The following is a 108,582-nucleotide window of genomic DNA, read 5'->3' on the forward strand; positions in this document are numbered from 1 at the left end:
GTGGGGGAGAGGTGGGCCCGCCCCCGCCCGCGCGGGGGGGGGGGCCAACAAACCGAAAAGGAGCCGGAGTGGGGCCTTAGTAACTCCTTGGCGGGGGGGGGGGGCTTTGACCGCTCCCCGGGCGGGTGGGCCCCCCCCCCCCCCCCCCCCCCCCCCCCCCGCCCCTGCGCAAGCAGACGAAAAGGAAGCCTGTGGCGGACATATGCAAGACGTTCGAGGAGGGGTGCCGAATTCCCCTCTCCGTCTCGGCTTCGCCGAGCCACCTCTCCCCGCAAGCGGGGCGAGGAACCCAAGTCCTGCCAGATTGCCGCGCCTCGCGGCGGTTTCACCCCGCCTTTTCGGTCTTCGCAAAACTCGCACGTTGAGTGATGCGCGCATACCAATTCCGAATATCGGCAAACTCGGCCAGCAGTTTTCGCCCCTCGGAGACCTTGACGAAATAGCCGATGATCGGTGCGGCGTGCAGGTCGGCCAGCGTCAGGTGCGTCCCCAACAGCCAAGGCCCTTCGGCTTTCAGCGAAGAGAGCGCCTGCAGCGCCGTTCTCGCCTGCCTCAACCCGTTGGCGATCACGGCTTCGTCCGGCGGCGTTTTTTCCAGCCGCTCGACGGCGACATCCCAGACCATGGCCCTGTAGGCGTAGGCACCCAGCAGCCCGGTGATCTGGTTCATGCGCGCCCGAGGCCGGGCTTCGACCGGCTGCAGCGCCGGGCCGTCAAAGGCTTCGTCGACATAACGGGCAATCGCGCCGGTCTCGTAGAGGCGAAAGCCGTCATGCTCGAAGGCCGGGATGCGGCCGAACGGCTGGTGCTCGAAGTACCAGCCGGGAATGCCGTCCGCCGCAAAGATGTCGACGGGAACGAGCTCGTAGCCGACGCCCTTTTCCTCCAACACCAGCCGGACGATGCGCACATAGACGCTGTAATCCGCGCCGTAGACGACGGGCTTGCCCATGTGGGTTGGGCTCAGGCCATCGCTTTCTGCAAATTCTCGTCGATCTTGTCGAGGAAGCCGGTGGTCGAAAGCCAGGGCTGGTCGGGGCCGATCAGCAGCGACAGGTCCTTGGTCATGAAGCCGGACTCGACCGTCTGGATGCAGACCTTTTCCAGGGTTTCGGCAAAGCGCTTCAGTTCGGCGTTGTCGTCGAGCTTGGCGCGGTGCGCGAGGCCGCGCGTCCAGGCAAAGATCGAGGCGATCGAATTGGTCGAGGTCTCCTCGCCCTTCTGGTGCTGGCGATAGTGGCGGGTGACGGTGCCGTGCGCGGCTTCCGCCTCGACGGTCTTGCCGTCCGGCGTCATCAGCACCGAGGTCATCAGGCCGAGCGAGCCGAAGCCTTGCGCCACCGTGTCGGACTGCACGTCGCCGTCATAATTCTTGCAGGCCCAGACATATCCACCCGACCATTTCAGGCTGGAGGCCACCATGTCGTCGATCAGCCGGTGCTCGTACCAGAGCTTCTTCGCTTTGAATTCTGCTTCGAATTCCGCCTCGTAGACCTCCTGGAAGATGTCCTTGAAGCGGCCGTCGTAGGCCTTGAGGATCGTGTTCTTGGTCGAGAGGTAGACGGGGTAATTACGCAGCAGGCCGTAGTTCAGCGAGGCGCGGGCAAATTCGCGGATCGACTCGTCGAGATTGTACATGGCCATGGCGACGCCGGCGCCGGGTGCGTCGAAAACGTCGTGCTCGATCACCTGGCCGTCCTCGCCGACGAACTTGATCGTCAGCTTGCCGTTGCCGGGAAAGCGGAAGTCGGTGGCGCGGTACTGGTCGCCGAAGGCGTGGCGGCCGACGATGATCGGCTTGGTCCAGCCGGGCACCAGCCGCGGCACGTTCTTCATGATGATCGGCTCGCGGAAGATGGTGCCGCCGAGGATGTTGCGGATGGTGCCGTTCGGCGACTTCCACATCTTCTTCAGCTTGAATTCCTCGACGCGCTGCTCGTCGGGCGTGATCGTCGCGCATTTCACGCCGACGCCGTATTTCTTGATGGCGTTGGCCGAATCGATGGTCACCTGGTCGTTGGTGGCGTCGCGGTGCTCGATGCCGAGGTCGTAATATTCGAGCTTGAGGTCGAGATAAGGGTGGATCAGCTTGTCCTTGATGAACTGCCAGATGATGCGGGTCATCTCGTCGCCGTCGAGTTCGACGACCGGGTTCGCCACCTTGATCTTCGCCATGGAAAGAATGCCTCGCTTTTGGGGAACGGAACGGCCTTGCCCGCACGGCTGCCGACCCTGGGATGCGGCCCGTATATCAAAGGCTTTTTGGCCGCGCAAACGGCGAACCGCTCCGCAGTGACGGCATTCCTTGCCAAAGCTTCATTTTCGCCGCCAAATGTGGCAGGGGACTGCGAAATGCCGCAAACAGCAGTTCACTGACAACCATGGCCGCTACCCAGGATCCCGACACCCCTCTTGCCTCCGGAACTCCAGCGTCCGGACCGGCGATCATCCTGGTCGAGCCGCAGCTCGGCGAGAATATCGGAATGGTCGCGCGCGCCATGGCCAATTTCGGCCTTGCCGAGCTGCGGCTCGTCAATCCGCGCGACGGCTGGCCGAGCGAGAAGGCGCGTGCCGCCGCAAGCCGCGCCGACCACGTCATCGATGCCGTCACGGTGTTCGATGACCTGGCCTCGGCAGTCGGCGATTTGAACTTCGTCTTCGCCACCACGGCGCGCGCGCGCGATAATTTCAAGCCGGTGCGCGGTCCGGTCGAGGCGGGCAGGGCGCTGCGGGCGCGGCAGCGGGCCGGCCAGCGCACCGGCATCCTGTTCGGCCGCGAGCGCTTCGGCCTCTATAATGACGAGGTCGGCCTCGCCGACGAGATCGTCACCTTCCCCGTCGATCCAGCCTTCTCCTCGCTCAACATCGCCCAGGCGGCCCTGCTAATGTCCTATGAATGGATGAAGTCCGGCCTGGAGGACGAGACCAGGACCAACTTCTCCGGCCCCGAAATGCCGCCGGCTGCCAAGGAAGAATTGCACGGCCTGTTTGCGTATCTGGAAGGCGCACTGGAGGCGCGCGGCTATTTCCGCCCGGCAGCGAAGAAGCCGAAGATGGTCGACAATTTGCGCGCAGTGCTGACCCGCCCCGGCTTTGCCGAGCCGGAGCTCAAGGTGCTGCGCGGTATAATATCATCGCTGGACAGGTTCTCGCCGGCCATGCCGCGCGGCGACGGATCGCCCGGCGACGATCCAAGGCGGCTTCCGGCAGCGGCGGCACGCGCCGGCAAGGCGAAAGACAAAGACTAGGCTTGCGAATGCAGCTGTCTTACCAGTAACCGAATTTTATTTGGTTTGATCCATGGTTTTCAAAACGATGGATCCTCGGATGTTTAGCTCGGATATCGGTCGTCTTCGCTTTTTCTTCTATTCCGTGGCTCTGCTGGTTACGGAAATCGTGACCTTTGTGCTGTGCGTCTTGTGGACCATCGGCATCGAGGGCTTGGCCAATTCGCAACCTGGTCCTTCCAGGGAAGGACTGGCCGCGGCCGTTCTCGTCGCCTCGCTGGTGATCGTTCTGTTCCGCGCGAATTTCGCCTGGCGTCGAAGCCGCGACGCGCAAGGGTCGGGTTGGATCCTTTGGTCGTATATCGTGTTCTCGATCCTGTTTGCGATTCTGCAGGCCGGCACTGTTCTTGTCGTAAAATTCGACGGCGAAGATTCGCATTCCGGCCTTAACCTGCTGGGACTCGCTCTTGTCGGGCTGTGGGCCGTCATCTTGGCGGCCAAGCCGGCGGGTGGCGGCTCTGCGGATATGGCGTCGTCCCTGAGCTTCGACGATTTCGACTCACCCGGGCCGCTGCGCGGCGGCAGGACGCCTCATTCAGAGTCGGCCGCCGGCGCGACGGCCCTGGCTCCAGCCTACGCCACGCGGGCCGCGCCGGTGCCGTCGAACCACCTTGCATCTCAACCTGCATCTCCGGCGAACGGCCGGCCGCGGGCCGGCGGCTTCGGCAAGCGGGGCCTTGTGTGACCGGCGCGCCGCATCAAGGCCATGATGGTTCCACATAGAAGCGGCCGGATAAAGCATCATTGGCCGAAGCAGAAAGCATGGGCCGGGCCTTTCCTCGTGATCTCGTTTGTGATTCCCAGCCCTTAGTGATTCCCAGTCCTTAGTGATTCCCAGCCCCTAGTGACTCAATGACAATGACCAATCCATCGAGCGCCCGTCCGATCCTGATGTTCGATTCCGGCATTGGCGGCCTCACCGTGCTGCGTGAGGCGCGCGTCCTGATGCCTGACCGCCGCTTCATCTATGTCGCCGACGACGCGGCGTTCCCCTTCGGCGCCTGGGAGGAGCCGGCGCTGAGAACACATATCCTGGAGTTGTTCGCCAGGCTGCTCGACCGGTTTTCGCCGGCCATTTCGGTCATCGCCTGCAACACCGCCTCGACGCTGGTCATCGACGCGTTGCGCGAGAGGTTTCCCGGCCACCCTTTCGTCGGCACCGTGCCGGCCATCAAGCCGGCGGCGGAACGCACGCGCTCAGGCCTGGTTTCGGTGCTGGCTACGCCCGGCACCGTCAAGCGCCAGTACACGCGCGATCTGATCAGCAAATGGGCGCAGAAATGCCATGTCCGCCTGGTCGGCAGCGACAGGCTGGCGGGATTGGCCGAAGCCTATATGCGCGATGGTTTTGTCGACGAGGAGGCCGTGCGCGCCGAGATCGCGCCGTGCTTCGTCGAGCATGACGGGCTACGCACCGACATCGTCGTGCTTGCCTGCACCCATTATCCTTTTTTGGCCAACCGCATGCGCAAGACAGCACCTTGGCCGGTCGACTGGCTCGACCCGGCCGAGGCGATCGCACGCCGGGCGCTTTCGCTGCTGGCGGACACCGAGACCGCCCGCGGCGAAGCCCTGCCGGAAGGCGCCGATCTTGCCGTCTTCACCTCGAACAGCGCCAATTTTCCCACGCGCCGGCTGATGCAGGGATTTGGCCTGGCGATATCCTGACCGCAGGCAATTGTCGCTTTGGGAACATCGCACCAGACAATGCGTTTTCCTCTCATTGGAAACGGGAGAAACCATCATGCCAGCCACCTCAAAAGCCCAGCAGAAAGCGGCCGGCGCGGCATTGTCAGCCAAGCGCGGCGAGACCAAGAAGGGCGCGCTCAAAGGCGCGTCGAAGGGAATGTATAAATCCATGAGCGAAAAACAGCTCGAGGAATTCGCCGAGACCAAGCGCAAGGGCCTGCCGGAAAAGAAGTCGAAACACTGATCGACTGACCATTCTGGCGGCGGATGCCGGTCAATAAAAGGCCCGCGGCTGAGCCGCGGGCCATGAAGTCTCAACGGGCGAGGCCGAAAAATTACCAGTTCCAGCCCCAACCGCAGCGCCGCACTTTGTAGCGGATGACCTTGCGATGACCGTGGCGCCACACCACCTTCTTCTTGACCACGATGCGGCAGACTTGGTGGTGCCTGTGCCCATGCCAATGCCGGGCCTGCGCCGGCTCGGGCGCGACCGCCATCGTGCCGGCCATCACCGCGGCTCCTACCAACGTAAGGAAGAACTTCTTCATGCGAATTCCAGCTCCTCTGACTTCAGTCCGTTCCTGATGCCGCTGGCGCAACCTCCCGCCACATCCGGCACGTTCTACAACCGTAACACTATCCGGTTCGGCGATTCGCGCCAGCCGGAAGCTTGACAGCGGTTAAATCTCCGTTTAACCAGCCCACCAACACCGGGCCGCAATGCCCGGTGGTTTTCTTTATGTGTGCAAGACGTTGGGGAAGCCGGGTTTTACTTTCCTTGTGTCTTGTTTGAAATGACGTGTCCCGTGGGTTTTCCGTCGCGTTGCGTGGAAAACCCTGTCAGGTCTCGAAAACGGAGGCCAGAGGAGGGCGCGTTTCCTTCACCCGGACCATGAGGTTCCGGGTGTGTTGTTTTGAAAGGGAATGCGATGAGCAAGCGCGAATCCGCGAAGTACAAGATCGACCGCCGTCTTGGCGAAAACATCTGGGGCCGCCCGAAATCCCCGGTCAACAAGCGTGAATACGGCCCCGGCCAGCATGGCCAGCGCCGCAAGGGCAAGCTTTCCGATTTCGGCCTACAGCTGCGCGCCAAGCAGAAGCTGAAGGGCCACTATGGCGACGTTTCGGAAAAGCAGTTCCGCAAGGTCTACGAAGAGGCGGACCGCCGCAAGGGCGACACCTCGGAGAACCTGATCGGCCTGCTCGAATCGCGTCTCGACGCGGTCGTCTATCGCGCCAAGTTCGTGCCGACAATCTTTGCGGCGCGCCAGTTCATCAATCATGGCCACGTCAACGTCAACGGCAAGCGCGTCAACATCGGCTCGTACCGCTGCAAGCCGGGCGACGTCATTGAAGTGCGCGAGAAGTCGAAGCAGCTGGTCATCGTGCTGGAATCGGTGGGCCTGGCCGAGCGCGACGTGCCCGATTACATCGAGGCCGACCACAACAAGATGACCGCGGCCTTCACGCGCATCCCCGGCCTGGCGGACGTTCCGTTTGCCGTGCAGATGGAACCGAACCTGGTCGTCGAATTCTATTCGCGCTGATCGGCGCGTTCGTCGCGATACAACCGAAGGCCGCCCGTCCAGGCGGCCTTTTCTTTTTTCGTTCCTTTTTCCGCGGCGTGATTCGGAAATCGATTTCGATTTTCGGTCCGATGCGCTACTGCGGGCGGCAACAGGACTTTAGGGCCGACGCGCCGTGAACATGCAGCCAGACGCCGAAACGCTTGAACCGGTCGCCAATGCCGAAGGCGGCTTTCACCCACTGTTTGCCGATGTGCCGTCCTCGGTCGAGTTCAACAAGCTGCGCAAGCGGCTGCTGCGGCTTGCCCGCCAGGCGATCGATGATTTCTCCATGGTGAGGCCCGGCGACCGCTGGCTGGTCGCTCTGTCGGGCGGCAAGGATTCCTACGGCCTGCTTGCCGTGCTGCTTGATCTCAAATGGCGCGGGCTGCTGCCGGTCGAGCTATTGGCCTGCAATCTCGACCAGGGCCAGCCAAACTTTCCCAAACACATATTGCCCGACTATCTCGACAGCCATGCCATTCCGCATCGCATCGAATATCAGGACACCTATTCGGTGGTCACCGACAAGCTGGCCGAGGGCAACACCTATTGCTCGCTGTGCTCGCGGCTGCGGCGCGGCCATCTCTATCGCATTGCCCGCGAGGAGGGCTGCTCGGCGCTGGTGCTCGGCCACCACCGCGAGGACATACTGGAAACCTTCTTCATGAACCTGTTCCATGGCGGGCGCCTCGCCGCCATGCCGCCGAAGCTGCTCAACGACGAGGGCGATGTCATGGTGCTGCGGCCGCTCGCCTATTGCGCGGAAGCCGATCTCGAGAAATTCGCCGGCGCCATGAAATTCCCGATCATTCCGTGCGATCTGTGCGGTAGCCAGGAAGGCCTGCAGCGCAACGTCATGAAGGCGATGCTCGACGACATCGAGAAACGCATGCCCGGCCGCAAGGATACGATGATCCGAGCCATGAGCAATGTGCGGCGCTCGCATCTGCTCGACAGGACGCTGTTCGATTTCGCCGCCCTCAACGATGCTCTTAACGCAAAGCAAGACGGTCCCCATGACATTTGACGACAGCGCGATCGACTGGCTTGCCGACCTTCTGTCGGACGCCGCCGTCGCCGAGATCATGCCGCGCTTTCGCCGGTTGAGCGAGGGCGACGTCCGCCGCAAGACCTCGGCCGCCGATCTTGTGACCGAGGCCGACGTGAATGCCGAACGGCTCATCACCGCCAGGCTGCGCCAGCGTTATCCCCACGCAATGATCGTCGGTGAGGAGGCCTGCTCCGACGACCCGACGCTGCTCGACGGTCTTGGCGATGCCGAACTCGCCTTCGTCGTCGACCCGGTCGACGGCACCTTCAACTTCGCCTCCGGCGTGCCGCTGTTCGGCGTCATGCTTGGTGTCGTGGTCAAGGGCGAGACGGTCGCCGGCATCATTCACGATCCCGTCGGCAAGGATTGGCTGATCGGCGTTAGTGGCGCCGGCAGCCATATCCGCCATGCCCATGGCAATCTGGAAAAGGTCCATGTCGCCAAACCAGCGCCGATGTCGGAAATGACCGGTGCGGTCTCATGGCACTATGTGCCCGAGCCGGACCGCTCACGTTTGGCGCGCAACCAGACCAAGTCGCTATCGCAGTTCAATTATCGCTGCGCCGCCCACGAATACCGCCTGCTGGCCAGCGGCCACGGCCATTTCGTCGTCTACAACAAGCTGATGCCCTGGGACCACCTGGCCGGCGTGCTGATCCATGCGGAGGCCGGCGGCCATGCCGCGCGCTTCGACGGCAGCGCCTATCTGCCATCGCATATCGGAGGTGGCCTGCTGGTCGCGCCGGACCGGGAAAGCTGGCGAGAGCTGCGCCGCGAGCTCTGGGCGGAATAACTCTTCGCTGCCAAAGTTGTCCAATCTTGTGCGAAACCGGAGACCTCGAATGAAACCTCGGTCCGCAATTGTTGCAACGGCCTTTGCCCTTGCCTTGGTTGCCGGTGTCAATGAAGCAAGATCTGGGGAACGCGCATGTCGCAGTCCCGACCCCGTCGACACCATAGACGAGATGTTCTCCGCGATCGTCGCCTGTTGGAAGCCGCCGCCCGGCACCGCGGGCATGACCCTGACGCTGCAGTTCTCAATTCGCCGAAACGGCACGCTTATTGGCAAGCCGCGCGCCACTTACTCCCATCTAGGGGACGATGGCTCGCTCAACCGGGCCTTCGTGGCTTCCGTCCTCGAGGCGCTCGACAAGGCTCTTCCATTGCCCGTTTCGGACAGCATGGGTGGAGCAATCGCAGGACGTACGCTGTTCCCTCGCTTCACCGCGGTCAGTGAGGGTGCATCCTAGGCGCGCCCGGCAATGTGCATTAAACCGGCGGGTTGTGCGGCTGGAACAGTCTGCCGCGCTCGGCCAGGAGGATCATCAGCAGCGCCGCCACCGACACGCTGCAGAACCCGGCGGCCAGCGGCGTCACCGTGCCGTTGAAGGCTTGGCCGATCAGCGTGCCGAGGATGCCGCCAAGAAATGTCTGCATGAACCCGAGGATCGACGAGGCAGTGCCGGCCAGGTGACCGAGCGGCTCCATGGCGAGCGCGTTGAAGTTCGCGCCGAGCGCGCCGAACGGGACCATGGCGCAGGCAAAGAAGGCAATGAAGAGCCAGAGCGGCATCTTCATTTCGATGGAAACGACCAGCCAGGCAAGGCTGATGGCCAGAAACAGCAGCAGCGCGCTTTGCGACAGACGGCGCATGCCGATGCGGCCGACGAGGCGCGCGTTGAGGTAGTTCGAAAAAGCAAGCACGCCGGCAACCCCCGCGAAGATGACCGGGAACATCTCGCCGACATCGAACACGCTGACATAGATCTGCTGGGCCGAGGCGATGAAGCCGAACATGGCGCCGAAGATGAAGGTGCTGGCGAAGGCGTAGCAGAGCGCGATGCGGTTGGTGAGAACGATGCGGAAGCCGCCGATGATGGAGGACAGCGTCAGCGGCCGGCGATATTCGGGGTGTAGCGTCTCGGGCAGGCGCAACAGCGACCAGGCGGACACGATCAGCGCGCCGGCAGCCATGGTGACGAAGATCACGTGCCAGGTCGCAAACAGCATGATGAACTGGCCGATACCGGGCGCCACCACCGGAATTGCCATGAACACCATGAAGATCAGGGACATGACTTCGGCCATGCGCCTTCCGTCGAACGTATCGCGCACGATCGAGACGGCAATGACGCGCGTCGCCGCCGCGCCGATGCCTTGCACGGCCCGGCATAGCAGAAGCGTGGCGAATGACGGGGCGATTGCCGCAGCGCCGGCCGCCACGACGTAGATCACCAGCCCTGCGACAAGAGGCGCGCGGCGCCCGAAGCGGTCCGAGATCGGCCCGAAGAACAGCTGTCCGCCGCCAAAGCCAAGGATATAGGCGGTGATCACATATTGCCGGTGGTTTTCATTTTCGACGCCGAGCGAGGCGCCGATCTGCTGCAGCGCCGGCAGCATGATATCGATGGCCAGCGAATTGAGCGCCATCAGCGCCGCGCACAGCGCAATGAATTCCCAGCGCGGAATAGGCAAAGTGCTTGCCTTTTGCTGCGCTTGTGCTTGCTGATCCACGGCCAGTCCGATCCTCAAACGAAAATGCGCCGGCTGGCCGACGCATCCATTCGTTCATTGCCCCGATAGCGGGCAGAACTTTTTGCCAAGGTGCCCCGGCGCTTAGGGTACGACCCCGAAAATCGCAGTCGATCTTCGGAGGGCCATACGCAAAACAGAAGTCAGGCGGCGCCTTTGACGCTGGCACCCTTTTCGACGAGGAAGGTCTGCAATTCGCCCGCCTGGAACATCTCGCGGATGATGTCGCAGCCGCCGACGAATTCGCCCTTGACGTAGAGCTGCGGGATGGTCGGCCAGTTGGAATAGTCCTTGATGCCTTGCCGTAGCTCGGCCGACGTTAGCACGTCGACACCCTTATAATCGGCGCCGATGTAGTCGAGGATCTGCACGACCTGACCGGAAAATCCGCATTGCGGGAAGCCGGGCGTGCCCTTCATGAAGAGAACGACGTCGTTGCCCTTCACTTCATTGTCAATGTAGTCGTTGATGCCGCTCATGGAATACCCTTTCATGCCTGTGGGAGTCAGGCTCGAACATTACCCTTCAAATAAACCCATGGGTTGCGCGAAACAAGATGTTTGCCGCCTTGCCATGCAAATGGCGCAAAGGAACGTCTGATCTTGGGCCAAGCCGTTGGCCACCATCTTTCCCGAGGCGTGATGAAAAGACGATATCTCGCCGGGTTCCTCCTCGCCGTTCTGCTCGCCGCACTGGCCTTGATTTGGTGGGCCAGGTCGCCGAGACGCCCACCGCTCGCCGTTAGCGGTGAATTGCCGGCGCCGTGCCGCGATGCAAGCTTCGAGGCGGTTGCCTATGTGGTCTGCGAAATCGATCTGCGCCGCTATGACGTCGGTGTGTTCCACACAGGCCTCGACGGCAAGGCTTTCGGTTCACTGGACAAATTCGACAAGGCGATGGCGGATCAGGGCCGGACGGTGCTGCTCGCCATGAACGGCGGCATGTATCACCAAGACCTGACCCCAGTCGGCCTTCTCGTCGAAGACGGCCAGGAGAAGGCGCCGATCAACGTCGCCGACAGCGAAGGCAATTTCTTCCTGAAACCGAACGGCGTGTTCCTGGTCCGCAAGGACGGCACGGCGGCGGTCATGGAGACAAGCGCCTATGCCGCCGCCAGGCCGGACGTGATGTTCGCCACGCAATCCGGCCCGATGCTGGTGATCGATGGCCGGCTTCATCCCCGCTTCGAGCAGAACGGCACATCGCGCTATATCCGCAACGGCGTCGGCGTGCGTGACGAAAACACCGTCGTGCTGGCGATCTCGCGCTCTGAAGTCAGCCTCGGCAGCTTCGCACGGCTGTTTCGCGATGGGCTCGACTGCGCCAACGCGCTTTTCTTCGACGGCGTCGTTTCGGCGCTGTCGAACGGCGAGCGGATGATTGTTGGTGGAAACTATCCGGCCGGGCCGATCATTGCCGTTTCGGCGAAAAGGTGAGGGAGGGTTATTTGTGCGCACGCACGCATATGAATGCAGGCGCCAAACTCAGTTCGGCAAAATGCCTGGGGTCGACCATTTCCATCTCAGGCGCGGGAAGTGGCTCGACGAAGCGGTCGAGCGTCCAGCCCGTATCGGCAAGTCCATTGAGGATATCGCCGAGCGGTCTGCGATAGGATTCAACATAGGGATTGGGTTCGCCAAAACCTCCCCAATGCATACCCCAGCGATTCGTTTCAAAATAGGTTTTCGTCCCGCGCGTGCGCGTGTCCTGCCAGTCGCGCATTGGATGGCCCATAGAGAACACCAGCCAGCCGCCCGGGCAGGAGACGCGATGAAACTCAGCGAATACCGGCCCCAGTTTTTCGACATAATCGAGCGCCAGCGAGCAAAGTATGCGATCGAAACTGCCATCCGCGAGCCAGTCGAGAGCCCTTTCGAGATTGCCAAGCCGCATATCGACATTGAGCCCAGCGCAGCGCTGACGTGCTAAAGCCAGCATTTCCGGCGTAATGTCGAAGGCACTTACCCGCGCACCTGAGCGAGCCAGCTTTTCCGAGCAGATACCGGAGCCGCAACCGGCGTCCAGTATGGTCAGACCCTTCACGTCGCCCAGCAACTCCAGCGAGGCCGGCCGTTCATAGAGGGCGTTGTGCGGCTTGATCGGCGCCAGCGCATCATAGCGCTCGGCAAAGGAAGCATAGGCACTGACTGCAACCGGATCGCTGTCGCCTTTGGCCATGACTTCCCGCTTGCGTAGAATTAGTCCGGCACGCTGGTCTGTAGGGCAAGCGCGTGCAGCACGCCGCCCATGTTGCCCTTCAGCGCGTCATAGACCATCTGGTGCTGCTGGACGCGGCTTTTGCCGCGAAAGCTCTCGGCCACAACCTCGGCCGCATAGTGGTCGCCGTCGCCGGCCAGGTCGCGAATCGTCACCTTGGCGTCCGGAATGCCTTCCTTGATCAGCCGTTCGATGTCGTGGGCGTCCATTGCCATTCGAGGATTCCTTGTTCAGGTCGTGATCTCATAGATATGGTCGAAATGGCGTATGAACCACACCGAAAGGGCGCCACTCGATCACATCACGGATCCACGACCTCATTTGCCATGAAGCGAGGGAACCAGGATTCGTGGGCGGCGGTCAATTCGCTGACCGCTATCGCACGTGCCTCGCCCAGCTTCAATTCGCTGCCGCCGGTCGAGCCGATCCATGGTGCGAAGATGCCGAGCTTGCTTTGCTGTTCGCGAATGGCGCCCCATTCCTCGCTCTGCGGATCGATCGACAGCGTCAGCAGATAGCGGCCCTGATCCTCGCCGAACCAGACCGAGATCGGATCTGTACCGATCAGGCCGGGGATGGTCGCACCGATGCCTGAGGCCATCGCCATCTCGGCCAGCGCCACCGCGATGCCGCCATCGGAAACGTCATGCGCCGCGGTAACGACACCGGAGCCGATCAGCGCCCGCACATGGTCACCGACCCGCTTCTCGTGGTCGAGATCGACCGGCGGCGGCGGGCCGTCGGCGCGGCCATGGATGTCGCGCATATAGGCGGACTGGCCGAGATGCGTGCCCCACATCGTCGGCGCGCCGACCAGCACGATCATCTGGCCTTCGGCGGCAAAGCCGATGCGCACCATTTTCGACCAGTCGGCAATCAGCCCGACGCCGCCGATGGTTGGTGTCGGCAGGATGCCCTGTCCGTTGGTCTCATTGTAGAGGGAGACGTTGCCGGAGACGATCGGGAAGCCGAGCGCCCTGCAAGCATCGCCGATGCCTTTCACGGCACCAACCAGTTGGCCCATGATCTCCGGCCGCTCCGGATTGCCGAAATTGAGGTTGTCGGTGGCAGCGAGCGGCAGAGCGCCAGTGGCTGTCAGATTGCGCCAGCATTCGGCCACCGCCTGCTTGCCGCCCTCGTAAGGGTCGGCCTCGCAATAGCGCGGTGTCACGTCGGAGGAGAAGGCGAGCGCCTTGGTCGGATGACCGTCGACGCGCACCACGCCGGCATCGCCGCCGGGAAGCTGCAGGGAATTACCCTGGATCAGCGTGTCGTACTGCTCCCACACCCAGCGGCGCGAGGAAAGGTCCGGTCCGCCCAGCAGCTTGAGCAGTGCGTCGGCCACATCGGCTTGCGGTGCATCGCCAGCCAATGGCGCCGGCTTCTTCGGCTCGACCCAGGGACGGTCATATTCCGGCGCCTGGTCGCCGAGATCCTTGATCGGCAGGTTGGCGACCTCGTCGCCCTGGTGCAGCACGCGGAAGCGCAGATCGTCGGTGGTCTTGCCGACGATGGCAAAGTCGAGGCCCCATTTGTGGAAGATCGCCTCGGCCTGTTTTTCCTTTTCGGGGCGCAGCACCATCAGCATGCGCTCCTGGCTCTCCGAAAGCATCATCTCATAGGCGTTCATGCGCTCTTCACGCACCGGCACCTTGTCGAGGTCGAGCTCTATGCCGAGGTCGCCCTTGGCGCCCATTTCGACTGCCGAGCAGGTGAGGCCAGCGGCACCCATGTCCTGGATGGCGATAACGGCGCCGGACGCCATCAGTTCGAGGCAGGCTTCGAGCAGGCATTTTTCGGTGAACGGGTCGCCAACCTGCACGGTGGGCCGCTTCTCGTCGATCTTGTCATCGAACTCGGCCGAGGCCATGGTGGCGCCGCCGACGCCGTCGCGCCCGGTCTTGGCGCCGAGATAGACGACCGGCAGGCCGACGCCCTTGGCCTCGGACAGAAAGATTGCGTCCGTCTTCGCGAGGCCTGCGGCAAACGCATTGACCAGGATATTGCCGTTGTAGCGAGAGTCGAAATTGACCTCGCCGCCGACCGTCGGCACGCCGAAGGAATTGCCATAGCCACCGACGCCGGAAACGACGCCGGCAACGAGGTGCCTGGTTTTGGGATGGTCCGGCGCACCGAAGCGCAGCGCGTTCATCGCCGCGATCGGCCGCGCGCCCATGGTGAAGACATCGCGCAGGATGCCGCCGACGCCGGTCGCCGCTCCCTGATAAGGCTCGATGTAGGAGGGATGGTTATGGCTCTCCATCTTGAAGACGACGCAGTCGCCATCGCCGATGTCGACCACGCCGGCATTCTCGCCCGGGCCCTGGATCACCTGCGGCCCGGTGGTCGGCAGGGTGCGCAGCCACTTCTTCGAGGATTTGTAGGAACAATGCTCGTTCCACATCGCCGAAAAAATACCGAGTTCGGTAAAGCTCGGTTCGCGCCCGACCAGGTCGAGGATGCGCTGGTACTCGTCGGGCTTCAGCCCGTGCGCGGCAATGAGTTCCGGAGTGATCGGCACGGAATTGGAAATGGTCATGATCGGCAAATTGTGTCCTTGGGATCGAGTCCCGTCTTATCGCAAGCGTTGCAGCCGATACACCCCATCGGATGACTAAAAACGACGGAAAGCAACAGCTGACCGCAAGTAGCGAAAGATCGCCACTCGACCCGCCGGTTTCAAGCCGGTTCAGGAAAAGCTGTCGTAGCCGGCGCGGCCTTCGTCCAAGAGCCGCCGGATCACCGCCACGCCGTGCGCGATATCGTCCCGCTGTCGCGGCTGCGAGATGCCAAACCGCACGCCGTGAAAGGCCTGTTCGGAACGCCCCGCCTTGAACTCGTCCTCGTCGTCGATGAGCACGCCATGCTCGAGGCAGGCCTGTTTGAAAGTGCCGGAAAGCCATGGGTCGGGCAAAGTGAGCCAGACGAAGGGCACATTATCCAGCGCCTTGAAATCGAAGCCGTCGAGTGTCTCGCGCACGATCGCGATGCGCGCGCCGATCTCGGCAATGCTGCGCTTGCGCATCTCGGCGCCCTGACCGGACAGCACCAGCCGGCTGCCCACCTCCGCCAGCAGAAAGGGCAGGCCGCCCGTCATCATCTTATGGGCGACCCGGATGCGGTGACGATAGGCCGGCGGGCAAGCGAGCCAACCGCCGCGAACACCCGCCGCGACCGATTTCGACAGGCCGCCGGCAACGATAGTCCGTTCGGGAGCATATTCGGCCAATAAAGGCGTCGGGTCGTCGGTCAGGCCGCCATAGAGATCGTCCTCGACCAGGACGACGTTATATTGGCGGGCGACACGCGCGATTGCCTCGCGGCGCGATGCCGACAGCGTCGTCAGCGTCGGGTTCTTGGCCGTCGGCATCAAAAACATCATCTTCGGGTGCTTTTGCGCACAGACGCGCTCGAAATCCTGGGGATCGATGCCCTCGTCGTCAGCCGCCACCAGTGCGGTCCGGCGACCGATCAGGCCGGCGCTGCGGGAAATCTGCGAATAGGTGAGGTGCTCGAAGACGACATAGTCGCCGGGGGCGGTGAGCCCCGCAATTGTTGCCATCACTGCGGAGTGGGTGCCGAGCGTGGGGACAATGGCATCCGCCGCCGGGCGAAAGGAATTGCGCGACAGCCAGCGCCTGCCGGCTTCGAACCAGCGGTCCGGGAAATCACGCGTGTAGCTTGAAATCTCATGCGGATGGTCCTGCGCCGTGCGTGTCAACACGTCGGCGACGATGGCACCCTGGCCGACATCCGGTGCGGCGGTGCTATCGAAGCGCAGCTTGTCGCCGGGCGCATCCATATAGCGCGTGCCTTGTTCGACCGGCCCCAGGAACTCCGGCTTTGCGCTCTCCGACTGTTGAGCGAGAACATAGGTTCCGCGGCCGACCTCGCCGCTGACCAATCCCCGCTCACGCAGCAATTGATAGGCCCTGCCGACGGTGCCGACGGTCGTGCCGATGTCGTATGCCAGATCGCGCTGCGGCGGCAGCTTTGCCCCTGCACCGATCAGGCCGCGGTCGATGTCCGTCTCGATGGAATCGGCAAGCCGCTGATAGAGCGGGCCGGTACCGGCGGTAAGATCTGGAAGCCAAGTTGTCATGGTGACAATTTTGTACATTGCACCGAGTTGGGAGTCAAAACATATGAAGCGGGCCGTACAAAACGGCACAATTGCAATCTTGGCAGAAAGAAAATGGGTACAATAGAGACAATCCGCTACGCGGCAGTTGAATTGACCGGAAGCCGCTCGTCGGGCCGGAGATCCTATGTTCGCCGGCTCGTGCAAGTGGTCACGTCATTCGTCCGATGGATCGACAGCCTGCTGGATCGCCGGCGCAGTCGGCTAGTCCTGCTCGAGATGACCGACGCCCAGCTCAAGGATATCGGCATTTCGCGCTGCGATGCCCATCGTGAGGGTCTGAGGCCGTTCTGGGACTGAGGACATCGACGGGGCGCTATCGCACTTTAGCGGATGTCCGCCGCCCTGATCCGCGTGACACCGTGGTCCACAAGCACCGCCACAATGCACAGCATCAGAAACAGCCCGGTGATGGCCAGAGCTGAGACGGCGACGCTGGTCGCACCGTTCTTAGCGAGATCGAGGAACGGGTAGGGCACTTCACCGGCAATCGGCGCCCGCAGCAGCACGTAGGCCAGGTAGGCGATCGGATAGATCATCCACCAGGAGATGTCACGCCACCGCGTCGAGCCGTCGGCTCCCGCCACAAGCCACCACAGCACAAACAGCACCGGCGTCACATAGTGCAGGAGAATGTCGCAGAGCAGGAACAATCTTTGCGGCTGCCAAAGCTGCGCCAGGACCGTTGCATAAACGATGAGGACCAGCGTTATGGCGACGGCTACGCCCGCTCGCATCCGTGGCCCGGCAAAGGCCGGAAACCAGGCATAACCCGTCGATGACAGCAACGAGGCATGGACGAGCACCGCGCCGATGTTGGTCAGGATGGTGAAGAAGCTGAAATAGAAGACCAGCGAGCCGACAAAGCCGCGGCCGGCTTCCATTGACGCCGGGACGGTGATGCAGAGCTGCAGGACGAGCCCGGCCAGGCCGACGACCAGACCAGTGATCTGCAGCAACCGACCCATTGGGCTAGGCAGCAGCGCCGCAGGCCGGATTGCCCGCCTGCCAGCGGGCAATGTCCGAGCCAATGCGCGCGCCGAGCGGTTCCGCCATCAATGGGCCGAACACGTCGACGCGGCTCGAATTGCCTTGCGCCTGCACGACCAGCAGCGGCTTTCCGCCATAATGTTTGGCCGGCACCAGTAGGAAGCGCGGCGTGCCGCTGAACGAATTCAGTTCGTTGGCCATTTGATATTGCTTGAAGGCAGGGTCCTTGCTGGCGATCCAGCATTTGTGGGCTGCGATCGCCACCTGTTCCATGGCGAGCAGTGACGCGCTCTTGCCCGCCGGCGCCGGCGTACTCTTCGGGCCCGACTGGCAGGAGGCGAGTACAAGACCGGCGACAGTAGCGACGGCGAGGCGCGTGGTCGTCAGTCTCATGTTCAAGCGGCGCCCATCTCGAGTTCGGACAGAAAGATCTTCAGACCGTCTGTCATCTCACCCCAGACGCGCGACAGCGCCGGATGCTGCAAGGCGATTTGCTCGTAGGCATCGAATTTCGGATAGGCGTCAAGCAGGTCGGGGCGGCCGATCGTTGTCCTGAAATTGTTGAAGATGAAGCGGGTCGGCGTCAGCCAGGCATCGGCGAAGGAGATGTCGTCGCCGAGCGCGAACGGGCCGTGAGCCATGCGAGCCTCGATTGCCGCAAGCCCGTGATGCAGCCGGGCGAACTGTGCCTTGATCTCCGCCTCGTTGCTCTGCGGCACGAAATAGAGCTCGAACAGCTTCATCATCGGCGCGAGCACGTCGAGGTCGGTGATGCGGGCGAACATGCGCACCAGCGCCCGATCTTTCGAATCCTTGGGCAGCAATGCAGGCTCGGGAAAGCGCTCCTCCAGATATTCGGCAATGACCACCGATTCGACGATCGTTTCGCCCGAGCCGGTGATCAGCACCGGAATCCGGTTGAGCGGCGAGATGGCACGAAAGGCTTCGGGGATGGGAAACCCCGGCGGCGGTGCAATGACCTTGAGCGGCACGTTCTTGATGTAGGCCAGCGCCCGCACGATCGACGAATAGGGCGACAACGGCCGCGAATAGAGTTTCATGACCGTCGCTCCAGGAGGAAAATTGAATGCATCAAGCGGCGATGCCCAGCGCGCTTTCGAACAGCGCCCGGCCGTCGCTGCCGCCGTGCGCCGCTTCGATCAGGTTTTCCGGATGCGGCATCAGGCCGAGCACATTGCTGCGGCCGTTGACGATGCCGGCAATGTCGTTGATCGAGCCGTTGGGATTGGTGCCTTCGGCATAGCGGAACACCACCTGGCCTTCGCCTTCGAGGCGGGCCAGCGTTTCGGCATCGGCAAAATAATTGCCGTCATGGTGCGCCACCGGCGCGCGGATGACCTGGCCCGGCTGGTAGCGGCGGGTAAACATCGTGTTGGCGTTGGCGATCTGCAGCTTCACCTCGCGGCAGACGAATTTCAGCGAAGTGTTGCGCATCAAGGCGCCCGGCAGCAGGCCTGCCTCGACCAGGATCTGGAAACCGTTGCAGACGCCGATGACCGTGACGCCCTTGGCCGCCTTTTCGGCGACAGCCCGCATCACCGGCATGCGCGCGGCAATGGCACCGCAGCGGAGATAATCGCCAAAGGAAAAGCCGCCGGGAATGGCGATCAGGTCGACATCGGGAATTTCGGTGTCGGTCTGCCAGACGGTGACCGGCGGCGTGCCGGAAATCTTGGTCAGCGCCGCGATCATGTCACGGTCGCGATTAAGGCCGGGGAGCAGGACGACGGCTGATTTCATTTTGGTTCGTAGGGCCTCTGGGCTTCGGCGAGTTCGCGCAATTCTAGGCGGCGTTCGATATGTTCGAGGCGATCGTCCTGCCGCGCCAGCACGCCGTAAATGTTCTTCACATCGCCCTCGGTGGCGACGAGATGACCACGGATCGAACCCAACTCGGACTTTACCTCGCCAAGTGTCAAATCCATCGTGTCCAGCCGCAACTGAATGGATTTGAGGACTTCAAAAATCAGGCTTCCATTGATCTCGGTCATCTACCCTCCGGCACAACCTCAGGTAATGGCCACACTATAATTCTCAATCACCGTATTCGCCAGAAGCTTGTCGCACATGGCTTTCAGATCCGCCTCGGCCTTGGCCCTGTCGCCCTCGGCAAGCTCGATATCGAAAACCTTGCCTTGCCGCACCTGGCCGACGCCGCCGAAACCCATTCCGGAAAGCGCATGCTCGATTGCCTTGCCTTGTGGGTCGAGCACGCCGTTCTTGAGGGTTACGGTAATGCGGGCCTTGATCACGCTGGACATGCTCCTGTTCACCTGTTGAGCGGGCAAGCCGTCAGTGCGGCTTGCCTTTGACACCGTCGGTCGAAGCGACGAGCACCGGTCCGGCAGGGCGCGGCGGCTCGTTCTCGTTCATGATGCCGAGGCGGCGGGCAACTTCCTGATAGGCTTCAACGAGCCCGCCCATGTCGCGGCGGAAGCGGTCCTTGTCGAGCTTGTCCTGGGTCGCCACGTCCCACAGCCGGCAGGAATCCGGCGAGATCTCGTCGGCGACGACGATGCGCATCATGTCGCCTTCGAACAGGCGGCCGCATTCGATCTTGAAGTCGACGAGCTGGATGCCGACACCCATGAACAGACCGGAAAGGAAGTCGTTGACGCGGATGGCCAGCGCCATGACGTCGTCGATCTCCTGCGGGCTCGCCCAGCCGAAGGCGGTGATGTGCTCTTCCGAGACCATCGGATCGTCGAGCGCATCGGCCTTGTAATAGAATTCGATGATCGAGCGCGGCAGCACGGTGCCTTCCTCGATGCCGAGGCGTTTGGCCAGCGAGCCGGCGGCGACGTTGCGCACCACCACTTCGAGTGGGATGATCTCGACTTCCTTGATCAGCTGCTCGCGCATGTTGAGCCGGCGGATGAAGTGGGTCGGAATGCCCATCCGGTTGAGGTGGTTGAAAATGTGCTCGGAAATGCGGTTGTTGAGCACGCCTTTACCATCGACGATTTCATGCTTCTTCTTGTTGAAAGCGGTGGCGTCGTCCTTGAAGAACTGGATCAGCGTGCCAGGCTCCGGTCCCTCATAAAGGATCTTGGCCTTGCCTTCATAAATGCGGCGGCGATTTTTCATCTGATTTTTCTCTGGATTTGCGGGCAGGCGGCAAGCGACCAGTTCCTGTCCGTCTGCCTAAAATAAGATGGCGACGGTGGGGTTCAATGCCGGTGTCTATCCCAATCGCACCGTTTGCTCAATCGGCAAATCCTTTCAATCAACCGCTTTCGGGGACCGAAATGCCGCAGCGCAGCAAGCAATGTAGCATATTGACCGGCCGGCGCCCTTTTGGTTTGTGCTCCGGCAACACATATTGGCACAACGAATCGGATTTCACGGAGGGATGCCATGAGCAGCATGAAAGACCGCGAAGAGGGCTTTGAGCGCAAATTCGCATTCGACGAGGAACTTCGATTCAAGGCTGCGGCACGCCGCAACAGAGCGCTCGGCCTGTGGGCTGCCGAAAAGCTCGGCAAGTCAGGCGCCGATGCCGACGCCTATGCCAGGGAAGTGGTCGTCAGCGACATCGAGGAAGCCGGCGATCACGACGTTTTCCGCAAGATACGCAAGGATTTCGATGCAGCCGGCATCGACCAGTCGGACCATCAGATCCGCCGCACCATGGATGAATTGATGGCGCAGGCGATCGAGCAGATCAAGAACACCTGATCCTTCCGCTCGTTCCGATCGCATTCTGGACCAATCGACCGCCCGGCCTAGCCGGGCGGTTTTTCTTTGCCTTTGCGGTCATTTCCGGCTGAATTGCTGCAACCAAAGAGGAAATCGCCAATGTCCCTGAAGTCACGCCTTGCGGCCGACGAGACGCTGTTCACTGCATGGTCCGGCGTGCCGGATGCCTTGACGGTCGAGATACTGGCCAGACAAGGGTTCGACGCGGTTACGCTCGACATGCAGCATGGTGGCCATCACGAGGACAGCGTGCTGCGCGGGCTTGTGCCGGTGCTGGCCGCCAACAAGCCGGCTTTGGTGCGCATTCCGGTCGGCCGCTTCGACATGGCCAGCCGCGCGCTCGACTTCGGCGCCGAGGCTGTGATTGCGCCGATGGTGAATTCAGTGGCGGACGCAAAGCTGTTTGCCGCCGCCATGAAATACCCGCCGCTCGGCGAGCGCTCCTGGGGCCCCACCTATGCCTTTCCGCGCCATGGCAAGGGCGATTATGCCGACTGGCTGCGCGACAGCAACCAGCGCACCATGGCGTTCGCCATGGTCGAAACGCGCGCCGCGCTTGATGCACTCGATGGCATCCTCGACACGCCGGGCATCGACGGTATCTTCCTAGGCCCTTCGGATTTCTCGATCGCCTGGTCGAAGGGCACCACCGTCAGTTCGACGCTGGAGAGCATGATGGAGACCGTCGCCTCGATCGCCGAGCGCACCCGCAAAGCCGGCAAGCATGCGGCGATCTATGTGATGGAACCGGCCATCGCCGGTCGCGTGGTGTCGATGGGTTACCGGCTGCTGGCGATGGGTTCCGAGCATTCGCTGATTTCGCTTGGGGCAAAGACCCTGCTGAGCAGCGTCAGGGGTTCAATCGCTTCCTAGAGATCCGTCAGGAATTTCGCGAACGTCATCGATCCTTCGGGCCAGGGGCCAAAGCCGGAATCCGCGTTGAGATGGCCGGCATCGCCGGCGTCGATGAACAGCGAGCCCCACGCCGCGGCAATGTCCTCGGCGACGCCGAAGGCGCAGAACGGGTCGTTGCGGCTGGCGATCACCACCGACGGAAACGGCAGCGGGTCGCGCGGATAGGGGCCGAAGGTCATCAGGTGCCTCGGCTTTATCTCTGGATTGGCGACATCGGGCGGCGCCACGAAGAAAGCGCCGGCGACTGGCCTCTCGAACCGAGGCAATGCCTGGATGACCGCGGCGACGCCAAGCGAATGGGCGACGATGACGACCGGCCGCTCGGCCTCGTTAACCGCCTTGGCGACACCGGCCGTCCAATCCTCGCGCACCGGCTTCGACCATTCCGCCTGCTCGACGCGGCGCGCTGTCGACAGTTTCGACTGCCAGCGGCTCTGCCAATGATCAGGGCCGGAATTGGTGTAGCCCGGCACGATGAGAATATCTGCTTCCCTGACTTTCATGGCGCGCATGTAGCGAGAGGCGCTGTCGGGTGCAACCGTGTATGAACTCGACAGCGACACGCAAACGGCCTCTCACGAGTCCGGTTCTGCTCGCTATTGTGAACACCATGTTCGCTTCTTGCGCTCTTGTGTGAACGATCGCGATCGACGATCTGTCGCCAGGAAAGAATGGCTGTTCCGAGATTTTGGCACGGATACGGCGTAGAATGATTGATGGCGCCGGGTTCCTCTGTTGGAAGCTTGTCGAGCGCCGCCTGAACGGAGCACTTTGATGAGCGAACTGCCTTTTGCCGCGACGACCCCAGTCAGCGTTGCCCGCGTCGGCTTGCGGGGGCGCGATGCAGAAAATCTCGCAGCCTACTATCGCAAAGTCGTCGGTTTGCAGGAACTGAGCCGCTCCGGCGGCACGATTACGCTCGGCGCAGTCAATCGCCCTTTGCTCGACATCGAAGCGGATCCGGCTGCGAAACCCGATGACCCGCGCAGCGCCGGTCTTTTCCACACCGCCTTCCTGCTACCCGGTCGGGCCGATCTCGGCCGCTGGATCAATCACGCCATCGCCGGCAAGATCGGCATCGAGGGCGCATCCGATCATCTGGTCAGCGAGGCGCTTTATCTAACCGATCCGGAAGGCAACGGCATCGAGATCTATGCCGACCGCCGTCCGCAGGACTGGAAATGGAACGGCGACAAGATTGCGATGGCGACGGAGCGGCTGAACATTCCGTCGGTCGTTGCCGAGGTGCCGGCCGGCGACACCGGCTGGCAGGGCGCGCCGGAAAACAGCATTATCGGCCACGTCCATTTGCGGGTCGGCAGGCCGGAAGAAGCCGAAGCATGGTGGCATCAGGAGTTCGGTTTCGACACAGTGGCAAAGTACGGCGGCGCGGCGGTGTTCCTGTCGTCCGGCGGCTATCATCATCACATTGGCGCAAACGCGTGGCAGAGCGCGGGCGCCGGTCGCCGCGATCCCGCCCGCTCCGGCCTAGCCTGGGTCGAGATGCGTTCGGACAATGCCGCAAGCGAGACCACCCGCGAGGATCCGTGGGGCACGGTGATAAGGACGATGCCCGGTAAGGCGTAGGCTAGAGGTTCGCCTTCTCAATCAGGCGTCCAAGCATGAGCAGGCCCGCTGGCCATACGCCCAGGCCGGCCTCGTTCCCCATATGGCCAAGATCGCCGGCATCGGCGATATCCGCGCCCCAGGCGGCGGCAAAAGCGGTCGCCTTGTCGAAGGTGACGCGTGGGTCGCTGCGGCTCGCCACCACCAACGTCGGGAAGGGCAGGCGCTTCAGCGGCATCGGCGCGAACGGGCGCACCGCGTCGAATGAGGGATCGGCATCCTCGACATTGGTCGCGGCAACCAGGAATGCCGCCGCGACCTTGTCGAGTTGGCTTTGACTGGCGCCGGCAGCCCACTTCACCGCCGTCGCCACCGCCAGCGAATGCGCAAGCAGCACGACGCGGCGCGGTGCGGCGGCCACCGCGGCATCCACCTGGCCGATCCAGTCTTCAGGCTTCGGCCGGTCCCACTCAGCCTGCAGCACGCGGCTCGAATTGGGGAACACCCGGCACCAATGCGACATCCAATGATCAGGCCCGGAATTGCCGCGCCCGGGCAGGGCAAGAAAATCGAAATCTCCGGCCGACGAAATCATCAGGCTTCTCCAAACACTCGGCTAAAGATCGTATCGACGTGCTTGGTATGATAGCCCAAGTCGAATTTCTCGCGGATCTCGGCCTCGGGCAAGGCTGCGACAACGTCCTTGTCGGCCAGAAGTTCCTCAAGAAAATCAGCGCCTTGCTCCCACACCTTCATCGCATTGCGCTGCACCAGCCGGTAGGCGTCCTCGCGCGAAACGCCGGCTTGCGTCAGCGCAAGCAGCACGCGCTGCGAATGCACAAGGCCGCGGAATTTGTTCATGTTCTTCAGCATGTTGTCGGGGTAGACGAGCAGTTTGTCGACAACGCTGGTCAGCCGTGAGAGCGCGAAATCGAGCGTCACCGTCGCGTCGGGCCCGATCATGCGCTCGACCGAGGAATGCGAGATGTCGCGCTCGTGCCAGAGCGCCACATTCTCCATTGCCGGCAATGCGAAGGAGCGCACCATGCGGGCAAGGCCGGTGAGGTTCTCGGTCAGCACCGGGTTGCGCTTGTGCGGCATCGCCGACGAACCCTTCTGTCCGGGTGAAAAGTACTCTTCTGCCTCGAGCACCTCGGTGCGCTGCAGATGGCGCACCTCGATCGCCAGCCGCTCGATCGACGAGGCGATGACGCCGAGAGTGGCGAAGAACATCGCATGGCGGTCGCGCGGGATCACCTGCGTCGACACCGGCTCGGCCTTTAGTCCGAGTTTCTTGGCCACGTATTCTTCAACATAAGGATCGATATTGGCGAAGGTGCCGACCGCACCCGAGATGGCGCAGGTGGCGATGTCCTCGCGTGCGTGCACCAGCCTCTCGCGGCAACGCGAGAATTCGGCATAGGCCTGCGCCAGCTTGACGCCGAAGGTAGTCGGCTCGGCGTGGATGCCGTGGCTGCGGCCGATGGTGATCGTGTCCTTGTGCTCGAAGGCGCGGCGCTTGAGCGCCGCAAGCAGCCCGTCAATGTCGGCCAGAAGGATGTCGCTGGCCCGGGTGAGCTGCACGGCAAAACAGGTGTCGAGAACGTCGGAGGATGTCATGCCCTGGTGGATGAAGCGGGCATCCGGCCCGACGAATTCGGCAAGATGGGTGAGAAAGGCGATGACGTCGTGCTTGGTGACGCGCTCGATCTCGTCGATCGCTTCGACATCGAATTTCGCCGCCCCGCCTTTCTCCCAGATGGTCTTGGCGGCCTCCTTCGGGATGACGCCGAGCTCGGCCAACGCGTCGCAGGCGTAGGCCTCGATCTCGAACCAGATGCGGAACCGGGTTTCGGGCGACCAGATGGCCACCATTTCCGGCCGGGAGTAGCGAGGGATCATCAGTCGGTCCTGACTTGCGAGAGCATTTGCCCGCGTCCTAACAGAGGCAGGCAAAATGCTCAACGTTGCTGGCGCGCAAACCAGACACTGGTGACAGCGAGCGCAATGAAACCGAGCGGAAAATACAGCCGGATGCCGAGGACGACGAACTGATAAAGTGCTGTCAACATCGTGAACACGAACTGGAAAGCCCAGGTGATGGTGAACGCGGGCGCATGCCATTGGACATAGTAGGAGCGGTATTGCAGCCCAAAGAGGCCGCCGGTGCAGGCGATCGTCGCTGCGAGAAGGCAGACGAAGGCGGCGGCGAGGGCGATCTCCCAGTGGCGTCCGAGCGAGACGAGCCGCGCCAGGAACAGCCCAATCGGGAAAGCGAGCGCACCGCCGGCAGCATAAAGCAGCGAGACGAAGCGGATCTTTGCCGGGGTCTCCCAATCGTACTGCAGCAGATTGAGCAGCGCGCTGGCGCCCATCGCTGTGGCCCACAGCAAGGCACCGGCAAATGCGGCGCGCAGCGGCGGCAGAGCGCGGCGGAGACGGCGCAGAGCGCGATAGCGCATGGCGGGGAACCTCACAGGCGGCCGGTCACCGCGATCCAGCGATAGTCCGGCCCTTCGAAGCCGTAGTGGCGCACCGCGATCAGCACGGCATAGGCGCTGAGGCTATCCAACGAAAATGTCTGAACCGCGCCGATCTGGTAGCCATTCGGACAGCCTCTGCTTTGCGGGATCGATTTGTCCTCGTGGATGATCCTCGTCTGGCCGCCGTCCTTCGCCTCGATGCGCAGCAGGCGAAAGCCATTGATCTCGCCCTGGCTCTGGCAGCGTTCGGTGTCATTCATGCCGATCTGGTCGAGCCGGAACTCGAGCGGATCGTCGACCGGCGAAAAGATCGGGCGCGGATTGACCACCATGCGGAAGGGATCGGCAGAAAGCTCGGTCACCGGGTTGAGGCCGGCGGTGATGCCGCGATTTGCCGTCAGTTCCGCCTGACTGACGATCGCTTCGCCCTTTTGCCGGGCCTGCAGCCGCGCTGCGTCCACCGTGGCATTCTCGTCTTCGAGCCGGACACGGATCGGCGAGCCCTTCAGGAAACTGTCGTCGGCCGTGTCGATATAATAGCGGTTTGCATAGGGAAATCCCGATCCGTCCTGGACGCCGTATTCCTCGAAGGCAAAGACCCCGCCATCACGGCTGAAGCCGAGGATCTCAAGCTCGGCGACATCGCCTGCGTGGGCGGCGGCCAAGGTTGCAAGCGGGGCAAGCAGGCAGACGGCAAACAGGGCAAGATTTCGCATGGGGCTTTCCATTCAGGCGGTCGACGCCGTTAAATTCCTATCACGATGCCGTCAAAAGATTGTGCTGACTGAAACACAAAGTCAGTGCATCCAATCCGGCCGTCGTTTGTTATTGTCGGCAGCTTCACCGCATCGTGCCTTACCAAACTCTGGACCGATTTGCGGAAGGCACGGTGCATTGATTCAATATGTTTAGAGCGTCCTTTGCGCGTTCAAAAGGACGAGCGGCGCTCTAAGGGAGACCCCCATGACAAATGCAGCCAAGATTCGTGAACGTATGGAAGTGATCGGCGCCGACGGCGTCCATGTCGGTACCGTCGACAAGGTTGACGGAGATCGTATCAAGCTGACCAAGCGCGACAGCGGCGAGGGCGCTCACAGGGGCCATCACCACTTCATTCCTCTCAGCCTTGTCGCCGAGGTCGAGGGCCAGAAGGTGCGGCTCTCAGCAAACTCGGATGTTGCGGTCACGTTCGAAGAAGAAAAATCCGAACCCACCTGATCATAAGTCCAGTCTGATTACGGCTCACCCGAATGAGCGTGGCGCGGTCAGCGCGACGACCAGACCGGGAACAGATCGCCCTCGGCCGGCGTCGCGGCAAAGACGCCGCGGCTGATGGCGCGCGCCATCGTGGCGCCGGCCGCGGCGTAGAGATCGATGGCATCGTTGGGTGCGAGCTCGATGCCGCTCTTGCCCGTTGCCAGCGCGAAGACCAGATCGCCGTCTGCGGGCGTGTGCGTCGGCCAAATGGCACGGACAAAGCCGTCATGCGCTGATATCGCCAGGCGTTTGGCGGCGGCCTTGGTGAGTACCGCATCGGTGGCGATCACGGCGATGGTCGTGTTGGCGCCGGTTTCCGCCTGCTCTGCGGCATGCTTGTCACGAAACTTCAGCAGGATCTTTTTGGCATCGTCAGGCATCGGGTGGGGATAGCCTAAGCCGCCGAACTCGTCGCCGATCTCGAACGGTGCCGCCCAGAAATGGCGGGTCCCGGCGACCGTCACCGAGCCGGTCGGGTTGACGGCGGCGAGCGCGCCGATGGTGACGCCGCTGTCCAGCGCTGTCGAGGCCGAGCCGAGCCCGCCCTTCAGGCCGGAACTCAAAGCCCCGCTACCTGCGCCGGCAGTGCCGAGCGCAAAGTCGATCGCGGCGGCTTGCGCGGCTTCGTAGCCAAGGTCGCGGTAAGGCGGATACCGGCCCCAATCCTTGTCGCCGCCATTGCGCAGGTCGAACAGGATCGCCGCCGGCACGATCGGCACGCGAAAGCCACCGACCTCGACGCCGATGCCTCTTTCGCGCAATGCCGCCTGCACCCCCGACGCGGCGTCGAGGCCAAAGGCCGAGCCGCCCGAAAGCACCACGGCATGGATGGCGTGGATCGAATTGTGCGGCTCGAGCAGGTCGGTTTCGCGGGTGCCCGGCGCACCGCCCAGGATTTGCACGCCGGCGACGGCCGGTTCGTCGCAGACAACGGTGGTCACACCGGATTTCAGCTTGGCATTAGCCGCATTGCCGACACGCAGGCCGGCGACGTCGGTGATGAGATTGCGCGGACCCGTATGGAACATCCCTGTGCTGGACATCATTGGCTCTCCACCGGCACGAAACGGCCGCCGTTGAAACGGTAGGCGCGATATGGATTTTGCGTCAGGTCACCTTTTTCGTCAAAGCGGATCGGTCCGATCGCCGTGGTGAAGTCGTGCGCGGTCAGCACGTTGGCCAGCCTCTCGCCGGAGCTTTGCGTCAATGCTGAAGCCGCCTTGGCGATCTCGACCGCGGCATAGGCGGGCAGCGTGTAACCTTCCGGCACGATGTTTTGTCCGGCAAAGCTTTGCAGCACCTTGGAGTCGGCGACATCGGCCCATTCGGGCGGCGCGATCATCAGCGTGCCGGCGGCATAAGGCGCGTCGCCGAGCGGCGCCCGCAACGCTTCGCCGCCGGCAAACACCATGCCGGTGTCGAGCTGGCCGGCATCGCGGCCCATAATGGCGACATCATCGCCGTCGCCGCCGGCAAAGACATGCGTTGCGCCGGCTTTCTTCAGCCGGCCGATCAGGCCGATCTGGTTGTCGAGCTGCGGCCGGAACGTGTCGACGAACACCGGCTTCAGAGCCGCCTGCTCGGCGGCTGCCCGAAACGTCTCGGCCATTTCGCGGCCGTAGATGGTGCCATCGTCGACGACGGCGAACAGCTCGTTCTGCCATAGGCGGGTGAGGATGGCGGCGACGGCATTGCGCTCGTCGTCGCCGCGCGGCCCGAGACGATAGATCGGCCATCCCGTCTTGGCGCGCCGGTCGGTCAGGCTTTCCTTGCGCACGCCGACGGTGATCACCGGGATGCCAGCGTCCTTCAGGATCGGCAGCGCCGCCTCGATTGCGTCGGTGCAGAGAAAACCGACGGCGACGTTGACTTTCGCCGCGGCGAATTCCCTCGCTGCGGCGGCGCCACCATCGGCCGTGCAGGCGTCATCGATCGTCCTGATCTCGGTACCGTCAGCTTCAGCCGCCATTTTCGCGCCTGCCTCGATCTGTTTGCCGAGGATCGCCGACGGGCCCGACAAAGGTGCCGCGACGCCGATCAGGAGCGTCTCCGCACTCGCATTACCGGCGACCGAGAGCCAGGCCAGCACCGCTATTGTGGTTGTCCAGGGTCGCATGCGAGCGAAGAATTCCTCCGCGCCGATCGCGTGTTTTGCCGGCGCCAATGCCGTCAAGACCTAAAGGCTGGCCAGCTTTGGCGCAACACGCGAATTCGGGATATAGCTCAAGCACTTCGCTTGTGGCATGCAATATCCCCCCATATATAACGGTTGGTTCTGACCAGTGGAAAATCATCGGTGCTGAAGAAGAATGACATCGGGCCGCAGGCCTACCGCGACGCGATGGCCCATTTTGCCGGCCATGTACATGTAGTCACCACCGATGGCCCCGCCGGCAGGCGCGGCGCGACGGTGATCGCGGCCTGCTCGGTGTCGGACACGCCGCCGACCATCCTGGTCTGCCTCAATCGTGAAAATTCCAAGAACGAGCCGTTCGTGGAAAACGGCAAATTTGCCCTGAACACGCTGGCTTCGGATCAGGAGCCGCTGTCGATCGGCTTTTCCGGCATTACCGGCCTGCCGGTCGAGGAGCGTTTCGCGTTGGCCGAATGGGATGTGATCTCGACCGGTTCACCGACGTTGAAGGGCGCGCTCGCCGTCTTCGACTGCGAGTTGGTCGACACCAAGGATCTGGCCACGCACCGTGTGCTTTTTGGCAATGTGACAGGTTTGCGCATCGGCGATAATTTGCGGCCGCTGATCTATCACAACCGCGGCTACCACGCTCTGTAGAGGCTTTCAGATGGCCGCGCCCACGGAGACAGAATGACCGAGTTGAAACAGCGTCCGGCGCCGCGGACGATCGACGAGACGCCTGTCGGAGGAAATGGAACGGCTGCATAAATCCTGCCGGCGGCTGATCTGGCTGAACCCGCTGCTGCGCTTCGACGGCTTCGAGGCGCGTGCCCGCGGCATCAAGGCGATGCTGCCGCGTGTCGACGAATTCCGTTCGGTGCACAATCTCGATGCGCTCGCCGATCTCTGTGCGTCGCTGGATAAAAATTCGGTACGTTCGGTTGACCCGCGCAGGTGGATCGAGGCTGGCGCGAGGCGCGTCGCATAACCACATGTCTCCTAGGGAGAAAATCATGGAACACAGTATCTATCTCGATGAAGCCCGCGACCCGCTGGTCATCGCGGAGGGCTGGATGAAGGACGGCAAGGACGTCGCCATCGCCACCGTGGTCGAAACCTGGGGTTCGGCACCGCGTCCCGTCGGCAGCCACCTGGTCATCGACGCCGAAGGCAATTTCCACGGCTCCGTCTCGGGCGGCTGCGTCGAAGGCGCCGTGGTCACCGAGGCGGTCGATGTTATCGATAGCGGCAAGGCGAAGATGCTGGAATTCGGCGTCGCCGACGAAACCGCCTGGCAGGTCGGCCTGTCTTGCGGCGGCCGCATCAAGGTCTATGTCGAAAGATTGGGTTGATTTCGGATGGATCCCTACGCGCTGAAGACACTCAACGCCGAACGCCGCGCCCGCCGCGCGGCGATCCTGGTCACCGACCTCGGCGACGGCCGCGACCGTGTCGTGCGCGAGGGCGACCAGGTAGCCGGCGAACTCGGGGCGGCCATCGCCAAGGCATTTCGCACGGGCAATTCCGGTTCGGTCGAAGCTGAGGGGCGGACGTTCTTCCTCAACGCACATCTGCCGCAGCCGCGCCTGGTGGTGATCGGCGCCGTCCACATCAGCCAGGCGCTGGCACCGATGGCCAGGATCGCCGGCTATCCTGTCGAGATCATCGATCCGCGCACGGCCTTTGCCACGTCCGACCGCTTTCCCGACATCGCGCTGCATGCCGAATGGCCGGAGGATGCGCTGAAGCGCCAGCCGCTCGATAGCTATACGGCGCTGGCTGCTCTCACCCACGATCCGAGGATCGACGATTTCGCGCTGAAGGCGGCACTCGACGCCGGTTGCTTCTATGTCGGGGCGCTCGGCAGCCGCAAGACCCACGCCAAACGTGTGGAACGCCTGCTGGCTTCAGGGGCGACCGCCGACCAGATCGCTCGCATTCATGCCCCGATCGGCCTCGACATCGGCGCCGCCAGCCCGGCCGAGATCGCCGTCGCGGTGCTGGCGCAAGCAATCCACGCCTTTCGCTCCCGCGGTCTCGAATCCAAAGGCGCGGTCGCGTGAAATTTGGTCCCGTTGCGATCGATGCGGCCGAAGGGGCAGTGCTGGCGCACGCCACCACAGCCGGAGAGCGCCGCTTTCGCAAAGCGCACAGGCTAAGCGCCGGGGATGTGTCCCTGTTGAAGGCCGCTGGCATTTCCGAGGTCGTCGCGGCGGTGTTGGCGCCCGATGATCTCGGCGAGGATGCGGCCGCCGAAAAGATCGCCGCATGTATGATCCACCGCAACATCGAGGCGAAGCCCGCCGCGACCGGCAGGGTCAACCTCCACGCGCAGGCTGCCGGCATGTTCACCGTCGATGCGGCGATGATCGACGCTATCAACGCTGTCGATCCGACGATCACCATCGCCACGCTCGCGCAGCATGCGCCGGTCGAAAAAGGTCAGATGATAGCAACGGTGAAGATCATTCCGTTTGCGGTCGCCTCCGCTTTGGTGGATGCGGTGGCAAGGATCTGCGCCGGCGGCGAGATCTTTGCGGTCAACGCCTATCAGCCGGTGCGCGTCGGCGTCATCCAGACGGTGCTGCCCGGCATCAAACCCAGCGTGCTCGACAAGACGCTGCGCGTCACCGAAGCACGCCTGGCGCGTTCGGGCGGCAGGCTGACGGCGGAGCGTCGAACGCCGCATGAAATTATCCCCGTCGCCGAGGCTGCGGCCTCGCTGATCCGCGACAACGATATGGTGGTGATCTTCGGCGCTTCGGCGATGGCCGATTTTGGCGACGTCGTTCCCGCTGCGATCGAAAGGGCGGGCGGCACTGTCATCCGCGCCGGTATGCCGGTCGATCCCGGCAATCTGCTGGTGCTCGGCACACTAGGCGGCAAGCGCATCATCGGTGCGCCGGGCTGCGCCCGCAGCCCCAAGGAGAACGGCTTCGATTGGGTGCTCGACCGGCTGATCGCCGGCCTCGATGTGACCGCCAGGGATATTGCCGGCATGGGCGTCGGCGGGCTGTTGATGGAAATTCCGACGCGGCCGCAACCGCGCGAGCCGTTGCCGGCCAAAGCCGAACCAAAGGTCGAGATCGTGCTTCTGGCCGCCGGCCGCTCCAGCCGCATGGGCGGACCGAACAAGCTCTTGGCGCTGTTCGATGGCAAGCCGCTGGTCCGTCGCACTGCCGAGCGCGCGATCGGTTCGAAAGCCGCGGCCACCATCGTCGTCACGGGCCACCAGCGCGAGCGCGTGCGCGATGCACTGTCGGGCATGGATGTGATCTTCGCGGACAATCCGGATTTCGCCGAGGGCCTGTCTTCGTCGCTGAAGGCAGGCATCGCCAAGATTTCCGGCGACGCCGCCGGCGCCATGATTGTCCTCGGCGATATGCCCGGCGTCGCCTCGGCCGACCTCGACAGGCTGATCGAGGCGTTCCGCAGGTGCGAAGGCCGATCGGTGGTGCGGGCCTCGCACGATGGGCGGCGCGGCAATCCCGTGCTGCTGCCGCGTTCGCTGTTTGCCGCGATCGCTCACCTCGAAGGCGATACCGGTGCCCGCCATCTGGTCGAGGCCGAAGGGCTCGACGTCATCGATGTCGAGATCGGCGAAGGGGCAGCCGTCGATGTCGACACGCGCGAGGCGCTGGAAAGCGCCGGCGGCGTGCTGCAGGATTGACAAACCGAAGCCGAAAAACGCATGGCTGCGGGATGGCCTTTCGTTCCTGCTTCCGGTTCCGCTTGCCTCCCTCTGGCCTCCCGGCCCTGCTGATGGCGATTCTTTTGCCGCTCTCTTGCGCCGCCTACGCCAACGCTCTCGAACTCAAACCCTTCAAGGATGATCTCTTCGCCTATCCGGCGACGCTCTCATCCGAAAACAACGGCGCGTATTCGGTTATCGATTATCGTGAGATGCGCGACATCAACGCTCGTGACGAAGTGCCGGAGCGTCGTGTGCACGCGCAATACACCGAAACCGGCGTGCGCAAGGTGCAGCAGGATCTCTTGCTGAAGACCGACGCCGGCGACGTCCGCCACATTGCCGTCGGCAAGACAGATGGTGCGGGTATCATCGTGCTTTACCTGCACGGGCAGGGCGGCAGCCGCAAACAGGGCGCCGACGACTTCACCTTCGGCGGCAATTTCAACCGCATCAAGAACCTGATGGCCGGCAATGGCGGCCTCTATCTGTCGCCGGATTTTTCCGATTTCGGCGACACTGGTGCGACCCAGATCGCCGCATTGATCGGCCACTATGCCGAACAATCGCCGCGCGCAAAAATCTTCGTCGCCTGCGGCTCGATGGGCGGCTCGTTATGCTGGAAGCTGGCCGCCCGCAAGGACACCGGCGGGCGCATCGACGGGCTGCTGCTGCTCGGCTCGCTGTGGGATGAGAGTTTCTTCTCCAGCCCGGCCTTCAAGCGCCGTGTTCCGGTCTTCTTCGGCCAAGGCAGCAAGGATCCGGTATTTCCGGTCGAGAAACAGGAAGGCTTCTTCCGATCGATTCTGGCCAAGTCGAAAACCTATCCGACCCGGTTCGTCCGCTTCGAGACCGGCACGCACGGCACGCCGATCCGCATGACCGACTGGCGCAGCACGCTCAACTGGATGTTGTCGAAGGCTCCTTAAGGCGCGGTATTGTAGTCGACGACCGTCTGCGGATTTTCCTCGCCGTCATAAGACGCGTCGACATCGTACTGAACCAGGGAAAAATCGCCGTTGCGAAACAGATAGGTCCCCGACGAAGAGGCATCGCCGATGCCACGCCATTTGTTGAAGGTGGTGATCGTCTTGGTCTCTTCGTCATAATCGGAATTAGTTGCCCAGCCGGAGGTCTGGAAGCCAACTATGGTCATGCCCAGCAATTTGCCGTCGCTGTCATTGTTCTCGTAGCGGATGTCCATTTCAGGTTCGGCGAACTGCAATTGTCTCACGCCAAGCACGTCGTCGCTCATGTAATAGATCGAGTTTTCGTTGTAGGCCGCGGCCGAGCAGGCGAAATGGAAAAGCCGCGTTTCACTTTCGGGATCACTGGCAGCTGCATCCTTGCCCTTATAGTGGATCGAGAAAATCTCCGGCTCCTGCGCCAAAAGATCCTTGTCGCACTGGTCGCCATAAGTTGCGGCAAACGCCTTGTTGGCCCGCTCAAGCGCTGCGTCCTTCTTCGCCGGCGGCGGTCCTTCGCCGCAGCTTGCCGGCACGGCATCCTCGAAATCGGCCTTTGAGGGTTTCAGCGCACCCTTGTCGATGAAGATCGCGCGAAATGGCGGTTCCTGGATCGAGGCATTGATCTGGCGCAGCGTATAGCAGCCGGCAAAGACATTTTCGCTGCCGTCCTTGGCCGTCGCCCGGATGGCGACCGGAACGCTGTAGTAGATGCTGCCGGCAGCCCCGTCTTCGGATACGCCACCGGTTTTGACTTCGACCGTGTCCGTGCCGTCATAGCCTTTGACGAAGGAATTGAAATCCTTGGCCGGCTTGGTGTCGCCGAAATAGTCCCAGGCGCGTGCGAATTCGTGCCGGCTGATGGCACTATAAAGTGACCGGATGACCGCTTCGGCATTCGACCTGTCGTCGATATAAGGCGCGTCTGCGGCGAGCGCCGATTGGCCGGCAACGGCAAGAGAGATAAAAGCGGTCGCGGCAAAAAGGGCGCGTCTCATCGGGAACCTCCACTCGATGAAAAATCCTATCATATCGATTGCGGCGGCGTGGTGACGCTTGAACAATCGCCTGCGAAAGCGCTACCTCTCGCCGTCGGCAGTCGGGCCGCGTGGAGATTTCTTGTGACCATATCAATGTATGAAGCATCCGTGCCGGTATTTTCGGCGAGGCTGAAGGCACTAGCCAATGTGCTGGACATTGCCGAGCAAAATGCGGCTGATCGCAAGATCGATCCGCAGGTGTATCTGACGGCGAGGCTGGCGCCGGACATGTTTGCGCTGACCAGGCAAGTACAGATTGCCACCGATCACGCCAAGGGCGCGCCGTCGCGGCTTGCCGGGCGTGAGGTGCCAAAATACGAGGACAATGAGGCGAGCTTCGCTGATCTGCAGGCGCGCCTTGCCAAGACGCTCGATCTACTCGCCACGTTCTCGGCGGCCGAATTCGATGGTTCAGATGACAGGATGGTGGAACTGAGGCTTGCGGGACGCGAGCTTTCGATGCCGGGAATGCAGTATCTGCTGCATGCCGCCATGCCCAATTTCTATTTCCACCTGACCACCGCCTACGACATCCTGCGCCACAACGGCGTGCCATTGGGCAAGTCGATCTTCCTCGGATTGCGTTGAGATCCGCTCGTGAGATATCCCGCTGCGGCGGGATATCTCACGGTGCGCTGTTTAGCGCAGGGACATTTCCCGGGCGATGCGCGGGAAATCGGCCGGCTTGACGCCGATATCGGCGCGATCGGCATTGCTCATCGAATGGAGCAGCGCCAGTGCCGCACGATAGCGCAGCTGTTCCCGCGGACGCGGACGGGCGAACATTTCAGTGAAGAATCCCATGATTCAAGCCCCTTATTGAACCTCCACGGCGGTCAGTATAGGCAGATCATGACAATTGTGCAGTGCAGCATTCGCATGGCAGCCATGCTGCCCTGATCTTTTTTGACATAATTCGGCTGTTCCGGCGAAACTTCTGCGGCGCTTCAACCGTAGGCCTCAGTGCCGGCACTTGGCCGGTTTTTCCTCGCCATTCCTGGCGAACTTCCGGACTGCATTTCACATGCAGTTCGGCTTTTAATTGGCCGCAGGGATGAACCCCGTCCGCCGGCGTCCTGGGAAAGTCGCCTGACCTGCCGTCGGTGGGCTTGGAAGCGGGCGGCGCTTTCTTGTATGCTATTGCTTCCTCCTCGCGCAGCCGCGCAAAATTCCCGCCGGAGAAACTCCATGCACAAACGCCGTCTCGGCCAGACCGATCTTTTCGTGTCGAAGATCTGCCTCGGATCGATGACCTGGGGCCAGCAGAACACCGAGGCGGACGGTCACGCCCAGATGGATCTGGCGGTTGCTCGCGGCGTCAATTTCATCGACACCGCCGAACTCTATCCGATCCCGCCCAAGGCGGAGACGCAGGGCCGCACCGAGGCAATCATCGGCAACTGGATGAAGGCGAAGCGCAACCGCAGCCAGGTGATCCTCGCTTCCAAAGTGGTCGGCCGCACCGCCAACACCTGGTTTCGCGGCGACCGCCCGTCGAAACTGGTTCGCGCCGACATCTTCGACGCTGTTGATAAGTCACTCGCCAGGCTCAACACCGATTACATCGACCTCTATCAGATCCATTGGCCGGAACGCGACGTGCCATGGGGCGCCAATCCGAACCGCATCGGCGCCGTACCGCGACGGTCCGATGCCGCCGGCGTGCCGGAGGGCGAGACGCCGATCGCTGAGACGCTTGCCGTATTCGATGAACTGGTGAAGGCCGGCAAGATCCGCCATTTCGGCCTGTCGAACGAGAATTCCTGGGGCGTCATGCGTTTTATTGCCGAAGCCGGCAAGGGCCTCGGCCCGCGCGTCGCCTCGCTGCAGAACGCCTATAATTTCGTCAATCGCACCTTCGAGGTGAACCTTGCCGAAGTCTGCGAGCGCGAGCAGGTGTCGCTGCTTGCCTATTCGCCGCTGGCGCAAGGCTATTTGACCGGCAAATACGATCATGGCGCGCGGCCGCAGGGCTCGCGCTCGCAATTGTTCAACCGCGGCCAGCGCTACGAGACGCCGAATGCTGCCGAGGTGCAGCTCGAATACAACCGGTTGGCGCGCACCTTCGGCATGGAGCCGGCGCTGTTTGCCAATGCCTATGTCTCAAACCGGCCCCTAGTCACCTCGAACATCATCGGCGCCACCACCATTTCGCAACTCGAAATGGCGCTCTCTTCCGCCGACGTGGTCTGGACCGACGAGATGCAGAAAGCCGTCGACGCGATCCACCAGCGCGTCGGCAATCCGTGCCCTTGATGCGTCGGGACGTGGTTGTCCGATCGTCATAAGGAGAGGGGAACAGCCATGGATTTCCGGATCGACGCGGTGCGCGCGAAATTTCCGGCCTTGTCGTTGACCGACAAGGGCCGCAGGCGCATTTATCTCGACAATCCTGCCGGCACGCAGGTGGCGCAGGCGGTGGCGGACGCGGTGTCACGCTGCCTGCTGACCACCAATGCCAATCTCGGCGGCTTCTTCGAGACCACCATTGCGGCACAGGACATTGTCGACGAGGCCCATCTGGCGATGGCGGATTTTCTTGGCGCGGCAAGTCCGCGGGAAATCATTATCGGCGCCAACATGACGACGTTGACCTACCACATGTCGCGAACGCTTGGCCGTACGATGAAACCCGGCGACGAGATCATCCTCACCCGCATGGACCATGAGGGCAACATCTCGCCCTGGCTGCAACTGGCTGAAGACCTTGGCCTGGTCGTGCGCTGGCTGCCTTTCGACCAGCAGAGCTGGCAGGTCGAGGAGGCAGCACTCGCCGCGCTACTTTCCGAGAGGACGCGGCTCGTCGCGCTCAACTATGCCAGCAATCTCACCGGGTCGATCAACCGGGTGAAGGCGTTGACCCGTATCGCGAGGCAGGCTGGTGCGCTGGTCTACGTCGATGCCGTCCAGTTCGCGCCGCATGGCCTGATCGACGTCCAAAACCTTGGCTGCGATTTTCTGATCTGCTCGGCCTACAAGTTCTTCGGCCCGCATATGGGAATTTTGTGGGGCAGGCTGGACGTCGTCGATGTGCTGCAGCCGTATAAATGCCGCTGCTCGTCCAATGCCTTGCCGGAGCGCTTCGAGCTCGGCACGCCGCAAATTGAATTGATGGCCGGCCTGTCGGCGGCTGTCGATTATTTTGCCGAGTTGGGCGCAGCAGCCGGCGAGCAAGCGTCGCGCCGACGGAAAATCGCCAAAGCCTTCGAAGTTTCAATCGCTTACGAGAACCCGCTGGCGCAACAGCTGATCGACGGTCTGTCGGATATTGCCGGCCTGACCATCCACGGCATCACTGATCCGAAGCGGATCAATGAGCGTGTGCCGACGGTGTCGTTCACTGTCGAAGGCATCGTGCCGGAGACGATCGTGCGGCAGATGAATGCGGAAAACATCTTCCTGTGGTCCGGCCACAACTACGCCTGGGAGATCGTGCACCAGCTCGGCATTCCGGCCGAGCAGGGCGTGGTGCGCATCGGCATCGCTCATTACAACACTTCAGCCGAGATCGACGAGACGCTGGAGAGCGTGCACCGCGTTGTCGCCATGCTGAGGCAGGAACGATCCTGAGCGGGCCTCGCGGGCGGATCATCGCTTGTGGGCGCCGCCAAAACCGGTGAGGAAAGCGGTGAGATTGTCGCCGAGCTCGTCGCAGAGATAGCCGCCTTCCTGGACGATGACCGTCGGCAGGCCGAGCCCGGCGATCGCCTCGCCAATGCGCGAAAAACCAGGCGTGCTCACCGACAGCCCGCCGAACGGATCGCCTTCGAAGGCGTCTAGCCCCAGCGCCACCACAAGCGCATCGGGCGAGAAGGCGTTGATGCGCTGGAACGCTGCCGTCAGCGCTTCGAGGAAAGCCGCATCGCCGGATTTGCGCGGTAGCGGCAGGTTGAGATTGTAGCCGAGGCCGGCGCCTTCGCCGCGCTCGTCGGCATAGCCCCAGAAAAACGGATAGAACCGCACCGGGTCGGCATGCAGCGACACGGTGAGCACGTCCGGCCGGGCATAGAAGATGCCTTGCGTGCCGTTGCCGTGGTGCAGGTCGACATCGAGGATCGCCACCCGCGCCGCCTGCTTGCGCAGAACCTGTGCGGCGACCCCCGAATTGTTGATGAAGCAGAAGCCGCCGGCGACATCGGCAAAGGCGTGATGGCCGGGCGGCCGGCACAGCGCATAGGCGGCCGGCGCTCCCGACATCACCGCCTCGGCGGTTTCAACCGCGCTCCAGGCGCTCCAAAGCGCGCTCTGCCACGTCTCCCCGGAGATCGGGCAGGCGGTGTCGGCCATGTGGTAGCCGGCTTGGCCGACCGCCGAGGCCGGATAGGAGCCGTTCCGCGCGATCGGGTGGATGTTGGGGATGACCTCGGCCGAGGCGCCCTCGATGCGCTGCCAGCGCGCGAAGATATGGTGAAGGAAATCGAGATATTCCGGCGTATGCACCGCGGCAATCGGGCCGAGCCCGTGATCCCGCGGCCGTTCGATCGTGCAGCCGGCAGCCTTTGCGCCGGCTAACAATCGCTCGACCCGTTCCGGCTTTTCCGGATTGGGCTGCGGCGCGCCGCTTGAGAGGAACGCCTTCGGGTCGTGGCGCTTCTGTTCTTCGGCATAGAAGGCTTTCATGTTGGCTCCTCCGGTGCCTCGGCAAAGGCGAAAAAGGCCTCGCCGACGATCTTTTGCACCTGCTCGTAGCTTGACCAGCCAATGCCCAACCGTTCGTAAAAAGCCTTGGCCGTCTCGTTGTCGGTGTCGACGGACAGCCTGAGGTAAACGCCGCCGTCTTTGCGGCATTGCGCCGCGACCCGGCGCAGCAGGCGCTCGCCGATCCTGCGGCCGCGAAACCGGTCCTCGATGTAGAGGTCCTGCACATAGACGCCGGGCCGGCCCATCCATGTCGAGAAGATCGGAAAATAGAGGCACAGCCCGGCAAATTCGCCACCGACTTCGGCGATCAAGGTCGAGAAGGCAGGCTTTTCGCCAAAGCCATAGGTGCGGAGATCCTGAGCTGTCGAGGTGATCTCCTGATGTGCGCCGACATGCGCGCCGAGCCGTAAGAGCGCGGCGTGGATGGTTTCGACGTCCTCGACGGTGCCGGGCCGGATAAGTACGCTTGTTGATGGCGTACTCACGGCAGGCAGGGCGCCCAGGCACCCCCCTCTGTCCTGCCGGACATCTCCCCCTCATGGGGGGAGATTGGATGTCGCGCCGGGTTTCGCCATTCACCAACGTTGCAGGGTGGGCAGCGAGATCGAAGCTGCCGATCTCCCCCCTTGAGGGGGAGATGGCCGGCAGGCCAGAGGGGGGTGTGCCGGAGCGCAACCATCAGAACGCCACGCGGTCGCCGCCCTTGAGCGCCAGCATCTGCCGCGCCTCGGCCGGCGTCGCAACGTCCAGCGACAGCCCGTCCAGCACGCTGCGGATACGGCGCACCTGATCGGCATTGGACTTGGCGAACTGGCGCCCGTCGTAAAGGCTGTCCTCCAGCCCGACGCGGACGTTGCCGCCCATCGCCGCCGCAATCGAGATCATCGGCATCTGGTGGCGTCCGGCGGCCAGCACCGAAAATTGGTAGCTGGCGCCGAACAGTTTGTCGGCGATGCGCTTCATGTGGATCAGGTTTTCGGGGTCGGCGCCGATGGCACCTAATATGCCGAAAACGAACTGGATGAACAATGGTCCCGACACCAGCCCGCGGTCGCGGAAATGCGCAAGCGAATAGAGATGGCCGACATCGTAGCACTCGAATTCGAAACGCGTGCCGCAGCCGCGCCCAAGCTTTTCCAGCACCGTCTCCATATCGGCAAAGGTGTTCTTGAAGATCGTGTCGCGGGTGGCCTCGAGTAGCTTCGGCTCCCATTCGTGCTGCCATTCGCGCGGCCGGTCGAGCATCGGGAACAGCGCGAAATTCATCGAGCCCATATTGAGCGAACACATTTCCGGCTCGGCCCTGAGCGGCGCGGCCAGCCGCTGGTCGAGCGTCATCAGCGAGGAGCCGCCGGTGGTGATGTTGATCACTGCATCGGTCGCCTGCTTGATGCGCGGCAGAAACTGCATGAACACCTCGGGGTCGGCGGTCGGCCGCCCATCCTTAGGGTCGCGGGCGTGAAGATGCAGGATCGCGGCGCCGGCCTCGGCGGCGGCGATTGCATCTGCGGCGATCTGGTCCGGCGTCACAGGCAGATGCGGCGACATCGACGGCGTATGCACCGACCCGGTGACGGCGCAGGTGATAATGACTTTTCGCGGTGCCATGGTCGCCTCAACCTTCGACCGGCAGGTCGAGCTCGCCGGCCAGCACTTCGAGCGAGTCGCCGATGATGGATACGATCTCGCCGATCTGCGCGGCGGTGACGATCATCGGCGGCGCGACCATGAAATTGTCGCCGTCGACACCGCCCTTGACCTTGCGTCCGTAGATGATCAGACCGCGCTCATAGGCGAGGTCGAGCAGGCGCTGGGTGGCCTTTTTCGCGGGCTCGATCGGCCTCAAAGTGTCGGGATCGGCGACCATTTCGGCACCGGTGAGCAGGCCCTTGCCGCGGACATCGGCGATGAATGGAAACCGCTTGGCCAATCCCTTTAGTTCGTCCATCAAAAGGTCGCCCATGACAGCCGCGTTGGCTATTAGGTCGAGGCGGTCCATCTCACCGAGTACGGCGAGCCCGGCGGCGCAGGCGAGCGGGTTGCCGGCATAGGTATGGCCGTGCTGAAAGCCGCCCGATGCGAGCAATGGCTGCACCAGCCGCATCGGTGCCGCCAGCGCGCCGAGCGGCGCGTAGCCCGAGCCCAGCCCCTTCGATAGCGCAACGATGTCGGGCCTGCAGTTCCAGTGATCGCCGCCGAGGAATTTTCCGGTGCGACCCGCACCGCTCATCACTTCGTCATGGATGAGCAGGATGCCGTAGCGATCGCAGATCTCGCGGATGCGCGGATAATAGCTGTCCGGCGCCACAAGTGCTGCCGTGGAAGCGCCGCCGACTGGCTCCATGATGAAGGCGAGCACGCTCTGCGGTCCCTCGGCGAGGATCTTTTCCTCCAGCATGTCGGCGTAGCGGATGCCGCGCTGTTCCATCGAGAGATTGTCGCGGTCGCGCCAGGCGATGGGCGCCGGCACGGTCGGCATGACCTGCATCATCGGCGTAAAATTTTCGGCCAGCGCATCGTCGCCGGTGACGGCGAGCGCACCAAGCGTGCCGCCGTGATAGGACGGAAAGCGCGTGATCACCTTCCAGCGGCTGGCCTGGCCGGTGGCAACCGCCCATTGCCGCGCCAGCTTGATGCAAGATTCCGTAGCTTCCGAGCCGCCGGAGACGAAAAAGATGCGGTCCAGGCTCTCGGGGAGTTTAGCCGCCAGCTGCCGCGCGAGCTCCTCTGCCGGTTCGTTCTCGAAATGCAGGCGGTAGGCGAAGGTGGCGCGGTCCATCTGCCGTTTCATCGCGTCGAGCACGTTGCGATTGGAGTGGCCGATATTGGCGACCATCGGGCCGCTCGATCCGTCGATGAAGCGGCGGCCATCCTGCGTCCACATGTAGATGCCTTCGGCGCGGTCGATCAGCGGCCGGCGCACGCTGGATAGATAAAACAGATGCGAGGCTTCGCGAGTTTCCGGGGCAGGAGACTTCAACATGTCATGGCTTTCCAAGATAGCGGTCGAGGACATTTCTGGTGACGCGCTCGACCATCGCATCCTGCCTTAGCAGGCCGGCAATCCATTCGCAGCTTCCGGCGTGAAACACCTCGCCTTTGCCGCGCGGGAAATTGACGATCATGCCGTTGCCGCGTTTGACCTTGTCGAGGTTGGCATCGCTTGCCTCGCCGAACAGCGTCTCGGCGGTGAAGCGTCCGTCCTCGTCGCCGAGAAACTGGTCCTCGAACGCAATGTCGGCGCTTTCCTCGACCTGGCTCGCCATGCCGACGGCCAGCACTTGCAGCCCGTCCGGTGCACCGCTGTCGGGCTTGGGGTAGGGCAGGCCGCCGCGGATCTCGAAATCGAGCCCGTCGACCTCGTAGCCATAGACATGGCTGTCGGCGCCGAGCAGATCGCCATAGTAGATGCCGGTGCCGGCAAACGCCCAATGCTCCGGCCGGTAGACCGGAAAGCCGCGCACGCCGCGCGGCGCGCAGCCGCCCCAGCCGGCATAGACGCCTCTTGTCGCGTTAAGCCCGAAGGTCGCCGCACCCGGCCGGCCGATTTCCGGCGCTTCCCAGGAATTGGTGGCGCGCCTCACATCGCCGCCGCGATAGGCCGGGTCTTCGGCGCGGGCGCGGTATTTGTAGCAGACTTGCCGGCGGCCTTCGTCCTCCAGCCTGGTCTGCCACATGAAATTGCCGGCAAAGCGCGCCGCATGACCGCCGCGCTCGACATAGGTGTCGACCGCATCGCGCATTTCCCAGGTCCAATATTCGTCGTGGCCGACCAAGACGACGCAGTCATAGCCGTCGAGAATGTCGGGCGAAAAATGCAGATCGTGCTGGCTGGCGAGATCGACGGCGTAGCCGGCACGCTCGGCGAAGCGGAAGAAATGGCTGTCGTAGCTTGCCCAGCCGGACGAGGCGTATTTCTTCGAATGGCCGGTAGCAAAGGCCCATTCCATATGCGGATAGCGCGGCACGGTTTTCGGCGGCACGGCGACTTCGAGCGGCACGCGCGGCGCGTCCCTGGGCAGCACGACGAAGCCGCGGCACCACGGCCGTTGGGTCGACACCATTCGTGCATATTGGTCCCGGCCTGGCCCGGTGATGCCTTCGTAATGGTTGGAACCGCCCCATGTATTGTAGGCGAGCCAGGTGCCGGTGGCAGCCACCTGCAGCACGCGGCCGGGTTTCTTGCCGGGCTGCGGCGAGACGATGAAAAGGTGATGACAGCGGATCGGCTTGCCGTCGCGACCGTCCGCTTCAAGCGTGACGCGATAGGCGCCGGATGGCCAGTCGTCGCCGATGCGAAACTCGAACGACGCTTGCCAGCCGCAGCCTTCGACCGAACATTGATCCGGCGTATCTTGCCAGCGCGCCGCAATCCCGGTCCTTTCGAACATTGTCGTTTCCGCGCCGCCGTCGCGGATGATTGCGATGCCGAAACCGGCGGCCGTCGAACTGACATGCAGCGCCACCATCTCGCCGGGGCGATAGGAAAAACGGTCGCTGTAGCACCAGATTTCGCCGCGCCTGCCATCCATACCGGGCCATTCCCAGTAATGGCTGCGCACCGCCTGGCGTCGCTGCTCCGGCGTCAGTCCGAAATCGGGAAACTCGGTCGGCGGATGGTTCATGGACACCGCTAAGGTCGAAGGCCGCCATTTCGGCCATCCGCCGGCCAAGCGTCAATTGGAAACGATCGGGCCAGCCATTGCCGGGTTGCTCACTTGGCCTTGCCTGACAAACAGACTATCTCACAAAGGGCGGCGTTGTCCGCCACGGGAGCCGATATGCTGAGAGTGCAAAAGGTCAGGGTCAACGATATCTACGTGCCGACGGCGCGCAAGAAGACGCTGCATCCCGAAACCGTCCGCCATCTGGCCGAGGACATTCTGGAAAACGGCATGAAGATGCCGATCCAGGTGCGCCATGACGGCAAGCGCCATATCCTGGTCGAAGGGTTGCATCGGCTGGAAGCGGCCAAGTGGCTCGGCGAGACCGAGATCGACGCCTACCTCGTCCAAGCCAAGCGCCACTGAAGCCACTTATTTCCGTCGTTCGAATCTCCTGTCCCGCGGATTTTTTCGCGGACCGTGTCGGCTTGCGTCTTGTCGGTTCGTCCTAGACACGGAAGCCAAAACCGACGTGTGAGGAAACATCATGACCACCAAGCTCGACATCGCCCCCAACTCCGATCGCGAGCTGGTTCTCGCCCGCATCATCGATGCGCCGCACGAGAACGTCTATCGCTGCTGGACCGAGCCAAAGCTGTTGACGCAATGGTTCTCGCCGAAGCCGTGGACGACGCCGCACGCCGAAATGGATGTGCGGACCGGTGGCTCCACCCTTGTCGTCATGGCCGATCCCGACGGCAAGGAGTTCCCGAATCCAGGCATCTTCCTCGAAGTCGTACCGGGCAAAAAGCTCGTCTTCACCGATGCCTATACGAAGGCGTGGGAGCCGTCCGAAAAGCCGTTCATGACGGTCATGCTGACCTTCGAGGACGAGGGCGAGGGCAAGACCCGTTACATTGCCCGCGTCGCGCATTGGTCGGTCGCCGACCGCGAACAGCACGAGAAAATGGGTTTTCACGACGGCTGGGGCCAGTGCGCCGAACAGCTCGAGGAGGTCGCACAGCGACTTTGATGCAAACGGGAGAGGGAGACTGACGTGTCCAGATCGGTATTTTTCGCCATTTTCGCCTCGGCCGCCGCGCTGTTTGCCGCGCCGGGCACCATCAACGCAGAGGAGGCCAAGCCCGCCATGACGACCGCAACCGCAACACTGCCGACGCCGGAAAAATCCGGCCTGCTGCCGATCAACGGCCTGAACTATTATTACGCCGTCTACGGCAAGGGCGAGCCGCTGCTTCTGCTGCATGGCGGCCTCGGCACGACCGACATGTTCGCGCCGATCCTGCCAAAACTTGCCGAAGACCGCACCGTCATCGGCGTTGACCTGCAGGGCCATGGCCGCACCGCACTCGGCGACCGGCCGCTCAGCCTGGAGGCGATGGGCGACGACATGGCGGCGATCGTCAAGGCACTCGGCTACGACAAGGTCGACGTGATGGGTTATTCGCTGGGTGGCGGCGTCGCCTTCCGCATGGCCGTCCAGCAGCCTGAAGCGGTGCGCCGCCTGGTGCTGGTCTCGACCGGCTATGCCGCGGACGGCTTCTATGCCGAGATGCGTGGCCAGCAGGCACAGGTCGGCGCGGCGATGGCCGACATGATGAAGGACACGCCGATGTACAAATCCTACGTCGCGGTTGCGCCGCATCCGGAGGATTTTCCGAAACTGCTCGATCAACTTGGCGCCTATATGCGCAAGGACTACGATTATTCCGCCGACGTGCCGAAGCTGAAAATGCCGGTGATGCTGGTGTTCGGCGACAGCGATATGTACCGGCCCGAGCACGAGATCAAATTCTTCCAGATGCTCGGCGGCGGATTGAAGGACGCCGGCTGGATGCGCGAGAACCTGTCGCAGAACCGCCTGGCGATCGTGCCGAACCGCACCCACTACGATGTGTTCTTCGCGCCGGAACTGACAGCTGCCGCGCTGCCGTTCCTCAATGGCCAGACCAAGGTCAAGACCTGGGACGAGGTCGTCAACGAAACGAACTGACGCCCAGTCAATTGTCTGCCGGCCGTCTTCCGCGAGATGGCCGGCATTTCGCCCATGGGGCCTTGGCCCGGCGCATCGGCCAATCGTGTATTGGCCGCATCACAGCTATAGATGGCGCCATCAAAGCTTTTCAATTGACGCTGCCACGCCTATCGATAGGTATGCCGCCTATCCTCACAGGGCAGGGACGCGGGTGATGGCAAGATATCAGGGCGGGTGTTTGTGCGGCGCGGTGCGCTACCGCGCCGAGGCGGCACCGATCAATGAGCGCGTCTGCCATTGCCGGTTGTGCCAGAAGGCGTTGGGTGCCGCCTTCAACGCGCGCGTGCTGTTCCGCATCGATGATGTGACGGTCGACGGACCGCTGGCGACGGTGAATTCCTCGCCCGATCTCAAGCGCGGCTTTTGCCCGCGCTGCGGCACGACGATGTTTTCCCGGCGCGATTCCGCCGGCATTATCGGCATCACCACCGGCTCGCTCGATGATCCCTCGTTGTTCAGGCCTGAGATGCATATCTGGACCGCCTCGAAGCAGCCCTGGGTGCAGATCGACGACGGCCTGCCGCAGTTTGAAGGCGCGCCACCTCCGGCTTGAGGTGGAATCTGGACAAAATTTAATCCGAAGCGACACGAGATAGCCGGCAAAGCGTCATTGGCGGGCCATCATTGCTGCCTATCTATCGGCGTGCGGGCAGGCAGTCGAGGAGGCGACGGATGAACGACAGCATCAACACCCTGGATGAACTCTTGAGCGATCCGATGATCAAGCTGGTAATGGAGCGCGACCGCGTGCAACCGGCACAACTTCGCACGTTGCTCGAAGAAAAGGTCCGCCGGGTAGACGATGATGCGCCGGTCAACGATCGCTTTGTACCGCCGGCCCACCTGATGGCCACGACCTGTCACAAGCTGTGGTTGTGCAGCTAGGGTCTTGAAGCGGTCAGCCGGAATTTGCCGGCAAATAGCTGTAATGGCTGCGGAAATAGGCAAGCTTGAAGCCGAGGCGTGCATAGTTGCGGTAGGCTGGCCCGTCACGTTCGGCTCGCGGCGCCTCGATATCGGCCACGAACAGTTTTGCACCGGCCGCAAGTCCGTCGCGCACCATCGCTTCGCCGAGCATTGCATCGAGGTCGAAGCTCGGCGCCATGATGCCGGGCACCGGCGCGTCGATGCCGCTCCAGGCCATGCCGTCGGCGCCGATGAACATCGAGCGCACCGCCACCACCGCGTCTTCCCGCCGCAGCATGTAATGATGCCAGCCGCGTCGGCCGGCCAGCGCCAGCAACCACGGTGAGGTCGGCAACCGATATTGGCTGTCGATGAACCCAGCCCATTCCCTTGCCGTTGCCGGCGTCACCCGCTCGACCGAGACATCCTCCGTCGGGAAAAGCGGCTCAGCGGGCAATGGCGTGGCGTCGCGAAAGATGCGTTCCCAGCCGCCCTGACGTTGCAGGCCGCGCGCCTCGAGCCAGCAGCTGAGCGTCGCGGGCTCGGTGTGTGGGTTGGTGTAGAACCAGGGCCGCAGAATGCCGGCGTCGCGATAATGCGCCAGAAGCGCGTCGAGCCGGCTCTCGGTGGCCGCGCTCTCGACGCCGAAATTTTTGACACAGTTGAAATGGATGAACGGGATCGTCGTGCAGGTGGTCCAGACGAGATCGCCATCTTCGGCGATGGCAAGGCCTTGCCTTGCGGCAAAGTCTGACGGCGCGGCGCGATAGAGGTCGAGCCACGCATTGACCTCGGCGCGTTCGATGGCGCGACTGAGGTTGCGAGGTATCTCGTCGACGCCGATGGCGGGCGAGCGTGGCTCCGGCGGGATTGCGGGCTGCAATTCCGACAGGGCGGCGGGCTGCATGACTTCCTCCCAAGTATGAACTTACACTGTAAGATTAGTGGAGACTAATCTCATGCCGTGCGTTGTCAAGCCGAGGCAGCGACGTGGGCGAACATTGGAGGGATAGCACACCTCCGCCCGGCCAACGTCTCGCTGCAAAGCCCTAACAATTCGATTCAAACTTTGTTGGTAGTTTCTTGTTAGGAATCCAGCTTGGTTTGTCCGGCGGCGTTGTCCTGCCTTCGGTCTGTTGTGTTTTGCGTACAGGTCCAGATGCGGTTATCAGGCGTCGTCATCTTTTCGATCGCAGCGCTGTGCCTTGCCGGCTGCACATCGACATCCGGCGTCGATGCGCTGCAAGTGCCGTCCAGCGAGACGACCAGCTCGGTTGTGCGGCCGCCCGCGCCGGTGGCATCTGCTGCGAAAACTGATGCTGCGCCCGCCTTCGCGGAACAGGAGCAGGACGAACAGCCGGTCGCCATGGCGGAGCCCGACCAAAGCGTCGAGCCGCCGGCCGAGGTGATCGCGCTGGTATCGCCGCCGAGGCGGCTGACACGCGCAGCGCCAGCAATGCTTGCCGAGCCGGTCACGCGCTATGGTTTTCGCGATGCCAAGCCGATCAATTTCGGCAAGGCATCCTCGCCGAGGCGTCTCGCCGTCCACGGCGTCGACGTCTCGCGCTGGCAGGGCAATGTGAACTGGGGAAAGCTGCGTGCCCAGGGCGCCAATTTCGCCTACATCAAGGCGACTGACGGGGGCGATCATCTCGACCCGATGTTTACCAGGAACTGGCGCAGTGCCGATGCCGCCGGCCTGAAACGCGGCGCCTATCATTTCTTCTACTGGTGCCGGACCGCCGGCGAGCAGGCCGACTGGTTCATCCGCAACGTGCCGAGGGTCGAGGGTGCGCTGCCGCCGGTGATCGACGTCGAGTGGAACGGCGACTCCAGCTGCAAGCGCCGCCCATCGCGGCAAAAGGTGCTGGAGAAGATGCAGGTGTTCATGGACAAGCTCGAGCGCCACTACGGCCAGCGCCCAATCATCTACACCGCGCCCGACTTCTACCGTGACAATCTCAGGGGCGCCTTCCCCGATTATCCGTTCTGGCTGCGCGCCGTGGCGGCGCACCCATCAAAGGTCTATCCCGGGCGCAAATGGCTGTTCTGGCAATATTCCGGGTCCGGCCTGTCGCACGGCGTAAGAGGCCGCATCGACCTCAACGTGTTCCATGGTGATGAGAGGGCGTGGCGCGACTGGGTTGGTGGAAGGCAGATGGTGGCCGAGGCGGAGTAGCGCGGCAGCTTCTTCCTTCTCCCCATGTGGGAGAAGGTGGATTGGCGCGCAGCGCCAAGACGGTTGAGGGGTGTTGGACGGAGTGCGTCGGTGCCAAGCTGGAACACCCCTCATCCGACCTCGCTTCGCGAGGCCACCTTCTCCCACAAGGGGAGAAGGGATAGCGCTCGGTTTTCCACACTTGGTCTCAAATTCCTTGGACGTCATGCCCAGATTGGATACCCTCGTCCCATGCCGCACCAGCCCGTCGCGCCGACCAAGCGTCGTTTCGCCCGCTCTATGCGACGCGAGCCGACCGAGGCGGAAGACCGCCTGTGGCATGAGCTGCGCGGACGCAAGCTCGACAGCATCAAATTCCGGCGTCAGGTCCCGGTCGGCCGGTTCATCGCCGATTTCGTTTGCGCCGAGGGCAGGCTGATTGTCGAGATCGACGGCAGCCAGCACGCGGATTCGGGCTATGATCGGGAGCGGGATGCCGAATTGAAGGCGAGGGGCTTTCGCGTGCTGCGCTTCTGGAACGATGACGTGCTGCGGGATCTGAACGCCGTCTGCGATACCATCATCGCCTACGTACGGGACGAGAGTTTGCAGCCTTGGCGGTAGCGCGCTCTCCCCTTCTCCCCCTGTGGGAGAAGGTGGCTCGGCGCGGAGCGCCGAGACGGTTGAGGGGTGTTGGACGGAGCGCCGCCGGTGCCAAGCTGGAGCACCCCTCATCCGACCTCGCTTCGCGAGGCCACCTTCTCCCACAAGGGGAGAAGGGGAGATCGCACCTTCTACGCCTCTACATATTCCGCCAGGCTGACCCCTTTGGGCACATCCAGTCCATCGGCCCGCAGGCCTTCGATATGAAAGCGTATTGCGTCACGAATTTCGGCTTCAACCTCGGGCACCGTCGCACCGGTGGCGATGCAGCCGGGCAGATCCGGAACATAAGCGGAAAAATTGTTTCCGGCTTTTTCAATCACCACCGCGTAACGCATGTCATCGTTCCTTCAGACTGAACTGCTTGAGGATGCTGTTCCTGGCGTATCTGTGAATGGTCTATCCCGGCCGCAAATGGCTGTTCTGGCAATATTTCGGCTCCGGCCCGTCGCACGGGGTAAGGGGCCGCATCGACCTCAACGTGTTCCACGGCGACGAGAGGGCTTGGCGCGACTGGACTGGCGGACGGCAGATGGTGGCCGAGGCGGAATGAGGGCGGTCGGCTCCAAGCTGATCAGACTACCCGGGCAACCAATGCACCAAGCGGCGCATTGAGCGTCGACGGTATACGCCGAAACAGGCCTTCCTTCGCTTGCAGCGGTTCATAAAGCCCGTTGGCGGTGGGTCGGAGTTCTATGATGCGGTCTGCAAGCTCAAGCCTTGCAACATTATCGACCCATTGCCAATCGAGCGTATCGGCTCGTACGCGAGTGAGGGCCGCCGCGACATCGGCGGCATTCTTGAGCCGCTGGCCGACATCAGGATGAGTCATAGAACGAAGGGCACTCTTTGCGACACCCCGTACCCACGGTGGCAGGCTTCTCAAATCCATGAGTTCCCCTGCTGCAGCACGTCGATGGATCACGCCGTCCTGGAACTGCGATCTCTGAACGTCGTCGGACAGTTCATCGTATTCTTTCAAATTCTTCTTGCTGAAATATGCCATCGGATCGTACGGAAGGCTGCCACCGAGAAGCTGATAAGTCACCAACCCAATCTGATAAACGTCACCCAAGAAGCTGTATCGTCCAGTTTCGAAAGATTCAGGTGGACGATAGAGGGCGCTATGCCCCGACGCTGGTAAGTCTGCTTGTCCCTCAGCCAGTCGCCTGACGCTTCCGAAGTCGGCTATCAGGGGAATACCGCCATCCGAGACAATGTTGGCAGGTTTCAGATCCCGGTGGATCAAGCCGCTGGCATGGATGGCGCTAGCTCCAGCGCAGACGCCTAGTGCGACGTCGATAGCCCGACGAGCGGAAGGCCGACCTTGCATGTAATGGTCAAGGTCGCCATCACCACAACGCTTGGTGAGAAAGAATGCCCATTCGCTCGAGAGATTGCGAGCATCAATGATGGGTAACACGTTTGGCGATTGGATCGACGCGAGAAGTTTAGGCTCGTCGTGTCGCCGTTCGCCAGGAGCCCCATAGTAGAATTTTATCGCAACAGCTATGCCCGATATGCGATTTCTCGCGAATACCAAGTATCCATTATTCCCGACCGGATGAAAGTCAAAACCCTCATAGTCTCGTTCGAGATCGCGGAGGGCCGCCTGCAACTCCTCGGGCAGGTCTTCCATATGGTCAGGCGGTCGCCAGCTTACGGACGGCGGCAACCGCAGCCTTAAATGCTGGCTGAAGGTACACCTTGAGGCCCTCGCGGTTTTCGCAGGCGTTGATCCGCTTCCCAGAAACGAAATCGACGTCGCATGTCGCACAAGCAAGCATGATGCCCTCCATCTTCAGGGCGGCCGCACCGGCTCGCAAGCGGCCTGACTCGGGCTTGTCCTTTACGCCGATAATGTCTGGCTTGGTTCCATTGAACATTGTTTTCGTTGCATCATGAAAGGAGCGGAGAGACTCCCGGGAGCGAGTGTCCGTCAGCACCAGACGGTTGAATTGGGCCACTTCAAACTCGTCTCCTTCGCCAACGAGGAGGACGTAGTTCAGCCTATTCGACTCGAGTTCTATGCCGAGAATATTCATCGCGCGCCTTGAACCGGACAAACTATCGCTTGCTGTCCGGCGTGACCTTCATAGGTGCCCAGGTTGAATTAGGCTTTGTTGTTGGGGGCAGCGGTTTATTGTCAGCTACCGTTGCGAAGTTGGGTTGCCTTCCGCCCTTCGGCCCCACCTGTTGAAAGATGCCGCCCTTGTTGCCCGTGCTCGTTCCCGGTTTCTTTCCCATTCCAGTTCTCCGTTTCCTAGGCGTTTTTTCGACCAGAACACCAAGGGCGAGCCGACAGAATATCGCTTAACCCATCGGAACGCGCCATTCTGGCATCGGGGCAGGAGTTGCCGAGTGTAGCGCTAGAGTAGCGATTTGGCGCGACAGTCGGCGGCGAGTTTATGGCCTCTGCTGCCTCGGCGCGGCATCTCAAATCGAACCGCTCCTCATGCAGTGTTTCCGTGCCCGAACATGTCATCCCCATGTGATGCTGCTGGCGACCGCCTAAAATTCCGTGTAGTTCTGATTTTCCCAAAAAATAACAGCAGCTGTGACCTGAGCTTCGATGTTGAATTATGCTTATTATTTATCGGCAACGATCCGGTTATTGTGCATAGCCAAATTTTATCCGTCGCCGTATCAGTGCTGTTTTGGCGAAGTTTAAGTCTATTGATGTGCTTTAGGACACGGTTCGCCTGACTTTGACTTATTTTATAAGACCTGGAAACCTCGGAAGCTATTTGAACTTTTTTTAAAGTTGAGAAAGGATACAGAAAACAAAGCGCAAAAATTGTTGCTTGCCATTCAGCGCTGTGGGCTAAGCCGGCCTCCTTAATTCTCTCTTCGTAAGGTCCAGAGGCACTATTCAGACCAAGAGCTGCATATTTGTGGTGTAAAAAAAGATGCCCCACCTCGTGAAGGATTATTTCGGCGGAAAACATACACCCGTTCGAGGCCCCCTCATAAATGCTCTCCGAAACAACCAAGCCGAGTGGGTCGGCCGAGATGAATGCCCGGGCTAGCCCCATCTTTTCGTCCGCCTCGATATGGGTTTGGAGGCCTGGGAAAATCCTAGGCAAATCAAGCTCTATAAAGCGAATTACGTCAAAATCCTGGTTTTCGTGGATTGAAAATTTGGTGCGAACCCATTCGGCCAACAATCGAATTTTGTTTGCCGAGGCAGCCTTGCTTACAAAAACATCGTTCATGATTGAGCACCGTATCGAGATTGGGTAACTCGTGTCAGTTTGTATGTTGGATCTTGCATTGACAGCGCTATTTCAACTTCGTTCTTATCAAGTCCAAGTATGTCCATGACTAAAATCACGTAGTGGGCAGATGGATTTTTTTCCCCGCGTTCGATGCGGGAAATATCAAGAGGACTCGTTCCCACCAATTTAGCCAATTCAGGCCTAGTCATTGTCATCGCAGTCCGCCCTTCGGAACAAAGTTGTCCGAAGGGAGTCGTGCGATACACGCCGGTAGAGGGTGGGGTTTTTGAGTTCATAACAACAGTTCAGCTACACCCGCTCGTCGCCCCGCACGTATCGCACTTCTCGCAAGTGCCGTTCCGCACCATCGTGAAGTTGTGGCATTCCGAGCATTCGTTGCCGGTGTAGCCCTGCATCAATGATTGCTGGCGCCGGTTGGCGGCGAGCGCTTTGGCTTCGGCTGCTTCTTTCGCGGCCTCATCGGTGAACAGCTCCGTCGGGTCGGAGGCTTCCGCGTAGACGATGTCCTCGACCAGTTCCCTGGCGCGCTCCTCGTAGTCGCGCTTGTAGGCGATGGCTTCGTCGCTGGCCGGCTTCAGCGTCAGCACGTTGGAGCCGGAGAAGGCGGTCGGGGCGGTGCGGGCCGGAGTTCCGGAGCCGGAACCCGCAAAGCCTTTCGGCTCGGCGCCCATGCCCGACACCAGCTTGACCGGCGAGGCGCCGCGGGTCAGGCCCTTGGAGAAGGGCGTTGCCTTGCCTTCGTTGATGCCGCGCCCGAGCGCAGTCTTGTCGAAGTCCGACTGGTCGACATGGGCGAGGTCGTTGCGGCCGAGATAGGAGACAGCCAGTTCGCGGAAGACATAGTCGAGGATCGACGTGGCGTTCTTGATGGCGTCATTGCCTTGCACCATGCCGGCCGGCTCGAATTTGGTGAAGGTGAAGGCTTCGACGAATTCCTCGAGCGGCACGCCATATTGCAGGCCGAGCGAGATGGCGATGGCGAAGTTGTTCATCATCGCCCGGAAGGCGGCACCTTCCTTGTGCATGTCGATGAAGATCTCGCCGAGGCGGCCGTCATCGAATTCGCCGGTCCTGAGATAGACCTTGTGGCCGCCGACGACCGCCTTCTGGGTATAGCCCTTGCGGCGGTTCGGCAGTTTCTCGCGGTCGCGGTAGAGACGCTCGACGACGCGCTCGACGATCTTCTCGGTCACCTGCACGGCGCGCTGCGCGGCGGGTGCGGCGATCAGCTGCTCGATGGCTTCGTCCTCGTCGTCTTCGACGTCGGCAAGCAACGAGGCGTTGAGCGGCTGCGACAGCTTCGAGCCGTCGCGATAGAGCGCGTTGGCCTTGAGCGCCAGCTTCCACGACAGCATATAGGCGCCCTTGGCGTCTTCCACCGTCGCGTCGTTCGGCATGTTGATGGTCTTGGAGATGGCGCCGGAGATGAAGGGCTGCGCCGCCGCCATCATCATGATGTGGCTGTTGATCGACAGCGAACGCTTGCCGATCTTGCCGCACGGGCTGGCGCAGTCGAACACCGGCAGGTGTTCGGCCTTCAGGAACGGCGCGCCTTCCAGCGTCATCGCCCCGCAGACATGGATGTTGGCGGCCTCGATGTCCTTCTTCGAAAAGCCCAGCGCCGGCAGCATCTCGAACGAGAAATCGTTGAGCTGCTCATCGGTGAAGCCAAACGTCTCCTTCACCCAGTCGGCGCCCAGCGTCCACTGGTTGAAGACGAACTTGATGTCGAAGGCCGACTTCAGCGCCGCATTGAGCGCTGCGATCTTTTCGTCGGTAAAGCCTTTTGCCTTGAGCGAGCCGGGATTGATGCCCGGCGCCTGGTTGAGATTGCCGTGGCCAACGGCATAGGCCTCGATCTCGGCGATCTGGGCCTCGGAATAGCCGAGCGTGCGCAGCGCTTCGGGCACCGCGCGGTTGATGATCTTGAAATAGCCGCCGCCGGCGAGCTTCTTGAATTTTACCAGCGCGAAGTCGGGCTCGATGCCGGTGGTATCGCAATCCATCACCAGGCCGATCGTGCCGGTCGGGGCGATCACCGTTGCCTGCGCATTGCGATAGCCATGCTCCTCGCCGAGCTCGATGGCGCGGTCCCAGGCGGCCTTGGCATGGTCGGCAAGTTCCTGCTGCCTGAGATCCGAGGCGACCAGCGGCACCGGGTTGACGGCAAGCTTCTCGTAGCCGTCCCTTTCGCCATAGGCCGCGCGGCGGTGATTGCGCATGACGCGCAGCATGTTCTGCGCATTGCGGTCATAATCGGGGAAGGCGCCGAGCTCGGCGGCCATTTCGGCCGAAGTGGCATAGGCCGTGCCGGTCATGATCGCGGTGAGAGCGGCGCAGATGGCGCGGCCCTCGTCGGAATCATAGGGAATGCCCGAGGTCATCAGCAGGCCGCCAATATTGGCGTAGCCGAGGCCGAGCGTGCGGTATTCGTAGGAAAGCTTGGCGATCTCCTTCGACGGGAACTGCGCCATCATGACGGAGATTTCCAGCACCATGGTCCACAGCCGCACCGTATGCTCGTAGGCGGCGATGTCGATCATGCCGTCGGCGTTGCGGTAGGGCAGAAGGTTGATCGACGCCAGATTGCAGGCGGTGTCGTCGAGGAACATGTATTCCGAGCACGGGTTGGACGCCCGAATCGCACCGGCCGAGGCGCAGGTGTGCCAGTCGTTCATCGTCGTGTTGAAATGCAGGCCCGGATCGGCCGATGCCCAGGCGGCATAGCCGATCTTTTCCCAGAGATCGCGCGCCTTCAGCGTCTTCAGTACCTTGCCGTCCTTGCGGGCGGTGAGATGCCAGTCGCCGTCCTGCTCGACGGCGCGCAGGAAATCGTCCTTCAGCGACACCGAATTGTTGGAATTCTGGCCGGAAACCGTGAGATAGGCGTCCGAATCCCAGTCGGTGTCGTAGGTCTTGAACGACATCGAGGTGTAGCCCTGCTTTGCAAACTGGATGACGCGGTAGATGTAGTTCTCCGGCACCGCGTCCTTCTTGGCCGCCCTGATCTCGCGCTTCAGCGCGGTGTTGACCGCCGGGTCGAAGCAGTCGTCGCCATTGCCTTCGCAGTTGATGCACGCCTTCATGATCGCTTCGAGATGCTTCTTGACGATCTTCGAGCCGGTGACCAGCGAGGCGACCTTCTGCTCCTCATTGACCTTCCAGTCGATGAATTCCTCGATATCGGGATGATCGGCGTCGACGATGACCATTTTCGCGGCGCGACGCGTCGTGCCGCCCGACTTGATGGCGCCCGCCGCGCGGTCGCCGATCTTGAGGAAGCTCATCAGCCCCGACGAACGACCGCCGCCCGACAGCTTTTCGCCTTCGCCGCGCAGGAACGAGAAGTTGGAGCCGGTGCCGGAGCCGTATTTGAACAGGCGCGCCTCACGCACCCACAGGTCCATGATGCCGCCCTCGTTGACGAGGTCGTCCTGCACGCCCTGGATAAAACAGGCATGCGGCTGCGGGTGCTCGTAGGAAGACTTCGACTTGGTCAGCTTGCCGGTGAACGGGTCGACATAGAAGTGGCCCTGGCTCGGACCGTCGATGCCATAGGCCCAGTGCAGGCCGGTGTTGAACCATTGCGGCGAATTCGGCGCGACGCGCTGGGTGGCCAGCATATAGGCGAGCTCGTCGCGGAAGGCGCGCGCGTCTTCCTCCGACTTGAAGTAGCCGCCCTTCCAGCCCCAATAGGTCCAGGTACCGGCAAGCCGGTCGAAGACCTGGCGGGCGTCGGTCTCGGAACCGTAGCGCTCGGCTTCCGGCAGCTTGGCCAATTCAGCCTCGTCGGCGACCGAGCGCCACAGGAAGGAGGGGACTTGCGTCTCTTCGACCTTCTTCAGCCGTGCCGGGACGCCAGCCTTGCGGAAATATTTCTGCGCCAGGATATCGGCGGCAACCTGGGAGAACTGCGCCGGCACGTCGATGTTGTCCAAGCGGAACACCACCGAGCCATCCGGATTCTTGATCTCGGAAAGCGCCTTGCGGAATTCGATCTCCGCGTAAGCTGATTGCCCTGGCTTGGTGAAACGACGCTCGATGCGCATTGGTCCGGTCCCTTTTGTCTACATATAGCGCTTTTCCCAGAGGATTTCTGCCCTCTTGACGAAACGCGCATGTCCGCCGTCTGCCGGCGTTCGAAACCCGCCGGCTCTCATCATCACAGTCTCCGCCGCCCTGCCGGTCGAACCTCTTGCGAGGCCGCTGTCCAACGCGCTCACGGACCCTGTGGGTCCCTCAAAGCTGAAAACTTTTTGTAACGCCCTCGGTCGAGGGAACTTCACATTATCTAGCGACGAACCTACCTGCAAACACTAAATATAGTATTAACAGACAATTTATTCAAGTCCGACAATCCTCCCCTCTCGCCCCCCAAGGCTTCAAAATCCCACGCATTCGCCGGCCTCGTAAACAGGCGGGAACGCGGATCAAAACGCACATATTCCGGGAAAAAGACCGGCCTCGAAACTTTTCCGGTCGCGCTCTCAACAGGGGCGCATGGCCTATAAAAGGCGACTCGTTTTGCGGCGTCAAGGATTCGTTTGCGTAGCTTTTATGACCCCAACATCTTGTGTGTCACATATGTGGATAACGGGGACAGAAGCGCGCTGATTTCCGTTTTTGCAGAGACAAGCCTGGTGCGGGCGACGCTCGAAAGCCCTTCGCCGCAGCGAAGAGCCGTGCCGACTCAGAAGCCATGTGCCGACTCAGTTGAAGCGATGCGGGTCAGCACCGAAATGGGCGATGATCTGGCAAAGGTCGGGCTCGTTGACCATGCGTACCGCCTCGGCGGCGCTGACCCACTTGCGGATACGGGCCCGCTTTTCCTTCCACCGGTCGGCGACCTTGTCGACCTGCAGCGGAAACACCAGCACCTCGCACGGCACTTCCTCGCCGGACGCCAGCACCTTGGCATAGAAATAGCGGCCGGCCTCATGATGCGAGATCGTGCCGCGCAGCCCGGCCTCTTCCCCAGCCTCACGCGCCGCCGCTTCGCAAAGCGGCTCCTTTGCTTCCGGCCAGCCTTTGGGCAGCACCCAGCGGCCGGTATCGCGGCTGGTGATCAGCATGATTTCGACGCCGTGCCCGCTATCGCGCCAGGGCAAGGCCGCAACCTGCAGGCGACACGGCGCCGTACCGAAGAGTCGCCGGACCCTTTCGGCCAGATGGTTATGCGTCGTTGGCCTCGTCAACATCGGAGAAGCTTGCCCCAGCTCCCAGAATCATTTGCCGTCTCGTGAATCTTACGGCTAATCATAAGCAATGAAAGTAAAAAACTTCATATCGACTTGTTAACTACGCCAAGAGGCGTAGATTCAGGAAATATCGTGCGCGACGGCACTTTTTCAAGAGTGTGCGCCAGTGCATTCCGAAGGGAACACCTTGCGCGAATCAGCCGGCGTGGTCGTCGGCGATTGGCTTCTGGTAGGTGAAGCCCATGTCCCAGGGAAAATAGATCCAGGTGTCCTGACTGACCTCGGTGACGAAGGTGTCGACCATCGGCCTGCCTTTCGGCTTGGCATAGACGGTGGCGAAATGCGCCTTGGGCATCATCGCGCGCACGATGCCCGCCGTCTTGCCGGTGTCAGTGAGGTCGTCGATGATCAGCACGCCGGCCCCGTCATCGGCGAGCAGCGCCGGCGTGACCTCCTTCAGCACCTGCAATTGCCCCTGGCTGGTATAATCGTGGTAGGAGGCGACGCAGACCGTCTCGATGATGCGGATGCCGAGCTCGCGCGATATGATGGCGGCCGGAACCAGGCCGCCGCGCGTGATGCAGACGATCGCTTTCCATTGCCCCTTGTTGGCGCCGGCAAGCCGCCAGGCGAGCGCGCGCGCATCGCGGTGGAACTGGTCCCAGGAGACCGGGAAGGCTTTTTCGGGCAGGGACATCTTTCGCGCACTCCGCAAAGCGCGCATCGCGCGCAGACACTATGGAATGCGCGCGGAATTAACTGGAAAGGCTTGGCCTTGGCAAGGGCGCAGCAAAGCGATTGTCCTGCCAGTGGTATCCCTAGGAACTTACCGCGACAGGAAAGCCGCCACCGGTGCGGTGCGCAGCACCGTCCGCGTCACGCCGCCGAACAGCAGCTGGCGCAGCCAGGAATGGCTGTAGGCGCCGAGCACGAGCAGGTCCGCACCCGACTCGGCGACCCTGGTCTGGATAATGTCGTCAACGGAAGCGCCGCCGGACCTCAGCACCGAGACGCTGACCGTCGCGCCGTGCCTGGACAGCGAGGCGGCGATCTCGGCGCCGGCCGTTTCCGGCGCCTCGTCGAGCGTATCGGGCGGGTCGATGACGACGATGTCCGTCTTCTCGGCCTCGATGATGAAGGGCAGGGCATCGAAGGCTGCGCGCGCGGCTTCCTTGCTGCCGTTCCAGGCGAGCAGCACATGCTTGAAGCTGGTGACGAGGGGACCCGAATGCGGCACCACCAGCACCGGCCGGCCGGCATCGTAGACCAGCGTGTCGACGTCGGCGCTCGGGTCGCTGCCCGATTCGCGCTGCGCGGCGATGATCAGGTCCGCGGTGCGAACGGTCGAGATGCCGGTCAGCGCACTGTCGCCGGAAAAACTCTCGAGGCTGCGCCACTCAAACGACAGGCCGGAATTCTCGACGCGCTTGTGAAAGGCGACCTGCAACTTCTCGGCCCGCTCCCGGTTCATGTCGGCCGAAACCTGCAGGAACTCGGTGTCCGGAAAGCCGGTGGCCGAGGTGTAGGGCACGGGCAGCGCCTCGGCATGGATGCCGATCAGATGGCTCTGGAACCGGCTGGCCAGCGGGATCGCGCAGTCGAGCACGCGCTCGGCGTCCTGTTCGTTCTGCAATATGGCGACGATGGTCTTGAAGCGCATGGCAATCCCTCACTTCTTACGGCGATCCCACTCGTGACAAACGTCACTGCGCGATGCTTGGTTCCGTCACTCCGCCGATCAGCCCACCCTGCTTGCCCTGGTCAAGCTCGCCACCATAGCCTCTACGTCGGCCCGTGCCGAGTCCAGCGCCTGCTGGCTGCGGGCGCGCACCACCAGTTCCGTCCAGAACTTGCCGTCGCCATATTTCGGGTAGGAGCCGATGATCGTGTCCGGATGCGCCTTCTGGATGTCGCCCAGCGGCCCGCCGATCAGGCCTTCGCCGAACGGACATTCCAAGGTTGCCGAGAGCATTTTGGTGCCGGCCCGCAACGTCGGCACGACATTGTCGAGCATCGCCTGGAAAATCGCCGGCACGCCGGCCATGACATGGACGTTGCCGATGCGAAAGCCCGGCGCAACCGACACTGGATTGTCGATGTGGTCTGCCCCGCGCGGCATCCGCGCCATGCGCTTGCGCGCTTCGGTGTATTCGATGCCGCGGGCAGCATAGCTTGCCTCCAGCAGGGCGTAGGCCTTGGCGTCGTATTCGCATGGCACACCAAAGGCCTTGGCGATGGAATCGGCGGTGATGTCGTCATGCGTTGGGCCGATGCCGCCGGTGGTGAAGACATAGCTGTAGCGGGCGCGCAGTGCATTCACCGCAGCGACGATCTCGTCTTCCTCGTCCGCAACGATGCGCACTTCCTTCAGGTCGATGCCGATCGCCGTCATGATGTCGGCGAGGTGGCCGATGTTCTTGTCCTTGGTGCGGCCGGACAGAATCTCGTCGCCGATGACGAGCATGGCGGCGGTGACGATTTCGGTCATGGCAGGCTCCGGCAACGGGTCGCCTGAGATAGCGCGGCGAACGGCCGGCGGCAATGCCGCCAAACGACGGATCCACCTGTGCCACCTCTCTTGCAGTGGACCCTTCGGCGGGTGATGCTGCGTGCCGGTTTGGGGCCATGAGCAAGAACATGCCGGTATCGATTCTGCTATGGCTGCCCGGCGCGCTGCTTCTGCTGGCGCTCGTCGTGGCAGCCTATCCGTTGCTGGCGACGCGGCGGATTGCGGCGAAAGCCGAAAAGCTGGTGCCGGCCAGCGGTAAATTCATCGAGATCGACGGCAACCGCATCCATTATGTCGAGACGGGCGAGGGGCGGCCGATCGTCTTCCTGCACGGCCTTGGCGCGCAGCTTCATCATTTCCGCCACAGGCTGTTCGGACGCTTCGGCCCGAACTATCGGCTGATCGCGCTCGATCGTCCGGGTTCCGGCTATTCGGTGCGGGCCGGGGGCGCTAGCGGAGGGCTGCCCGAGCAGGCCGAGATCGTGCAGCGCTTTATTGAGGCGCTTGGGCTGGAAAAGCCTCTGGTCGTCGGCCATTCGCTGGGTGGCGCCATCGCGCTGACGCTGGCTGTCGAGCATCCAGAGGCGATTTCCGGCATCGCCTTGCTGGCACCGCTGACCCATCTGGAGCTGGACGCGCGCGAGAAGTTCGGCCCGCTATACGTCAAGTCGCCGCTGCGGCGCCGGATCATGGCTCATACGGTGGCGATCCCGGCGGCTTTCAAATACGCAGAGCGCACGCTGGCCTTCATCTTCGCGCCGCAGGCGATGCCGGCCGACTATATGGTCGAGGGCGGCGGCTGGTGCGGGCTGCGGCCAAGCCATTTCTACGCAACGTCGACCGATGTCGTGGCCATCGAGCAGGATCTTGGCCGCATCGAGCAACGCTATCGCGAGATCACCATGCCGGCCGGCATTCTGTTTGGTGCTTCCGACATCGTGCTGGGCATCGATATCCATGGCTGGCCGGTGATGGAAAAGATCAGCGGGCTCGATTTCGAGCCGGTCGAGGGTCTTGGCCACATGCCGCAATTCGTCGAGCCGGAACGGGTCGTCGCTTTCATCGAACGCATTGCCGACCGCGCATTTGCGCCGAAGTCCGACACCGGCAGCTGACACCCTCCCGGGACCTCGCGCATTCCTCACGCAAAGCTGTGCAGGCCTGCCCCGACGCCAACGCAATCACCAACGTCAATGATCAATACTGTGGCAAGTAGCCCGCCGCAGCCTCGGCCGGCAGGGTGCCTGCCCCTGGGCATCCCGGCCGCCGGGAATACTCCGAACCCAATCACGATGTCGGCTATTCCTTCACGGCTCCGGTCATCGAGGAAACATAGTGCTCGACAAAGAACGAATAGAGCACGACCACGGGCAGCGAGCCGATCAGCGCTCCCGCCATCAGCGCCCCCCATTCATAGACGTCCGAGCGCACCAGCTCGGTGAGCACGCCGACCGGCACAGTCTTGTTTTCGGACGACTGGATGAACGTCAAGGCGTAGATGAACTCGTTCCATGACAGCGTGAATGCGAAGATGCCGGCGGAAATCAGGCCCGGCACCGACAGCGGCAGCACGATCTTGGTGAGGATCTGCCAGCGGCTTGCCCCGTCGATCAGCGCGCATTCTTCCAGCTCGAACGGGATCGAGCGGAAGTAACCCATCAGCAGCCATGTGCAGAACGGGATCAGGAAGGTCGGATAGGTGAGGATGAGCGCGAAGGGCGTGTCGTAAAGCCCAAGGTTGAACACCATCACCGACAGCGGAATGAACAGGATCGAGGGGGGTACGAGATAGGCGAGGAACACCGCGAGGCCGACCTGCCGCGCCCCGGAGAACCGCAAGCGTTCGATCGCATAGGCAGCGAACACCGCAGCCAGCAGCGACAGGAACGTGGCGGCGGTCGAGATGATGATCGTGTTGAGCAGCCAGCCCGGATAGGATGTCTCGAAGAGCAGGTAGCGAATATGCTCGAGCGTCGGATGCACCACCCAGAACGGATTGAAATTGGCGTAGTCGGTCATCTCGAGGTTGGGCTTAACCGCCGTGATCGTCATCCAGTAGAACGGAAACAACAGCACGATGACGAATATCAGCAGCGGCAGGTAGACCGTCACCACGCGGCGCGGCACACTCTGCAGGTAGCCCATGCCGCCTTCGTCGAGTTCAGGGCGTTTGCTCGTTTCGATCGCGGTCATGTCAATCTCCGCCGCCCTGCTGCCATTTACGGCGTTGCAGGCCAAAGTAGCTGAACAGGATCGCCGCCAGCAGGAACGGGATCATGGCGACCGCGATCGCGGCGCCTTCGCCAAGCTGGCCTCCGGAAATGCCGCGCTGGAACGACAGCGTCGCCATCAGATGGGTGGCGTTCACCGGCCCGCCGCGCGTCAGCACATAGATCAGCTGGAAATCGGTGAAGGTGAACAGCACCGAAAACGTCATGGTGATGGCGATGATCGGCGTCAGCAGCGGCAGCGTCACATAGCGGAACAATTGCCAGCGGCTGGCGCCGTCGAGCGTGGCGGCCTCGTAGAGCGACTGCGGAATCGTCTGCAGGCCGGCAAGCAGCGTTATCGCCACGAAAGGAATACCGCGCCAGACATTGGCGGCGATGACCGAAGCCCGCGCATTCTCCGGATCGCCGAGGAAATTGATGCGATGGTCGATCAGGCCCATTTCCATAAGCGCCCAGGACAGGATCGAGAACTGCGAATCGTAGATCCACCAGAAGGCGATCGCCGACAGCACCGTCGGCACCACCCAAGGCAGCAGGACGATCGCGCGGAAGAACGATTTGAACGGCAGGTTCTGGTTGAGGATAAGCGCTAGCCACAGGCCGAGCGCAAACTTCAGGATCGAGGCGCTGATCGTGTAGAGCAAGGTGTTGAAGACGGAGAGCCAGAAGACGGCGTCATCCCACAGATATTCGTAGTTCTCGATGCCGATGAAGATGCCGGGGCGGCCGATGCGGGCATCGGTGAAGCCGAGCCAGACGCCGAGCCCGAGCGGATAGGTCAGGAAGACCAGCAGCAGTGCCGCCGCCGGCAGCATGAAGCCGAAGCCAAGCGCGTTATGACTTTCAGACACGAACGTCAAAATGCGCGACAGCGTCGACCGGCGTGGCTGAGCGGCAGCGGAGGTCACGGCCATGGGTCGGCTCCTCTAAGGTCTCATTGAACGGCCGGGCGGCCATGCGCGATTCGAAGCCGGGCAGCATGGCTGCCCGGCTGAATCCGGCTCAAACGCGATAGTAGCGGTTTGCGCGCTTCTCGGCTTCTTCCATCGCTTCTTGCGGCGTCGCCTGGCCGGTCACCGCCTTGGCGAACATGTCGACCAGCACATAGTCGGCCATGGTCGCTGCCGAGGCATAGCCGAGCGGGCCGGCATAGCCGTTGGGCCGCAGCGTCGCCGAGGCCTTGGCGTACGCGGCATTGTTCGGATCGGCCGTCCACACCGGGTTGTTATCGAAGGCTTTGAGCGTCTGGCAGCAATAGCCCGCCGAGGACGTGATCCACTTGGACATTTGCGGTTCCTCGAACATGAACTGCAGGTAGGCCTTGGCGGCGTTGGGGTAGGGCGTGTAGTCGAAGATCACGGCCGTGGTCACCTGGAACAGCTCGACGGATTTCCCGACAGGACCGATCGGCAGGTTGGTCGTGCGCGTGTCCTTGGCGATTTCGGTCAGTTTCGGATCCTTGTCCTTGTTGATCTTGGCGGTGTTGTAGGCGGAAATGCCATTGGCGATCACGCTAAGTTCACCGGCCAGGTAGGCGCGGTTGTTGTTGACGTCGAGCCAGCTCTCGGTGCCGGGAATGAAGGTCTTATAGAGCGCCTGCGCGTATTCGATCGCCTTCAGCGTCTCGGGGCTGTTGATCGTCACCTTGCCGCTCTCGTCGACCATTTTGCCGCCGTGGCTCCACAACAGCCAGTGGGCGTAGTTGTTGCCGTCGCCGACGCCGTGGCCGTGCGTGAAGCCGGCCGGGTGCCCCTTTGCCTGCAATGCCTTGCAAAGTTCGAGCAAGCCTGCCGTGTCCTTCGGAAACTCGGAGAAGCCAGCCTCCTTCACCCAGCTTTCGCGATAGACGATGGCATTGCCGATGGTGGCCAGCGGTAGGCCGAGGAACTTGCCTTGCCGCGTCGCATATTGGTGCGGTCCGTCGTACCAGCCGCCATATTTCGAGCCGAGATATTCGCCCAGCTCCGTCACGTCGTGCAGCTTGTCGGGATATTGGTGCGGATCGTCGAACCAGACGAACATCAGGTCCGGGCCGGAGCCCACATTGGCGGCGACCGCCGCCTTGGGGCGGATGTCCTCCCAGCTTTCCTTGTCGACGCGGACCTCGACGCCGGTCGCTTCGGTGAAGCGCTTGGTGTTGGCCAGCCATTGATCCTCGTCGCCCTGCACGAAAGGCGACCAGCGCAGCAGCCTGAGCTTGGCGCCGTCCTCGGGCTTGTATTTCAACCCCTCCTGAGCAAAGGCGGGAGAGCCGATGAGCCGGCTTCCCAAGGCTCCCGCCGCAGCGCCGGCGGTGGTGCGGATCACGTCGCGTCTGGTGAATTTCATGCTCGCTTCCTCCTGCTTATTGTCCTTGCCGTCCTACTGCTCGATGGGTGTTTCGAACCGCTGTCCGGTTTTGCCGTGAAAGAGATGGATGAGGCCAGGCTCGGCCGTAAGCCGGATGGTTTCGCCCGGCGTGAAGGAATGGCGTTCCCGGAAATTGGCGACGATCTCCTCGCCGCCGGCGGTGCGGCCGATGAGCTGCACTTCGGACCCTGTCGGCTCGACCACCACGACGGTGACCGGAATACCGTCGTGGTCGGACAGCCGTAAATGCTCGGGCCGTATTCCCAGCACGACCGGCTCACCATTGCCGATGGAAAGGGCCGAGGCCAACGGGACTGAAATCCCGCCGGCGCCGCGAAACGACGGCGAGCCGTCGGTTACGATCTCGCCCCTGAGCATGTTCATGGCGGGCGAGCCGATGAAGCTGGCGACAAAGAGGTTGTTCGGCCGATCGTAGAGTTCGAGCGGCGGCCCGATCTGCTCGACGATGCCGTCATGCATGACGACGATCTTGTCGGCCATGGTCATCGCCTCGATCTGGTCGTGGGTGACGTAGACTGTCGTCGTCTTCAGGCGCTGGTGCAGTTCCTTGATCTCGGCGCGCATCTGCACCCGGAGCTTGGCATCGAGATTGGACAGCGGCTCGTCGAACAGGAAAACCTGCGGGTCACGCACGATCGCCCGGCCCATGGCGACGCGCTGGCGCTGGCCGCCGGAAAGCTGGCGCGGATAACGATCGAGCAGCGGCACCAGTCCCAGGATTTCGGCAGCGCGCCGCACGCCGGCATCGCTCTCCGTCTTGGGAACGCCCTTGAGCATCAGCGAGAACGCCATGTTCTCGGCGACCGTCATATGCGGGTAGAGAGCATAGTTCTGGAAGACCATGGCGACGTCGCGCTCCTTTGGCGCAACGTTGTTGACGACACGTTTGCCAATCGCGATCTGGCCGCGCGAGATCTTTTCCAGGCCGGCGATCATCCTGAGCAGGGTCGACTTTCCGCAACCCGAAGGACCGACCAGCGTGACGAACTCGCCGTCGTTTATGTCGACGCTGACCCCGTGCAGGACCTCGACGGTCCCAAATGATTTGTAGACATCGCCGATTGCGACAGACGCCATCGATCTCCTCCCGATTGATTCCTGCAACGACTTCGAAGGAAACCGCTTTCCTGCCTGGCCCGCGACAGCGCCCAGGCTCCTCCCCGGTCACGCGCGATGTGAGACGGTAGCGCTACCAAACCGACCTGTAAAGCACGCCGGCATCACCTGGATATCGCACCCTAATCCGAAACCTCGGTCTGCGGCCGGTCGCGGCCGTCTGCGAGCTCGTCGTGCCATTTGCCGTCGGCGTCCTCGTACTGGATGCCGTCGGTGTTGCCGGCGACCTGCTGTTCGGCCGAAGCGATCTCGGCGGCACGCAACGCGTCCTGATGGGTAGGGAACGTTTCGGAGAATGTCGAGCCGACCTTGTAGGCCCAGCCTCCGTCATGCTCGACGATCTTGTAGGTCAGTTTCGCCATGAAACCCTCCGGTTGAAAGCCCGTTGCCTCAATGCAGCCTGTCGTCGGCCAGTCTGTCGTCTGGCAGCCTGTCGTCTGCGACCAGCACGTCCGATTCCCTGGCGGCTTCGATCAGTGCCCGGCGCGCATCCGCCGTCGAACGATAACCTTCCAGCACTTTTAGGCAAGTGTCGAGGGCATCACGATGACGCGGCCCGCGATTGAGTGGCCAGACCGTCATCAGGCACTCCGCCGCCTCCTGGGCGCTGCGGATATGGCGATACTTGCCGACATGGCCGAGTTCGACCACGACCGGCTTTTCAAATGGCTTGCTGTCCATCATCGCCGCCAACGCGGAGCGGCCGATTTGGTTGCAACTGCTATGTTAGCTCAGGCGAATATAGCTCAATAGCCGCAGTCGTTGCGCAGCCAGCGTGCATTCGCCCAGCCGGTGCGGCCGCCGAAATCGACCTTGTACCAGTTTCCGCGGCGGTCGAAGATCTCGGTTTGGTCGCCGTTGAACAATTGCCCGATCATGCGCGACGACGAGTTCGGTCGGGCTCGAACGGCGAGAAAGCCGCTTCCCGTCGCCAGATTGTAGTGCCTGGAAAGACCGTGCACCGTACCTTCGCAATATTGCGCCCCGGCCGGCGTCGGTGCGGCGAACGACAGCCCGGTCAAAACCGCGGCGGCAGCCGCAATGGAAATCCCCCTGAACGACATGTCCCTGCTCCCCCAACCCGCCGCGCCCAGCCGCGGCCCCGGCCACTCTACACCGGCAGAGGATCAAAGCGAAGCTGTGATACCCCGCCCAGCGAGGTGAGAACCCGCCGTCAGTTCGCCGCCTTCATCCAATGCTGCATCGTTGTCACCGAGCGGGCAAGCTGCGGCGCCGGGTGGATTTTTTCGCCGAAGGTGGCCGCGGCGCGCCAGCCCCAGCGCGGATCGGCAAGAAAGGCGCGCGCCAGCGCCACCATGTCGGCGCGGCCGTCGGCAACGATCGCCTCGGCCTGTTTCGGATCGTCGATCAGACCGACGGCCCGCGTCGGGATGCCGACGGCTTTGCGCACCGCTTCGGCCAGATGCACCTGGTAGCCGGGCCCGGAGGGCAGCTTCTGCAACGGCGAATTGCCGCCGCTCGAGCAGCAGAGATAGGCGACGCCGGCTTCCTTCAGCGCTTTTGCCACTTCGATCGCATCCTCGACGTCGAAGCCGCCATCGACCCATTCCTTGATCGACAGACGCGCGCCCAGCATCAGCCTGGGCACCGCCTTCTTCACCGCCTTGGCGATCTCGACGGCGAAACGCATGCGGTTTTCCAGCGAGCCGCCCCAGCGGTCGGTGCGCTGGTTGGAGAGCGGCGACAGGAACTGGAAGATTAGATAGCCATGCGCGGCATGCAGCTCGATGAAGTCGAAGCCGGCGCGCTCGGCCCGCCGGGCCGCTTCGGCGAAGCGTTCGATGATTTGCAGGATCTCGTCATCCTCCAGCGCCTGCGGCACCTGCCAGCCGGTGTCGTAGGCGATCGCCGACGCCGACACGATCGGCCACGGGTCCTGATCGGCGGTCAGAGGTCCGCCGCCTTCCCAGGGTTTGCGGTTCGACGCCTTGCGGCCGGCATGCGCAAGTTGCGTGCCGAATTTCGTCCCCGGCGCGGCGACCCGCTTGGCTGCATCCAGCGTGCGTCGCGCCGCCGCCTCGTTGTCTTCGGAATAGAGGCCGAGGCAGCCATGCGAGATGCGGCCGCGCCGTTCGACATCGGTCATCTCGACGGTGACCATGCCGGCGCCCGACATCGCCAGGTTCATCCAGTGATAGATGTGCCAATCGCTGGCCGAGCCGTCCTCGGCCGAATACTGGCACATCGGCGCGACCGCGATGCGGTTGGGGAAGGTGAGGCCGTCGAGGGTGATCGGCTGGAAAAGCGGTGAGGTCATAAAAAACTCCGGAAAGGGTTGCCGATATTTAGGCAGGCACTTGCCGATGCGCCAGACACGAGAGGGTGAACCGGCGCACTGGACCAATTGGTGACCCGATTGCACGAACCGCCGTTCGCGGCTACGCCTTGCCGCGGCAGCAGGGAGTCCACCATGGAAGATCGCATTCGCATCCGCTCTGAGGAAGTCCTTTCCGACGAATGGGCGGTTTTGAAAAAAACCGTCTTCGACTATCGCCGGCGCGACGGCAAATGGGAAACGCACACCCGTCAGACCTACGATCGCGGTGACGGCGCGGTGATCCTGCCTTTCGATCCCGACCGCTCGACGGTGCTTCTGGTGCGGCAGTTCCGCTACCCTGCCTACGTCACCGGCCACAAGGAGCCGCTGATCGAGGCCTGCGCCGGTCTGCTCGACGAAGACGATCCCGAAACCTGTATCCGCAAGGAGGCCGAGGAGGAACTCGGCTACCGCCTGGAGGACGTGCAGCGGCTGTTTTCGCCCTATATGAGCCCCGGCAGCGTAACCGAGCGGCTCTGGTTCTTCGTCGCCCGCTATTCGCCCGCCGATCGCATTTCCGACGGTGGCGGCGCCCATGACGAAGGCGAGGACATCGAGGTTTTGGAAATGCCGCTCGACGAGGCGCTGGCCGGCATCCACGACGGTCGGATTATCGACGCCAAGACGATCATCCTGATCCAGCATTTGAAGCTGAACCCGATCGGGAGGTGAGGCGGCCAGAACCGGGTCGAGCGGCCTGGTCTCCAGTTACGAAGGGTATCAAACGAAGACCAATCTGGTGCGGACGACGGGAATCGAACCCGTACGATCAGAGATCGAGGGATTTTAAGTCCCTTGCGTCTACCAATTCCGCCACGTCCGCAGGCCAGCCCTTTTCAGCCGCCAGCCAAAGGCCGTCAAGCCGTCTTCTGCCGTCGACAAATCTGGCACTGGAAGCTAGCGAGGGCCGATCACCTACAGTGATACAAACAAAATCGTTTCACCTGGAAATGTTTTTTAGCGGCAACTTCCGCGGCTACCGCGAATGCGCCTCCCCCGTTCGCAGGATGCGTTCGGGCGCTCTGCTCTGATAGACTCCAATTGGCAAGTGGATCAGCGCGCCGATACTGGACGCCGTCCTCTACGAACCACTGGAGAGATTGTCATGCTCAAGCTTGCCTCTGCCCTGGCACTGCTGCTTGTTGGGACGGCGCCTCTGTTTGCCGATGAGATGCCGATGAACGCCAAAGACATCAAATGGGGTCCTGCTCCTGCTGTCATTCCCGCTGGCGCGGAAATGGCTGTTATCTCCGGAGATCCCTCAAAGGACGGCGCCTATGTGCTGCGGTTGAAGACACCCGCCGGCTACAAAATTGCCGCACATAATCATCCCACCACGGAATACGTAACGGTGGTTTCCGGCAACTTCCATATTGGAATGGGCGATAAGCTCGATGAGGCGAAAGGTGTCGAACTGACTGCTGGCGGCTTCGGCGTCGCGCCGGCCGGAATGAATCACTTCGCTTGGACGACAAGCGACACGATCATCCAGGTTCATGGCGAGGGCCCATTCAAGATCACTTACGTCAACCCGGCGGACGATCCGAGCAAGAAGTGACAGTTCGGGATCGAATTGATCGAACCGGCTGAAGGCTCGAACGATGGAGTGCGTCAAACTGCGCGACCGTCGATTCAGTAAGGTCCGCTAACGCGGCAAAAGCTGATTGGCCGCAACGGAATCGTATTCCGCTTGGGCCATATTGCCATGAATGGCGCCGAAACAAAAAACCCGCCTCGGTAGGCGGGTCGTTGGAGCCAATTAGCACCATACCCAAATTAATAGCATAGCTGCCGGCACAAAGCAAGAACAAAGTTGCTGCGGCCAGCACAAAATGCCGTTGGCGATTGGCGAAGGCCGTGGTGGCATCAATCTCCCTCCTTGAGGGGGAGATGGCCGGCAGGCCAGAGGGGGTCGTCGCGCGTCGAGCGCCAGCCTGTTTTGTTCGCGGTAACGGTTCGCGTCAGGACGTCCCGACCCCTCTGTCGCCTTCGGCGACATCTCCCCCTCGAGGGGGGAGATCGGCAGTTTCGCCGTCGGCGCTTACTTCCTCGCTGGTCAAAATCCTCGCGGCTTGGCACAGTCGGGCAAAGAGGAGCCTGTTGATGCCGAAGACCGCCAATGCGACGAAACCAAAACCCTGGGCCGAGATGGCGACGCATCTGGTCGATGTTGCCATGGGCCGCAAACCCGCCGATCTCGTCATCCGCAACGGGCGCTGGGTCAACGTTCATTCCGGCGAGATCATCGCCGGCACCGACATCGCCATTACCGGCGGCCGCTTTGCCTATTGCGGGCCGAATGCTGGCCACGCCATCGGCCAGGGCACCAAGGTGGTGGATGCCGGCGGCCGCTATCTGGTGCCGGGGCTTTGCGACGCGCATATGCATGTCGAGAGCGGCATGGTGACGGTGACGGAATTTTGCCGCGCGGTGATCCCCCACGGCACCACCTCGATGTTCATCGATCCGCATGAGATCGCCAACGTGCTCGGCCTTCAGGGTGTGCGGCTGATGCATGACGAGGCGGTCGCCATGCCGGTCAACGTGCATGTCCAGATGCCGTCCTGTGTGCCCTCCGCCCCGGGGCTCGAGCATGCCGGCGCCGAGCTGACCGTCGCCGATGTTGCCGAGGCGATGACCTGGGAGAACATTATCGGGCTCGGCGAGGTGATGAATTTTCCGGGCGTCGCCGCCAACGATCCGGTGATGTCGGGCGAGATCGCCGCGACGGTGAGGGCCGGCAAGACCGTCGGCGGGCACTATGCCTCGCGCGATCTCGGCCTGCCGTTCCATGGCTACGTCGCCGGCGGCCCGGAGGATGACCACGAAGGCACGCGCGCCGAGGACGCCATCGCCCGCGTCCGCCAGGGCATGAAGGCGATGCTGCGGCTGGGCTCGGCCTGGTACGACGTCGCCTCGCAGATCAAGGCGGTGACCGAGAGCGGCCTCGACCCGCGCAACTTCATCCTGTGCACCGACGACAGCCATTCCGGCACGCTGGTGCACGAAGGCCACATGGACCGGGTCGTGCGCCACGCCATCAGCCAGGGCTTGAAGCCGGTGACGGCAATCCAGATGGCGACACTCAACACCGCCCAGCATTTCCGGCTGGAGCGCGAGATCGGCTCGATCGCGCCGGGTCGGCTCGCCGATCTGCTGATCGTTTCCAACCTGGCCGAAATGACCATCGACGAGGTCTATGGCCGCGGCGTCAGGCTGGCCAAGGGCGGCAAGCTCGAAATCGACATTCCGGCCTACGACTATCCGAGGACAGCGAAGAACACCGTCAAGCTCGGCAAGAAGCTCAAACCCGGCGATTTCGACATCGCGGCACCCATGGGCGCCAACGAGGTGCGGGTGCGCGTCATCGGCGTCATCGAGAACCAGGCGCCGACGCGGGCGCTGGAGGCCGATCTTGCCGTCGAGGACGGGCTGGTCGCCATGGACCGCCGCAACGATGTCTGCCAGATCGCGCTGGTCGAGCGCCACAAGGGCACCGGCGGCGTCACCAACGCCTTTGTCTCCGGCTTCGGCTATATCGGCGACTGCGCCATGGCCTCCAGCGTGGCGCATGATGCCCACCACATTATCGTCGTTGGCACCAACAAGCAGGACATGGCTCTGGCCGTGAACCGGCTGGGCGAGGTCGGCGGCGGCGTCGTGCTGTTCTCCAAGGGTAAGGAACTGGCGCTGGTCGAAATGCGCATCGCCGGGCTGATGTCGGATGAGCGGGCGGAAATCGTCGCCGCCAAGGCGGACAAACTCAGCGACGCCATGCGCCAGATGGGCTGCTCGCTCAACAACGCCTACATGCAGCACTCGCTGCTGGCGCTGGTCGTCATCCCGGAGCTCAGGATTTCGGACGTCGGCCTGATCGACGTGACGACTTTTCAGAAGGTCGATCTGTTCGTTTGAAGACCCTTTGAACGCTGGAGGGACAGCGCCCCCCTCTGTCCTGCCGGACATCTCCCCCTCAGGGGGGGAGATTGGCAGTTTCGTCGACAGCGCGTTGTTGTCAAAGTTGGAGATTGGCGAAAGCCGAAAGTGGCGGCCGATCTCCCCCCAAGCGGGGGAGATGTCCGGCAGGACAGAGGGGGGCGCGAAGGATCCCTGCCGTGCGCTTTGTTCCGAACTGACGTTAACAGTGACCGCTCAGCGATCGCTCACCCGCCGGTGGCGATGGTCAGCACCTTGAACGGCGTGGTGATGACGATTTCGGCGACCGAGCCGACGGCCTTGCCGAGGCCCTGGCCGAGATTGTCGAGCTGGGCCGGCGCGGTCTCTTCGGAGGCGAGGCCCGCCGGGGCGCGCAGGCGGTCGCCGAGCAGCTGCACCAGGAACGGGTTGTCGGCGAATTTGGCGTGGTTCAGCCGGTCGCCGCCCTTGGTCTTGGTCAGGTCGACCACCGAGACGCCATAGCTGGCGAGGTCGGCCGCGTCGCCATAGTCGCCGACGCGCGGCTTGTCGCCGGAGATCAGGGTCGACAGCCTGAGCGCCCGGTCGTCGCCCGAAAGCAGCACGGCGAACGGCTTGTCTGGCTTGCCGTAGCGGATCATCTGCTTCTTGAACACGTCGACGTCGATGTCGGGCGAGGCAAGGATGACATAGCCGAGCTTGCCGCCGAGGTCGCGCTCGCCGGTGATGGCAAGCTGGCGCAATGCTTCCATGGTCACCCAGGTTCCCATCGAGTGGGCGATGATATCGATGCTCTTGGCGCGGCTCTTGGCGAGCATGCGCAGCGTCGCTTCGAGATCGTCGCGCGCCGCATTGGCGCTTTCCTTGTCGTAGATGTAGCCGGTGGTCTTGCCGCTCGACGCCCACGAAAACAGCACCGGCGTGCCCGGGTATTTGGTGTCGTGCGCGATCTGCGTCAGCCGGTAGATGCCGTCGTCGAAGCCGTTGTTGAAGCCGTGCACGAAAACCAGCGCGCGGTCGCCGCGCATCGCGATATCGGCGCCGACCGCCTTGGCGAATTGCGGGGCCCCTTCGTAGAAGGTGACGCCGGTCGCCGTGAAATCCTTCGCCGGATTGCTGTTGGCGGAACCTTTGACCCGCTCGATGGCGCCGAGCTGGTGGACTTTGGGCACGGTCACCTCGACGCTGGCAAAGCTGGTGTTCGGCGAGCGGTCGCCGTCGAACACCTGCCGGGGCTCTTTCGTCGCCTTTTGCCGGGTTGTGGCGACGAAGATCTTGTGCGTCGCCGCAATGTCGGCAGCAGGCACGGTGATCGTCGTCTTGTTGAGCAGATCGTGCGTGTTCTGGCCGGCGCAGCCGGTAACCGCGAGCGCGAACGCAACGACGAGAAAGATCTTCGAAGGCACGATCACGCGGGCTCCCGCAAAGGCGACGTCGAGCCGGAGACGTCTTGGCCTATTCGATAGAGGCAGAGGCCGGCACCGTCCAGTTCAAACTGTGGCGCGGCAAGGGTCAATAAATGACTGCCGCGCAATGCAGCTATTGTCCGACCGAGGCGATCCGGTCGGTCACCTCGCGGTCGCTGGCAAACCCGTCATCCTCGCGCAGCTTCTGGCCGATCAACTGCACCAATTGCGGATTGTCGGCGAATTTTGTGTGATTGAAGCGGTCGGCTCCCTTGACGCTGGAGAGATCGACGACCGACACGCCATAGCTGGCGAGGTCGGCGGCGTTCTTGTAGTCGCCGACGCGTGGCCGCGCCCCGGCGATCAGGCCCGATAACCTGAGCGCCCGGTCGTCGTCGGAGAGCAGCAGGATGAACGGCTTGTCCGGCTTGCCGTAGCGGCGCATCTGGCTCTTGAACACGTCGACGTCGATGTCGGGCGAGGCCAGCACGACGTCGCCGAGCTTGCCGCCGAGGTCGCGGTCGCCAGTGATGGCAAGCTGCCGCAACGCTTCCATCGTCACCCAGGTCCCCAGCGAATGGGCGACGATGTCGATGCGCCGTGCGCCGGTCTGCGCCAGCATTCTCAGCGTCACTTCGAGCTGGTCGCGGGCAACGCTGGCGCTTTCCTTGTCGTAGACGTAGTCGGTGGTCTTGGCGCCCGACGCCCAGGAAAACAGCACCGGCGTTCCCGGATAGCCGGAATCATGGGTGATCTGGGTGACGCGGTAGACGGCGTCGTCGAAGCCGGTGTTGTAGCCGTGGACGAAGACCATGACGCGGCCGCCGCGCGCCGCGATGTCGGCGCTGAGCGCGCTGGAGAATTTCGGCTGGGTGTCGTAGCCGACGACCTCGGAAGCCATGAAGTATTTGGCCGGATCGTCCGACTTGCCGCGCGAGCGCCGCTCGATCTGGCCTGTCTTGTGGATGCCGGGGACGGTGACGTTGACGCGGGCATAGTTCAGCGTCGCCGAACGCTCGCCGTCGAAGACCTTGTTGGGATCGTCGGAGCGCTTGCGCGTGGTGGCGATGAAGATCGAGTGGTTGCCGGCGATTTCCGTCACCGGCACCGCCATCATGGCGCTGCCGAGCAGTTCCTCGGTTTGGCGGCCGCCGCAGCCGGCGAGCAGCGCGGCAAGGACAATGATGCAAATCGTCTTCAAGGGCACTTAAACAATTCCACTCCGGCCTAACCAAAGGCCCATCCACCTCCGCCGCACCTCCCGGACAGGCGAAGTGCGGCGGAAGTAAGTCGCAGGCGCCGAAATGCGCTCAGCGCCTAGCGACCGCCATCGCAGTGTTGCGCGAAAGCCAGAACGGCGGCAGGAAGGCCGGGATGTTGGAAAACGGCAGCACTTCCGGCTTCAGCCTTATGCCGAGCACGTCGGTCATGAAGGCGCGGCGCGCCTCGATGCGGCGCCAGGCTTCGGGATAGCGCGCGGCGATCTCTTGGCGCAGCGCCTCGTCGGCCAGCGCGATGCCATCCTCGATGTTGGTCGTGAAGTAATCGGTGCCGGTCGCCGGGATGATATCGACCTGCAAGGCCATGCCCGACTTCAATCTGATGTCGGAGCCGGAAAATACCGGCGAATGCATCCATTCGTCGATATGGATGAGATGGCCGGGATTGAGCGACACGCCGAAGAACGGATCGCCGATGCGCTCGTGCACCGCTTGCCACAACGCGCCGCCGGGGACGCCGATGCCGACCGTCTCGTACCAGTCGACGACGGCGCAGAAATAGGGCGCGACCAGCTTCTCGACATAGTCCTGGATGCCCCTCGGAAGCTCGGCCGCATATTCGACCAGAAACCCGGCGCGGGCGTTGAGCGAGCCCTGGATGCCGTAGGCCATGGTGATCGGGTCGCCGCGCTTGATGACGTCAAGACGCGGGCTTGGTAGGCCATAGGGCGCCCGCTTGCCAGCCGACAGCATCGGGTGGCAGCATTGCGGCAGGCCGTTGATGCCCATCAGCCGCGCCGCCTGCAATTCGGTCATGCCGGGTTCGATGCCTTGCAGCACATTGCGCAGCCCCTGAGAGGAATAGGTCGCGGCGAATTCGAACGCGGCCAGCTGGTCGGCCTCGTTGATGGCGCGCAGGCCGTCGGCAGGGTTCATCAAAAGGTTCGCCGCGTTGACGATCACGCCCCTATCGCCGGCAAGGCTGCGCAACGTGTCGGCGATGAAAGACGGCAGGTCGAGCGTCGTTTCGCCAAAACCGGCATCGCCGGGGCCGAACGGCTTCCAGCCGATGGCGCCGATGCGCTGGCCGGTTTTCAGGCCGCAATCGACGAGGATGTCGGCCAGCGATTGCGAGCGGTCGCGCGGCTGCGCCGGCAGCGAAAACGTCTGGTAGAGCACGCGCTCATACGGTCCGTCGCAGATCTCGGCATAGGCCCAGCCCTCATTGCCGACCAGCAGTTTCGGCGGCTTGCCGGGAACGATGACCAGCAGCGTCTCCTCGAAGCGCGGGTCGTAGCCGCAGAGGTAGGCGACATTGGCCGCATGTTCGCGGTCGCCATAGACGACGAAGGCATCGAACCCGCCGCGCGCGACCAGTGCCGCGATGCGGGCCTCATAGGTGGCGCGCGTAACCAGTGGCATCACCGTCGGCTCGCCGAACTCCGGCAGCGACACGGTTTTCTGGGCCACCGATGCGACAGGCATGAACAGACGCTCCTAACGGCCAACGAGGTTTTGGGGACACCCTTTCGGGGTGGCCGGACAATGGCTTCGCAAGGCCGGATATGCAATAGCGGGACCGAATTCGCCTAGCCTGTGGGGTGCTCTTGCCATGACCAGTTTCTCCTCTCGCGTCGCTGCCGCTGCTGCCGCGATCCGCGAGATCTTTCCTGAAACACCGCTGCAGGAAAACGACTATCTGTCGAAGAAGACCGGCGCGCGGGTGCTGCTGAAGCGCGAGGACCTGACGCCGGTGCGCTCCTACAAGATCCGCGGCGCCTTCAACTTCTTCCGCAAGACGCTTGCCGCCGGCAACGCTGCCGAGCTGTTCGTCTGCGCTTCGGCCGGCAATCACGCGCAGGGCTTTGCCTTCGTCTGCCGCCATTTCGGCAAAAAGGGCGTTGTATTCATGCCGGTGACGACGCCGCAGCAGAAGATCGACAAGACGCGGCTGTTCGGCGGCGAATTCGTCGAGATCAGGCTGTTTGGCGATTTCTTCGACGACTGCTATCGCGCCGCACTCGAATTCACCGAAACTGCCGGCGCCCACATGGTGCCGCCTTTCGACCACAAGGACATCATCGAAGGGCAGGCGACCGTCGCCTACGAGATATCAGGCCAGATGCCCGGCGCGCGCATGGCTGATATCGTCATGCTGCCGGTCGGTGGCGGCGGCCTGGCCGCCGGCGTCACCCATTATTTCGCCGACCAGCACCGCGAGACACGTTTCGTCTTTTGCGAGCCGGCCGGCGCCCCGAGCCTGAGCGAGAGCCTTGCCGCCGGAAAGCGGGTCAAGCTCGCCAAGGTCGACAATTTCGTCGACGGCGCGGCGGTGGCCGAGATCGGCCGCGAGCCGCTGCGCCACCTCAGGGAGTTTGCCGCCGACACCGTGCGGCTGATCCCGGAAAACCGGCTCTGCGCAACCATGATCGAAATGCTCAATGTCGAAGGCGTCGTGCTCGAGCCGGCCGGCGCGCTGGCGATCGATGCGCTCAAGGATTTTTCCAGGAAGGAAATCAGGGGCAAGACCATCGTCGCCGTGGTGTCCGGCGGCAATTTCGATTTCGAGCGGCTGCCGGATGTGAAGGAACGGGCGCTGCGCTTCGAGGGCTTGAAGAAATACTTCATCATCCGCTTTCCGCAGCGGCCCGGCGCGTTGCGCGATTTCCTCGAATTGCTTGGCCCTGACGACGACATCGCCCGCTTCGAATATCTGAAGAAATCGGCGCGCAATTTCGGTTCGGTGCTGATCGGCATCGAAACCAAGGACCGCCGCAATTTCGACCTGCTCAAGGCGAATTTCGACGCCGAGAGTGTCCACTATCAGGACATCACCGACAACGAGACGCTCGCCGGGTTCATCATATGAGCAGCAACGATCTTCCGAACGCTCAGGCGAAGGTTTTTATCGCTCTGTTTTCCGGCATCAATGTCGGCGGCAACCGCATCGTCAGGATGGCGGAACTCAGGTCATTCTTCGAGCAGCTCGGCTTCTCCGATGTTGCCACCTATGTGCAGAGCGGCAACGCCGTCTTCCGGTCGCCAGATGGCGATGCGGCGACGCTGACCAGGCGGTTGGAAGCGGAATTCGAGAAGAAATGGGGGTTCCATTCGCGCATCATGGTGCGCGATCTCGGCTGGCTCGAGCGGCTGGCGGCAGACAATCCCTATCCGGAAGTGGCCGGCGAGCCGACCAAGCTGCACGCCTATGCGCTGGAGCGCCGGCCGACCGCCGAGGAGATCGCTCGGCTGGCGGAAAAATGCACCGGGCCCGAACGCTTCGAGATCAAGGGCGACGTGCTCTACCTGCATGCGCCCGACGGGCTCGGCAAATCGGTCTTTGCCAATCTCATCCCGCGCGTTCTGAAGGTGCCCGGCACGGCGCGCAATTGGCGCACCGTGCTGATGCTGCTCGAGATGGCCAAGGCCGGCGGTTGATAGGTCGTCTACGCGGCCGGAGCGCGTTGCCAGTCGAATGCCAGCTCCTCACGGAAGGCGAAGCGCTTGATGTGCTCGGCGACGACCGTTTCCAGGCGCTCGAGCGAGCCGGCTTCATCGGTCGTCACTGCAATGTGCAGCGCTGCCGGGTCGGCATCGAGAACCGTGCGGCCGAGCGTCAGATCGATGGTGCCGTGGTTCGGGTCGAATTCGACGGGAAACTTGTGCGCCCAATGTTTGCACAGCTGCTGCAGATAGCGGCTGGCATGTTCGGTGGCGACATCGACTTGGCTGGTCGGCATAAATGAATTCTCCTGGAGCCTATTGGACTTGGCGAGCACCTATTGCATGAAAAGCGCCAGCCTTCGCGGACAGGCGCCACGCCGGTTAGATAGGCGCCTGCCGTGAAAACCAAAGGCGGAGGGACGTATCGGCCCGGCTACATCTGCTCAACATGGCGTGATCGGTTACCAGCTGCCGGTGTTCGGCATCGACGCCCAGGGCTCGGTCTTCGGCTTTGCCGGGCCTTTCTGCAACAGCTCGATCGAGATGCCGTCCGGCGATTTGACGAACGCCATGTTGCCGTCGCGCGGCGGCCGGTTGATGGTGACGCCATTGTCCATCAGCCGCTGGCAGGTGGCGTAAATGTCGTCGACCTCATAGGCGAGATGGCCGAAATTGCGGCCGCCCTTGTAGTCTTCCGGATCCCAATTGTAGGTCAGCTCGACCAGCGGCGCCTTTTCGGAGATGCCGCTTTGCTCGTCTTCAGGCGCGGCGAGGAAGATCAGCGTGTAGCGGCCTTGCTCGCTTTCATGGCGGCGCACTTCCTTGAGGCCAAGCTTGTTGCAGTAGAAATCGAGCGAGGCATCGATGTCGGCGACGCGGACCATGGTGTGCAGATAGCGCATGATTTCCTCCTTATATTGCGTTGCGGCGCAACATAGGGGCGGCCCGGCCAAAGGGCAATTGGCCACGCTTGCCGGCGCCGGCAAATGACAAATCCGCTATTCCTGTACGGAACCGTGAAAAAAGGCACGTCAGGTCTTGCACACACCGGAAGCCGCGGTGTTAATCTGATACCAAGAATCAGTTGCAGTGTTTCTTGAAAAAGGGGGCGTTCTTATGGGGGAAAAGGCCTCTTTCATGGGGCGGGACGGGGCCGGTAACGATGCGTTGAAGCGGGATGAGAGCGCCGATACGGCCGATCTCGTCGAAATCGCCGGCGCCATCAAATGGTTTGACGTGGCCAAGGGCTACGGTTTCATCCTTCCCGATGATGGTTCTTCGGGCGACATCCTCCTCCATGTGACGTGCCTTCGAAAGGACGGTTTTCAGACCGCCCTGGAAGGCGCCCGCGTCGTCTGCCTGGTCAAGCAGGGCGAGCGCGGGCTGCAGGCCTTCCGCGTGCTCTCGATGGATGTCTCCACGGCGGTGCATCCGGCGGAGATGCAGGAGCAGCGCACCCATGTCGCGGTGACGCCGGAAAGCGGCCTCGAACGGGCGCTGGTGAAATGGTTCAACCGCACCAAGGGGTTCGGCTTTCTGACCCGGGGCGAGGGCACCGAGGACATTTTTGTCCACATGGAGACGCTGCGCCGCTACGGCATCACCGAACTCCGGCCGGGCCAGGTGGTGCTGGTCCGCTTCGGACGCGGCGACAAAGGCCTTATGGCTGCCGAAATTCATCCCGATATGGGTACCTTGCCGGTCTCGCATTAGTTCCGGTCGAGGATTTCATATGGCTCACAGGAACCGGCTGACGGCGGGCGCGCTCTGCGCCGGGATTTTCCTCATCGTCGCCACAAGTGCGTTCTTCTATTTTCAGCAACCGAGTTCGGCCGACGGCAAGGCGATGATCCTTCCCGTCGACCCGGCGCCGCTTGTCGCGGTGACGAAGGCCGGCGAGCGTTCTTTTTCCGTCGAAATTGCCGACACGCCCGCCGAGCGCCAGGCTGGCCTGATGTTTCGCCGCCACATGGCCGACAATCACGGCATGCTGTTCGTCTTCGGTGCGCCGCAGGATGTGAGCTTCTGGATGAAGAACACGCCGATGCCGCTCGACCTGGTCTTCGTCGGCCAGGACGGCCGGATCCGGGCGATCAAGCAAGGCGAGCCGCAGTCGGAGGCGATCATCTCGCCGGACGAGCCGGTGCGCTTCGTACTCGAGCTCAAGGCAGGCACCGCCGCCAAAAAGGGCATAAAGGACGGCGACCTGCTACGTCATCCGGCCATCGGCACGGCGCCGGGGCCGGCGATGCCGCCGCCCGACAAGGGCGATGCGCCGAGTGTCGATTCCGACTGAACGGGCAGGATCTCCGGCCGATGCAGTTCTTCTCCCATGACGGTTTCGACCTTGCTTTCCTTGACCGCCAGCCGGCCTCGGGACAGGGCGACCCGGTGCTGATGATCCACGGCTTTGCCTCGAGCCATTACGTCAACTGGGTGTCGCCCGGCTGGTTCAAGACGCTGAACGATGCCGGCTACCGTGCGATCGCGTTCGACAATCGCGGCCATGGCTCGTCGTCGAAGAGCTATGAGGAAGCAGACTACACGCCGGCAAAAATGGCGTCCGACGCTTCAGCGCTTTTGAACCATCTCGGCATCGAACGCGCCCATGTCATGGGTTATTCGATGGGCGCGCGCATATCGGCCTTCCTGGCGCTCTCCAACCCGGAGAAGGTGGCGACGCTGGTCTTCGGCGGTCTCGGCATCGGCATGGTCGACGGCGTCGGCGACTGGGATCCGATAGCCGACGCACTTCTGGCCGAGGACCCGGCAGGCACAAGCGACCCGCGTGGCCGCTCGTTCCGCGCCTTCGCGGACCAGACTCGCAGCGATCGCCGGGCGCTCGCCGCCTGCATCGCCACCTCACGCGAATTGCTGAGCGAGGCCGACATTGCCCGCATTGCCCAGCCGACGCTGATCGCCGTCGGCACCAAGGACGACATCGGCGGCTCGCCGGATGAACTCGCCGCCTTGATGCCCAACGCCAAGGCGTTTCACATCGAAGGCCGCGACCATATGCTGGCGGTCGGCGACAAGACCTTCAAGCAGCGCGTGCTGGAGTTTTATGCCGAGCATCCGCTTTGATGGATGGCTCCCCAAAAGCGGCCATTGGGCCTGAAGCTGGGGTTCTTAGCGGTTTTGCAACGATACAGGAGTAACTAAGCGTGACGCGTGGATCGGTTCAACCCCGCCACGCGCTAAACGAGGGCAGGGGGAACGATGGCACAATGGGGAAGAAGCGACGCCGCTTTGCCGGGCGTCGTTACGAAAAGCACGTTCGGCGAATGGTCCGTTGTTCTAGCGCTGGCCGCATTGGCGACAGGGGCAATTGCGATCACCGCGTTGATAGCAATGCCGAGCGACGCCTCCCCACTGCTCCAGAACAGTGCGACGGGCTTCTTCGCTGCGGTATTTTTTCTGGCCGGGCCTTTGGCACATCTTACCGGCGCGGTCTTCGGGCTGATGGCGCTTGGGCGCCAAAACGACAATCGTGTGCTCGGCCTGGCTGGCATCGTGGTCAACGGCGCGTCGCTGGCGGCCGGGGTGTTCATGTTGTGGGCAATGGCATCGACTTTTGGCGCATTCAGCTGATTTCGGACAAATATCCCGGACGCAAGCGAGCGACGCGAACTACGATCCGCCCAGGCTGTGCCCCAGCGCCTGGAGCGAGCGTGCAATGTTTTGCCTGGCCCGCGTTTCGAAGCGCCGGCGGAATTCCTCGCTATGGAAGATATGTGGGCGGGCGACGAAGCCCTTCAGGACTGCGGCACGGCCGGCCCGCCACATCGGCTCATCGACCCACTGATATTCGCTGCGGACCGCCTGTTCATAAGCGTCGAACACGTCAGGCGCGGCACCCAGGACCGCCAGGTCAATGTCGAGGAACAGCGCGGCGTCGCGAACGGAATGCTGGTCGCCAAGGGGCGGCAATTCGTGGCCGGCGGTGGCAGTGATCATCGCCGCGATGCGGCCGAGGCGTTGTGCATCGGTGCGACCGGCAAGCTTTTCCTCGGCAAATGCGGCACTCCTCGCCTCATTGTCCTTGGCGCGGCTGTCGTAGATCGCGTCGTGGAACCAGATCGCCGCTTCGACTGCTTCAGGATCATGCAGCAACGCCTTGTAATCATTGGCTAGCGCCAGCATCGCCTCGATGTGGCCAAGATCGTGGTAGTGGCGATCTTCGGCCTCATAGAGCGCGGAAAGCTCGCGCTTCAGGGTCTCGTCCATCAAGGTTGCGTTTTCCATGGCTGCTTGAAATTCCGCCAACCAAATCCATTTGACGAAGCACTAAGGAAAATTGAGTTCACCCGTGCTATGATCTGGCTTATAGGTGCGGCCGGAGAATAGGCAAGCCGCCAACCGAGACATTGGATGGCCGAGACATTGGATGGCCGGAGACATCAGATGAACAGCGTTACGATTTCCCGTCCCACCAGGGTGCAGCCGGTAGATCCGATCTGGCGTTCGATCCGCGACGAAGCGATGGAAGCGGTCAATCGCGATCCGCTGCTGGCGGCGTTCCTCTATTCGACCATCCTCAATCAGGAAAACCTGGAAGAAGCGGTTATCCACCGGCTGGCCGAGCGCCTCGCCCACCAGGACATCGGCTCCGACCTCATCCGCCAGACATTCAAGGCGATGGCGGCCGACGACAAGGACTGGTCGACGACGGTGCGAGTCGACATCCAGGCCTATTACGACCGCGATCCGGCCTGCGACCGCTTCATCATGCCGGTGCTCTACTTCAAGGGTTTTCATGCCATCCAGACGCACCGGCTGGCGCATTGGCTGTGGAACCAGGGCCGCCAGGATTTCGCGCTGTATCTGCAGAGCCGGTCGTCCTCGGTGTTCCAGACCGACATCAATCCGGCCGCCCGCATCGGCAAGGGCATCTTCCTCGACCACGCCACCGGCCTCGTCGTCGGCCAGACGGCGGTGATCGAGGACGACGTGTCGATCCTGCACGGCGTCACACTGGGCGGTACCGGCAAGGCCGGCGGCGACCGTCATCCCAAGATTCGCTACGGCGTGCTGATCGGCGCCGGTGCCAAGATCCTCGGCAACATCGAGATCGGCCATTGCTCGAAGATCGCGGCCGGCTCGGTGGTGCTGTCGCCGGTACCGCACAACAAAACGGTTGCCGGCGTGCCGGCCCGCGTCGTCGGCGAGACCGGCTGCGACCAGCCTTCGCGGCAGATGGACCAGCTGTTGCCATCGCAGACGATGGACCACGTCGTCAGCTTCGACATCTGAGCGCTCGGGCAGGGGGCTGAATTCCTGCCCCCCTATGCCGGCTTGCCTTTACATGGCCATTGTCGACGTGCCAGAAGCGCGCTCACCAATGCATGTCGCCCAAAAGTGCCCAGCGGTTTGGGGATAGCGACATGCATGAAGCAAGATTTAAAGCGCGTCGCATCGTCTCTTCAGACGCGACGCGCTTTAGCAAGCGACGATCGGAGAAGACTGTTGAAGCCGGACGAAATCAGAAAGCTGGACGCCTATTTCAAGCGCACCTTCCAGAACCCCAAACTCGAAGTGAAGGCGCGGCCGCGCAAGGAAGATTCGGCCGAGGTCTATGTCGGCGACGAGTTCCTCGGCATCGTCTTCAAGGACGAGGACGACGGCGATTATAATTTCTCGATGGCGATCCTCGACATCGATCTGGCCTGACCCGGAAATTTAGCTGGCCACCACGCCTCAAGCGCAGCGGCGGTACGGAACCTTGCAAGACGCCGGCGGGACAGCGCCCCCCTCTGGCCTGCCGGCCATCTCCCCCACGAGGGGGGAGATTGGCAGCTTCGGCGCTGCGCTCTCCCTGCACCATTGGAGATTGGCGAAAAGCCAGTGTGACGGCCGATCTCCCCCCTCGTGGGGGAGATGCCAAGTGGTCGTAAAGAGGGCAGGACAGAGAGGGGCGCGAAGGATCGCTACGGAACGGCTCGTTTCGTTGCTTACCGCCCAGTCTTCAGTACACGCGCTGCCTCGCCCGAAATCGCCGCGTCGAGCGCCTGCCAGTCGCCCAGGAATTCCCGGGGGAAGCGGTAGGTAAGGCTGAGATTGTCGCCGACCAGGATGTCACGTTCGCAGGGCGCCAGCGATTCGTCCGCGCTCGGGCCGCTCAGGCAGCGTGCGACGAACGGATCCTTGCCGGTTCGGTCGGCGACCGCCAGCACTTCGTTGAGATAGCCTGATTTTTCGCTGAAGGCGTAAAGCGTGGTGCCGCCAGGGCCGGGCGTACCCGGCTTGGTGATCAGCGCGCTGTAGATCGGCGCGAAGCGGCCGCTCATGTCGCGCGACATCATCTGCGGCTCGAACGACAGGAAGACGATGTCCTTGCTAGGTCCGGTGTGGTTGAAGTCGTTGCGGGCAGCCTCGCTGTAGCCGTCCATCTCGGGATAGCGCAGATAGAGGTCGAGCCGCGAGGCGATGCCGTCGCGCCGGGCCTGGGCAAAGCGGATGACATTGGCCGGCACGGCGATGACGTTGTTGCCGATGACGACCTTGTGGATCGTGGTGTCGTCGGTGTACCCGGCCATGGCGATCGAGCGGCCGAACCATTTGCCGCCGAGGCTGATCGCCACCGAAAGCAGCGCCAGCGTCGCGAACGCATAAAACACCCGCTTCATCAGCGTCGAATCGACGACGCTGAGTTGCGGGCCCTCAGTGGCGGCTGCCTGCTTCATCGCGATCCTCGTTTTGCCGTCCCATCGGGTGTGCCCGAGCGGCACATCTCGGCTCGGCACGGCTCTTGCTACGCAGCTTTTGCACGCGACTGTGCGATTTCATGGTAAACGGAGGGTAAAGATGGGACCGGTCGAACAAATCATATTCAGTTTTATGGCTGGGCTGACGGCTTGCGGCCTGGCCGGATCGGCTATGGAGCTGGTCGCCGGCCGCAAGCTTGCCTTCGTCCAGCCCTATGTGTCGTCGAAGCACATGCTGCGCTCGCTCGCCGCGGCGGCTTGCGCCGGGCCGCTGATGTTCGCCAACGAGGCGCTGGACGCCTGGCGCGAGCGTCGCATCTCGGTGCTGGGGCTGATCTCCTGCGGCTGTACGGCGACCATCTGGGCGCTGGCGCTGGGCATGGTGGTGATCGCCATTGCGTCGTGGGCGGCTTCGCTTCTAGGGTCTGGCGGCTTGTCGGTGTGAGACGATCTGGAGACAGCGATGCCGATCTACGCGATTGACGGAAAAGCGCCCGCCTTCGAGGACGCCGACAGCAACTGGATCGCGCCCGACGCCACTCTGATCGGCAATATCAGAATCGGCCGCAATGCCGGCTTCTGGTTCGGCGTCATCGTCCGCGGCGACGACGAGCCGATCGTCATCGGCGCCGACACAAACGTGCAGGAGCACACAATCATGCACACCGACGCCGGCTTTCCGCTGACCGTCGGCCAAGGCTGCACGATCGGCCACCGTGCCCTGCTGCATGGCTGCACGATCGGCGACAACAGCCTGATCGGCATGGGCGCCATCGTGCTGAACGGCGCGAAGATCGGCAACAACTCGATGGTCGGCGCCGGTGCGCTGGTCACCGAAGGCAAGAAATTTCCCGACAATTCGCTGATCGTCGGCTCGCCCGCGCGCGTCGTCAGGATGCTCGACGAGGCCGCAATCGCCAGGCTGCGCGCCTCGGCCGCGCATTATGTGGCCAACGGCAGGCGGTTCAGGGCGGGACTGAAGGAAGAACAATCGGCGATGCTCATGAAATAACGGAGCCGGCCTTGGGATGCCGAAAGCATAGCTCCTTCCAAGTCAAACCGGCTGGGCGGTCGGCCGGAACAAGATCTCGTTGATATCGACGTCGTCGGGCTCGTTGATCGCGAAGGCGACCGCGCGGGCAAACGTATCGGGCCCCACGGCGATCTTGCTCACGAAGTCCCTGGTGCCCTGCTGGATATCCTGCTCGCTGATGTGCTCGAGCAACTCTGTGCTGACAGCGCCCGGCGAGATTACCGTGGTACGGATATTGTAGGGTTTCACCTCTTTCCGCAGACCCTCGGACAGCGCACGCACGGCGAACTTGGTGGCGCAATAGACTGCCGCACCCGGGTCGACCACATGGCCGTAGACGGACGAGACATTTATAATGTGCCCCGATCGCTGTTCCTTCATGTACGGAAGTGCGGCCGCGATGCCGTAAAGGACGCCCTTGATGTTGACGTCGATCATCCGGTCCCATTCGTCGACCTTGAGCCGTTCGAGCGGGGCCAACGGCATGAGGCCCGCATTGTTCAGCATCACGTCGATACGGCCGAATTCCCGGACCGCCGTGTTCACCAGATGCTGGACCTGGCCGCCGTCGGTGACGTCCGTGGTGACGGCCTTGGCATTGTGCCCAGCGGCGGTCAGTTCCTGGACAAGGGCGTCGATGCGGTGTGACCGGCGTGCACCCAGGACCACGGAAGCGCCTTGTGCGGCAAGATGGCGTGCCGTCGCTTCACCGAGGCCACTGCTGGCACCGGTGATGACGACGACCTTGTTCTCGATTCCTTCAGACATGAGATACTCCTAGACAAGAATTGAAAGAGTTCAGGTGCGGGGGCCGGCCGAGGCGGCGAGCAAGGCCGAGCCCGTGAGCAGGACGGCGGCGAGAAGAAAGGCGCTCCACCAGCCGGCCACGTCGAACAGCAGGCCTCCTGCGATAGCGCCGCCCGCGATCGCGAGCTGGATCAGGGCGACCTGGAGTCCGCCCCCGGCCTCCAGGTCTTCAGGGATGAGGGTGGTCATCCAGGTGTTCCACGCCACCGGGATCGGGGTCGCGAACAGTCCCCAAAGAACCAGCAGGCCGGCCGTAGCGCGTGCAAACGGTCCAAAGGCAATCAGCAGTAGAGCGAAGACCGCGAGTGCACTCGGCAGCCCGATCAGCACGGCTGTGAGGTGCCGCCGGAGTATGAAGCCGACGATCGACAGTCCCGCCACGCCACCGAGGCCGACGCCCAACAAAGCCATTGAGAGGGTGTTCACCTCGAGGCCCGTCACGTTTTCCAGAAACGGCCGCAGATAGATCGAGAGCGCGTTCTGCCCAATGAAAGCGAGCCCGGTCGCGCCCATGCCGATGGCGAATCTGCGATTCCGCAGCAGGCCGAACATGCTCGACACCGAGGCGGCCTCCATCGGTGGCATCTTCGGGAGAACGGCCAACTGCCACACGAGCGCCGCGAGCCCGATAGGGACTGTGACGAAAAAGGTTCCCCGCCATCCGATCAGCGATCCGAGGAAGCTGCCGACGGGCGCAGCGATCACCAATGCGAAGGCGGTGCCGCCTTGGAGCAAGGCAATGGCCTTGGGCAGATCGGGTCCCGCGGCCAGGCGGGCCAGAATGGCCGTCGAAAGTGACCAGAAACCGCCGATCGCGATGCCGACCAGCGCCCGCCCGGCCAGGAAGACCAGGAAGTTGGGAGCAAGCGCCACCGCCAGGCTCGATGCGGCCAGCACTGCCGTATAGAGCAGAACCACCGTCCGTCGATCGACGTTTCGCAACAGCGAGTTGCCGAAGAGGCTGGTAACCACGGCGAAGAATCCGGATACCGCGATTGCCTGGCCTGCCTGACCCTCGGAGACGGCCAGATCCTGAGCGATCGGGGTGAGCAGGCTCACCGGCAGGAACTCCAGTCCAACCAGAAGGAAGGTCAGCAGCGACAGGCAGACCACCGCAGACCATGGGGTCGTCCCGCTGTCAGCAGCAGTGGCCTCGTCCAGCACAAAATCAATGGTCATGAGGCAATCTCCTGTCCGTTCCCGAACTAAGTAGTCGGGCTAGTCAAATGCGACTAGCGGGTATAATTTTTATGTGGTTGTGAATGAGGCTCATCAATGCCACGCGACGAGTTCGCCGAAATGCGCGCGTTCCTGGAGATCACCCGGACGCGGAGCTTCACCAGAGCAGCCGCCAAGCTCGGCGTCACCCCTTCGGCTCTTAGCCACACCATCAAGTCGCTGGAGTCGCGGCTTGGCGTCCGTCTTCTGTCTCGCACCACGCGCGACGTGGCCCCGACGGCGGCCGGTCAACGCCTCAAGGAAGGCATCGAACCGCATTTCGAAGGGATCGCGGCTGAGGTCAGCGCTCTCGGCGTCCTGCGCGACAGGCCGTCCGGCAACATTCGCCTGGTGTGCACCGACGATTCGGTCGACATTGTCTTCCGCGCCCGGTTGCCAAAGTTCCTGAGCGACTTCCCTGATATCAAGGTCGAGCTGGTGGTCGATAACGCCTTCACCAACATCGTCGAGCGCCAGTTCGACGCCGGTGTTCGGCTGGGCGAGTCCATTGCCCGGGATATGGTAGCCGTGCGCATCGGAGCCGACGTGACCTACACTGTGGTCGGCTCACCCCGTTACTTCGCCCACCGGTCACCGCCTGAGACACCGCAGGAGCTGACCGACCATAACTGCATCAACTACCGGCTGCCGACGTCAGGATCGGTCTATGCCTGGGAATTGCGGGAAGGAGCGCGCGAGTTCAGTGCTCGAGTCGAGGGACAACTGACGCTTAATAACATGGGGCCGGCGATCCAGGCCGCGCTTGACGGTGTGGGCTTGGCCTATCTGCCGCGCGAACTCGTCCTTCCACACATTGAGAGTGGCCTTCTCCAGGAAGTCCTGACCAAATGGTGCCCGACGTTCCAGGGTTACCACCTGTACTATCCAAGCCGACGCCATCCCTCGCCGGCGTTTTCCGCCTTTGTCGACGCGTTCCGTATCAGGGGCAAGTAACGAGGTTTTCGACGGCGAACGACAGATCGTATCTCACAAACGGTCGTGCGACAGCGCACCTAACGATCGAGCCGGTCAGTATGATGCTCATTAACCGAGGTATCGGCTCTCATTGTGCCAGCGCAGCGCCGCCGCATCCGGTTGCTGGCTCTTGTTGGCCGGGAGTGAGATCTCTGATCCGTGCAGTTCGTAATAGTGCCGACCATTTTCAAATTCCTCTCGGATCCGACCGCTAACCTCAAATCGGTGGTCTTGCGACACTGTGACATAACCCTGATCAAAGAGGCTGTGGATGTCCCGTCGCATGAGGATTCCATTGCTTGCAGAGTGTTCGCCGCCATCCGCGTAAGGGCGAATATGTGCTGCTTCCAGAGCTGGTAACGTGCGCTCCTTGGTTATGGCGCAACGTCTTCCGTACAAGTCTGTCACAACGAGGCGAAATGCTCCCTGACCAAGCCGTGGTCGGATCAACGTCGGCTCCCCGTAGCGTACGGGTTCGGAGAAGCCCGTGGATTCAATAGCTGGTGCCATCGCATCTTGAACGCTTTCCCAAAGGGCCCTGCCTTCTGCTTCGTCTGTACCGTATCCTCGAAATGACACAAGGTTTCTTGCCCAAGACACAGGAGGAGGAAACCACCGGCTCTCGGGCAGAAAAAAGGGCTGTGTCAGTATTCGGCAACCGATCTCCACCGGCCCTGCTGTAGCCGGGTCCATTTTTCGGTAGCGAAGAATGCGAGTTCGCATTTCGGCAAGGCCGGTCACGCCATTCGCTACCCCGAAGGCGTCCCAGGCGAGTGACAGCGGCATGATCGTCGATGAAGCGAAGATGCCACCACCAACGATCATGTTGATAGGATAATGCAGTTTGAACAGGAACAACTCGCCCGGTTCCAAAGCTCGGAATGATTTTGGCGAAGGCGACCAGAAATTGACTTCAGTAAGCTCCGGTTGACGGCGCAACTGATTGAACCAGTCGCCATCCGTTACAGCTACCGCGATCGTGACCGCCATTGAGACCCCCATCACTATCATGCAGCGTAGCGCATGGTGATCTCAACACCATACACGTTTCAGAGGCGTCGCGGCGATGTTGCGCCGTCTTGCAATTAGCGCCAACCGCTTGCTTGGAAATGGTGGAGCCGGCCCGGGGACGGGGCCGGCTCCTTAAACCCGGTCGTTGGGGACGGGGAGGGTGGGGACTCGACCGGGTTTTGCGTCGCGTCCTTAGCGGACGCTGGCGACCGCGTCGGAGCGGCCGTCGTTGATCGTCACCCAGGCGCCGGAATTCCGCTCGGACTGGCGCTTCAGGTAGGTGTAGCCGGTATTGGTCCAGGACAGCACCTTGGGCTGGAGGTTGTCGAGGATGAACTCGCCAAGGCTGGTGCGCACGGTCAGCACCGCATGGCCGTCGCCATTGCGTTGGCGCACCACCGTCATCAGCAGATCGCCGGCCGGCACGCCGATGCTCATCAGCTCGCGGCGCTTTTCCAGCGCATAGTCCTCGCAGTCGCCGAAGCCGCTATTGGGAAAGGACCAGACTTCCTCCTTGCCCCACATTTCCATGTCGGTGCGCGGCGCGACCTTGCTGTTGACCGCATTGTTGATCTTGACGATCGTCGCCCACAGTTTGCGGGTGAGCTCGACCGGTGCGCGGCCAGGCGTCCTCTGATTGCATTCCCGCGGAAGCTGCTGACACAATTCGTAGTGACCGACCGGCTGTGTGGTGCGGCCGCCGGTGTGCATGAAGGCCGGCTCCGCCGCGTTTGCAGTCCCCCAGCCGAAAAGCTGCATCGCTATTGCCGCCAGCAACAGCTTGCCCCTCATCCTGTTCATTATTCAGTCTCCCCGTTTGAGGAGACAATGACAGGGCTGGATTTATTTGACGCAAAAGCGCGAAGTAGACATTAAGTAAAACGCCAATAGAATAAGCATAAAATTTGATGCAATTGAGTATAGAATTGTTAATTGGGTGCGACCTCCGCGCGGATCGACAAGTGACCGACTGCAACGGCGCGGCAATCGCTTCAGGCTTGTGCTCCTCTTGCGCCCCGCGGTTCGCTGGTGGTTGGCGAAAGTCGAAGCGGCATCCAATCTCCCCCCTTGCGGGGGAGATGTCCGGCAGGACAGAGGGGGGTGGGAAGGATCGCCAACTATCGACTGTATCCATCCCAACCGGAAGCAGCTTGAGGACGCGGTAAAAATTCGTTGACAGGTCGGAGGGACAGCACCCCCCTCTGCCCTGCCGGGCATCTCCCCCGCAAGGGGGGAGATCGACAGTTTCGCCGACGGCGCCTGCTGCGGTATCACCCCATCATTGGTTGACGCGATTTGCCTTCAAAAAACGGACCGTTTCGTTTTTGGCTGTCAGGACGAGCTGAGTTCGGTGTCGAGTGTTTCGGGCCGCTGGATGACGGCGAACTCGATGGCGACGCCATCTTCGAAATGGCGCACCACCTGGCCGCGCATGGTGCCCAGCGTCACCTGGACGCCGATGGCCGGCTTGACGTCGATCTCGATCGCCGCGCCAGACAGCGACAGGTCGATGATGCGGCACTGGTACTGCCGTCCGTCGGCAAGCTGCAGCACGCTCGTCGGGTTGCGTGGCGCCACGCGCTCATGGCGGCGGTCTTCCGGCAGGTCGAGCTCGTGCTTGTTGGCAAGCCAGGTCAGTTGCGCGGCGAGCTTGTCCCTCTTGCGGTCCGACGCGATGACGGTCATCGCAAAGCCATCCTGCAGGGTGCGGGTGATGACGCCTTCGATGCGGCCGATGTGATCGATATAGGCAATGACCTTTTCGCCAGCCAGGCCGGCGCGCTCGGTGCGCAGCGCAACGTTGCCGGGCGACATGTCGACCACCTGGCAGGGATGTTCGGTGCGGTCTTCCAGCATGAAGCGTCCGTAAATCTTCACGCGGACACGCTGAAAGTTACGCCTTTCAGCTTGGGACGGCGCATGGTCGACCGCCGCTGACCTCATCACTGCCATACCCCGTTCGGCATTCCGCGCATGGATGCGGGGAATTTCAGCGGAAAACTACAACAAAGCAGGTTAACAAAGGGGAAAGCCCGGCGCTGTTGCTTTAAGCTTTGGGCATCATTCCTCGCGTCCGCCGTCGAAGACGACCAGGTGACGGATGCGGCGGGCCTGGCCGAGCGCCGAAATCGTCTCGGGCGGGTCGAATTCCGACGGCGCGAGCGAGGGAACCTCTATCGCCGGCCGGTTCTTCAGGAACATCGGCTCCTTGTCGGGATCGACGACACGGATCGAATCGATCAACGCGTCGAGAACCGGGTCGGCGCCCAGCCAGAAAGGCTTTTCGACGGCGCTTATCACGCCGAGGCAGCGCGGGCTCTCGACTCCGCCGTCGAGCGGCAGCGCGAGCAGCTCGAACCTGTTGGAGCGACCATTGCGGCTGAAACCCTCATAGGTAATGAGGGCCACCGATTTCAGGTCAAAGACGCCGTCGGTCAGCTTCGAGATCAGCCGCTGGTCCTTCTCGCGCCACAGCGAAGGGAATGAAAACCCCTTGAGTTCGCGGCCATAGACCGCGCAGAGCCTGGTGCCGGCCAGCCGGAACACCGCTTCGCCGCGCGTGTCCTTTTCCAGGATGAACGTGTCGGCCAGCAGCGACTTGATATCGGCCGGTTCGACTTCCGAGCGCTTCGGGGCAGGGCGTCCGTCACGCAACCGGTTCCAATAATGGAACAGCGTGATCGATCCGGTCTGGTTCATGCTAATGCTGCTCCGCGCATTCTGTCTTCTGATGTCCCATCGGTGAACAGAAGGGCGCCCTCCGAAGACCTACATGCGTTGCGGAGCAGGATGCGTGCCAGCATCGTTAATACTTGTTCACGGGTCGGGGCGGTTAAGGTTAACAACTGGTTTACGTTGCGCGCCTGCCAGGCCTGTGGCACACCAAAACCACTCCAGAAGCGGTTGTTTTGCGACGATCGGCAGCACTTCAGTCAAGAATTCGGGGGAGCAAGGGGGCTCGACCAGCCGTTCAAGGGAAACCTTGGACGGCTTCTTTTTTGATTCGGGGCTGCTGATTCGCCGTTTGTGATTCGGTTGGCCGTGATCTACATGCTCGCGAAGTCCAATCCAGCGACTGAGTGCAAGCCATATGAGCGACCCAGAAAGCCCACCGGAGATCGAGCAGGGCCAGGGTGGGCCAGTCGCCCGCGAACCGGAGCGCCGCGAACCGGTGTTCAACCTGCCGCCCGTCGTGCTGGCGGTGATCGGCATCTGCGTCGTCGTCTTTCTGATGCAGCAGTATGTGCTTAGCCAAGACCAGCAGCTGACACTATTGTACGATGGGGCCTTCATTCCTGTTCTCTACACTGGCCAATACGGCTTCGACTGGTTCCTGTTTTCTCGGCCCTTTACCTATGCCTTCCTGCATGGCGGCTTTGCCCATCTTGCCATCAACATGGTGTGGCTCGCGGCCTTCGGCTCACCGCTGGCCAACCGCTTCGGCGCGCTGCGCTTCGGCCTGTTCTTCGCCGCGACCGGATTGGCGGCGGTGGCATTGTTCTGGGCCATGCATCCGCTTGGCGAGGCGCCGCTGGTCGGCGCCTCCGGCGCAATTTCCGGCATGATGGGCGCGGCGGCACGCTACGGCTTCCGGATCGACCGCTCGTCGGGCAAGGCCGCCTTCGCCGGCCAGCCTTTGCCGATGGCGGCAGTGCTGCGCTCGCGCGGCGTCGTCACCTTTCTCGCCATGTGGATGGTGATCAACCTCGCGACCGGCCTCTTCGGCCTGGCGCCCGGCATTGACGGCCAGATCGCCTGGGAAGCCCATATTGGCGGCTTTCTTGCCGGCTTCTTCGGCCTGCGGTTTTTTGATCGGCAAGGGCAGGTGCCCCGGCAGGCGGACGAGCCGGAGACCTGAGACCTCCGCACTTGAAAAGCAACCGATCGCGGCGCACCATGTTCATCCCAGGGAAAGCCGGCCAGGGCAGGAGCCGGCAAGGAAATGCAGAGGAGGACGCCATGACTGTTAAGGCAATTCTCGAGGCAAAAGGCCACGACGTGGTGACGCTCGGGCCGAACGAAAAGCTCAGCGAAGCCATCCGCATGCTTTCCGAACACAGGATCGGCGCGCTGGTCATCACCAACGGCGACCACAAGATCGTCGGCATTCTTTCCGAGCGCGATGTGGTGCGGGTTCTCGCCAAAGAGGGGGCGGCGGCGCTCGACCTTGCCATCCGCTCGGCGATGACGCCCAAGGTGAAGATCTGCAATGAGAACCACACCGTCAACGAGGTCATGGAGATCATGACCAAGGGGCGCTTTCGCCATCTGCCGGTGGAAAAGAACGGGCTGCTCGACGGCATCGTGTCGATCGGCGACGTGGTCAAGCGGCGCATCGAGGATGTCGAGCGCGAGGCCGAGGAGATCAGGGCCTATATCGCCACGGCGTGAGGCGACGGCGGCCGGGTTGCCGGCCATTGAATCTTTTCAAGCCGCTATAGCAGTCCATCCCGGCAGGTGCGGGCCTGTGCCGCGTCGGCGCCTGCGGCTTTGCGCTTGTCTCTTTTGGCGGTTTGCACTAGCGAAGTTGCACATCGAAATATGCGTTCTCGCATATCCGCAATTTCAATATGCAGGCCCTTATGAGCATCATCGATACCCGCACGCCCGACGCCAAGCGCCTGGTTCCCGGCGCCACCGGCGACTGGGAGATCATCATCGGCCTCGAGGTCCATGCGCAGGTGACCTCACAGGCAAAGCTGTTTTCCGGCGCCTCGACCATTTTCGGCGCCGCGCCCAATGCCAATGTCAGCCTGGTCGACGCGGCGATGCCCGGCATGCTGCCGGTCATCAACGAAGAATGCGTCAAGCAGGCGATCCGTACCGGGCTGGGCCTGAAGGCTGAGATCAATTTCAAATCGGTCTTCGACAGGAAAAACTATTTCTATCCTGATCTGCCGCAGGGCTACCAGATCTCGCAGTTCAAGCAGCCGATCGTCGGCGAGGGCAAGGTGATCGTCTCGGTCGGCCCGGACCGGCAGGGCGAGTTCGAGGACATCGAGGTCGGCATCGAGCGCCTGCACCTTGAGCAGGATGCCGGCAAGTCGATGCACGACCAGCATGCGACGATGTCCTATGTCGATCTCAACCGCTCCGGCGTGGCGCTGATGGAGATCGTCTCCAAGCCGGATATGCGCTCCGCCGATGAAGCCAAGGCCTATGTCACCAAGCTGCGCACGATCGTGCGCTATCTCGGCACGTGCGACGGCAATATGGACGAAGGCTCGTTGCGCGCCGACGTCAACGTCTCGGTACGCCGGCCCGGCGGTGAATTCGGCACGCGCTGCGAGATCAAGAACGTCAACTCGATCCGTTTCATCGGCCAGGCCATCGACTATGAGGCGCGCCGCCAGATTGCCATCCTCGAGGACGGCGGCAGGATCGAACAGGAAACGCGGCTGTTCGACCCCAACAAGGGCGAGACGCGCTCGATGCGCTCCAAGGAAGAAGCGCACGACTATCGCTATTTCCCCGATCCCGATCTTCTGCCGCTTGAATTCGACCAGGCCTATGTCGACGCGCTGGCAAAGGACCTGCCGGAACTTCCGGACGCCAAGAAGGCGCGGCTGATCACCTCGCTCGGCCTGTCGACCTACGATGCCTCGATCCTGGTTTCGGAAAAGGCGATTGCCGATTATTTCGAGAAGGTGGCGGCCGGGCGCGACGGCAAGCTCGCCGCCAACTGGGTCATCAACGACCTCCTGGGGGCCTTGAACAAGGCCGGCAAAGATATTGAAAACGCTCCTGTTTCGCCAGACCAGCTTGGCGCGGTCATCGACCTGATCAAGGAAGGCACCATCTCTGGCAAGATCGCCAAGGATCTGTTCGAGATCGTCTGGAACGAGGGCGGCGATCCGCGCCAGCTGGTCGAAAGCCGCGGCATGAAGCAGGTCACCGATACCGGCGCCATCGAAAAGGCGGTCGACGAGGTGATCGCAGCCAACCCGGACAAGGTCGAGCAGGCGCGCGCCAAGCCGACCATGGCCGGCTGGTTCGTCGGCCAGGTGATGAAGGCGACCGGCGGCAAGGCCAATCCGCAGGCGGTCAACGAGCTGGTCAAGGCCAGGCTCGGGATCGAGTAGGATGTTCGTCCGTACCGCCAGCGAGCGCGATCTTGCGGCGGTGCGCGCATTGCTGATCGAGACCTGGCATGCCACCTATGACGCCATCTACGGCGCGGCGCGGGTCACCGAAATCACCGATGAATGGCATTCGATTGCCGCACTCAAAGCACGGCTGACGCGGCCGAACTCGGAGTTCCTGCTCGCCGACGACGGCAAGAGTATCGGCGGCATGGCCTTCGCCGCCGCCACCACGGATCCCGGGATCGTCATGCTGAACCAGCTTTACGTGCATCCGGCCCGGCAGAGGCAAGGCATCGGCCAGGCGCTGCTGGACGAGATCGAGGCCAGCTTTCCGGAGGCCCGGACGCTGCGCGTCGAGGTCGAGGAATTAAATGCTCCGGCCATCGCCTTTTACCGCGCGAAAGGGTTCTTGCCCGCCGGCAACACGGCCGATTGCGGCGGCGCCTCAGGCCTCCCGGCGCTGGTTTTGGAGAAGGCGATCGGCTAGCTCGTTCGCCTGACGCTCAGTTGCGTTTCTCAGGCAGGTTGGAGCAGCCGGCAGCGAGAAACTCGCACGGCAGGCTGCCGCCGCCACCCGACGTGTGCGGGGGCGTGGCGGCTTCGATTTTTTCCACCTCGTAATATTTCGAGGTGACGCCCCATTTTTTGACGCCCTGGCACGTCGAGCGCACGCCAACCTCCGTCGCCTTTGCCGCAGTCTTGAAATAGGTGGTGATCCTGCAGGATTGGCTTACCGGCAGCGCGTTCGCCGGGCTCGTGACCGGCGGCAGGAAGTTCGGGAAGGCAAGCAGCGAGATTGCCGCAATGATCCGGGCGGCGGGCATGGTGTGGGTAAGGTGCAGCATCGCTTGTCTCCATCGATGGCGCCGCTCGCTCATGGCGCAGCGGCGCGTTTGTTCCCGCAAGATCAGGCCATGATGCCGGCGCTTCCGCATCTGCCGCGCGGGGGACGGCGGCCGCGGTCTGAACCGCCGCCGTCATCCGCGAGCGGCCGCGTCAGGGCGTTTTCGGCTTGATGAGCGTCTTTATCGGAACGGCGACTTTTGGTGGCCGGACCGTACTGGCCCCACCGTCGACGGCCAGCCCGCCGCTGTTGAGATAGCGCACCGTATAGTGCAGCTCATAGCCCGGAACTCTGATCCATGTAGGCTTGTGATTGAACTGGTCCGGAGGCCTCGAATACCACTTCGGGATCTGCATGATCTTGGAACCGGCACCGAATCCCGCATTCTTGGCCGCTACTGCGAAGGCGCTGTCTCTGGGGTCGTTCGGCGGCTGATCGACATTGCCGATGACGACCAGCGAATCGTATTTTCGCGCGTCGAGCCGTACTGCGGGAAGGTTCAGCGCAGCCACGTCGCCTTCGCGCATCGTCAGCGCCTTCTGAAGGCCGTCCTCATTGGCGTAGACGTTGAGGTTTATGGCCTCGGATTCCGCATAGACGACATTGTTGTGGAAGTCGCGGGCTGACAGGCGCGTGAGGCTGTCGAAGGTCACTTCAACCGTCGGCTTGGCGATGGCGTCCGTCACCACCAGGTTGCGCCGTGGCACCGTCCAGAAGATGAGATCATCGTCGGTGGCCTGCGTGCCGGCATCGGAACCGTCTATGGCCGAGCATTTCGAATTCGGAACCGGCGTCGTCACCGGCAGCGGTGCCGAAAACGAGCTGCGTACCTGGGCGTCGATGTAATTGCCGACGTTGAAAACGTCTTCGAGGATGTTGCCGCCCTCGAAGCTCGCCGGGCCGGGTTGCGAGCGGATGATGACCTGGCTGGAATCGGTCTGCCAGCCGCTGCAGAAAACGTTGACGTCTATGGGAATGCCGATGTGGCGGTCGGAGGTCACCGGGATCGAGACTTTGATGGTCAGGATGTAAGGAACTTTGACAAACCAGCTGTTCGGCTGGTTCAGCATCTGCGTCGCAAAGCGCGACGGCCGCCATTGCTTCAGCGATTCGATCGATGCGCGCGATGATCGTCCCTGGGCGGCCAGCTGTGCGTTGGTGGCGTCGACCTTGGCCTGCGCCAGGTTGCGGACGGTGTTGGTGATCAGGAACACGCCGAGTTCAGCTTTGCAGGGCCTGTTCGATTGTGTGGGGTTGCATGGGGCAAGTGCCGCACTGGGAACCGGCGGCCCCGAAGGCGGCGGCTGGGCGGCCGCGGTGGCCGCCATCAGGCAGAAGAACAGCATCGTGCAGGTTTTCAACATGGTATCCTCGCTCTGTCGTTGGAAACCACCCTCCGGCTAGACAGCAGCATTTCTTCGATGGCGGTTCATCGCCCGCACGGGGGATGAACCGCGAAACATCGGGCGGGCCCAGCGACGTTGAGCCGCCGCCGTCCTTTCGGATTGGATGGCTACTGCTTCACGACGCCTTTGGTTGTCGCCTTCGGCGCGACGACCTTCGACTTGGGGGTTTTCGGGCCTGGGTCGACTACCAATGCGGCCGTGCAGGAGCATTTGCCCGAACCGCAGTTCAGATCGCCCTTGCACATTTTGGAATGCCGCATGTCGGTGCAGTCGGCGGTCCCGGAGCAGGAGCAACTGCCTTGCCCAATCGTTCCGGACTGACATTTGAAGCTCCATGCCGGATCGGCGGCAAGGCCGGCCACAGCGAGCGATAAGACAAAAAGCGTCGTTGAGATAAGCTTGCGCATGAATACCTCCCGGTTCTATCGAAGGATGGAACCACGAAGCAGCAACGCCTTCATCTCCCGCGCGGGGGACGAACTCGCATACCGGTGACGATCGTCAATGCTGTCCCTTCAGCACGACGAGATACCCGCGTTCGACGCGAAGCCGGAACGCGACTTGCCCTGCAGTCCCGGGATCCTTGGAAACCTTGTCGATGACATAGCCGCTGGGATGCGAGCCAAGCCATTCTTCCGGTTTGTCGGTGCTTTCGAATGGCCTTTGCAACCGGGCCAGGAAGCCGACTTCGCCTTGATAATCGAAAGCCACGGCCCAGTCCGCATCCTTTCGCTCGTCGATGAAGTTGGCGAGCGGCGTCAGGTCATAGCGTTTGAACGCGGTTGCCGATGCCACCGCGTGGCCGATGCCGAAAATGACAAGCATGACGACGGCCGAGCTCTTCAGCCTGGCGAGCGGGATCTCCGCCATGAAATAGCCGAACAGGATGACCACGAACGGCAACATCGGCACGACATAGTGGGGCTGCTTGCCGGATATCGCGCTGAACACCAGAAACACCGCAACGAACGAGAACGACAGCAGGCGCAAGGCGCGCAGATCCGGCGACTTCGTCTCGATCAGGCTGCGTATCCGCGCGCGCAGCTTCAACCGCCACACCTCGGGTATGAAGATCCAGGGTATGAACATGACCGGCAGCAGCAGCAGATAGAAATAGAACGGCCGGCCATGCGAATTACGCAAATTGCCGGTGACGCGCCCCGCCGACTGGTTCCAGACGAGATCATAGACGAAATTGCCTTTTGTCAGGATCGTCGCCGGCACCAGCCAGATCGCCACCGGAATCAGCGCGGCGAGCACTGCCAGGCCCACTCCAGCGAGGAAGTTCGGTGTCGCCAGGCCCGCCCGCCGGTCGCGCCAGAACGGGTAGAACAGGATGGGCGCGCCGATATGGATCAGCACCACCGGGCCTTTCGTCAGCACGCCCATGCCGATGAACAGCCCGGCCAGAACGGCCTGCCAGCGGTTGCCGCTGCGGGCAAAGGCAATCAACGACAACAGCGCGGCGAGCACAAAGACCGTCAGCAACAGGTCGAACAGGATCAGCGTCGAATAGATGACGAACACGCTGCTTCCGGCGACCAGCCAGGGGATGCGCCGCGCGATGTCGTCGCGGCCCGGAAACAGGGTCTTTGCCAACGCCGTCGTCAGCCAGATGACGAGCGACGAGGCGGCGAAGATGACCAACATCGCCGCCGGCCGGCTGGCGCCGAAAACGGTCCAGACAAGGTCGATAAGCCAAAACAGCAGCGGCGGCTTCTGCAGATAGGGCGCGAAATTCATCGTCGGGACGAAGATCTGTCCGCTCAGATACATTTCCCAGGTGACGCTGAGATATCGCGTTTCGTCGACGGGCAGCAGTGGCCGGAAAGCGACCGCGATTACGATCAACCCAAGCAAAAAGAGGTAGGGGAGCAGCCGCTCGGTAGATGTCGGTGTCAAAGATCGAGATCCGCGCCAGAAACCATTTTCATTCCAGCCGAGCATAGTGCCGCGTTTCTGGACCGCGAACGACCGCACCATGATTTTGGCCGAATTGCAACGATGCCGGTTTCGTTTCGCAGATTTTGCGGACGATGGTCTTAAAGGCTTGGAAAACTGACCGGCCGAGTCTTTTGGACCGCTGCCGGTCCGGGGAACCTGCGCAATTAACTGGAGCGCAACGGCGGCGACAATTCGCGCATCAAGAGTTCGAGCTCACGTTGATCGCCGGTACCGGTCTTGTCGAAGATCGTCGCCAGCTGCGACTTGACGGTGCCGTCCGAGACGCCGCCGGCCGCGGCGATTTCCTTTCGCGTCAGGCCGGCGGCAACGTGACCGGCGACGCGCCTTTCTGCCGCGGTCAGTCCGAACAGCGCCGCAATGGCGTCCAGCGCCGGGATCGGTGCCGAACCGGCCGCAGCGATGAAGATTGCTGCGGCGGCGCGCTGCGAGATGCGCGCCGAGATTTCACGCCGCGCCAGCGGCATTACATGGGCCACCGCCGGAACGGCCGTCCTGGCCAGAGGAATGTTGATGCCGCAAGGTCCGAGTGCGAATTCGTCGCGCGTGCCGAGCTGGACGGCACGGCCGATTGCGGCGTTGGCGTTGGCATAGGTGAATGAAAGCTGGCCGCGCACGCAAGCAACCGAAATGTTTTCGGCGAGCAGCGCTTCGGCTGACGGGTTGGCGAAGATGATGGTCATGTCTTCGGCGACGATCAGCACCGGATGGTCGAGGCTTTCGATGATGGAGCGGAAGATTTCGGCCTTGCGCCGCTCGGCTTCGAACAGGTCGCCGATGGTCACCGCGCGCCGCACATGCGGCGCCAGCAGGCAGACAAGCTCGAGATCCTCGCGGGAAATCTGGCGCCTGTCCTTGTCGGTCACCACCATTAGCGTGCCGATCCGGGTCGGCCGCTTCATCAACGCCACCCAGAAGAAATCGTCCAGGCGGTTGGGTTGCACCCATTCGCGCACGATGCGGCTTTCGAGCCATCTCTGTCGCGTATCCGGGCCTTGCAGGGCGTAGATCGAATCGACAGTGAACGGCACGTCGATCTCCATCTTGGGAACCGCCGCATAGAACGGCACTTGCGAGCCGTAGTCATGCTTCAACGGCTCAAGAACTGCGGGATCGCCGCAGGACACCGAAAACCGCGCGGAACTGCTGATCGTGTCGATGACGGCGAGCATGGCAAGCTGGCCTTCAGCCAGGCTGCAGATGGCCTCGAGTGTCGCCTGCCAGCGGTCGACGTCGGCAATCGAATCGTAGATCGCCTCAACGACCTGCGGCAATGCGCGACCGGCCGTGCCCGCCAGCGATGACATGAGCCCCTCTCATTTGCCGTCCTTGAGGCAACGAAGCATCAACTCCTAGAATAACGCTGCGTAAGGTCGCCAACAACCCATTTCATCTGCTTCGGGCGGACGCGAAAATCGCATGAACGTTTCGCTTTCCCGCCAGCCATTTGCTCGCCGGTTGCGGCAAGACCCTTGCCTTCGCAATGCCGTGACGCCATAAGCAGGAACAGGCGCCGCCGCAGCCGCCGCGAGGACTTGCTACAAGGACTTGCCACGAGGATTTGGATGAAAACTTTCCTTCTGCAGTTTTTCACCTGGTGGAATAGCCAGACATTGGGAACGCGCTTCCACACCTGGCGGCATGGCAAGAAGGTCGGGCAGGACGAGGTCGGCAACGTCTACTATGAGGGCGGCGTCGATTCGGAAGGCCGCACCCGCCGCTGGGTCATCTACCGCGACTATTCGGAAGCCTCGGCGATTCCGCCCGGCTGGCATGGCTGGATCCATCACCGTGTTGACGTTGCGCCGCCAAGCGAAGACTACAAGCCACGCGACTGGCAAAAGCCGCATGTGCCGAACCTCACCGGCAGCCCCGCAGCCTATCGGCCGAAAGGCTCGGTGCTGACCAACCAGCATCGTCCGCAGGTGACGGGCGACTACGACGCCTGGACGCCTGGTTCGTGATCGATCGGCGCGACACGCGCGCGGTCCTCACGGGCGCGGTCCCACGGGGGCGGTCCTTTGTCGCCACAATTGCTGTTTAGCTGTTTGCTGATCCGACAGCAGCAACTAGCCTTGGCGTTAAGAGAATCACCCGGGCGCAAACCACCGGACCTTGCATGAGCATGTTCAGCCGAATTTTGACGGGCGGATTAACCGCGGTCGTTCTCGCTTCTATGGTGGCGCTTGCTGCTGCGCAGGAATTGGCGCCGCCTGCGCCGGACGCATCGGTGGCGCCTGCAGCACCCGCAGTATCTGAGCGCATCACCAATCCCGTCGCTGAATTCGCCGGCATCGACAAGATCACCGGCCGTATCATCACCTTCGATGTCTATATCGACGAGACGGTGCAGTTCGGCGCTTTGCAGGTGACGCCGCGCATCTGCTATTCGCGGCCGGAGAACGAAGAGCCGAAGACGGATTCGTTCGTCGAGGTCGACGAGATCACGCTCGACCGGAAAATACGCCGTATCTTCACCGGCTGGATGTTTGCCGAAAGCCCCGGGATCAACGCCGTCGAGCATGCCGTCTATGACATCTGGCTGAAGGGCTGCAAGCAGAAGTCCGACGTGCCGGCACCCACTGCCCCCAAAACCAACTAGAATCTGTCAGCGCGGCGGCGGATACCGCGCCTTGCGGAACCGCCGTGTTGCCCGAGCGTTGGTGCCTCTCTACGGTGGAGGTTGCCATGATGATGGCCAACAAGAACGAACTTCTCGACATCGAAAGGGGATTCTGGAGCGGCGGTGCCGACTATTTCAAGGCCAATGCCGATACCGAATGCCTGGTGGCCTTCCCGCAAATGGCGCGGGTGATGAGCAATACCGATCTGGCCGCAACTGCGACGGACCCGAACCGCTGGCGCGATCTCGACATCGACCTCAAAGGCATCATCGAGCCTGGCAGCGACATCGTTATGCTGACCTACGAGGCGCGTGCGACGCGGCAAGATGGCGAAGCCTATGCGGCGCTGGTCAGCACCGGCTATGTCCACCGCGTCAATGGCTGGAAAATGATGTTCCACGCACAGACGCCGCTGGTGACGGCATCAAAAGGCTGACCTGCCGCTAGAGCAATTCCAGGAAAAGTGTGAACGGTTTTCCGTCCGGAATTGCGTCAAAACAAAGAGATGGACCGGTTCGGCGTTTCTGTGAAACGATGAACCGTTCTAAGTCACGGAAAAAACACGGCCTCGCCCTTCAGCGCCTCGGCCAGCATCTTCTCATATTTGCCGCGCGGCACGTCGATCGCGCCGAAGCGTTTGAGATGCTCGGTGGTGAACTGCGTATCAAGCAGTGCAAAGCCGCGCGCCTTCAAACGTTCGACGAGGTGGACCAGGCAGGCCTTTGACGCGTCGGTCTCCCTGGCGAACATGCTCTCGCCGAAGAACACGCGGCCGAGCGATACGCCGTAGAGGCCGCCGACCAACCGGTCGTCGTGCCAGGCCTCGACCGAATGGCAATGGCCCATCCGATGCAGCTCGATATAGGCTTCGCGGATCGGTGCGTTGATCCAGGTCGACCGCCGTTCCTCGCGCCTTTCGGCGCAGGCCTCGATCGTCGCCTCGAAGTCGAAATCGATGCGGAACTCGAACAGGTTCTTGCGGATCGTCTTTCTCAGGCTTTTCGGTATGTGGAACCCGTCGAGCGGAATGATGCCGCGCGTCTCCGGCCGCACCCAGAACACTTCGGGGTCATTGGCGCTTTCGGCCATCGGGAAGACGCCGGAGGCATAGGCTTTGAGCAAAAGGTCGGTCGGGATGCGATAACCGGGTGCGTAGGGACGGGTCATCGCTTCGCCCCTGTATCACTCGCCTTCGGCCAGGTATTTTTCCAGCCAGTGGATGTCGTAGTCGCCATTGGCGATGTCGGCGTTGCCGACGAGGTCGCGAAACAGCGGCAGCGTCGTCTTGATGCCGTCGACGACGAATTCGTCGAGCGCGCGCCGCAGCCGCATCATGCACTCGACGCGGTTGCGGCCGTGCACGATCAGCTTGCCGATCAGGCTGTCGTAGTAGGGCGGGATCTTGTAGCCGGAATAGACGCCGGAATCGACGCGGATGCCGAGGCCGCCCGGCGTGTGGAAGTGGGTGATGGTGCCCGGCGAAGGGGTGAAGGTGCGCGGATCCTCGGCATTGATGCGGCATTCGATGGCATGGCCGAGGAAGCGGATATCTTCCTGGCGCACCGAAAGCCCGCCGCCCGAGGCGACGCGGATCTGCTCGTGCACGAGATCGATGCCGGTGATCGCCTCGGTCACCGGATGTTCGACCTGGAGGCGCGTGTTCATCTCGATGAAATAGAACTCGCCGTCCTCATAGAGGAATTCGATCGTGCCGGCGCCGGAATAGCCGAGATCGGCGATCGCCCTGGCGCAGACGCCGCCAATATGCGCGCGCTCCTCGGCATTGAGAGCCGGCGAGGGCGCTTCTTCCCAGACCTTCTGGTGGCGGCGCTGCAGCGAGCAGTCGCGCTCGCCGAAATGCACGCCGCGCCCGGCACCGTCGCCGAACACCTGCACTTCGATATGGCGCGGCTTCTGCAGATATTTCTCGATATAGACGGCGTCGTCGCCGAAGGCGGCACCCGCCTCCGAGCGTGCCGTCTGCAGCGCCACCTCGAGGTCGGCCTCGCTACGCGCCACTTTCATGCCGCGCCCGCCGCCGCCGGCCGACGCCTTGATGATCACGGGGTAGCCGATCGCGGCGGCAATGCGCTTGGCTTCCTTGTCCTCGGTGACCGCGCCGTCGGAGCCGGGCACCACGGGGATGCCGAGGCGTTTTGCGGTGCGCTTGGCCTCGATCTTGTCACCCATGATGCGGATATGGTCGCCGGTCGGGCCGATGAAGGTGATGTTGTGCGCGGCGAGGATGTCGGCGAACTTGGCGTTCTCCGACAGAAATCCGTAGCCGGGATGCACCGCGTCGGCGCCGGTGATCTCGCAGGCGGCGACGATCTGGTGGATATTGAGATAGCTGTCGCGCGACGGCGGCGGGCCGATGCAGACGCTCTCGTCGGCGAGACGCACATGCATGGCGTCGGCGTCGGCGGTCGAATGCACCACCACCGTCTGGATGCCGAGCTCCTTGCAGGCGCGCAGCACCCTGAGGGCGATTTCGCCGCGATTGGCGATGAGGATTTTCTGGAACATCTTTCGCCTGTTCCCGGCTCTACTCGATCACGACGAGCGGCATGCCATATTCGACCGGCTGCGCATCTTCAAACAGGATCGCCGTCACCGTGCCGGCGCGCGGCGAGGGGATCTGGTTCATCGTCTTCATTGCTTCGATGATCAGCAGCGTCTGGCCTTCCTTGACCTTCTGGCCGATTTCGATGAACGGCCTGGCGTCGGGCGACGGTGCCAGATAGGCGGTGCCGACCATTGGCGAGGCGACGGCGTTCTTCGACACGTCGGGCGTCGCCGGGGCGGCCGCTGCCGCAGGCTGCGCGGCTGCCGGCGCATAGGCCGGCTGGGCTGCGGCGACCGCATGGACGGCCGGCGCCTGCCGCGAGACGCGCACCTTCAGATCGCCCAGCTCGACCTCGATCTCGGTCAGGTTGGTGTCGTTCAGTATGCCCGCCAGATCGCGGATCAGCTGCTGGTCAACACCGTTCTTCTTTATCGACATTTTCGAGCCTTCTGTTTGTTGGCCGGTCATAGGCGTGCAGCCAGCGCCTGCAGCGCCAGCGTGTAGCCGAGCGGCCCGAACCCGCAGATCATGCCGACGGCGACCGGCGCGACCATGGAGACGTGGCGGAATGGTTCCCGCGCGTGGATGTTGGAGAGATGCACCTCAGCGACCGGCAGCGGCGCGACAGCGCGGATGGCATCGTGAATGGCGATCGAGGTATGGCCGTAGGCGCCCGGATTGATGACGATTGCGGCGGCCTTGTCGGCGGCCTCCTGGATCCAGTCGACGAGGTCGCCCTCATGGTTCGACTGGCGGAAATCGATCTCCAGCCCAAGTGCGGCACCCGCCTGCTTGCAGTCGTCGGCGATCGCGGCAAGCGTCTTGCCGCCATAGATGCCCGGCTCGCGCTTGCCGAGCGCGTTGAGATTGGGGCCGTTCAGGACGAAAACCGTTTTCAAAAAATGCCGACCTTTCCCGGCGCGGCTAAGCCGGCGCGCCGGACCCTCTATAATGGGCATAGACGCTGGCGAAAAGAGCGCAAGTGCGTTCTTTCGCCGTCCACAACAGCCGGAAAACGGTCCGTGCCGGAAACCCGCAGCCTAATCGAAACCCGAACGCTAATCAGAGCGCGGCCTTCGCCGCCTCGATCTTTTCGGCCAGCACTTCCTGGCCAAGCGCGCCGAACACCACCTCGTTGCCGACGACATAGGATGGGGTTCCGGTGATGGCGAGCTTGGTGGCGAGGTCATAGGTCTTGGAGAAGGCCTCGGTGATGCTTGGATCCTTCATCTTTTCGCGCAGCGCCGCCTCGTCGGCGCCGAGCGACAGCGCCACCTTGATTGCCGCCGCCTCGGTGGCGCGCCCCTGGCCGCCGAGCAGCGCGTTGTGGAACTCGCCGTACTTCTCCGGCTTCATCAAATGGAAGGCCATCGAGACGACGCTCGCCTTCTGCGAATCCGGGCCGAGGATCGGGAACTCCTTGAGCACGAAACGCAGGTCCGGGTCGGCTTTGGTCAGCGCGCGCATGTCGTCGATGGCACGTTTGCAGTAGCCGCAATTGTAATCGTAGAACTCGACGATGGTAATCTTGCCGTTCGGGTTGCCGACAACACCGTCAAAGGAGGAATTGAAGATCTGGTCCTTGGCGTCTTTGATGACGCCGAGACTGGCGACGCGCTGTTCTTCCTTCTGCTTGGCCTCGAGTGCCTGCTGGGCCTCCAGAAGCACTTCCGGGTTCTTCAGCAGATAGTCGCGGACGATGCCTTCGACTTCGGTTCGGTCGAGCTTGGTTTCCGAGGATGCCATCTGGGCAAGCTGCGCCGTGCCGGCCTTCGCCGTCTGCGGATTGCCGGCGACGAAGCCGAACGCCAGCATGGCGAGGGCCGCTGCCACTCCGGTAGTGCCCAGCAGAATTGCCTTGGTCATGATCCTCGATCCTCTTGCCTGTGTTCGGGTCCGCTCGGTTTGGCTGTGTCGCAGCGTGCGTCCGAAAGGTTCACTTCTTCTTACCTGATGGTGCGTAGTTTATTATGTCCTGCGCGCGAAGCCAGCCCGGCTCGCCCCGCTTCATGCTCTGCTGCGCCCGCATGGCGAAGATTTTCGCATTCTTGTAGTCGCCGGAATAGAAATGCCCTTCGGCGGTTGC

The 108,582-nt window shown here is 62.4% G+C and carries 123 protein-coding genes, 1 tRNA gene and 2 pseudogenes (1 of these 126 only partly in view); 53 read left to right on the forward strand and 73 right to left on the reverse strand.

Annotation, left to right across the window (positions count from 1 at the left end):
• Positions 1–325: 325 nt before the first annotated feature.
• Positions 326–952, reverse strand: coding sequence for a glutathione S-transferase family protein (locus NKJ40_RS18455; RefSeq protein ID WP_352467249.1), 627 nt, complete (start codon positions 950–952; stop codon positions 326–328).
• Between the two features lie 11 nt (positions 953–963).
• Positions 964–2,175 (reverse strand): NADP-dependent isocitrate dehydrogenase, encoded by a 1,212-nt coding sequence (locus NKJ40_RS18460; protein WP_352467250.1) that lies wholly within the window; start codon positions 2,173–2,175, stop codon positions 964–966.
• Between the two features lie 206 nt (positions 2,176–2,381).
• On the opposite strand from NKJ40_RS18460, the gene NKJ40_RS18465 reads away from it, so the two are divergent.
• From NKJ40_RS18465 to NKJ40_RS18480, 4 genes are all read left to right on the forward strand, one after another.
• Entirely contained in the window at positions 2,382–3,248 is an 867-nt protein-coding gene (locus NKJ40_RS18465) for an RNA methyltransferase (RefSeq protein WP_352467251.1), read from the forward strand.
• A 52-nt stretch (positions 3,249–3,300) separates the two neighbouring features.
• The gene (locus NKJ40_RS18470; RefSeq protein WP_352467252.1) at positions 3,301–3,972 is read left to right on the forward strand and encodes a hypothetical protein; all 672 of its coding nucleotides are present in this window, start codon (positions 3,301–3,303) and stop codon (positions 3,970–3,972) included.
• 173 nt (positions 3,973–4,145) lie between these two features.
• On the forward strand, positions 4,146–4,955 hold the full coding sequence (gene murI, locus NKJ40_RS18475) for a glutamate racemase (RefSeq protein ID WP_352467253.1): 810 nt from the start codon (positions 4,146–4,148) through the stop codon (positions 4,953–4,955).
• A 76-nt stretch (positions 4,956–5,031) separates the two neighbouring features.
• Positions 5,032–5,220: a DUF3008 family protein gene (locus tag NKJ40_RS18480; protein ID WP_023674705.1), complete on the forward strand. Its 189-nt coding sequence runs from the start codon at positions 5,032–5,034 to the stop codon at positions 5,218–5,220.
• A gap of 91 nt (positions 5,221–5,311) precedes the next feature.
• Here the strand turns inward: NKJ40_RS18480 and NKJ40_RS18485 are convergent, their stop codons facing one another.
• On the reverse strand, positions 5,312–5,524 hold the full coding sequence (locus NKJ40_RS18485) for a hypothetical protein (protein ID WP_023674706.1): 213 nt from the start codon (positions 5,522–5,524) through the stop codon (positions 5,312–5,314).
• Positions 5,525–5,905: 381 nt separating this feature from the next.
• Here NKJ40_RS18485 and rpsD point away from each other — a divergent pair, with 381 nt between their 5' ends.
• From rpsD to NKJ40_RS18505, 4 genes are all read left to right on the forward strand, one after another.
• The gene (gene rpsD, locus NKJ40_RS18490; protein WP_352467254.1) at positions 5,906–6,523 is read left to right on the forward strand and encodes a 30S ribosomal protein S4; all 618 of its coding nucleotides are present in this window, start codon (positions 5,906–5,908) and stop codon (positions 6,521–6,523) included.
• A 154-nt stretch (positions 6,524–6,677) separates the two neighbouring features.
• Complete coding sequence (gene ttcA, locus NKJ40_RS18495) at positions 6,678–7,571, forward strand: tRNA 2-thiocytidine(32) synthetase TtcA (protein WP_352467255.1); 894 nt, start codon at positions 6,678–6,680, stop codon at positions 7,569–7,571.
• Positions 7,561–8,388 carry an inositol monophosphatase family protein gene (locus NKJ40_RS18500; RefSeq protein ID WP_352467256.1) on the forward strand — a complete coding sequence of 276 codons (828 nt, stop codon included), beginning with the start codon at positions 7,561–7,563 and terminating at the stop codon, positions 8,386–8,388. Before ttcA ends, NKJ40_RS18500 begins: the two co-directional genes overlap by 11 nt.
• A gap of 49 nt (positions 8,389–8,437) precedes the next feature.
• Positions 8,438–8,845, forward strand: a complete 408-nt coding sequence (locus tag NKJ40_RS18505) for a UCP034077 family protein (protein ID WP_352467257.1) — start codon at positions 8,438–8,440, stop codon at positions 8,843–8,845.
• A gap of 19 nt (positions 8,846–8,864) precedes the next feature.
• Here NKJ40_RS18505 and NKJ40_RS18510 read toward each other — a convergent pair whose 3' ends face one another.
• Both NKJ40_RS18510 and grxD read right to left on the reverse strand, forming a co-directional pair.
• Entirely contained in the window at positions 8,865–10,064 is a 1,200-nt protein-coding gene (locus tag NKJ40_RS18510) for a multidrug effflux MFS transporter (protein ID WP_352467346.1), read from the reverse strand.
• Between the two features lie 206 nt (positions 10,065–10,270).
• Entirely contained in the window at positions 10,271–10,606 is a 336-nt protein-coding gene (gene grxD, locus NKJ40_RS18515) for a Grx4 family monothiol glutaredoxin (RefSeq protein ID WP_352467258.1), read from the reverse strand.
• A gap of 162 nt (positions 10,607–10,768) precedes the next feature.
• On the opposite strand from grxD, the gene NKJ40_RS18520 reads away from it, so the two are divergent.
• The gene (locus NKJ40_RS18520) at positions 10,769–11,563 is read left to right on the forward strand and encodes a phosphodiester glycosidase family protein (RefSeq protein ID WP_352467259.1); all 795 of its coding nucleotides are present in this window, start codon (positions 10,769–10,771) and stop codon (positions 11,561–11,563) included.
• A 7-nt stretch (positions 11,564–11,570) separates the two neighbouring features.
• Here the strand turns inward: NKJ40_RS18520 and NKJ40_RS18525 are convergent, their stop codons facing one another.
• From NKJ40_RS18525 to NKJ40_RS18540, 4 genes are all read right to left on the reverse strand, one after another.
• Complete coding sequence (locus NKJ40_RS18525; RefSeq protein WP_352467260.1) at positions 11,571–12,305, reverse strand: class I SAM-dependent methyltransferase; 735 nt, start codon at positions 12,303–12,305, stop codon at positions 11,571–11,573.
• Positions 12,306–12,325: 20 nt separating this feature from the next.
• The gene (locus tag NKJ40_RS18530; protein ID WP_023674714.1) at positions 12,326–12,559 is read right to left on the reverse strand and encodes a BolA/IbaG family iron-sulfur metabolism protein; all 234 of its coding nucleotides are present in this window, start codon (positions 12,557–12,559) and stop codon (positions 12,326–12,328) included.
• A gap of 86 nt (positions 12,560–12,645) precedes the next feature.
• Positions 12,646–14,883 (reverse strand): phosphoribosylformylglycinamidine synthase subunit PurL, encoded by a 2,238-nt coding sequence (purL, locus tag NKJ40_RS18535; RefSeq protein ID WP_352467347.1) that lies wholly within the window; start codon positions 14,881–14,883, stop codon positions 12,646–12,648.
• Positions 14,884–15,033: 150 nt separating this feature from the next.
• Positions 15,034–16,446, reverse strand: coding sequence for an aminotransferase-like domain-containing protein (locus NKJ40_RS18540; RefSeq protein ID WP_352467261.1), 1,413 nt, complete (start codon positions 16,444–16,446; stop codon positions 15,034–15,036).
• 93 nt (positions 16,447–16,539) lie between these two features.
• Here NKJ40_RS18540 and NKJ40_RS18545 point away from each other — a divergent pair, with 93 nt between their 5' ends.
• Complete coding sequence (locus NKJ40_RS18545; RefSeq protein ID WP_352467262.1) at positions 16,540–16,785, forward strand: DUF1127 domain-containing protein; 246 nt, start codon at positions 16,540–16,542, stop codon at positions 16,783–16,785.
• Positions 16,786–16,811: 26 nt separating this feature from the next.
• Here the strand turns inward: NKJ40_RS18545 and NKJ40_RS18550 are convergent, their stop codons facing one another.
• Genes NKJ40_RS18550 through purC form a run of 7 tightly spaced genes read right to left on the reverse strand, consistent with a single transcriptional unit; the run spans position 16,812 to position 20,583 of the window.
• A complete protein-coding gene (locus NKJ40_RS18550; protein ID WP_352467263.1) occupies positions 16,812–17,453 on the reverse strand; it encodes a Pr6Pr family membrane protein in 642 nt (213 codons plus the stop codon).
• A gap of 4 nt (positions 17,454–17,457) precedes the next feature.
• On the reverse strand, positions 17,458–17,868 hold the full coding sequence (locus tag NKJ40_RS18555; protein WP_352467264.1) for a hypothetical protein: 411 nt from the start codon (positions 17,866–17,868) through the stop codon (positions 17,458–17,460).
• Between the two features lie 2 nt (positions 17,869–17,870).
• Positions 17,871–18,536 (reverse strand): glutathione S-transferase family protein, encoded by a 666-nt coding sequence (locus tag NKJ40_RS18560; protein WP_352467265.1) that lies wholly within the window; start codon positions 18,534–18,536, stop codon positions 17,871–17,873.
• A 31-nt stretch (positions 18,537–18,567) separates the two neighbouring features.
• Complete coding sequence (purQ, locus tag NKJ40_RS18565; RefSeq protein ID WP_352467266.1) at positions 18,568–19,236, reverse strand: phosphoribosylformylglycinamidine synthase subunit PurQ; 669 nt, start codon at positions 19,234–19,236, stop codon at positions 18,568–18,570.
• The gene (locus NKJ40_RS18570) at positions 19,233–19,487 is read right to left on the reverse strand and encodes a hypothetical protein (protein WP_352467267.1); all 255 of its coding nucleotides are present in this window, start codon (positions 19,485–19,487) and stop codon (positions 19,233–19,235) included. Before NKJ40_RS18570 ends, purQ begins: the two co-directional genes overlap by 4 nt.
• 18 nt (positions 19,488–19,505) lie before the next feature.
• Complete coding sequence (gene purS, locus NKJ40_RS18575) at positions 19,506–19,748, reverse strand: phosphoribosylformylglycinamidine synthase subunit PurS (protein WP_292659850.1); 243 nt, start codon at positions 19,746–19,748, stop codon at positions 19,506–19,508.
• Positions 19,749–19,788: 40 nt separating this feature from the next.
• A complete protein-coding gene (gene purC, locus NKJ40_RS18580) occupies positions 19,789–20,583 on the reverse strand; it encodes a phosphoribosylaminoimidazolesuccinocarboxamide synthase (RefSeq protein ID WP_023674725.1) in 795 nt (264 codons plus the stop codon).
• Positions 20,584–20,853: 270 nt separating this feature from the next.
• Between purC and NKJ40_RS18585 the strand changes: the two genes are divergently transcribed.
• Entirely contained in the window at positions 20,854–21,174 is a 321-nt protein-coding gene (locus tag NKJ40_RS18585) for a DUF1476 domain-containing protein (RefSeq protein WP_023674726.1), read from the forward strand.
• Between the two features lie 120 nt (positions 21,175–21,294).
• Positions 21,295–22,068: an HpcH/HpaI aldolase family protein gene (locus NKJ40_RS18590; RefSeq protein ID WP_023717391.1), complete on the forward strand. Its 774-nt coding sequence runs from the start codon at positions 21,295–21,297 to the stop codon at positions 22,066–22,068.
• Here NKJ40_RS18590 and NKJ40_RS18595 read toward each other — a convergent pair.
• Positions 22,065–22,613 carry an RBBP9/YdeN family alpha/beta hydrolase gene (locus NKJ40_RS18595; protein ID WP_352467348.1) on the reverse strand — a complete coding sequence of 183 codons (549 nt, stop codon included), beginning with the start codon at positions 22,611–22,613 and terminating at the stop codon, positions 22,065–22,067. The genes NKJ40_RS18590 and NKJ40_RS18595 overlap by 4 nt on opposite strands.
• A 271-nt stretch (positions 22,614–22,884) precedes the next feature.
• Here NKJ40_RS18595 and NKJ40_RS18600 point away from each other — a divergent pair, with 271 nt between their 5' ends.
• Complete coding sequence (locus tag NKJ40_RS18600) at positions 22,885–23,697, forward strand: VOC family protein (RefSeq protein ID WP_352467268.1); 813 nt, start codon at positions 22,885–22,887, stop codon at positions 23,695–23,697.
• A 1-nt stretch (position 23,698) separates the two neighbouring features.
• On the opposite strand, the gene NKJ40_RS18605 is transcribed toward NKJ40_RS18600, so the two are convergent.
• From NKJ40_RS18605 to NKJ40_RS18620, 4 genes are read right to left on the reverse strand one after another with little or no spacing between them, the layout of a single operon-like run.
• The gene (locus tag NKJ40_RS18605) at positions 23,699–24,271 is read right to left on the reverse strand and encodes an RBBP9/YdeN family alpha/beta hydrolase (RefSeq protein WP_352467269.1); all 573 of its coding nucleotides are present in this window, start codon (positions 24,269–24,271) and stop codon (positions 23,699–23,701) included.
• Positions 24,271–25,578, reverse strand: coding sequence for an adenylosuccinate lyase (gene purB / locus NKJ40_RS18610; RefSeq protein WP_352467270.1), 1,308 nt, complete (start codon positions 25,576–25,578; stop codon positions 24,271–24,273). Before purB ends, NKJ40_RS18605 begins: the two co-directional genes overlap by 1 nt.
• A 59-nt stretch (positions 25,579–25,637) precedes the next feature.
• Positions 25,638–26,138 carry a hypothetical protein gene (locus NKJ40_RS18615; protein WP_352467271.1) on the reverse strand — a complete coding sequence of 167 codons (501 nt, stop codon included), beginning with the start codon at positions 26,136–26,138 and terminating at the stop codon, positions 25,638–25,640.
• Positions 26,139–26,149: 11 nt separating this feature from the next.
• Positions 26,150–26,875, reverse strand: a complete 726-nt coding sequence (locus NKJ40_RS18620) for a DUF2259 domain-containing protein (protein ID WP_352467272.1) — start codon at positions 26,873–26,875, stop codon at positions 26,150–26,152.
• Between the two features lie 247 nt (positions 26,876–27,122).
• Here NKJ40_RS18620 and NKJ40_RS18625 point away from each other — a divergent pair, with 247 nt between their 5' ends.
• Complete coding sequence (locus NKJ40_RS18625) at positions 27,123–27,377, forward strand: DUF2171 domain-containing protein (protein WP_292659801.1); 255 nt, start codon at positions 27,123–27,125, stop codon at positions 27,375–27,377.
• Between the two features lie 47 nt (positions 27,378–27,424).
• Here NKJ40_RS18625 and NKJ40_RS18630 read toward each other — a convergent pair whose 3' ends face one another.
• Positions 27,425–28,444 carry a P1 family peptidase gene (locus tag NKJ40_RS18630; RefSeq protein WP_352467349.1) on the reverse strand — a complete coding sequence of 340 codons (1,020 nt, stop codon included), beginning with the start codon at positions 28,442–28,444 and terminating at the stop codon, positions 27,425–27,427.
• Positions 28,445–28,458: 14 nt separating this feature from the next.
• Entirely contained in the window at positions 28,459–29,532 is a 1,074-nt protein-coding gene (locus NKJ40_RS18635; protein WP_352467273.1) for a branched-chain amino acid ABC transporter substrate-binding protein, read from the reverse strand.
• Positions 29,533–29,712: 180 nt separating this feature from the next.
• Between NKJ40_RS18635 and NKJ40_RS18640 the strand changes: the two genes are divergently transcribed.
• From NKJ40_RS18640 to NKJ40_RS18665, 6 genes and pseudogenes are all read left to right on the forward strand, one after another.
• Positions 29,713–30,207 carry a flavin reductase gene (locus tag NKJ40_RS18640; RefSeq protein ID WP_352467274.1) on the forward strand — a complete coding sequence of 165 codons (495 nt, stop codon included), beginning with the start codon at positions 29,713–29,715 and terminating at the stop codon, positions 30,205–30,207.
• A 76-nt stretch (positions 30,208–30,283) separates the two neighbouring features.
• Positions 30,284–30,538: pseudogene (locus NKJ40_RS18645) on the forward strand (VWA domain-containing protein); the annotation flags it as partial.
• 25 nt (positions 30,539–30,563) lie between these two features.
• Positions 30,564–30,902, forward strand: coding sequence for an XdhC family protein (locus NKJ40_RS18650; RefSeq protein WP_352467275.1), 339 nt, complete (start codon positions 30,564–30,566; stop codon positions 30,900–30,902).
• A gap of 6 nt (positions 30,903–30,908) precedes the next feature.
• A complete protein-coding gene (locus NKJ40_RS18655) occupies positions 30,909–31,613 on the forward strand; it encodes an XdhC family protein (protein WP_352467276.1) in 705 nt (234 codons plus the stop codon).
• The gene (locus NKJ40_RS18660; RefSeq protein WP_352467277.1) at positions 31,610–33,220 is read left to right on the forward strand and encodes an NTP transferase domain-containing protein; all 1,611 of its coding nucleotides are present in this window, start codon (positions 31,610–31,612) and stop codon (positions 33,218–33,220) included. Before NKJ40_RS18655 ends, NKJ40_RS18660 begins: the two co-directional genes overlap by 4 nt.
• 92 nt (positions 33,221–33,312) lie before the next feature.
• On the forward strand, positions 33,313–34,170 hold the full coding sequence (locus NKJ40_RS18665) for an alpha/beta hydrolase (protein WP_352467278.1): 858 nt from the start codon (positions 33,313–33,315) through the stop codon (positions 34,168–34,170).
• Here the strand turns inward: NKJ40_RS18665 and NKJ40_RS18670 are convergent.
• Positions 34,167–35,204: a DUF1176 domain-containing protein gene (locus tag NKJ40_RS18670; protein WP_352467279.1), complete on the reverse strand. Its 1,038-nt coding sequence runs from the start codon at positions 35,202–35,204 to the stop codon at positions 34,167–34,169. The genes NKJ40_RS18665 and NKJ40_RS18670 overlap by 4 nt on opposite strands.
• Before the next feature lie 123 nt (positions 35,205–35,327).
• On the opposite strand from NKJ40_RS18670, the gene NKJ40_RS18675 reads away from it, so the two are divergent.
• Positions 35,328–35,834 (forward strand): DUF1993 domain-containing protein, encoded by a 507-nt coding sequence (locus NKJ40_RS18675; protein WP_352467280.1) that lies wholly within the window; start codon positions 35,328–35,330, stop codon positions 35,832–35,834.
• Between the two features lie 51 nt (positions 35,835–35,885).
• On the opposite strand, the gene NKJ40_RS18680 is transcribed toward NKJ40_RS18675, so the two are convergent.
• Complete coding sequence (locus NKJ40_RS18680) at positions 35,886–36,050, reverse strand: hypothetical protein (protein ID WP_023674744.1); 165 nt, start codon at positions 36,048–36,050, stop codon at positions 35,886–35,888.
• 384 nt (positions 36,051–36,434) lie between these two features.
• Between NKJ40_RS18680 and NKJ40_RS18685 the strand changes: the two genes are divergently transcribed.
• Positions 36,435–37,502 (forward strand): aldo/keto reductase, encoded by a 1,068-nt coding sequence (locus tag NKJ40_RS18685; protein WP_352467281.1) that lies wholly within the window; start codon positions 36,435–36,437, stop codon positions 37,500–37,502.
• 48 nt (positions 37,503–37,550) lie between these two features.
• The gene (locus NKJ40_RS18690; protein WP_352467282.1) at positions 37,551–38,816 is read left to right on the forward strand and encodes a cysteine desulfurase-like protein; all 1,266 of its coding nucleotides are present in this window, start codon (positions 37,551–37,553) and stop codon (positions 38,814–38,816) included.
• Positions 38,817–38,834: 18 nt separating this feature from the next.
• Here the strand turns inward: NKJ40_RS18690 and NKJ40_RS18695 are convergent, their stop codons facing one another.
• From NKJ40_RS18695 to NKJ40_RS18715, 5 genes are all read right to left on the reverse strand, one after another.
• Positions 38,835–39,866 carry a histone deacetylase family protein gene (locus NKJ40_RS18695; protein ID WP_352467283.1) on the reverse strand — a complete coding sequence of 344 codons (1,032 nt, stop codon included), beginning with the start codon at positions 39,864–39,866 and terminating at the stop codon, positions 38,835–38,837.
• Complete coding sequence (locus NKJ40_RS18700; protein ID WP_352467284.1) at positions 39,863–40,372, reverse strand: GNAT family N-acetyltransferase; 510 nt, start codon at positions 40,370–40,372, stop codon at positions 39,863–39,865. Before NKJ40_RS18700 ends, NKJ40_RS18695 begins: the two co-directional genes overlap by 4 nt.
• A gap of 193 nt (positions 40,373–40,565) precedes the next feature.
• A complete protein-coding gene (kce, locus tag NKJ40_RS18705; RefSeq protein ID WP_352467285.1) occupies positions 40,566–41,495 on the reverse strand; it encodes a 3,5-dioxohexanoate:acetyl-CoA acetone transferase in 930 nt (309 codons plus the stop codon).
• 7 nt (positions 41,496–41,502) lie between these two features.
• Positions 41,503–42,870, reverse strand: coding sequence for an aminotransferase family protein (locus tag NKJ40_RS18710; protein WP_352467286.1), 1,368 nt, complete (start codon positions 42,868–42,870; stop codon positions 41,503–41,505).
• Position 42,871: 1 nt separating this feature from the next.
• A complete protein-coding gene (locus NKJ40_RS18715; protein ID WP_352467287.1) occupies positions 42,872–44,512 on the reverse strand; it encodes a N,N-dimethylformamidase beta subunit family domain-containing protein in 1,641 nt (546 codons plus the stop codon).
• A gap of 156 nt (positions 44,513–44,668) precedes the next feature.
• Here NKJ40_RS18715 and NKJ40_RS18720 point away from each other — a divergent pair, with 156 nt between their 5' ends.
• The 5 genes from NKJ40_RS18720 to NKJ40_RS18740 all read left to right on the forward strand — a co-directional run bounded on the left by NKJ40_RS18720 (position 44,669) and on the right by NKJ40_RS18740 (position 47,432).
• Positions 44,669–44,917, forward strand: a complete 249-nt coding sequence (locus tag NKJ40_RS18720) for a ParB N-terminal domain-containing protein (protein WP_023674751.1) — start codon at positions 44,669–44,671, stop codon at positions 44,915–44,917.
• Between the two features lie 121 nt (positions 44,918–45,038).
• Positions 45,039–45,524, forward strand: a complete 486-nt coding sequence (locus tag NKJ40_RS18725; protein WP_352467288.1) for an SRPBCC family protein — start codon at positions 45,039–45,041, stop codon at positions 45,522–45,524.
• A 24-nt stretch (positions 45,525–45,548) separates the two neighbouring features.
• Positions 45,549–46,505: an alpha/beta fold hydrolase gene (locus NKJ40_RS18730; RefSeq protein WP_352467289.1), complete on the forward strand. Its 957-nt coding sequence runs from the start codon at positions 45,549–45,551 to the stop codon at positions 46,503–46,505.
• Between the two features lie 196 nt (positions 46,506–46,701).
• A complete protein-coding gene (locus tag NKJ40_RS18735) occupies positions 46,702–47,100 on the forward strand; it encodes a GFA family protein (protein ID WP_352457758.1) in 399 nt (132 codons plus the stop codon).
• A gap of 119 nt (positions 47,101–47,219) precedes the next feature.
• Positions 47,220–47,432, forward strand: coding sequence for a hypothetical protein (locus tag NKJ40_RS18740; RefSeq protein WP_023674755.1), 213 nt, complete (start codon positions 47,220–47,222; stop codon positions 47,430–47,432).
• 13 nt (positions 47,433–47,445) lie between these two features.
• On the opposite strand, the gene NKJ40_RS18745 is transcribed toward NKJ40_RS18740, so the two are convergent.
• Entirely contained in the window at positions 47,446–48,360 is a 915-nt protein-coding gene (locus NKJ40_RS18745; RefSeq protein WP_352467290.1) for a hypothetical protein, read from the reverse strand.
• A 252-nt stretch (positions 48,361–48,612) separates the two neighbouring features.
• Between NKJ40_RS18745 and NKJ40_RS18750 the strand changes: the two genes are divergently transcribed.
• Both NKJ40_RS18750 and NKJ40_RS18755 read left to right on the forward strand, forming a co-directional pair.
• The gene (locus NKJ40_RS18750; RefSeq protein WP_352467291.1) at positions 48,613–49,632 is read left to right on the forward strand and encodes a GH25 family lysozyme; all 1,020 of its coding nucleotides are present in this window, start codon (positions 48,613–48,615) and stop codon (positions 49,630–49,632) included.
• Between the two features lie 231 nt (positions 49,633–49,863).
• On the forward strand, positions 49,864–50,235 hold the full coding sequence (locus NKJ40_RS18755; protein WP_352467292.1) for an endonuclease domain-containing protein: 372 nt from the start codon (positions 49,864–49,866) through the stop codon (positions 50,233–50,235).
• Positions 50,236–50,405: 170 nt separating this feature from the next.
• On the opposite strand, the gene NKJ40_RS18760 is transcribed toward NKJ40_RS18755, so the two are convergent.
• Positions 50,406–50,612 carry a type II toxin-antitoxin system HicB family antitoxin gene (locus tag NKJ40_RS18760; RefSeq protein WP_023783899.1) on the reverse strand — a complete coding sequence of 69 codons (207 nt, stop codon included), beginning with the start codon at positions 50,610–50,612 and terminating at the stop codon, positions 50,406–50,408.
• Between the two features lie 59 nt (positions 50,613–50,671).
• Between NKJ40_RS18760 and NKJ40_RS18765 the strand changes: the two are divergent.
• A pseudogene (locus NKJ40_RS18765) lies at positions 50,672–50,827 on the forward strand (glycoside hydrolase family 25 protein); the annotation flags it as partial.
• Positions 50,828–50,848: 21 nt separating this feature from the next.
• On the opposite strand, the gene NKJ40_RS18770 reads toward NKJ40_RS18765, so the two are convergent.
• From NKJ40_RS18770 to NKJ40_RS18810, 9 genes are all read right to left on the reverse strand, one after another.
• On the reverse strand, positions 50,849–51,913 hold the full coding sequence (locus tag NKJ40_RS18770; protein WP_352467293.1) for a protein kinase domain-containing protein: 1,065 nt from the start codon (positions 51,911–51,913) through the stop codon (positions 50,849–50,851).
• Positions 51,914–51,917: 4 nt separating this feature from the next.
• Entirely contained in the window at positions 51,918–52,319 is a 402-nt protein-coding gene (locus NKJ40_RS18775) for a DUF3010 family protein (RefSeq protein WP_352467294.1), read from the reverse strand.
• Between the two features lie 408 nt (positions 52,320–52,727).
• Positions 52,728–53,489, reverse strand: a complete 762-nt coding sequence (locus NKJ40_RS18780) for an ImmA/IrrE family metallo-endopeptidase (RefSeq protein ID WP_352467295.1) — start codon at positions 53,487–53,489, stop codon at positions 52,728–52,730.
• Positions 53,486–53,788, reverse strand: a complete 303-nt coding sequence (locus tag NKJ40_RS18785; protein WP_352467296.1) for a helix-turn-helix domain-containing protein — start codon at positions 53,786–53,788, stop codon at positions 53,486–53,488. The genes NKJ40_RS18780 and NKJ40_RS18785 overlap by 4 nt, the downstream gene beginning before the upstream one ends.
• A 9-nt stretch (positions 53,789–53,797) precedes the next feature.
• Positions 53,798–57,562 carry a vitamin B12-dependent ribonucleotide reductase gene (locus tag NKJ40_RS18790; protein ID WP_352467297.1) on the reverse strand — a complete coding sequence of 1,255 codons (3,765 nt, stop codon included), beginning with the start codon at positions 57,560–57,562 and terminating at the stop codon, positions 53,798–53,800.
• A gap of 660 nt (positions 57,563–58,222) precedes the next feature.
• On the reverse strand, positions 58,223–58,711 hold the full coding sequence (locus tag NKJ40_RS18795; protein ID WP_352467298.1) for an NUDIX hydrolase: 489 nt from the start codon (positions 58,709–58,711) through the stop codon (positions 58,223–58,225).
• Between the two features lie 196 nt (positions 58,712–58,907).
• Positions 58,908–59,408, reverse strand: a complete 501-nt coding sequence (gene gpt, locus NKJ40_RS18800) for a xanthine phosphoribosyltransferase (protein WP_023674762.1) — start codon at positions 59,406–59,408, stop codon at positions 58,908–58,910.
• Between the two features lie 129 nt (positions 59,409–59,537).
• Positions 59,538–60,371: a universal stress protein gene (locus NKJ40_RS18805; RefSeq protein WP_352467299.1), complete on the reverse strand. Its 834-nt coding sequence runs from the start codon at positions 60,369–60,371 to the stop codon at positions 59,538–59,540.
• A gap of 78 nt (positions 60,372–60,449) precedes the next feature.
• Entirely contained in the window at positions 60,450–61,199 is a 750-nt protein-coding gene (locus NKJ40_RS18810; protein ID WP_352467300.1) for a competence/damage-inducible protein A, read from the reverse strand.
• A gap of 149 nt (positions 61,200–61,348) precedes the next feature.
• Between NKJ40_RS18810 and NKJ40_RS18815 the strand changes: the two genes are divergently transcribed.
• On the forward strand, positions 61,349–62,335 hold the full coding sequence (locus NKJ40_RS18815; RefSeq protein ID WP_352467301.1) for an alpha/beta fold hydrolase: 987 nt from the start codon (positions 61,349–61,351) through the stop codon (positions 62,333–62,335).
• Positions 62,336–62,519: 184 nt separating this feature from the next.
• Here NKJ40_RS18815 and NKJ40_RS18820 read toward each other — a convergent pair whose 3' ends face one another.
• From NKJ40_RS18820 to NKJ40_RS18855, 8 genes are all read right to left on the reverse strand, one after another.
• Positions 62,520–63,413 carry a carbohydrate ABC transporter permease gene (locus NKJ40_RS18820; RefSeq protein WP_023717433.1) on the reverse strand — a complete coding sequence of 298 codons (894 nt, stop codon included), beginning with the start codon at positions 63,411–63,413 and terminating at the stop codon, positions 62,520–62,522.
• A 1-nt stretch (position 63,414) separates the two neighbouring features.
• A complete protein-coding gene (locus NKJ40_RS18825; protein ID WP_376705884.1) occupies positions 63,415–64,266 on the reverse strand; it encodes a carbohydrate ABC transporter permease in 852 nt (283 codons plus the stop codon).
• Between the two features lie 187 nt (positions 64,267–64,453).
• Entirely contained in the window at positions 64,454–65,779 is a 1,326-nt protein-coding gene (locus NKJ40_RS18830; protein WP_352467303.1) for an ABC transporter substrate-binding protein, read from the reverse strand.
• 33 nt (positions 65,780–65,812) lie between these two features.
• Entirely contained in the window at positions 65,813–66,898 is a 1,086-nt protein-coding gene (locus NKJ40_RS18835) for an ABC transporter ATP-binding protein (protein WP_352467304.1), read from the reverse strand.
• A 161-nt stretch (positions 66,899–67,059) separates the two neighbouring features.
• Complete coding sequence (locus NKJ40_RS18840) at positions 67,060–67,299, reverse strand: DUF2188 domain-containing protein (protein WP_023674770.1); 240 nt, start codon at positions 67,297–67,299, stop codon at positions 67,060–67,062.
• 28 nt (positions 67,300–67,327) lie between these two features.
• Positions 67,328–67,621, reverse strand: a complete 294-nt coding sequence (locus NKJ40_RS18845) for a DUF982 domain-containing protein (protein ID WP_352467305.1) — start codon at positions 67,619–67,621, stop codon at positions 67,328–67,330.
• A gap of 62 nt (positions 67,622–67,683) precedes the next feature.
• A complete protein-coding gene (locus NKJ40_RS18850; protein WP_352467306.1) occupies positions 67,684–68,001 on the reverse strand; it encodes an SH3 domain-containing protein in 318 nt (105 codons plus the stop codon).
• 110 nt (positions 68,002–68,111) lie between these two features.
• Complete coding sequence (locus tag NKJ40_RS18855) at positions 68,112–69,215, reverse strand: NADH:flavin oxidoreductase/NADH oxidase (protein ID WP_352467307.1); 1,104 nt, start codon at positions 69,213–69,215, stop codon at positions 68,112–68,114.
• Between the two features lie 153 nt (positions 69,216–69,368).
• Here NKJ40_RS18855 and NKJ40_RS18860 point away from each other — a divergent pair, with 153 nt between their 5' ends.
• Positions 69,369–69,947: an NUDIX domain-containing protein gene (locus NKJ40_RS18860; protein ID WP_352467308.1), complete on the forward strand. Its 579-nt coding sequence runs from the start codon at positions 69,369–69,371 to the stop codon at positions 69,945–69,947.
• 65 nt (positions 69,948–70,012) lie between these two features.
• Here the strand turns inward: NKJ40_RS18860 and NKJ40_RS18865 are convergent.
• Positions 70,013–70,098: transfer RNA gene (locus NKJ40_RS18865), tRNA-Leu, on the reverse strand.
• 282 nt (positions 70,099–70,380) lie between these two features.
• Between NKJ40_RS18865 and NKJ40_RS18870 the strand changes: the two genes are divergently transcribed.
• Both NKJ40_RS18870 and ade read left to right on the forward strand, forming a co-directional pair.
• Entirely contained in the window at positions 70,381–70,833 is a 453-nt protein-coding gene (locus NKJ40_RS18870) for a cupin domain-containing protein (RefSeq protein ID WP_352467309.1), read from the forward strand.
• 545 nt (positions 70,834–71,378) lie between these two features.
• Entirely contained in the window at positions 71,379–73,190 is a 1,812-nt protein-coding gene (gene ade / locus NKJ40_RS18875; RefSeq protein WP_352467310.1) for an adenine deaminase, read from the forward strand.
• 248 nt (positions 73,191–73,438) lie between these two features.
• Here the strand turns inward: ade and NKJ40_RS18880 are convergent, their stop codons facing one another.
• The 3 genes from NKJ40_RS18880 to NKJ40_RS18890 form a co-directional block, all read right to left on the reverse strand.
• The gene (locus NKJ40_RS18880; RefSeq protein WP_352467311.1) at positions 73,439–74,602 is read right to left on the reverse strand and encodes an alpha/beta hydrolase; all 1,164 of its coding nucleotides are present in this window, start codon (positions 74,600–74,602) and stop codon (positions 73,439–73,441) included.
• Positions 74,603–74,729: 127 nt separating this feature from the next.
• A complete protein-coding gene (locus tag NKJ40_RS18885) occupies positions 74,730–75,803 on the reverse strand; it encodes an alpha/beta hydrolase (protein WP_352467312.1) in 1,074 nt (357 codons plus the stop codon).
• Between the two features lie 103 nt (positions 75,804–75,906).
• Complete coding sequence (locus NKJ40_RS18890; RefSeq protein WP_352467313.1) at positions 75,907–77,301, reverse strand: hypothetical protein; 1,395 nt, start codon at positions 77,299–77,301, stop codon at positions 75,907–75,909.
• A gap of 127 nt (positions 77,302–77,428) precedes the next feature.
• Here NKJ40_RS18890 and ilvA point away from each other — a divergent pair, with 127 nt between their 5' ends.
• Both ilvA and NKJ40_RS18900 read left to right on the forward strand, forming a co-directional pair.
• Positions 77,429–78,685, forward strand: a complete 1,257-nt coding sequence (gene ilvA, locus NKJ40_RS18895) for a threonine ammonia-lyase IlvA (protein ID WP_352467314.1) — start codon at positions 77,429–77,431, stop codon at positions 78,683–78,685.
• Positions 78,682–79,254, forward strand: coding sequence for a DUF1697 domain-containing protein (locus NKJ40_RS18900; RefSeq protein WP_352467315.1), 573 nt, complete (start codon positions 78,682–78,684; stop codon positions 79,252–79,254). Before ilvA ends, NKJ40_RS18900 begins: the two co-directional genes overlap by 4 nt.
• A gap of 8 nt (positions 79,255–79,262) precedes the next feature.
• Here NKJ40_RS18900 and NKJ40_RS18905 read toward each other — a convergent pair whose 3' ends face one another.
• On the reverse strand, positions 79,263–79,556 hold the full coding sequence (locus NKJ40_RS18905; RefSeq protein WP_352467316.1) for a DUF2218 domain-containing protein: 294 nt from the start codon (positions 79,554–79,556) through the stop codon (positions 79,263–79,265).
• 165 nt (positions 79,557–79,721) lie between these two features.
• Complete coding sequence (gene gloA, locus NKJ40_RS18910; protein ID WP_352467317.1) at positions 79,722–80,162, reverse strand: lactoylglutathione lyase; 441 nt, start codon at positions 80,160–80,162, stop codon at positions 79,722–79,724.
• A 214-nt stretch (positions 80,163–80,376) separates the two neighbouring features.
• On the opposite strand from gloA, the gene NKJ40_RS18915 reads away from it, so the two are divergent.
• From NKJ40_RS18915 to NKJ40_RS18930, 4 genes are all read left to right on the forward strand, one after another.
• Positions 80,377–80,973: a cold-shock protein gene (locus NKJ40_RS18915; RefSeq protein WP_502903730.1), complete on the forward strand. Its 597-nt coding sequence runs from the start codon at positions 80,377–80,379 to the stop codon at positions 80,971–80,973.
• A 19-nt stretch (positions 80,974–80,992) separates the two neighbouring features.
• Positions 80,993–81,556, forward strand: a complete 564-nt coding sequence (locus NKJ40_RS18920) for a DUF192 domain-containing protein (protein WP_352467319.1) — start codon at positions 80,993–80,995, stop codon at positions 81,554–81,556.
• A gap of 20 nt (positions 81,557–81,576) precedes the next feature.
• A complete protein-coding gene (locus NKJ40_RS18925) occupies positions 81,577–82,344 on the forward strand; it encodes an alpha/beta fold hydrolase (protein ID WP_352467320.1) in 768 nt (255 codons plus the stop codon).
• 135 nt (positions 82,345–82,479) lie between these two features.
• A complete protein-coding gene (locus NKJ40_RS18930) occupies positions 82,480–82,851 on the forward strand; it encodes a hypothetical protein (RefSeq protein ID WP_352467321.1) in 372 nt (123 codons plus the stop codon).
• Between the two features lie 39 nt (positions 82,852–82,890).
• Here NKJ40_RS18930 and NKJ40_RS18935 read toward each other — a convergent pair whose 3' ends face one another.
• Complete coding sequence (locus tag NKJ40_RS18935) at positions 82,891–83,505, reverse strand: HD domain-containing protein (protein ID WP_352467322.1); 615 nt, start codon at positions 83,503–83,505, stop codon at positions 82,891–82,893.
• Between the two features lie 159 nt (positions 83,506–83,664).
• On the opposite strand from NKJ40_RS18935, the gene cysE reads away from it, so the two are divergent.
• The gene (gene cysE, locus NKJ40_RS18940) at positions 83,665–84,513 is read left to right on the forward strand and encodes a serine O-acetyltransferase (RefSeq protein ID WP_023717455.1); all 849 of its coding nucleotides are present in this window, start codon (positions 83,665–83,667) and stop codon (positions 84,511–84,513) included.
• 213 nt (positions 84,514–84,726) lie between these two features.
• Positions 84,727–84,930, forward strand: coding sequence for a DUF3126 family protein (locus NKJ40_RS18945; RefSeq protein WP_023674799.1), 204 nt, complete (start codon positions 84,727–84,729; stop codon positions 84,928–84,930).
• 281 nt (positions 84,931–85,211) lie between these two features.
• Here the strand turns inward: NKJ40_RS18945 and NKJ40_RS18950 are convergent, their stop codons facing one another.
• A complete protein-coding gene (locus NKJ40_RS18950) occupies positions 85,212–85,943 on the reverse strand; it encodes a hypothetical protein (RefSeq protein WP_352467323.1) in 732 nt (243 codons plus the stop codon).
• Between the two features lie 121 nt (positions 85,944–86,064).
• Between NKJ40_RS18950 and NKJ40_RS18955 the strand changes: the two genes are divergently transcribed.
• Complete coding sequence (locus tag NKJ40_RS18955) at positions 86,065–86,409, forward strand: DUF6949 family protein (protein ID WP_352467324.1); 345 nt, start codon at positions 86,065–86,067, stop codon at positions 86,407–86,409.
• Between the two features lie 18 nt (positions 86,410–86,427).
• The gene (locus NKJ40_RS18960; protein ID WP_352467326.1) at positions 86,428–86,976 is read left to right on the forward strand and encodes a gamma carbonic anhydrase family protein; all 549 of its coding nucleotides are present in this window, start codon (positions 86,428–86,430) and stop codon (positions 86,974–86,976) included.
• Positions 86,977–87,018: 42 nt separating this feature from the next.
• Here NKJ40_RS18960 and NKJ40_RS18965 read toward each other — a convergent pair whose 3' ends face one another.
• Both NKJ40_RS18965 and NKJ40_RS18970 read right to left on the reverse strand, forming a co-directional pair.
• A complete protein-coding gene (locus tag NKJ40_RS18965; RefSeq protein WP_352467327.1) occupies positions 87,019–87,765 on the reverse strand; it encodes an SDR family oxidoreductase in 747 nt (248 codons plus the stop codon).
• A gap of 30 nt (positions 87,766–87,795) precedes the next feature.
• Positions 87,796–88,983, reverse strand: coding sequence for an MFS transporter (locus NKJ40_RS18970; protein ID WP_352467328.1), 1,188 nt, complete (start codon positions 88,981–88,983; stop codon positions 87,796–87,798).
• 96 nt (positions 88,984–89,079) lie between these two features.
• Here NKJ40_RS18970 and NKJ40_RS18975 point away from each other — a divergent pair, with 96 nt between their 5' ends.
• Entirely contained in the window at positions 89,080–89,976 is an 897-nt protein-coding gene (locus NKJ40_RS18975) for a LysR family transcriptional regulator (protein WP_352467329.1), read from the forward strand.
• A gap of 90 nt (positions 89,977–90,066) precedes the next feature.
• On the opposite strand, the gene NKJ40_RS18980 is transcribed toward NKJ40_RS18975, so the two are convergent.
• The 4 genes from NKJ40_RS18980 to NKJ40_RS18995 all read right to left on the reverse strand — a co-directional run bounded on the left by NKJ40_RS18980 (position 90,067) and on the right by NKJ40_RS18995 (position 93,708).
• Positions 90,067–90,987 (reverse strand): HNH endonuclease, encoded by a 921-nt coding sequence (locus NKJ40_RS18980; RefSeq protein ID WP_352467330.1) that lies wholly within the window; start codon positions 90,985–90,987, stop codon positions 90,067–90,069.
• A 213-nt stretch (positions 90,988–91,200) separates the two neighbouring features.
• Positions 91,201–91,800: a transglutaminase-like cysteine peptidase gene (locus NKJ40_RS18985; RefSeq protein ID WP_352467350.1), complete on the reverse strand. Its 600-nt coding sequence runs from the start codon at positions 91,798–91,800 to the stop codon at positions 91,201–91,203.
• A gap of 540 nt (positions 91,801–92,340) precedes the next feature.
• Positions 92,341–92,952 (reverse strand): PilZ domain-containing protein, encoded by a 612-nt coding sequence (locus NKJ40_RS18990; protein WP_352467331.1) that lies wholly within the window; start codon positions 92,950–92,952, stop codon positions 92,341–92,343.
• A gap of 117 nt (positions 92,953–93,069) precedes the next feature.
• Positions 93,070–93,708: a PAS domain-containing protein gene (locus NKJ40_RS18995; RefSeq protein ID WP_352467332.1), complete on the reverse strand. Its 639-nt coding sequence runs from the start codon at positions 93,706–93,708 to the stop codon at positions 93,070–93,072.
• A gap of 391 nt (positions 93,709–94,099) precedes the next feature.
• Here NKJ40_RS18995 and NKJ40_RS19000 point away from each other — a divergent pair, with 391 nt between their 5' ends.
• The 4 genes from NKJ40_RS19000 (at position 94,100) to NKJ40_RS19015 (ending at position 97,581) form a co-directional block, all read left to right on the forward strand.
• Positions 94,100–94,867: a rhomboid family intramembrane serine protease gene (locus NKJ40_RS19000; RefSeq protein WP_352467333.1), complete on the forward strand. Its 768-nt coding sequence runs from the start codon at positions 94,100–94,102 to the stop codon at positions 94,865–94,867.
• A 101-nt stretch (positions 94,868–94,968) separates the two neighbouring features.
• On the forward strand, positions 94,969–95,400 hold the full coding sequence (locus tag NKJ40_RS19005; RefSeq protein WP_023717464.1) for a CBS domain-containing protein: 432 nt from the start codon (positions 94,969–94,971) through the stop codon (positions 95,398–95,400).
• A 191-nt stretch (positions 95,401–95,591) separates the two neighbouring features.
• Complete coding sequence (gatB, locus tag NKJ40_RS19010) at positions 95,592–97,091, forward strand: Asp-tRNA(Asn)/Glu-tRNA(Gln) amidotransferase subunit GatB (protein WP_352467334.1); 1,500 nt, start codon at positions 95,592–95,594, stop codon at positions 97,089–97,091.
• Position 97,092: 1 nt separating this feature from the next.
• On the forward strand, positions 97,093–97,581 hold the full coding sequence (locus NKJ40_RS19015; RefSeq protein ID WP_352467335.1) for a GNAT family N-acetyltransferase: 489 nt from the start codon (positions 97,093–97,095) through the stop codon (positions 97,579–97,581).
• Positions 97,582–97,597: 16 nt separating this feature from the next.
• Here the strand turns inward: NKJ40_RS19015 and NKJ40_RS19020 are convergent, their stop codons facing one another.
• From NKJ40_RS19020 to NKJ40_RS19035, 4 genes are all read right to left on the reverse strand, one after another.
• Entirely contained in the window at positions 97,598–97,939 is a 342-nt protein-coding gene (locus NKJ40_RS19020; RefSeq protein WP_352467336.1) for a hypothetical protein, read from the reverse strand.
• 151 nt (positions 97,940–98,090) lie between these two features.
• Entirely contained in the window at positions 98,091–99,302 is a 1,212-nt protein-coding gene (locus NKJ40_RS19025) for a hypothetical protein (protein ID WP_352467337.1), read from the reverse strand.
• 543 nt (positions 99,303–99,845) lie between these two features.
• Positions 99,846–101,246, reverse strand: a complete 1,401-nt coding sequence (locus tag NKJ40_RS19030; RefSeq protein ID WP_352467338.1) for an ArnT family glycosyltransferase — start codon at positions 101,244–101,246, stop codon at positions 99,846–99,848.
• A 206-nt stretch (positions 101,247–101,452) separates the two neighbouring features.
• Positions 101,453–102,613, reverse strand: coding sequence for a helix-turn-helix transcriptional regulator (locus NKJ40_RS19035; RefSeq protein ID WP_352467339.1), 1,161 nt, complete (start codon positions 102,611–102,613; stop codon positions 101,453–101,455).
• 258 nt (positions 102,614–102,871) lie between these two features.
• On the opposite strand from NKJ40_RS19035, the gene NKJ40_RS19040 reads away from it, so the two are divergent.
• The 3 genes from NKJ40_RS19040 (at position 102,872) to NKJ40_RS19050 (ending at position 104,366) form a co-directional block, all read left to right on the forward strand.
• Complete coding sequence (locus NKJ40_RS19040) at positions 102,872–103,270, forward strand: NADH:ubiquinone oxidoreductase subunit NDUFA12 (protein ID WP_023674818.1); 399 nt, start codon at positions 102,872–102,874, stop codon at positions 103,268–103,270.
• Positions 103,271–103,425: 155 nt separating this feature from the next.
• Positions 103,426–103,908, forward strand: coding sequence for a DUF2155 domain-containing protein (locus NKJ40_RS19045; protein WP_352467340.1), 483 nt, complete (start codon positions 103,426–103,428; stop codon positions 103,906–103,908).
• Between the two features lie 89 nt (positions 103,909–103,997).
• On the forward strand, positions 103,998–104,366 hold the full coding sequence (locus tag NKJ40_RS19050) for a hypothetical protein (protein WP_352467351.1): 369 nt from the start codon (positions 103,998–104,000) through the stop codon (positions 104,364–104,366).
• Between the two features lie 113 nt (positions 104,367–104,479).
• Here the strand turns inward: NKJ40_RS19050 and aat are convergent, their stop codons facing one another.
• The 6 genes from aat to NKJ40_RS19080 form a co-directional block, all read right to left on the reverse strand.
• The gene (aat, locus tag NKJ40_RS19055; protein WP_292662502.1) at positions 104,480–105,097 is read right to left on the reverse strand and encodes a leucyl/phenylalanyl-tRNA--protein transferase; all 618 of its coding nucleotides are present in this window, start codon (positions 105,095–105,097) and stop codon (positions 104,480–104,482) included.
• Between the two features lie 15 nt (positions 105,098–105,112).
• Positions 105,113–106,456 (reverse strand): acetyl-CoA carboxylase biotin carboxylase subunit, encoded by a 1,344-nt coding sequence (gene accC, locus NKJ40_RS19060; RefSeq protein WP_352467341.1) that lies wholly within the window; start codon positions 106,454–106,456, stop codon positions 105,113–105,115.
• A gap of 19 nt (positions 106,457–106,475) precedes the next feature.
• On the reverse strand, positions 106,476–106,934 hold the full coding sequence (gene accB / locus NKJ40_RS19065) for an acetyl-CoA carboxylase biotin carboxyl carrier protein (RefSeq protein WP_292662508.1): 459 nt from the start codon (positions 106,932–106,934) through the stop codon (positions 106,476–106,478).
• 26 nt (positions 106,935–106,960) lie between these two features.
• The gene (gene aroQ / locus NKJ40_RS19070; RefSeq protein WP_031211260.1) at positions 106,961–107,395 is read right to left on the reverse strand and encodes a type II 3-dehydroquinate dehydratase; all 435 of its coding nucleotides are present in this window, start codon (positions 107,393–107,395) and stop codon (positions 106,961–106,963) included.
• A gap of 163 nt (positions 107,396–107,558) precedes the next feature.
• The gene (locus NKJ40_RS19075) at positions 107,559–108,362 is read right to left on the reverse strand and encodes a DsbA family protein (protein WP_352467342.1); all 804 of its coding nucleotides are present in this window, start codon (positions 108,360–108,362) and stop codon (positions 107,559–107,561) included.
• Between the two features lie 70 nt (positions 108,363–108,432).
• Positions 108,433–108,582 carry the 3' portion of a M48 family metalloprotease gene (locus NKJ40_RS19080; protein ID WP_352467343.1) on the reverse strand. The gene runs 1,248 nt beyond the window's last position, so 150 of the gene's 1,398 nt are visible here — the last part of the coding sequence; its start codon lies off the right edge, out of view; its stop codon occupies positions 108,433–108,435.

This window comes from Mesorhizobium sp. M0119 (assembly GCF_040322615.1).
GTDB lineage: Bacteria > Pseudomonadota > Alphaproteobacteria > Rhizobiales > Rhizobiaceae > Mesorhizobium.

Coding starts and splice junctions, on each gene's coding strand:
- NKJ40_RS18755 (WP_352467292.1), top strand. CDS start 49,864: ATGCCGCACCAGCCCGTCGCGCCGACCAAGCGTCGTTTCGCCCGCTCT.
- NKJ40_RS18620 (WP_352467272.1), bottom strand. CDS start 26,875: ATGCGAAATCTTGCCCTGTTTGCCGTCTGCCTGCTTGCCCCGCTTGCA.
- NKJ40_RS18505 (WP_352467257.1), top strand. CDS start 8,438: ATGAAACCTCGGTCCGCAATTGTTGCAACGGCCTTTGCCCTTGCCTTG.
- NKJ40_RS18600 (WP_352467268.1), top strand. CDS start 22,885: ATGAGCGAACTGCCTTTTGCCGCGACGACCCCAGTCAGCGTTGCCCGC.
- NKJ40_RS18870 (WP_352467309.1), top strand. CDS start 70,381: ATGCTCAAGCTTGCCTCTGCCCTGGCACTGCTGCTTGTTGGGACGGCG.
- NKJ40_RS18900 (WP_352467315.1), top strand. CDS start 78,682: ATGAGCAGCAACGATCTTCCGAACGCTCAGGCGAAGGTTTTTATCGCT.
- NKJ40_RS18690 (WP_352467282.1), top strand. CDS start 37,551: ATGGATTTCCGGATCGACGCGGTGCGCGCGAAATTTCCGGCCTTGTCG.
- NKJ40_RS18995 (WP_352467332.1), bottom strand. CDS start 93,708: ATGAACCAGACCGGATCGATCACGCTGTTCCATTATTGGAACCGGTTG.
- NKJ40_RS18775 (WP_352467294.1), bottom strand. CDS start 52,319: ATGAATATTCTCGGCATAGAACTCGAGTCGAATAGGCTGAACTACGTC.
- NKJ40_RS18555 (WP_352467264.1), bottom strand. CDS start 17,868: ATGAGACTGACGACCACGCGCCTCGCCGTCGCTACTGTCGCCGGTCTT.
- NKJ40_RS18960 (WP_352467326.1), top strand. CDS start 86,428: ATGCCGATCTACGCGATTGACGGAAAAGCGCCCGCCTTCGAGGACGCC.
- NKJ40_RS18825 (WP_376705884.1), bottom strand. CDS start 64,266: ATGCTGCCGGCGGCGGCACTGCTGCTGGTCTTCCTGACCTATCCGCTC.
- NKJ40_RS18725 (WP_352467288.1), top strand. CDS start 45,039: ATGACCACCAAGCTCGACATCGCCCCCAACTCCGATCGCGAGCTGGTT.
- NKJ40_RS18680 (WP_023674744.1), bottom strand. CDS start 36,050: ATGGGATTCTTCACTGAAATGTTCGCCCGTCCGCGTCCGCGGGAACAG.
- NKJ40_RS19000 (WP_352467333.1), top strand. CDS start 94,100: ATGAGCGACCCAGAAAGCCCACCGGAGATCGAGCAGGGCCAGGGTGGG.
- NKJ40_RS18760 (WP_023783899.1), bottom strand. CDS start 50,612: ATGCGTTACGCGGTGGTGATTGAAAAAGCCGGAAACAATTTTTCCGCT.
- gatB (WP_352467334.1), top strand. CDS start 95,592: ATGAGCATCATCGATACCCGCACGCCCGACGCCAAGCGCCTGGTTCCC.
- NKJ40_RS19050 (WP_352467351.1), top strand. CDS start 103,998: ATGATGGCCAACAAGAACGAACTTCTCGACATCGAAAGGGGATTCTGG.
- NKJ40_RS18485 (WP_023674706.1), bottom strand. CDS start 5,524: ATGAAGAAGTTCTTCCTTACGTTGGTAGGAGCCGCGGTGATGGCCGGC.
- NKJ40_RS18835 (WP_352467304.1), bottom strand. CDS start 66,898: ATGGCGTCTGTCGCAATCGGCGATGTCTACAAATCATTTGGGACCGTC.
- NKJ40_RS18795 (WP_352467298.1), bottom strand. CDS start 58,711: ATGTTGACGAGGCCAACGACGCATAACCATCTGGCCGAAAGGGTCCGG.
- NKJ40_RS18635 (WP_352467273.1), bottom strand. CDS start 29,532: ATGCGACCCTGGACAACCACAATAGCGGTGCTGGCCTGGCTCTCGGTC.
- NKJ40_RS18685 (WP_352467281.1), top strand. CDS start 36,435: ATGCACAAACGCCGTCTCGGCCAGACCGATCTTTTCGTGTCGAAGATC.
- accC (WP_352467341.1), bottom strand. CDS start 106,456: ATGTTCCAGAAAATCCTCATCGCCAATCGCGGCGAAATCGCCCTCAGG.
- NKJ40_RS18480 (WP_023674705.1), top strand. CDS start 5,032: ATGCCAGCCACCTCAAAAGCCCAGCAGAAAGCGGCCGGCGCGGCATTG.
- NKJ40_RS18980 (WP_352467330.1), bottom strand. CDS start 90,987: ATGGCGGTCACGATCGCGGTAGCTGTAACGGATGGCGACTGGTTCAAT.
- NKJ40_RS18665 (WP_352467278.1), top strand. CDS start 33,313: ATGGCGATTCTTTTGCCGCTCTCTTGCGCCGCCTACGCCAACGCTCTC.
- NKJ40_RS19005 (WP_023717464.1), top strand. CDS start 94,969: ATGACTGTTAAGGCAATTCTCGAGGCAAAAGGCCACGACGTGGTGACG.
- ilvA (WP_352467314.1), top strand. CDS start 77,429: ATGACCAGTTTCTCCTCTCGCGTCGCTGCCGCTGCTGCCGCGATCCGC.
- NKJ40_RS18920 (WP_352467319.1), top strand. CDS start 80,993: ATGGCTCACAGGAACCGGCTGACGGCGGGCGCGCTCTGCGCCGGGATT.
- NKJ40_RS18460 (WP_352467250.1), bottom strand. CDS start 2,175: ATGGCGAAGATCAAGGTGGCGAACCCGGTCGTCGAACTCGACGGCGAC.
- NKJ40_RS18770 (WP_352467293.1), bottom strand. CDS start 51,913: ATGGAAGACCTGCCCGAGGAGTTGCAGGCGGCCCTCCGCGATCTCGAA.
- NKJ40_RS19035 (WP_352467339.1), bottom strand. CDS start 102,613: ATGTCATCGCTGGCGGGCACGGCCGGTCGCGCATTGCCGCAGGTCGTT.
- NKJ40_RS18815 (WP_352467301.1), top strand. CDS start 61,349: ATGCCGGTATCGATTCTGCTATGGCTGCCCGGCGCGCTGCTTCTGCTG.
- NKJ40_RS18585 (WP_023674726.1), top strand. CDS start 20,854: ATGAGCAGCATGAAAGACCGCGAAGAGGGCTTTGAGCGCAAATTCGCA.
- NKJ40_RS18860 (WP_352467308.1), top strand. CDS start 69,369: ATGGAAGATCGCATTCGCATCCGCTCTGAGGAAGTCCTTTCCGACGAA.
- NKJ40_RS18695 (WP_352467283.1), bottom strand. CDS start 39,866: ATGAAAGCCTTCTATGCCGAAGAACAGAAGCGCCACGACCCGAAGGCG.
- NKJ40_RS18670 (WP_352467279.1), bottom strand. CDS start 35,204: ATGAGACGCGCCCTTTTTGCCGCGACCGCTTTTATCTCTCTTGCCGTT.
- NKJ40_RS18750 (WP_352467291.1), top strand. CDS start 48,613: ATGCGGTTATCAGGCGTCGTCATCTTTTCGATCGCAGCGCTGTGCCTT.
- NKJ40_RS18950 (WP_352467323.1), bottom strand. CDS start 85,943: ATGAAGCAGGCAGCCGCCACTGAGGGCCCGCAACTCAGCGTCGTCGAT.
- purC (WP_023674725.1), bottom strand. CDS start 20,583: ATGAAAAATCGCCGCCGCATTTATGAAGGCAAGGCCAAGATCCTTTAT.
- NKJ40_RS18650 (WP_352467275.1), top strand. CDS start 30,564: ATGGAACACAGTATCTATCTCGATGAAGCCCGCGACCCGCTGGTCATC.
- NKJ40_RS18975 (WP_352467329.1), top strand. CDS start 89,080: ATGCCACGCGACGAGTTCGCCGAAATGCGCGCGTTCCTGGAGATCACC.
- murI (WP_352467253.1), top strand. CDS start 4,146: ATGACCAATCCATCGAGCGCCCGTCCGATCCTGATGTTCGATTCCGGC.
- NKJ40_RS19020 (WP_352467336.1), bottom strand. CDS start 97,939: ATGCTGCACCTTACCCACACCATGCCCGCCGCCCGGATCATTGCGGCA.
- NKJ40_RS18530 (WP_023674714.1), bottom strand. CDS start 12,559: ATGGCAATGGACGCCCACGACATCGAACGGCTGATCAAGGAAGGCATT.
- NKJ40_RS18560 (WP_352467265.1), bottom strand. CDS start 18,536: ATGAAACTCTATTCGCGGCCGTTGTCGCCCTATTCGTCGATCGTGCGG.
- NKJ40_RS18655 (WP_352467276.1), top strand. CDS start 30,909: ATGGATCCCTACGCGCTGAAGACACTCAACGCCGAACGCCGCGCCCGC.
- kce (WP_352467285.1), bottom strand. CDS start 41,495: ATGGCACCGCGAAAAGTCATTATCACCTGCGCCGTCACCGGGTCGGTG.
- NKJ40_RS18545 (WP_352467262.1), top strand. CDS start 16,540: ATGGGTACAATAGAGACAATCCGCTACGCGGCAGTTGAATTGACCGGA.
- NKJ40_RS19045 (WP_352467340.1), top strand. CDS start 103,426: ATGAGCATGTTCAGCCGAATTTTGACGGGCGGATTAACCGCGGTCGTT.
- NKJ40_RS18970 (WP_352467328.1), bottom strand. CDS start 88,983: ATGACCATTGATTTTGTGCTGGACGAGGCCACTGCTGCTGACAGCGGG.
- NKJ40_RS18855 (WP_352467307.1), bottom strand. CDS start 69,215: ATGACCTCACCGCTTTTCCAGCCGATCACCCTCGACGGCCTCACCTTC.
- NKJ40_RS18740 (WP_023674755.1), top strand. CDS start 47,220: ATGAACGACAGCATCAACACCCTGGATGAACTCTTGAGCGATCCGATG.
- NKJ40_RS18525 (WP_352467260.1), bottom strand. CDS start 12,305: ATGGCCAAAGGCGACAGCGATCCGGTTGCAGTCAGTGCCTATGCTTCC.
- NKJ40_RS18780 (WP_352467295.1), bottom strand. CDS start 53,489: ATGAACGATGTTTTTGTAAGCAAGGCTGCCTCGGCAAACAAAATTCGA.
- NKJ40_RS18955 (WP_352467324.1), top strand. CDS start 86,065: ATGGGACCGGTCGAACAAATCATATTCAGTTTTATGGCTGGGCTGACG.
- purB (WP_352467270.1), bottom strand. CDS start 25,578: ATGATCCCTCGCTACTCCCGGCCGGAAATGGTGGCCATCTGGTCGCCC.
- NKJ40_RS18570 (WP_352467267.1), bottom strand. CDS start 19,487: ATGACCGAGATCAATGGAAGCCTGATTTTTGAAGTCCTCAAATCCATT.
- NKJ40_RS18820 (WP_023717433.1), bottom strand. CDS start 63,413: ATGACCGCGATCGAAACGAGCAAACGCCCTGAACTCGACGAAGGCGGC.
- NKJ40_RS19040 (WP_023674818.1), top strand. CDS start 102,872: ATGAAAACTTTCCTTCTGCAGTTTTTCACCTGGTGGAATAGCCAGACA.
- NKJ40_RS18805 (WP_352467299.1), bottom strand. CDS start 60,371: ATGCGCTTCAAGACCATCGTCGCCATATTGCAGAACGAACAGGACGCC.
- NKJ40_RS18845 (WP_352467305.1), bottom strand. CDS start 67,621: ATGATGGACAGCAAGCCATTTGAAAAGCCGGTCGTGGTCGAACTCGGC.
- NKJ40_RS18785 (WP_352467296.1), bottom strand. CDS start 53,788: ATGAACTCAAAAACCCCACCCTCTACCGGCGTGTATCGCACGACTCCC.
- purQ (WP_352467266.1), bottom strand. CDS start 19,236: ATGAAATCAGCCGTCGTCCTGCTCCCCGGCCTTAATCGCGACCGTGAC.
- NKJ40_RS18625 (WP_292659801.1), top strand. CDS start 27,123: ATGACAAATGCAGCCAAGATTCGTGAACGTATGGAAGTGATCGGCGCC.
- NKJ40_RS18935 (WP_352467322.1), bottom strand. CDS start 83,505: ATGGAAAACGCAACCTTGATGGACGAGACCCTGAAGCGCGAGCTTTCC.
- NKJ40_RS19015 (WP_352467335.1), top strand. CDS start 97,093: ATGTTCGTCCGTACCGCCAGCGAGCGCGATCTTGCGGCGGTGCGCGCA.
- NKJ40_RS18745 (WP_352467290.1), bottom strand. CDS start 48,360: ATGCAGCCCGCCGCCCTGTCGGAATTGCAGCCCGCAATCCCGCCGGAG.
- NKJ40_RS18990 (WP_352467331.1), bottom strand. CDS start 92,952: ATGAGGTCAGCGGCGGTCGACCATGCGCCGTCCCAAGCTGAAAGGCGT.
- NKJ40_RS18925 (WP_352467320.1), top strand. CDS start 81,577: ATGCAGTTCTTCTCCCATGACGGTTTCGACCTTGCTTTCCTTGACCGC.
- NKJ40_RS18605 (WP_352467269.1), bottom strand. CDS start 24,271: ATGATTTCGTCGGCCGGAGATTTCGATTTTCTTGCCCTGCCCGGGCGC.
- NKJ40_RS18830 (WP_352467303.1), bottom strand. CDS start 65,779: ATGAAATTCACCAGACGCGACGTGATCCGCACCACCGCCGGCGCTGCG.
- NKJ40_RS19025 (WP_352467337.1), bottom strand. CDS start 99,302: ATGTTGAAAACCTGCACGATGCTGTTCTTCTGCCTGATGGCGGCCACC.
- NKJ40_RS18985 (WP_352467350.1), bottom strand. CDS start 91,800: ATGAGGGGCAAGCTGTTGCTGGCGGCAATAGCGATGCAGCTTTTCGGC.
- NKJ40_RS18720 (WP_023674751.1), top strand. CDS start 44,669: ATGCTGAGAGTGCAAAAGGTCAGGGTCAACGATATCTACGTGCCGACG.
- cysE (WP_023717455.1), top strand. CDS start 83,665: ATGAACAGCGTTACGATTTCCCGTCCCACCAGGGTGCAGCCGGTAGAT.
- aat (WP_292662502.1), bottom strand. CDS start 105,097: ATGACCCGTCCCTACGCACCCGGTTATCGCATCCCGACCGACCTTTTG.
- NKJ40_RS18590 (WP_023717391.1), top strand. CDS start 21,295: ATGTCCCTGAAGTCACGCCTTGCGGCCGACGAGACGCTGTTCACTGCA.
- NKJ40_RS18520 (WP_352467259.1), top strand. CDS start 10,769: ATGAAAAGACGATATCTCGCCGGGTTCCTCCTCGCCGTTCTGCTCGCC.
- NKJ40_RS18790 (WP_352467297.1), bottom strand. CDS start 57,562: ATGCGCATCGAGCGTCGTTTCACCAAGCCAGGGCAATCAGCTTACGCG.
- NKJ40_RS18710 (WP_352467286.1), bottom strand. CDS start 42,870: ATGTTGAAGTCTCCTGCCCCGGAAACTCGCGAAGCCTCGCATCTGTTT.
- grxD (WP_352467258.1), bottom strand. CDS start 10,606: ATGAGCGGCATCAACGACTACATTGACAATGAAGTGAAGGGCAACGAC.
- NKJ40_RS18850 (WP_352467306.1), bottom strand. CDS start 68,001: ATGTCGTTCAGGGGGATTTCCATTGCGGCTGCCGCCGCGGTTTTGACC.
- purL (WP_352467347.1), bottom strand. CDS start 14,883: ATGACCATTTCCAATTCCGTGCCGATCACTCCGGAACTCATTGCCGCG.
- NKJ40_RS18930 (WP_352467321.1), top strand. CDS start 82,480: ATGGCACAATGGGGAAGAAGCGACGCCGCTTTGCCGGGCGTCGTTACG.
- NKJ40_RS18915 (WP_502903730.1), top strand. CDS start 80,377: ATGGGGGAAAAGGCCTCTTTCATGGGGCGGGACGGGGCCGGTAACGAT.
- NKJ40_RS18470 (WP_352467252.1), top strand. CDS start 3,301: ATGGTTTTCAAAACGATGGATCCTCGGATGTTTAGCTCGGATATCGGT.
- NKJ40_RS18630 (WP_352467349.1), bottom strand. CDS start 28,444: ATGTTCCATACGGGTCCGCGCAATCTCATCACCGACGTCGCCGGCCTG.
- gpt (WP_023674762.1), bottom strand. CDS start 59,408: ATGTCCCTGCCCGAAAAAGCCTTCCCGGTCTCCTGGGACCAGTTCCAC.
- NKJ40_RS18465 (WP_352467251.1), top strand. CDS start 2,382: ATGGCCGCTACCCAGGATCCCGACACCCCTCTTGCCTCCGGAACTCCA.
- NKJ40_RS18810 (WP_352467300.1), bottom strand. CDS start 61,199: ATGACCGAAATCGTCACCGCCGCCATGCTCGTCATCGGCGACGAGATT.
- accB (WP_292662508.1), bottom strand. CDS start 106,934: ATGTCGATAAAGAAGAACGGTGTTGACCAGCAGCTGATCCGCGATCTG.
- NKJ40_RS18550 (WP_352467263.1), bottom strand. CDS start 17,453: ATGGGTCGGTTGCTGCAGATCACTGGTCTGGTCGTCGGCCTGGCCGGG.
- ade (WP_352467310.1), top strand. CDS start 71,379: ATGCCGAAGACCGCCAATGCGACGAAACCAAAACCCTGGGCCGAGATG.
- NKJ40_RS19075 (WP_352467342.1), bottom strand. CDS start 108,362: ATGACCAAGGCAATTCTGCTGGGCACTACCGGAGTGGCAGCGGCCCTC.
- NKJ40_RS18840 (WP_023674770.1), bottom strand. CDS start 67,299: ATGGCGAAACTGACCTACAAGATCGTCGAGCATGACGGAGGCTGGGCC.
- NKJ40_RS18500 (WP_352467256.1), top strand. CDS start 7,561: ATGACATTTGACGACAGCGCGATCGACTGGCTTGCCGACCTTCTGTCG.
- NKJ40_RS18965 (WP_352467327.1), bottom strand. CDS start 87,765: ATGTCTGAAGGAATCGAGAACAAGGTCGTCGTCATCACCGGTGCCAGC.
- rpsD (WP_352467254.1), top strand. CDS start 5,906: ATGAGCAAGCGCGAATCCGCGAAGTACAAGATCGACCGCCGTCTTGGC.
- NKJ40_RS18905 (WP_352467316.1), bottom strand. CDS start 79,556: ATGCCGACCAGCCAAGTCGATGTCGCCACCGAACATGCCAGCCGCTAT.
- NKJ40_RS18715 (WP_352467287.1), bottom strand. CDS start 44,512: ATGAACCATCCGCCGACCGAGTTTCCCGATTTCGGACTGACGCCGGAG.
- NKJ40_RS18595 (WP_352467348.1), bottom strand. CDS start 22,613: ATGAAAGTCAGGGAAGCAGATATTCTCATCGTGCCGGGCTACACCAAT.
- NKJ40_RS18735 (WP_352457758.1), top strand. CDS start 46,702: ATGGCAAGATATCAGGGCGGGTGTTTGTGCGGCGCGGTGCGCTACCGC.
- gloA (WP_352467317.1), bottom strand. CDS start 80,162: ATGCGCTATCTGCACACCATGGTCCGCGTCGCCGACATCGATGCCTCG.
- NKJ40_RS18615 (WP_352467271.1), bottom strand. CDS start 26,138: ATGCGCTATCGCGCTCTGCGCCGTCTCCGCCGCGCTCTGCCGCCGCTG.
- NKJ40_RS18540 (WP_352467261.1), bottom strand. CDS start 16,446: ATGACAACTTGGCTTCCAGATCTTACCGCCGGTACCGGCCCGCTCTAT.
- NKJ40_RS18890 (WP_352467313.1), bottom strand. CDS start 77,301: ATGCCTGTCGCATCGGTGGCCCAGAAAACCGTGTCGCTGCCGGAGTTC.
- NKJ40_RS18455 (WP_352467249.1), bottom strand. CDS start 952: ATGGGCAAGCCCGTCGTCTACGGCGCGGATTACAGCGTCTATGTGCGC.